General features: G+C 65.4%; 111 protein-coding genes and 4 pseudogenes (2 of these 115 cut by a window edge). 50 read left to right on the top strand and 65 right to left on the bottom strand.

All coding sequences use genetic code 11. The annotated features are described in order from the left end of the window. Positions 1–306: the start of a Z1 domain-containing protein gene (locus ACZ60G_RS27910; protein ID WP_465813641.1), read on the bottom strand. It extends 1,962 nt beyond the left edge of the window; the window shows 306 of its 2,268 coding nt (coding positions 1–306); the start codon lies at positions 304–306; its stop codon lies off the left edge, out of view. A 935-nt stretch (positions 307–1,241) separates the two neighbouring features. Between ACZ60G_RS27910 and ACZ60G_RS27905 the strand changes: the two genes are divergently transcribed. Then, entirely contained in the window at positions 1,242–1,592 is a 351-nt protein-coding gene (locus tag ACZ60G_RS27905) for a Panacea domain-containing protein (RefSeq protein ID WP_465813640.1), read from the top strand. A gap of 871 nt (positions 1,593–2,463) precedes the next feature. Continuing rightward, positions 2,464–3,378, top strand: a complete 915-nt coding sequence (locus tag ACZ60G_RS27900; RefSeq protein WP_465813639.1) for a hypothetical protein — start codon at positions 2,464–2,466, stop codon at positions 3,376–3,378. Between the two features lie 357 nt (positions 3,379–3,735). On the opposite strand, the gene ACZ60G_RS27895 is transcribed toward ACZ60G_RS27900, so the two are convergent. Then, on the bottom strand, positions 3,736–3,984 hold the full coding sequence (locus ACZ60G_RS27895) for a hypothetical protein (RefSeq protein ID WP_465813649.1): 249 nt from the start codon (positions 3,982–3,984) through the stop codon (positions 3,736–3,738). A 1,009-nt stretch (positions 3,985–4,993) separates the two neighbouring features. Here ACZ60G_RS27895 and ACZ60G_RS27890 point away from each other — a divergent pair. After that, on the top strand, positions 4,994–5,203 hold the full coding sequence (locus ACZ60G_RS27890) for a hypothetical protein (RefSeq protein WP_465813638.1): 210 nt from the start codon (positions 4,994–4,996) through the stop codon (positions 5,201–5,203). A gap of 339 nt (positions 5,204–5,542) precedes the next feature. Here ACZ60G_RS27890 and ACZ60G_RS27885 read toward each other — a convergent pair whose 3' ends face one another. Next, positions 5,543–5,701 carry a hypothetical protein gene (locus tag ACZ60G_RS27885; protein WP_465813637.1) on the bottom strand — a complete coding sequence of 53 codons (159 nt, stop codon included), beginning with the start codon at positions 5,699–5,701 and terminating at the stop codon, positions 5,543–5,545. 255 nt (positions 5,702–5,956) lie between these two features. Here ACZ60G_RS27885 and ACZ60G_RS27880 point away from each other — a divergent pair, with 255 nt between their 5' ends. The 3 genes from ACZ60G_RS27880 (at position 5,957) to ACZ60G_RS27870 (ending at position 9,354) form a co-directional block, all read left to right on the top strand. Further along, a complete protein-coding gene (locus ACZ60G_RS27880; RefSeq protein WP_465813636.1) occupies positions 5,957–6,376 on the top strand; it encodes a hypothetical protein in 420 nt (139 codons plus the stop codon). 394 nt (positions 6,377–6,770) lie between these two features. Continuing rightward, positions 6,771–7,169 (top strand): hypothetical protein, encoded by a 399-nt coding sequence (locus tag ACZ60G_RS27875; RefSeq protein ID WP_465813635.1) that lies wholly within the window; start codon positions 6,771–6,773, stop codon positions 7,167–7,169. Between the two features lie 1,129 nt (positions 7,170–8,298). Continuing rightward, positions 8,299–9,354 carry a tyrosine-type recombinase/integrase gene (locus ACZ60G_RS27870; protein WP_465813634.1) on the top strand — a complete coding sequence of 352 codons (1,056 nt, stop codon included), beginning with the start codon at positions 8,299–8,301 and terminating at the stop codon, positions 9,352–9,354. 617 nt (positions 9,355–9,971) lie between these two features. Here ACZ60G_RS27870 and ACZ60G_RS27865 read toward each other — a convergent pair. From ACZ60G_RS27865 to ACZ60G_RS27815, 11 genes and pseudogenes are all read right to left on the bottom strand, one after another. Further along, the gene (locus tag ACZ60G_RS27865) at positions 9,972–10,412 is read right to left on the bottom strand and encodes a DUF1931 family protein (protein WP_465813648.1); all 441 of its coding nucleotides are present in this window, start codon (positions 10,410–10,412) and stop codon (positions 9,972–9,974) included. Positions 10,413–10,425: 13 nt separating this feature from the next. After that, complete coding sequence (locus ACZ60G_RS27860; protein ID WP_465813633.1) at positions 10,426–12,150, bottom strand: FAD-dependent oxidoreductase; 1,725 nt, start codon at positions 12,148–12,150, stop codon at positions 10,426–10,428. Then, entirely contained in the window at positions 12,128–12,394 is a 267-nt protein-coding gene (locus tag ACZ60G_RS27855) for a UBP-type zinc finger domain-containing protein (RefSeq protein WP_465813632.1), read from the bottom strand. Before ACZ60G_RS27855 ends, ACZ60G_RS27860 begins: the two co-directional genes overlap by 23 nt. After that, the gene (trxA, locus tag ACZ60G_RS27850) at positions 12,391–12,843 is read right to left on the bottom strand and encodes a thioredoxin (RefSeq protein ID WP_195104799.1); all 453 of its coding nucleotides are present in this window, start codon (positions 12,841–12,843) and stop codon (positions 12,391–12,393) included. Before trxA ends, ACZ60G_RS27855 begins: the two co-directional genes overlap by 4 nt. 14 nt (positions 12,844–12,857) lie before the next feature. Then, complete coding sequence (gene clpB / locus ACZ60G_RS27845; RefSeq protein ID WP_465813631.1) at positions 12,858–15,491, bottom strand: ATP-dependent chaperone ClpB; 2,634 nt, start codon at positions 15,489–15,491, stop codon at positions 12,858–12,860. Continuing rightward, positions 15,473–15,801 (bottom strand): annotated as a pseudogene (locus ACZ60G_RS27840) (chaperone modulator CbpM). The gene clpB and the pseudogene ACZ60G_RS27840 overlap by 19 nt, the downstream one beginning before the upstream one ends. Next, positions 15,798–16,703 (bottom strand): DnaJ C-terminal domain-containing protein, encoded by a 906-nt coding sequence (locus ACZ60G_RS27835; RefSeq protein WP_465813630.1) that lies wholly within the window; start codon positions 16,701–16,703, stop codon positions 15,798–15,800. The pseudogene ACZ60G_RS27840 and the gene ACZ60G_RS27835 overlap by 4 nt, the downstream one beginning before the upstream one ends. Before the next feature lie 6 nt (positions 16,704–16,709). Next, positions 16,710–17,237, bottom strand: a complete 528-nt coding sequence (locus ACZ60G_RS27830; RefSeq protein ID WP_465813629.1) for a nucleotide exchange factor GrpE — start codon at positions 17,235–17,237, stop codon at positions 16,710–16,712. 8 nt (positions 17,238–17,245) lie between these two features. Then, on the bottom strand, positions 17,246–19,126 hold the full coding sequence (dnaK, locus tag ACZ60G_RS27825; RefSeq protein ID WP_465813628.1) for a molecular chaperone DnaK: 1,881 nt from the start codon (positions 19,124–19,126) through the stop codon (positions 17,246–17,248). A 3-nt stretch (positions 19,127–19,129) separates the two neighbouring features. Continuing rightward, positions 19,130–19,602 (bottom strand): annotated as a pseudogene (locus tag ACZ60G_RS27820) (YflT domain-containing protein). 352 nt (positions 19,603–19,954) lie between these two features. Next, complete coding sequence (locus tag ACZ60G_RS27815) at positions 19,955–20,146, bottom strand: hypothetical protein (RefSeq protein ID WP_465813627.1); 192 nt, start codon at positions 20,144–20,146, stop codon at positions 19,955–19,957. 728 nt (positions 20,147–20,874) lie between these two features. Between ACZ60G_RS27815 and ACZ60G_RS27810 the strand changes: the two genes are divergently transcribed. From ACZ60G_RS27810 to ACZ60G_RS27800, 3 genes are all read left to right on the top strand, one after another. Next, complete coding sequence (locus ACZ60G_RS27810) at positions 20,875–21,588, top strand: hypothetical protein (RefSeq protein ID WP_465813626.1); 714 nt, start codon at positions 20,875–20,877, stop codon at positions 21,586–21,588. Between the two features lie 197 nt (positions 21,589–21,785). Beyond that, positions 21,786–22,178, top strand: coding sequence for a VOC family protein (locus ACZ60G_RS27805; protein WP_465813625.1), 393 nt, complete (start codon positions 21,786–21,788; stop codon positions 22,176–22,178). Next, positions 22,175–23,050 carry a sigma-70 family RNA polymerase sigma factor gene (locus tag ACZ60G_RS27800; RefSeq protein WP_465813624.1) on the top strand — a complete coding sequence of 292 codons (876 nt, stop codon included), beginning with the start codon at positions 22,175–22,177 and terminating at the stop codon, positions 23,048–23,050. The genes ACZ60G_RS27805 and ACZ60G_RS27800 overlap by 4 nt, the downstream gene beginning before the upstream one ends. 103 nt (positions 23,051–23,153) lie before the next feature. Here the strand turns inward: ACZ60G_RS27800 and ACZ60G_RS27795 are convergent, their stop codons facing one another. Continuing rightward, positions 23,154–23,465: a hypothetical protein gene (locus ACZ60G_RS27795; protein WP_465813623.1), complete on the bottom strand. Its 312-nt coding sequence runs from the start codon at positions 23,463–23,465 to the stop codon at positions 23,154–23,156. An 88-nt stretch (positions 23,466–23,553) separates the two neighbouring features. On the opposite strand from ACZ60G_RS27795, the gene ACZ60G_RS27790 reads away from it, so the two are divergent. Beyond that, a complete protein-coding gene (locus ACZ60G_RS27790; RefSeq protein WP_465813622.1) occupies positions 23,554–23,820 on the top strand; it encodes a hypothetical protein in 267 nt (88 codons plus the stop codon). Here the strand turns inward: ACZ60G_RS27790 and ACZ60G_RS27785 are convergent. Beyond that, complete coding sequence (locus tag ACZ60G_RS27785) at positions 23,809–26,103, bottom strand: glycoside hydrolase family 65 protein (RefSeq protein WP_465813621.1); 2,295 nt, start codon at positions 26,101–26,103, stop codon at positions 23,809–23,811. The two genes, ACZ60G_RS27790 and ACZ60G_RS27785, sit on opposite strands and share 12 nt — an antisense overlap. Positions 26,104–26,579: 476 nt before the next feature. On the opposite strand from ACZ60G_RS27785, the gene ACZ60G_RS27780 reads away from it, so the two are divergent. After that, positions 26,580–27,092: a DUF8020 domain-containing protein gene (locus ACZ60G_RS27780; RefSeq protein ID WP_465813620.1), complete on the top strand. Its 513-nt coding sequence runs from the start codon at positions 26,580–26,582 to the stop codon at positions 27,090–27,092. A 599-nt stretch (positions 27,093–27,691) separates the two neighbouring features. On the opposite strand, the gene ACZ60G_RS27775 is transcribed toward ACZ60G_RS27780, so the two are convergent. Continuing rightward, a complete protein-coding gene (locus tag ACZ60G_RS27775; protein WP_465813619.1) occupies positions 27,692–30,964 on the bottom strand; it encodes a protein kinase domain-containing protein in 3,273 nt (1,090 codons plus the stop codon). 170 nt (positions 30,965–31,134) lie between these two features. After that, positions 31,135–31,839 (bottom strand): DUF5995 family protein, encoded by a 705-nt coding sequence (locus ACZ60G_RS27770; protein WP_465813618.1) that lies wholly within the window; start codon positions 31,837–31,839, stop codon positions 31,135–31,137. A gap of 545 nt (positions 31,840–32,384) precedes the next feature. Between ACZ60G_RS27770 and ACZ60G_RS27765 the strand changes: the two genes are divergently transcribed. Further along, complete coding sequence (locus tag ACZ60G_RS27765; RefSeq protein WP_465813617.1) at positions 32,385–32,681, top strand: hypothetical protein; 297 nt, start codon at positions 32,385–32,387, stop codon at positions 32,679–32,681. A gap of 25 nt (positions 32,682–32,706) precedes the next feature. Here the strand turns inward: ACZ60G_RS27765 and ACZ60G_RS27760 are convergent, their stop codons facing one another. From ACZ60G_RS27760 to ACZ60G_RS27745, 4 genes are all read right to left on the bottom strand, one after another. Beyond that, positions 32,707–32,949, bottom strand: a complete 243-nt coding sequence (locus tag ACZ60G_RS27760) for an FDXHR family putative zinc-binding protein (protein WP_465813647.1) — start codon at positions 32,947–32,949, stop codon at positions 32,707–32,709. Between the two features lie 154 nt (positions 32,950–33,103). Beyond that, positions 33,104–33,385, bottom strand: coding sequence for a lysozyme family protein (locus ACZ60G_RS27755; RefSeq protein WP_465813616.1), 282 nt, complete (start codon positions 33,383–33,385; stop codon positions 33,104–33,106). Positions 33,386–33,540: 155 nt separating this feature from the next. Further along, positions 33,541–34,443 (bottom strand): oxygenase MpaB family protein, encoded by a 903-nt coding sequence (locus ACZ60G_RS27750; protein ID WP_465813615.1) that lies wholly within the window; start codon positions 34,441–34,443, stop codon positions 33,541–33,543. A 458-nt stretch (positions 34,444–34,901) separates the two neighbouring features. Beyond that, a complete protein-coding gene (locus ACZ60G_RS27745) occupies positions 34,902–35,405 on the bottom strand; it encodes an NUDIX hydrolase (RefSeq protein ID WP_465813614.1) in 504 nt (167 codons plus the stop codon). A 412-nt stretch (positions 35,406–35,817) separates the two neighbouring features. Between ACZ60G_RS27745 and ACZ60G_RS27740 the strand changes: the two genes are divergently transcribed. Further along, positions 35,818–36,312 carry a hypothetical protein gene (locus tag ACZ60G_RS27740; RefSeq protein ID WP_465813613.1) on the top strand — a complete coding sequence of 165 codons (495 nt, stop codon included), beginning with the start codon at positions 35,818–35,820 and terminating at the stop codon, positions 36,310–36,312. Between the two features lie 52 nt (positions 36,313–36,364). On the opposite strand, the gene bfr is transcribed toward ACZ60G_RS27740, so the two are convergent. The 3 genes from bfr to ACZ60G_RS27725 all read right to left on the bottom strand — a co-directional run bounded on the left by bfr (position 36,365) and on the right by ACZ60G_RS27725 (position 37,728). Continuing rightward, positions 36,365–36,847: a bacterioferritin gene (gene bfr / locus ACZ60G_RS27735; RefSeq protein ID WP_063038646.1), complete on the bottom strand. Its 483-nt coding sequence runs from the start codon at positions 36,845–36,847 to the stop codon at positions 36,365–36,367. A 61-nt stretch (positions 36,848–36,908) separates the two neighbouring features. Beyond that, positions 36,909–37,133, bottom strand: coding sequence for a (2Fe-2S)-binding protein (locus ACZ60G_RS27730; protein ID WP_465813612.1), 225 nt, complete (start codon positions 37,131–37,133; stop codon positions 36,909–36,911). A gap of 208 nt (positions 37,134–37,341) precedes the next feature. Next, positions 37,342–37,728, bottom strand: coding sequence for a hypothetical protein (locus ACZ60G_RS27725; protein WP_465813611.1), 387 nt, complete (start codon positions 37,726–37,728; stop codon positions 37,342–37,344). A 404-nt stretch (positions 37,729–38,132) separates the two neighbouring features. Here ACZ60G_RS27725 and ACZ60G_RS27720 point away from each other — a divergent pair, with 404 nt between their 5' ends. Together ACZ60G_RS27720 and ACZ60G_RS27715 are read left to right on the top strand one after the other, a co-directional pair. Next, positions 38,133–38,339, top strand: coding sequence for a hypothetical protein (locus tag ACZ60G_RS27720; RefSeq protein ID WP_465813610.1), 207 nt, complete (start codon positions 38,133–38,135; stop codon positions 38,337–38,339). 261 nt (positions 38,340–38,600) lie between these two features. Next, positions 38,601–39,182: an IclR family transcriptional regulator gene (locus tag ACZ60G_RS27715; RefSeq protein ID WP_465813609.1), complete on the top strand. Its 582-nt coding sequence runs from the start codon at positions 38,601–38,603 to the stop codon at positions 39,180–39,182. Between the two features lie 252 nt (positions 39,183–39,434). On the opposite strand, the gene ACZ60G_RS27710 is transcribed toward ACZ60G_RS27715, so the two are convergent. The 3 genes from ACZ60G_RS27710 to ACZ60G_RS27700 form a co-directional block, all read right to left on the bottom strand. Beyond that, positions 39,435–40,412 (bottom strand): NAD(P)H-dependent flavin oxidoreductase, encoded by a 978-nt coding sequence (locus tag ACZ60G_RS27710; RefSeq protein ID WP_465813608.1) that lies wholly within the window; start codon positions 40,410–40,412, stop codon positions 39,435–39,437. A 62-nt stretch (positions 40,413–40,474) separates the two neighbouring features. Then, positions 40,475–41,386, bottom strand: a complete 912-nt coding sequence (locus ACZ60G_RS27705) for an adenylate/guanylate cyclase domain-containing protein (RefSeq protein WP_465813607.1) — start codon at positions 41,384–41,386, stop codon at positions 40,475–40,477. After that, entirely contained in the window at positions 41,383–42,135 is a 753-nt protein-coding gene (locus ACZ60G_RS27700; RefSeq protein ID WP_465813606.1) for an SDR family NAD(P)-dependent oxidoreductase, read from the bottom strand. The genes ACZ60G_RS27705 and ACZ60G_RS27700 overlap by 4 nt, the downstream gene beginning before the upstream one ends. Positions 42,136–42,223: 88 nt before the next feature. Between ACZ60G_RS27700 and ACZ60G_RS27695 the strand changes: the two genes are divergently transcribed. Both ACZ60G_RS27695 and ACZ60G_RS27690 read left to right on the top strand, forming a co-directional pair. Next, complete coding sequence (locus ACZ60G_RS27695) at positions 42,224–43,021, top strand: enoyl-CoA hydratase/isomerase family protein (RefSeq protein ID WP_465813605.1); 798 nt, start codon at positions 42,224–42,226, stop codon at positions 43,019–43,021. 84 nt (positions 43,022–43,105) lie between these two features. Beyond that, positions 43,106–44,044: an SDR family NAD(P)-dependent oxidoreductase gene (locus tag ACZ60G_RS27690; RefSeq protein ID WP_465813604.1), complete on the top strand. Its 939-nt coding sequence runs from the start codon at positions 43,106–43,108 to the stop codon at positions 44,042–44,044. 66 nt (positions 44,045–44,110) lie between these two features. Here ACZ60G_RS27690 and ACZ60G_RS27685 read toward each other — a convergent pair whose 3' ends face one another. Then, the gene (locus tag ACZ60G_RS27685; RefSeq protein ID WP_465813603.1) at positions 44,111–44,803 is read right to left on the bottom strand and encodes a TetR/AcrR family transcriptional regulator; all 693 of its coding nucleotides are present in this window, start codon (positions 44,801–44,803) and stop codon (positions 44,111–44,113) included. Positions 44,804–44,900: 97 nt separating this feature from the next. Next, positions 44,901–45,938: a cyclase family protein gene (locus ACZ60G_RS27680; protein ID WP_465813602.1), complete on the bottom strand. Its 1,038-nt coding sequence runs from the start codon at positions 45,936–45,938 to the stop codon at positions 44,901–44,903. Between the two features lie 199 nt (positions 45,939–46,137). On the opposite strand from ACZ60G_RS27680, the gene ACZ60G_RS27675 reads away from it, so the two are divergent. Then, positions 46,138–46,536: a nuclear transport factor 2 family protein gene (locus ACZ60G_RS27675; protein ID WP_465813601.1), complete on the top strand. Its 399-nt coding sequence runs from the start codon at positions 46,138–46,140 to the stop codon at positions 46,534–46,536. 26 nt (positions 46,537–46,562) lie between these two features. After that, complete coding sequence (locus ACZ60G_RS27670) at positions 46,563–46,961, top strand: nuclear transport factor 2 family protein (protein ID WP_465813600.1); 399 nt, start codon at positions 46,563–46,565, stop codon at positions 46,959–46,961. 246 nt (positions 46,962–47,207) lie between these two features. Here ACZ60G_RS27670 and ACZ60G_RS27665 read toward each other — a convergent pair whose 3' ends face one another. After that, on the bottom strand, positions 47,208–48,839 hold the full coding sequence (locus ACZ60G_RS27665; RefSeq protein WP_465813599.1) for a flavin-containing monooxygenase: 1,632 nt from the start codon (positions 48,837–48,839) through the stop codon (positions 47,208–47,210). Positions 48,840–49,067: 228 nt separating this feature from the next. Between ACZ60G_RS27665 and ACZ60G_RS27660 the strand changes: the two genes are divergently transcribed. Together ACZ60G_RS27660 and ACZ60G_RS27655 are read left to right on the top strand one after the other, a co-directional pair. Continuing rightward, a complete protein-coding gene (locus ACZ60G_RS27660) occupies positions 49,068–49,463 on the top strand; it encodes a carboxymuconolactone decarboxylase family protein (protein WP_465813598.1) in 396 nt (131 codons plus the stop codon). Positions 49,464–49,501: 38 nt separating this feature from the next. Next, on the top strand, positions 49,502–50,239 hold the full coding sequence (locus tag ACZ60G_RS27655; protein ID WP_465813597.1) for an SDR family NAD(P)-dependent oxidoreductase: 738 nt from the start codon (positions 49,502–49,504) through the stop codon (positions 50,237–50,239). 184 nt (positions 50,240–50,423) lie between these two features. Here the strand turns inward: ACZ60G_RS27655 and ACZ60G_RS27650 are convergent, their stop codons facing one another. The 10 genes from ACZ60G_RS27650 to ACZ60G_RS27605 form a co-directional block, all read right to left on the bottom strand. Next, a complete protein-coding gene (locus tag ACZ60G_RS27650; RefSeq protein WP_465813596.1) occupies positions 50,424–51,698 on the bottom strand; it encodes an amidohydrolase family protein in 1,275 nt (424 codons plus the stop codon). Between the two features lie 108 nt (positions 51,699–51,806). Then, on the bottom strand, positions 51,807–53,024 hold the full coding sequence (locus tag ACZ60G_RS27645) for a cytochrome P450 (protein WP_465813595.1): 1,218 nt from the start codon (positions 53,022–53,024) through the stop codon (positions 51,807–51,809). Between the two features lie 25 nt (positions 53,025–53,049). Next, positions 53,050–53,244: a ferredoxin gene (locus tag ACZ60G_RS27640; protein WP_433526213.1), complete on the bottom strand. Its 195-nt coding sequence runs from the start codon at positions 53,242–53,244 to the stop codon at positions 53,050–53,052. After that, positions 53,241–54,488 carry an NAD(P)/FAD-dependent oxidoreductase gene (locus ACZ60G_RS27635; protein ID WP_465813594.1) on the bottom strand — a complete coding sequence of 416 codons (1,248 nt, stop codon included), beginning with the start codon at positions 54,486–54,488 and terminating at the stop codon, positions 53,241–53,243. Before ACZ60G_RS27635 ends, ACZ60G_RS27640 begins: the two co-directional genes overlap by 4 nt. A gap of 130 nt (positions 54,489–54,618) precedes the next feature. Further along, entirely contained in the window at positions 54,619–54,786 is a 168-nt protein-coding gene (locus tag ACZ60G_RS27630; protein ID WP_465813593.1) for an SDR family oxidoreductase, read from the bottom strand. Then, positions 54,770–54,970, bottom strand: coding sequence for a hypothetical protein (locus tag ACZ60G_RS27625; protein ID WP_465813592.1), 201 nt, complete (start codon positions 54,968–54,970; stop codon positions 54,770–54,772). The genes ACZ60G_RS27630 and ACZ60G_RS27625 overlap by 17 nt, the downstream gene beginning before the upstream one ends. A gap of 125 nt (positions 54,971–55,095) precedes the next feature. Continuing rightward, positions 55,096–56,619, bottom strand: coding sequence for an acyl-CoA synthetase (locus ACZ60G_RS27620; protein WP_465813591.1), 1,524 nt, complete (start codon positions 56,617–56,619; stop codon positions 55,096–55,098). A 101-nt stretch (positions 56,620–56,720) separates the two neighbouring features. Next, complete coding sequence (locus ACZ60G_RS27615; RefSeq protein WP_465813590.1) at positions 56,721–57,473, bottom strand: SDR family NAD(P)-dependent oxidoreductase; 753 nt, start codon at positions 57,471–57,473, stop codon at positions 56,721–56,723. A gap of 159 nt (positions 57,474–57,632) precedes the next feature. After that, positions 57,633–58,292 (bottom strand): TetR family transcriptional regulator, encoded by a 660-nt coding sequence (locus tag ACZ60G_RS27610; protein ID WP_465813589.1) that lies wholly within the window; start codon positions 58,290–58,292, stop codon positions 57,633–57,635. Positions 58,293–58,370: 78 nt separating this feature from the next. Beyond that, positions 58,371–60,362 carry an alpha-ketoacid dehydrogenase subunit alpha/beta gene (locus ACZ60G_RS27605; protein ID WP_465813588.1) on the bottom strand — a complete coding sequence of 664 codons (1,992 nt, stop codon included), beginning with the start codon at positions 60,360–60,362 and terminating at the stop codon, positions 58,371–58,373. A 141-nt stretch (positions 60,363–60,503) separates the two neighbouring features. Between ACZ60G_RS27605 and ACZ60G_RS27600 the strand changes: the two genes are divergently transcribed. Beyond that, a complete protein-coding gene (locus tag ACZ60G_RS27600; protein ID WP_465813587.1) occupies positions 60,504–61,664 on the top strand; it encodes an acyl-CoA dehydrogenase family protein in 1,161 nt (386 codons plus the stop codon). Between the two features lie 40 nt (positions 61,665–61,704). Here the strand turns inward: ACZ60G_RS27600 and ACZ60G_RS27595 are convergent, their stop codons facing one another. Next, positions 61,705–62,568 (bottom strand): mycofactocin-coupled SDR family oxidoreductase, encoded by an 864-nt coding sequence (locus ACZ60G_RS27595; RefSeq protein ID WP_357465920.1) that lies wholly within the window; start codon positions 62,566–62,568, stop codon positions 61,705–61,707. A 355-nt stretch (positions 62,569–62,923) separates the two neighbouring features. Here ACZ60G_RS27595 and ACZ60G_RS27590 point away from each other — a divergent pair, with 355 nt between their 5' ends. From ACZ60G_RS27590 to ACZ60G_RS27570, 5 genes are read left to right on the top strand one after another with little or no spacing between them, the layout of a single operon-like run. Next, positions 62,924–64,072, top strand: coding sequence for an amidohydrolase family protein (locus ACZ60G_RS27590; RefSeq protein ID WP_465813586.1), 1,149 nt, complete (start codon positions 62,924–62,926; stop codon positions 64,070–64,072). Then, positions 64,069–64,278, top strand: coding sequence for a hypothetical protein (locus tag ACZ60G_RS27585; protein WP_327100470.1), 210 nt, complete (start codon positions 64,069–64,071; stop codon positions 64,276–64,278). The genes ACZ60G_RS27590 and ACZ60G_RS27585 overlap by 4 nt, the downstream gene beginning before the upstream one ends. Before the next feature lie 58 nt (positions 64,279–64,336). Further along, positions 64,337–65,149 carry a mycofactocin-coupled SDR family oxidoreductase gene (locus ACZ60G_RS27580; RefSeq protein WP_364479182.1) on the top strand — a complete coding sequence of 271 codons (813 nt, stop codon included), beginning with the start codon at positions 64,337–64,339 and terminating at the stop codon, positions 65,147–65,149. Beyond that, positions 65,146–65,985 (top strand): NAD(P)-dependent oxidoreductase, encoded by an 840-nt coding sequence (locus ACZ60G_RS27575; protein WP_465813585.1) that lies wholly within the window; start codon positions 65,146–65,148, stop codon positions 65,983–65,985. Before ACZ60G_RS27580 ends, ACZ60G_RS27575 begins: the two co-directional genes overlap by 4 nt. Continuing rightward, entirely contained in the window at positions 65,982–66,170 is a 189-nt protein-coding gene (locus ACZ60G_RS27570) for a ferredoxin (RefSeq protein ID WP_465813584.1), read from the top strand. The genes ACZ60G_RS27575 and ACZ60G_RS27570 overlap by 4 nt, the downstream gene beginning before the upstream one ends. Positions 66,171–66,235: 65 nt before the next feature. Here ACZ60G_RS27570 and ACZ60G_RS27565 read toward each other — a convergent pair whose 3' ends face one another. Together ACZ60G_RS27565 and ACZ60G_RS27560 are read right to left on the bottom strand one after the other, a co-directional pair. Next, on the bottom strand, positions 66,236–66,880 hold the full coding sequence (locus ACZ60G_RS27565; RefSeq protein ID WP_465813583.1) for a LuxR C-terminal-related transcriptional regulator: 645 nt from the start codon (positions 66,878–66,880) through the stop codon (positions 66,236–66,238). Further along, positions 66,868–68,043, bottom strand: coding sequence for a sensor histidine kinase (locus tag ACZ60G_RS27560; RefSeq protein WP_465813582.1), 1,176 nt, complete (start codon positions 68,041–68,043; stop codon positions 66,868–66,870). Before ACZ60G_RS27560 ends, ACZ60G_RS27565 begins: the two co-directional genes overlap by 13 nt. 168 nt (positions 68,044–68,211) lie before the next feature. Here ACZ60G_RS27560 and ACZ60G_RS27555 point away from each other — a divergent pair, with 168 nt between their 5' ends. The 5 genes and pseudogenes from ACZ60G_RS27555 to ACZ60G_RS27535 all read left to right on the top strand — a co-directional run bounded on the left by ACZ60G_RS27555 (position 68,212) and on the right by ACZ60G_RS27535 (position 70,956). Continuing rightward, positions 68,212–68,424: a hypothetical protein gene (locus ACZ60G_RS27555; RefSeq protein WP_433526196.1), complete on the top strand. Its 213-nt coding sequence runs from the start codon at positions 68,212–68,214 to the stop codon at positions 68,422–68,424. 34 nt (positions 68,425–68,458) lie between these two features. Then, the gene (locus ACZ60G_RS27550; protein ID WP_465813581.1) at positions 68,459–69,646 is read left to right on the top strand and encodes an NAD(P)/FAD-dependent oxidoreductase; all 1,188 of its coding nucleotides are present in this window, start codon (positions 68,459–68,461) and stop codon (positions 69,644–69,646) included. A 16-nt stretch (positions 69,647–69,662) separates the two neighbouring features. Beyond that, entirely contained in the window at positions 69,663–69,857 is a 195-nt protein-coding gene (locus ACZ60G_RS27545; RefSeq protein WP_465813580.1) for a ferredoxin, read from the top strand. Positions 69,858–69,968: 111 nt separating this feature from the next. After that, positions 69,969–70,100: pseudogene (locus ACZ60G_RS27540) on the top strand (cytochrome P450); the annotation flags it as partial. Positions 70,101–70,122: 22 nt separating this feature from the next. Next, positions 70,123–70,956, top strand: a complete 834-nt coding sequence (locus ACZ60G_RS27535) for an SDR family NAD(P)-dependent oxidoreductase (RefSeq protein ID WP_465813579.1) — start codon at positions 70,123–70,125, stop codon at positions 70,954–70,956. A 50-nt stretch (positions 70,957–71,006) separates the two neighbouring features. On the opposite strand, the gene ACZ60G_RS27530 is transcribed toward ACZ60G_RS27535, so the two are convergent. Genes ACZ60G_RS27530 through ACZ60G_RS27515 form a run of 4 tightly spaced genes read right to left on the bottom strand, consistent with a single transcriptional unit; the run spans position 71,007 to position 75,161 of the window. Then, positions 71,007–71,987, bottom strand: coding sequence for an NADPH:quinone oxidoreductase family protein (locus tag ACZ60G_RS27530; protein ID WP_465813578.1), 981 nt, complete (start codon positions 71,985–71,987; stop codon positions 71,007–71,009). After that, entirely contained in the window at positions 71,984–73,201 is a 1,218-nt protein-coding gene (locus ACZ60G_RS27525) for an acyl-CoA dehydrogenase family protein (protein ID WP_465813577.1), read from the bottom strand. Before ACZ60G_RS27525 ends, ACZ60G_RS27530 begins: the two co-directional genes overlap by 4 nt. A gap of 33 nt (positions 73,202–73,234) precedes the next feature. Continuing rightward, the gene (locus ACZ60G_RS27520; RefSeq protein WP_465813576.1) at positions 73,235–74,002 is read right to left on the bottom strand and encodes an SDR family NAD(P)-dependent oxidoreductase; all 768 of its coding nucleotides are present in this window, start codon (positions 74,000–74,002) and stop codon (positions 73,235–73,237) included. A 10-nt stretch (positions 74,003–74,012) separates the two neighbouring features. Next, complete coding sequence (locus ACZ60G_RS27515) at positions 74,013–75,161, bottom strand: acyl-CoA dehydrogenase family protein (protein WP_465813575.1); 1,149 nt, start codon at positions 75,159–75,161, stop codon at positions 74,013–74,015. Positions 75,162–75,325: 164 nt separating this feature from the next. Here ACZ60G_RS27515 and ACZ60G_RS27510 point away from each other — a divergent pair, with 164 nt between their 5' ends. Genes ACZ60G_RS27510 through ACZ60G_RS27495 form a run of 4 tightly spaced genes read left to right on the top strand, consistent with a single transcriptional unit; the run spans position 75,326 to position 80,112 of the window. Further along, positions 75,326–76,090: a crotonase/enoyl-CoA hydratase family protein gene (locus tag ACZ60G_RS27510; RefSeq protein ID WP_465813574.1), complete on the top strand. Its 765-nt coding sequence runs from the start codon at positions 75,326–75,328 to the stop codon at positions 76,088–76,090. Further along, the gene (locus tag ACZ60G_RS27505; protein ID WP_465813573.1) at positions 76,090–77,286 is read left to right on the top strand and encodes a CaiB/BaiF CoA transferase family protein; all 1,197 of its coding nucleotides are present in this window, start codon (positions 76,090–76,092) and stop codon (positions 77,284–77,286) included. Before ACZ60G_RS27510 ends, ACZ60G_RS27505 begins: the two co-directional genes overlap by 1 nt. 10 nt (positions 77,287–77,296) lie before the next feature. After that, the gene (locus ACZ60G_RS27500) at positions 77,297–78,442 is read left to right on the top strand and encodes a thiolase family protein (protein WP_465813572.1); all 1,146 of its coding nucleotides are present in this window, start codon (positions 77,297–77,299) and stop codon (positions 78,440–78,442) included. Between the two features lie 17 nt (positions 78,443–78,459). Then, entirely contained in the window at positions 78,460–80,112 is a 1,653-nt protein-coding gene (locus ACZ60G_RS27495) for a thiolase C-terminal domain-containing protein (protein ID WP_465813571.1), read from the top strand. Positions 80,113–80,172: 60 nt separating this feature from the next. Here ACZ60G_RS27495 and ACZ60G_RS27490 read toward each other — a convergent pair whose 3' ends face one another. Continuing rightward, positions 80,173–80,514, bottom strand: coding sequence for a recombinase family protein (locus ACZ60G_RS27490; RefSeq protein WP_465813570.1), 342 nt, complete (start codon positions 80,512–80,514; stop codon positions 80,173–80,175). Positions 80,515–81,303: 789 nt separating this feature from the next. On the opposite strand from ACZ60G_RS27490, the gene ACZ60G_RS27485 reads away from it, so the two are divergent. Together ACZ60G_RS27485 and ACZ60G_RS27480 are read left to right on the top strand one after the other, a co-directional pair. After that, positions 81,304–81,822 (top strand): DUF6879 family protein, encoded by a 519-nt coding sequence (locus ACZ60G_RS27485; RefSeq protein WP_465813569.1) that lies wholly within the window; start codon positions 81,304–81,306, stop codon positions 81,820–81,822. Beyond that, entirely contained in the window at positions 81,809–82,642 is an 834-nt protein-coding gene (locus ACZ60G_RS27480; protein ID WP_465813568.1) for a helix-turn-helix domain-containing protein, read from the top strand. The genes ACZ60G_RS27485 and ACZ60G_RS27480 overlap by 14 nt, the downstream gene beginning before the upstream one ends. Here ACZ60G_RS27480 and ACZ60G_RS27475 read toward each other — a convergent pair. Both ACZ60G_RS27475 and ACZ60G_RS27470 read right to left on the bottom strand, forming a co-directional pair. After that, complete coding sequence (locus ACZ60G_RS27475; RefSeq protein WP_465813567.1) at positions 82,639–84,156, bottom strand: acyl-CoA synthetase; 1,518 nt, start codon at positions 84,154–84,156, stop codon at positions 82,639–82,641. The genes ACZ60G_RS27480 and ACZ60G_RS27475 overlap by 4 nt on opposite strands. A gap of 114 nt (positions 84,157–84,270) precedes the next feature. Beyond that, positions 84,271–84,906 (bottom strand): TetR/AcrR family transcriptional regulator, encoded by a 636-nt coding sequence (locus tag ACZ60G_RS27470; protein WP_465813566.1) that lies wholly within the window; start codon positions 84,904–84,906, stop codon positions 84,271–84,273. A gap of 109 nt (positions 84,907–85,015) precedes the next feature. Here ACZ60G_RS27470 and ACZ60G_RS27465 point away from each other — a divergent pair, with 109 nt between their 5' ends. After that, a complete protein-coding gene (locus tag ACZ60G_RS27465; protein ID WP_465813565.1) occupies positions 85,016–85,387 on the top strand; it encodes a DoxX family protein in 372 nt (123 codons plus the stop codon). Positions 85,388–85,400: 13 nt separating this feature from the next. Here ACZ60G_RS27465 and ACZ60G_RS27460 read toward each other — a convergent pair whose 3' ends face one another. Beyond that, complete coding sequence (locus ACZ60G_RS27460; protein WP_465813564.1) at positions 85,401–85,619, bottom strand: hypothetical protein; 219 nt, start codon at positions 85,617–85,619, stop codon at positions 85,401–85,403. Continuing rightward, complete coding sequence (locus ACZ60G_RS27455; RefSeq protein WP_465813563.1) at positions 85,616–86,815, bottom strand: acyl-CoA dehydrogenase family protein; 1,200 nt, start codon at positions 86,813–86,815, stop codon at positions 85,616–85,618. The genes ACZ60G_RS27460 and ACZ60G_RS27455 overlap by 4 nt, the downstream gene beginning before the upstream one ends. 148 nt (positions 86,816–86,963) lie before the next feature. Here ACZ60G_RS27455 and ACZ60G_RS27450 point away from each other — a divergent pair, with 148 nt between their 5' ends. Together ACZ60G_RS27450 and ACZ60G_RS27445 are read left to right on the top strand one after the other, a co-directional pair. Beyond that, entirely contained in the window at positions 86,964–87,755 is a 792-nt protein-coding gene (locus ACZ60G_RS27450; RefSeq protein WP_465813562.1) for an SDR family NAD(P)-dependent oxidoreductase, read from the top strand. A gap of 231 nt (positions 87,756–87,986) precedes the next feature. After that, positions 87,987–89,387 carry a FadR/GntR family transcriptional regulator gene (locus tag ACZ60G_RS27445; RefSeq protein ID WP_465813646.1) on the top strand — a complete coding sequence of 467 codons (1,401 nt, stop codon included), beginning with the start codon at positions 87,987–87,989 and terminating at the stop codon, positions 89,385–89,387. Positions 89,388–89,483: 96 nt separating this feature from the next. Here the strand turns inward: ACZ60G_RS27445 and ACZ60G_RS27440 are convergent, their stop codons facing one another. From ACZ60G_RS27440 to ACZ60G_RS27410, 7 genes are all read right to left on the bottom strand, one after another. Continuing rightward, positions 89,484–90,737, bottom strand: a complete 1,254-nt coding sequence (locus ACZ60G_RS27440; RefSeq protein WP_465813561.1) for an FAS1-like dehydratase domain-containing protein — start codon at positions 90,735–90,737, stop codon at positions 89,484–89,486. A 22-nt stretch (positions 90,738–90,759) separates the two neighbouring features. Continuing rightward, positions 90,760–92,256 (bottom strand): class I adenylate-forming enzyme family protein, encoded by a 1,497-nt coding sequence (locus tag ACZ60G_RS27435; RefSeq protein WP_465813560.1) that lies wholly within the window; start codon positions 92,254–92,256, stop codon positions 90,760–90,762. 464 nt (positions 92,257–92,720) lie between these two features. Further along, positions 92,721–93,836 (bottom strand): acyl-CoA dehydrogenase family protein, encoded by a 1,116-nt coding sequence (locus ACZ60G_RS27430; RefSeq protein ID WP_465813559.1) that lies wholly within the window; start codon positions 93,834–93,836, stop codon positions 92,721–92,723. Then, on the bottom strand, positions 93,836–94,318 hold the full coding sequence (locus ACZ60G_RS27425; protein ID WP_465813558.1) for a VOC family protein: 483 nt from the start codon (positions 94,316–94,318) through the stop codon (positions 93,836–93,838). Before ACZ60G_RS27425 ends, ACZ60G_RS27430 begins: the two co-directional genes overlap by 1 nt. A gap of 5 nt (positions 94,319–94,323) precedes the next feature. Further along, complete coding sequence (locus tag ACZ60G_RS27420; protein ID WP_465813557.1) at positions 94,324–95,523, bottom strand: cytochrome P450; 1,200 nt, start codon at positions 95,521–95,523, stop codon at positions 94,324–94,326. Positions 95,524–95,874: 351 nt separating this feature from the next. Continuing rightward, a complete protein-coding gene (locus ACZ60G_RS27415; RefSeq protein ID WP_465813556.1) occupies positions 95,875–97,107 on the bottom strand; it encodes a CaiB/BaiF CoA transferase family protein in 1,233 nt (410 codons plus the stop codon). Positions 97,108–97,183: 76 nt separating this feature from the next. Then, positions 97,184–97,843: a TetR/AcrR family transcriptional regulator gene (locus ACZ60G_RS27410; protein ID WP_465813555.1), complete on the bottom strand. Its 660-nt coding sequence runs from the start codon at positions 97,841–97,843 to the stop codon at positions 97,184–97,186. An 84-nt stretch (positions 97,844–97,927) separates the two neighbouring features. Between ACZ60G_RS27410 and ACZ60G_RS27405 the strand changes: the two genes are divergently transcribed. From ACZ60G_RS27405 to pgi, 5 genes and pseudogenes are all read left to right on the top strand, one after another. Further along, positions 97,928–98,947 carry a phosphotransferase family protein gene (locus ACZ60G_RS27405; RefSeq protein WP_465813554.1) on the top strand — a complete coding sequence of 340 codons (1,020 nt, stop codon included), beginning with the start codon at positions 97,928–97,930 and terminating at the stop codon, positions 98,945–98,947. Positions 98,948–98,964: 17 nt separating this feature from the next. Beyond that, on the top strand, positions 98,965–100,284 hold the full coding sequence (locus tag ACZ60G_RS27400) for an acyl-CoA dehydrogenase family protein (RefSeq protein WP_433526171.1): 1,320 nt from the start codon (positions 98,965–98,967) through the stop codon (positions 100,282–100,284). Further along, positions 100,281–101,027, top strand: a complete 747-nt coding sequence (locus ACZ60G_RS27395; RefSeq protein ID WP_063039187.1) for an SDR family NAD(P)-dependent oxidoreductase — start codon at positions 100,281–100,283, stop codon at positions 101,025–101,027. Before ACZ60G_RS27400 ends, ACZ60G_RS27395 begins: the two co-directional genes overlap by 4 nt. Positions 101,028–101,107: 80 nt before the next feature. After that, positions 101,108–101,707 (top strand): cysteine hydrolase family protein, encoded by a 600-nt coding sequence (locus ACZ60G_RS27390; RefSeq protein WP_465813553.1) that lies wholly within the window; start codon positions 101,108–101,110, stop codon positions 101,705–101,707. Between the two features lie 14 nt (positions 101,708–101,721). Then, a pseudogene (gene pgi / locus ACZ60G_RS27385) lies at positions 101,722–102,263 on the top strand (glucose-6-phosphate isomerase); the annotation flags it as partial. Between the two features lie 159 nt (positions 102,264–102,422). On the opposite strand, the gene ACZ60G_RS27380 reads toward pgi, so the two are convergent. From ACZ60G_RS27380 to ACZ60G_RS27365, 4 genes are all read right to left on the bottom strand, one after another. Further along, positions 102,423–103,475, bottom strand: coding sequence for a phosphotransferase family protein (locus ACZ60G_RS27380; protein ID WP_465813552.1), 1,053 nt, complete (start codon positions 103,473–103,475; stop codon positions 102,423–102,425). 245 nt (positions 103,476–103,720) lie between these two features. After that, positions 103,721–104,485 carry an enoyl-CoA hydratase/isomerase family protein gene (locus tag ACZ60G_RS27375; RefSeq protein WP_465813551.1) on the bottom strand — a complete coding sequence of 255 codons (765 nt, stop codon included), beginning with the start codon at positions 104,483–104,485 and terminating at the stop codon, positions 103,721–103,723. Further along, positions 104,482–105,993 carry a class I adenylate-forming enzyme family protein gene (locus ACZ60G_RS27370; RefSeq protein ID WP_465813550.1) on the bottom strand — a complete coding sequence of 504 codons (1,512 nt, stop codon included), beginning with the start codon at positions 105,991–105,993 and terminating at the stop codon, positions 104,482–104,484. Before ACZ60G_RS27370 ends, ACZ60G_RS27375 begins: the two co-directional genes overlap by 4 nt. Before the next feature lie 10 nt (positions 105,994–106,003). Next, positions 106,004–106,315, bottom strand: coding sequence for a hypothetical protein (locus tag ACZ60G_RS27365; RefSeq protein ID WP_465813549.1), 312 nt, complete (start codon positions 106,313–106,315; stop codon positions 106,004–106,006). A 309-nt stretch (positions 106,316–106,624) separates the two neighbouring features. Here ACZ60G_RS27365 and ACZ60G_RS27360 point away from each other — a divergent pair, with 309 nt between their 5' ends. After that, positions 106,625–107,398, top strand: coding sequence for an enoyl-CoA hydratase/isomerase family protein (locus tag ACZ60G_RS27360; RefSeq protein WP_465813548.1), 774 nt, complete (start codon positions 106,625–106,627; stop codon positions 107,396–107,398). A 42-nt stretch (positions 107,399–107,440) separates the two neighbouring features. Continuing rightward, entirely contained in the window at positions 107,441–108,433 is a 993-nt protein-coding gene (locus ACZ60G_RS27355; protein WP_465813547.1) for an LLM class flavin-dependent oxidoreductase, read from the top strand. Between the two features lie 41 nt (positions 108,434–108,474). Here the strand turns inward: ACZ60G_RS27355 and ACZ60G_RS27350 are convergent, their stop codons facing one another. Then, positions 108,475–109,989, bottom strand: coding sequence for an MFS transporter (locus ACZ60G_RS27350; protein ID WP_465813546.1), 1,515 nt, complete (start codon positions 109,987–109,989; stop codon positions 108,475–108,477). A gap of 299 nt (positions 109,990–110,288) precedes the next feature. Here ACZ60G_RS27350 and ACZ60G_RS27345 point away from each other — a divergent pair, with 299 nt between their 5' ends. Both ACZ60G_RS27345 and hsaA read left to right on the top strand, forming a co-directional pair. Continuing rightward, complete coding sequence (locus ACZ60G_RS27345; RefSeq protein WP_465813545.1) at positions 110,289–111,767, top strand: aldehyde dehydrogenase family protein; 1,479 nt, start codon at positions 110,289–110,291, stop codon at positions 111,765–111,767. A gap of 85 nt (positions 111,768–111,852) precedes the next feature. Then, a protein-coding gene (gene hsaA / locus ACZ60G_RS27340; protein ID WP_465813544.1) for a 3-hydroxy-9,10-secoandrosta-1,3,5(10)-triene-9,17-dione monooxygenase oxygenase subunit crosses the window boundary here: on the top strand, positions 111,853–112,943 show its 5' portion. It continues 70 nt past the right edge of the window; 1,091 of the gene's 1,161 nt are visible here — the first part of the coding sequence; the start codon lies at positions 111,853–111,855; its stop codon lies off the right edge, out of view.

Here is a 112,943-nt window from a genome sequence, read left to right as displayed (position 1 = left end):
GCTGCCCGGCTGTGCTTCCAGAGCGGTCTGGTGCAGGGCAAGCAGCCGCTCGCTGTCGGCCCGGAATTGGTCGCCGTGGCGCTGCGCGACCGCGTGGATCAGGTCCTCCACGAAGTCTTGGGGCGGAAGGATTTTCGCGCTCAAGTACCGGCTGACCAAGCTGGCGTCCACCAACTGCTTCGCGGCGTAGCCGCGCAGGGTCACCTCCAGCAGCAGCCACTGTGATCGCATCGCCTCGGCGAGTTCTCGGCGCGCGAGTGGGGCGTCCGGATCCACCGGACGGAGAGAGCCGATTGCAGAGTGCACACCGATAGTAATAGCTGCCGGCGTATCCCAGCACAGCTGTTGCGCACCATTTTGCAACAACGTTGCACCCGATGCACCACCCCCGAGTCCTGCACGCTTGGCGGGTCAGGTTCTAACGGAAGGGAATTCGGTGACGCAACCCCAGGATCACGGTCCGCTCCACACTCCCCGGCCCCGAAGCGCACGCCGCCGTCGGATGCTGCGGTCAGCCGCGCGCGTCGTAGCGCACAATGCACTCAAGGGCATGGCCACCGCAGCGGGGAGCGCGTTCGTGAGCGCGACGATCTGGTGGTTTTCCTCGCGGGGGTAGCCCCATCGCAGGCCAGCTCCCGGCCGGGGTCGGCTTGCCTGCTCCCTCGAACGCGAGGCCCCGCGCCGCCGGTCTACCCCGAACGCACTGCGCCGGTATCGATTCGCTGTCGCCCGGGACAACGGCGCGGCGCCGAGCACCAGAAATGGGCAAGGTTCCCGGGCCCAGCGGCCACCGCGTCGACCGGGGAAGCGGCGGTGCACCATTCATGAGGGAATTCCACAGATCGGCGGCGTAGTCAGGTGCGCGGTTTCCGGAAGTTGGTTGGAATGTTCGGGCCAGTCGCGTGATCCGCTCGGTCAGCGAAGTTGGAGTCGTATGGATGGCGCCGGTGGTGGACTGCATAGCGGACACGGCGGGTCAATTACCTGACGCGACCCGGCGGCGGTAAGTGCATCCAGCCGGCCAGGATCTGCAGCACGTGCTGTCGGTAGCTCGGCGGTCAGTATTCACATTCTGCCGACATCGGCCGTTTGACGCCTGCCGAGTACGAGGCCATCCATGACCCACACCGGCCAGTCAGGCCGCGTGACCGTAACTGGCACCTGATCCTGCATCAGTCCCCCTGTCGGATCCTGTGCATAGACTCGCGGCCGAACAGTTCGATTCGGTCGGGAGAGGTCACATGGCTGCATCATTTACCGCGCACGACATCGCGCAGTGGTTCGTGTACTGGGCGGACACAGTCGATGCCGAAGTCACCAACCTCCAGGTCCAGAAGCTGCTCTACTACGCGCAAGGTCACAGTCTCGCCACCAGCGGCAGCCCGCTGTTCGACGAACCCATCGAGGCCTGGGCCGAGGGCCCGGTCGTCGTCGACGTCTATCACGATCTGCAACTGTTCGAACACGGCCCCATCGACATCTCTCTACGTCCCCGAGGAGCTCGAGTGGGACGTCTTCGAACCGTTCGAATCCATCCTGACCAGCACCTGGGATACCTACGGCAGTCTTGCCACCTCGGCTCCGCGGGATAGCATCCACCTCGAAAGCCCCTGGAAGGAAACGTTCGAGGCGACTGGGAACAATGTCATCCCACTCGATCGGCTCGGTTCCTTCTTCAGTCACGAACGCTGAGCAGCGCCGCGGAGGAAGCTTGCTGCACCGGCCGCCGCTCGCGTGACGACCGGTGCCGGCTTACAGCATGCGAGGCGTGATCCCGCAGGCCATTTGGGGAGCTGGCGGTGCCTCAGCGGACCGACCGCACCTCCACTACCACGCCTGGCCGGCCGATCATTTCCGCAGGTCGATCTCTGTGGTTAGCGCATGCGTCCCCCTCCGGACACAGACAGTGCGTCAACCCGTGGCCGTGGGTTCGTCTCGACCGTAACTGCATGGTCGTCGTGGTTGTAGATTAGTTTCAGTCCCAGTTCTCGGTATACCTCCAGCTTGTCGCCGGGCTCGGCAGCCCGCAGAACCACCAGGATTCCACCCAGTACATCCACCAGTTGACGGATTTCGTCTCGGCTCATTCGTTGAGCGGGGACGGCGCGACTCGTCGCGGCCGTGAGTTGAGCGGCCAGGACCGCTCGTTCGCGGTGGATGTCGCTGCTCCACGCGGCGACCATCGCTGGGTCTGCACCGGCCTCCAGAGCGGCGCGATGTCTGGAGAGTTTGCGGTCGCATTCAGAGGCCGCTCTGTACGAGAAGGCGTTCGCCAAGCTCACCGAGCAGGCTGTACGCGGCGACGCCATCGAGTGCTGCTTGCATCGGACTGGGATCGGTGTGTCGAGCCTGACCGATTAATCCGGAGGCGGAGCGCATAGTGGTGTCGGTGGCTGTCGGTAGCCAGTAGTCCGAATGGACGGTACGCGCAGAACTGCCGGTGCCGGTCGATACGGTGGTCGCATGACTAACGCAGATGCCCTGTACACACTTGGTGCATCGCTCGCGCCGGCCTTGAGGCGGGTAATAGAGCGAGGGCGAAGGGGGAAGACGCTGGAGGAATGGGGGCTGAAGCCACATCGAGCTGATCCGGGAACGTCGATGGCCAAAGATGACGAGGACGGCTACGAAACCAAGATTCCAGAGGGTGTGACGGGGACTGTCTTGTTTCCGATCATGAACGCGACCGACGCACTGGCAACAATCCATACGGCCCTCTCGGAAGCGGCAAAGGTTGTGCCTTTCAATCATCACACGCCATCGTTCCTATCTTCTTGCAGAACAGCTTTCGAATCTTCTGCTCAAGCAATATGGATCATGAGCCCGGCAGGGCGAGAGGATAGGCGAGCGCGGGCCGCAGGGCTTGCGCGGATCGGAATAGAGCATGCCCGCGAGTATCACAGTGAGGCAATTGCCGCCCATGACAATAAGCTCCTCGTGATCCCTGACGAGACGTACAAGCAGTCGAAGCATCGGCTCCGATTTCATGAGAAGGAACTGGAGGTGCTCGAAACTCTCCCTCAGCAAAGTGGGCGCAAATACACCGAACTAGTTCGCAAGGCAGCTAATTGGATCCAGGAAAATCCGCCGAAGCATACCACCGATATAGACAAGAAGCATTTTCCAACAATAATGAAGATGCAATACCGTGTGTGTTCGAGCTTCACGCACGGCCACTCTTGGCCGATTGATTTAGTTAATGGCCCGTCGGCAATGTTTTCAATGATGGCCGACGCGATCGCCACAGCGGTTGTCAGTGCGGAGTGTGCAATTGCCCTATTTGAGGCTCAATCAACCGACCCTGGGAGCGGGCGCAAGAATTATTATCCTGAACGCCTGAGTCCGACTATTGAAGAATGGCGTCGTCGTTACGTGTGATCAGGATGCAGATTGTCAGTGCTACCCCGCCGACCTCCGGCGGGGCGGCACTACGTTTGCCGGGAGGTCTGGCTCCTCCGTGGTGGCCGGAATCGCCTACGGCGGAGATGTAATCGCCTTGGACGGTTCGGGAAGATGTTGCCAGGCTGCCCTCCTCGTCGGGGAATGCCAGGGCATGCGAAACAGAGAAGACGGTACTTATCGCTCGCTCCGCACACCGGGAGGGAAGTTTGAGCGTCGTCTTCCCGCACTGCAGGATCTAATCCGAGGGCGGGTCGGGGCCGCACGGTTGCTGACAGGCCCCGCCATGCGTCGCTGACGGTCGGGTCAAACTCGCACCGTTGTGGTAGTCACCGGTCATCGACAGTGGTGAGCCAATTCGATCTGGAAGTCGTCCTCGGCGGCATCGCGATAGACCGGGTATCCGGTGGTGGGTCGAGTCTGGTTGGGGTAGAGGAGGGCCTGGATTTGAGGGTCGTCGTGGTCGAAGGCTGCCTCGTTGTAGGGCAGATCGGCGCTGGTGTGGCGGGCGATCGTGGGGCCTCGTTCGGGGAGAGCGCCAGCGGTAGTCGTTCGGCGGCTGCGTCGCCGCTGTCCGCTGTCCATAGTGCCCACACTGGCCCTGCCGGGCCGTCGGGGTGGGTCAGGTCGCGACTGGTGGTCGCGATCACCAGGTTGGGGCCGTAGCTGCCGAACGCGCGGCTCAGTGCGGTCCGCAATCCGATCTCGCGGCGGGCCGAATGCACCGAGAACAGCAGAATCCCGAAGTTGTCAGTCGGGAACCTCTGATAGTCGGCAAGTTTGGAGGTCACAGTCGTCAACGACTCTGTGCCGGTGTCGTATTCGAGGAAGAACCGCACCGCCCGGTCGTTGTGTTCCCAGCAGCCGTAGCCATCCGTAGTGCCACGGGAGGGCGGACACTGGCGCGCCGTCGCCAGTTCGTGGCCGCCGCCCAGTGGCTCGCCGCTGCTCGCCAAGAGCCGCGCACATATCGCCCGAATTCAACGCCGCCCTCGAACGCCGCCGAGTAGCCCAGCAGGTGCCCCAGCGGCAGCTGCGGCCCACCCCGCACATCCCCGGCCGAATGGACGCCGCCGCCACAGCGCCCGCTGCTCGCCGAGATTGCCACCGCCCTATGCGGATTCGTCGCGAGCCTACTCGACGTCCTCATTGGCGGCATGGGCCGCCGATGAGCGAAACCCCCTGTGTCGAATGTGATCGGCCGATAGCAGACGGTGCACACGCTGCCGCACCGGCGGCCACGAGATCGTGAGACACCTACTCGAAGTGCCCTCACTCCCGCGGCCGGAGCGGTCATTCGGGTGGCCTTCCGGATAGTGGACTCGTCCGCTGTCGATGAGCAGCGATCCAGCGGCGAACTGTCGATCGTCGCCCTGCAATAGCGGCAACACGTCGGCGGCGCGGAAGATCAGCGGCTTCAGATGCGGCCAGTTCCGCTGTAAGGCTGCCACTGCAGGCCGCAGGATCGGAACGAGCTGCGTCCGTTGACAACCCGCCACGGTATTCACCGCCAAGCACCCTCCACAACATCGTGTGCCGCATGGTGCTCGAGTAGAACCGCTGTCTTCCGGAGAAGATCGACAAGTACGGGAACGTGAACCCGACCGACATCATCAACCTGTTCAACCTCGGCGAGTTGATCCACTTCGGCAAGCGAAGCCAGGACTACGACGAGCTCGCTGACGACCCCGAACACGAAGGCGTGCAGCACCACAACTTCGTGGTTTCGATGCTCGGACTGGTGCACCTGTACTTCGGTTTCTCCCTGGTCATCCAAGCCGCGCTTGGGAAACAGACGCAGTAAAGACGACTCCAGCAGCCAGTGAGCGGCTGGGATTTGGGCGTTACCGGCGGTTCGAAATCACAGCGATAGCTTGGGCGTTACTTTGCGTACAATTCGTACGATAGAAGATGCCGCCGCGCAAAACATGCCCTGACCTGCTGCTCTACTCTGCTCTCAACCAAGGTTTCGGTGGCCGTGAGAGTCTGATAGCCTGTCTCCCGAACAGAAGAAGTGTATCCATCAACCTCAGTCCAAGCGACTGAGGTTTTTTGTTGCCTCACAACCGAATTCACCCGCTCAAGCCCTCGGCCCGCCGGGGGCTTTTCTCGTTTCCGGAGGTCCCTTGTACAGCAGCATCATTCACAGCGCGGGCTTGACCGCCGCAGCTAGCGTGTGGCCACCAATCGTCTTCCTCGGCACCATCACGGTGGTCACGATCATCGCCCTCTGCCGCGCACCACGAGACGACATATCGAAGATATTCGCGGCGTTCGCAGCTGCCTTCGGGTTCCAGAGCATCGGCCAATCCAGCACGAGAAACGACCACGAAGATGGGCATAATCTCCTGGACGCGAAGGACACGGAAGGACCGAGTGACCGAGGAGAGGCTGCATGACCAGGCGACGGATCGATCGCACACCTGTGGAACGATCAGTCACCTCATCGGAGGTTGTCCAACAGCTTTTGCGGCGCTTCATAACAGCCTTCGAAGCAGGCTTCGATCTGTCTCGACTCGAAGACGATGCCCAACGTCATCAATCTAGGCTCGCGCGTTTGGAGCTCCAGTGGGAGCCCTCCCGAGTCGAAGAGGTCATGCAGCGGCGCTTCCATCGTGCTGTGTGGGGAGTCATCGCTCAAGTGCTGCTGACGAACGAGGAGCTGAGTGTGGCTGTCGGTGATCTCGATGCAGACGATCGGGATCGACTACTCCAGCTGATCGGGGAGTTCGCGGCGGAGATCAAGCCGCTACCACGCACCTGGTGCGAGCACCACGGCTACACCCAACCCGTCGGACGACACCGCTGTAAGGCGTGCCCGTGCGAGCTACCCATCCGATACAGCACAATACGCATCGGCGAGAACGACCGCGGTCTGCCGGATCTCGTCGGTCGCAGCCCGGCGTTCTACTGCAGCAATGCATGCCGACAGCGGGCGTATCGCCGTCGGCAACGGGATGACACCGATTCGGCTTAACCGCAGTCGTCTACGTAGTGGCACGCCTTGGTGCGCTCGTCTGGGAGCGCACCACACCACTATGTGGTGGTCTCGCACTCGGTGGGGTGGGGATGTGCCTGAGCAGGCTGTGCAGCCGCTGGTTGCTGTACCAGTCGACCCATTCCATCGTTGCGTACTCGACGTCGTCGAGGGACCGCAACGGCCCGGTGAGAAACGGATAGGACAGGGCCAGCGCACTCCAGGCCCCCTGTGGCGCAACCTCCCCGGAAACGTTGAAACTAATCCGGGCGAATGAGACTCCGACACTGGGGCTTTCGCGCCTGCCGATGACTTGCCGGTACCTGTTGTTACACATGTGCACTGTCGGCCCGATCCACGGCGCGGTGTCGGTGGTGGGTTCTATTCTGCAGGCATGTCGAATGAGGGGGATGTAGGGCCGGTGGTGCGGCGGTTGCCGGTGGACCGGCAGAATACTGGTCCGCTGACCGAGTCCTGGATCAGGTACGAGAAGCAAGCCGTGGCATTGATGCTCATCCGGGAGCTGGCCACCGACAGCGACCTGGAAGCGATCGCACCGCAACACTCCTCGGATGTGGTCTTGCTACACCGCACCCGACGGCCGACGCTGGTCTCGGTGAAACACCGGGAACCGCATCAACGCAACGGCGACAGCGGTTGGGGCCCTTCAGAATTGAAGCCGGTGCTGGCCGTGCTGCACCGGCATGGTCGCAGACCGAGGGATCGGCGGTGCCCGCATTCTGGTCGAACGCTGGATTTGTCCGCAAGGCCCGGATACTGCACGCCAACGTGATCGACAAGACGCCGCCCTCGACACCGACGTTGAGCTGGTTGGCCGGCGCCATCGGCGGGTCCGCCGCCGACGCCGCCGCATTCGCCGGCGAACTTGAGTTTCTCGTTGACCCGCTGCCGGGCCGGCTCGAGATCAATGCCAGCGGTGCGGCGGCCGCCGCGGAGTTTCTTGAGCGCCGCGGCCGACATGCCGCACGCCGAGCGCTGCGCACCACAACCGACGCTGGCAGGGACCGCGCACCCCGTTGTGGCACAAACGGCCAGGATCGGGTTTCATGGATGTTGGGAGAATCAGTAGGCAGGGTGCGAAAGAGGATGCCCCATGTCTTCGATGTTGGACTTCTGGCTTTTCGCCGCCGTCCTCCCAGAGATTCAAACCAGGTGCGGATTGCGGGTGAGCCCTGTGGTCCATTACAGCAAAACCCCGCCGATTACGCGACGATGTGTTGCGGATTCGGTGAGAAACGCCAGACTGCGAGTGCCGAGTCCTCACAGTTTTCCGCGGGTGGGCTGGCCGCCTGGGCAAAGGTTGAATCTCTCGATCTTCATCGGTGTGATCATCGCGGTCATGGCTGGAGCCGACCAGTGACTGAGCGACCTAGTGCGAGCGGCGATGGCCTGCAAGACATTCCGAGTCCAAGCCGGTCCCCCAGCGGGCTGCACCGCGAGCCGATCACCGGGTTGTTCGAAGGGTTGTACCAAACCGCCGCTGCCAGTCCGGCATCATCGAAAGCGCTGGCGGACTTCGCGTTCCCGGCGGCGGTGGACGAGGCACCGATCCCAACCCTCGACTGTTCGGTCACGACCATCGACAACCGAGGCCGACTCGCTGCCAGATCTGCAGTAAGAGTACTGGGTTGGGATCCAGGGCAACCGCTTTCGATGGACGTAGAGCGCAGCGTGGTCAAGGTTCGGCGGTCGCGAGATGGCCAGCCGCTCCAACAACGCGGGTTTCTCATACTTCCATCCGATATCCGCAACAAGTGTCGGCTGTATACGGGTGATCGAGTGTTGATAGCGGTGTCTCTCGCGGATGAGGTACTCGTGGTGTACCCACCCCGGATATTGACGGCGGCACTGTGGGCATACTTCCCGGACCCGTGGCAGCAAGGGCGATGAAAGACGCCGAGGTGGCCGAACTGCTGCAGGCGATCTCGCGGCTGGGCTTGACGGTCGTCGGAAAGAATCACACAGCGGGGGGTGTCGAGGTGCCGACATTCGGTGAGTTCGTTCCTCGGGTGTCGTGCGCTATGTCGATGTTGCAGCGGGAGAGCTACACAACGTATTGGCGAATTCTCGTGATCGAGTGGGGTCACCGGCGTTTGAGCGAGCCGACGCCCACCGAGATCCTTCATCTGATGAATCGGCACAAGGCCAACGCCGTGGTCAGGTCGAACTGGCGTGGAGGTACGGGCGCTGCCAGGAACTTCCTGCACGCGGTGCGATGTTTGTACCGTTACGCCGAGATGGACAGCTTGATCACTCCGGCGGACAACCCCGCGGCCAAGGTCCCGATGCCACGGAAGCTGGAAAGCAGCCGTCACGCTTTGACTCCAGAGCAGGTTTCCGATCTGGGGCGCGTTGCGTCTGAAACCGGCAACGATGTCGAGCTGGACGCTCTGATCGTGCGCCTGCACATCGAGACGGCATGCCGGCGTGAAGCCGCGCTCAAACTGCGTCTGGACGAGTTGAGCGCAGGCGATTGCACCGTCCTGCTGCATCACAAAGGCGGCGTGGACGCGTGGCATCCTGTGACTCCCCTTCTCATGCGCAGACTCATCGAGCATGTCGAGAACCGGGGCGGAAGCTCCGCGAAAGCCGGGCACCGAGTGCTGCGAACCCGCAGCGGGAACCCGATCACCGGTCGACGCTACGACAACCTCCACGGCCGGTTCCGCCGGTATCTGCCCTGGGCTGACGCGAAAGGTGTGACCGTGCACTGGCTACGGCATACCACCTTGACTTTCATCGAGCGAGAGTTCGGGGAAGCGGTCGCACGCCGATATGCGGCCCACCGAGACCCGGGCACGACTGCGACACCGATCTACACGAAGGCCTCCCTAGTCGAATGCGCGCAGGCGTTGGTCGCAGTCACCGGGCAACCGCATCCACTTGCCCGCAGCGAGCGCACTTCGACGGGATTGCAGGCCCACGAAGAGAAGGGACACGAAAAGGGGGTATGGTGATGGCATGTACACGAAAAGTGTGCATAAATACCATATTTCGAGTGTCCTGGTCCCCCTCTGGACATTCAATGACACGGTTCTGTGGCAGATTTGCCACAGAACCGTGTACTTTTTTGGCCTTCAACCGGGGTCCGGACCTGTTTTCGGGGGCAAGATTGCCGCGCGGTGGTGTCATTGAGCGGCTCGGACACGTTTCCGATATCGCGCTGTGTAAACGCAACGGGCGGCCATCAGCTATAAGCGCTACGACGGGCTGTGGAATCGAGTCCGCGAGAACCCCCCTTGGGCACAGGAATTGGATGTCACCACCTACTCGATCACTGAGACCGTGCGTGCCCACCTCCGCCAGCTGTTCGGCGAGACGGTCGAACGGGTCTATGCCGGGCAGCACCACGAAGACACAGCTGTCCTGACCCACCTGCGTGGTGATGTCGTCGAAGCACACGATCACCGGCGAACCCCATCCACGGGTTGGCATACCCGGAACTCAATCTGCTCGAGTTTGTCTGCTCTACCAATGCACGCTCAAGGGATACATTGCCGCGCAGGCTATTTCGCAGCGGATGAGCCGTCGCGGCCAGCGGCGATCTACTGGTTCGCCGGGCCGCGGGCGGTGGTCAGAGCAGGAGATGGAAGATGTCGAAGGCGATGCTCCATTCGGCGGTCCCGGGGTTCTTACGGTCTGGTTCGATCGTGACGAATGTGTGCGCCAGCGCCACGCTCAAGCCCCCGGCAATCAGCGGCAGTCGCTGCTCGGTCGCCTCGGAGAGGGCTACTTCCAACGGCGGCCGGGCCGTCAGTTGATCGAGCACAGACTGTATTTCGATCTCCTGGTCAAGTTTCTCGAACCGGTGGATGCTCTCCTGCAGTCCCTTGGTGATCGGCAGGTCCCACGGTTCGATCACGTCCCTCAGGTTTGCCTTTGCCGAGGCCTTGCCGATGAGGATCAGATCGTAGATCTTGTCGTCGATGAAATCCGTATAGCGCTTGAGGTCGTTCCGGTCGACATGCAGACCGGCCGCTGACCGGAAGAATTGCTGGAATTTCACGGTACCCATCACTGGCATGTCGTCAGCTCCTGTCGAAGTATTCATGGATTTGGCGAACCGCCATCGCTCCCTCACCGACAGCAGATGCGACCCGTTTCACGGAGCCGTTGCGGACGTCGCCCGCAGCGAACAGGCCGGGCGAGGTTGTTTCGAGCGTCCTCGACGGCCGGTCGCCGATCCGTCGGTTGCCGTCCGCACGGGCGTGGACCGCGTCCACGCCCGTGAGGACGAAGCCGTGGTCGTCGAGTGCGATCGTGTCGGCCAGCCACCCGGTGTGCGGCACCGCCCCGATGAAGACGAACAGGGCGCGTACCCGGAGGGTGTCCTGTTCCCCCGTGTGATTGTTCTCGACCACAATCTCGTCGAGGTACTTCTCACCGTGGACCTCGCGAATCTCGGTATTCCGGTGGACGGTCACGCGCGGATGGCGCTCGATCTCGTCGACGAGGTATCGGGACATGCTCTTTCCGAGGTCACCACTGCGGATGAGCAGGTGAACGTGGGCGACACGGTCCGCGAGAAAAACGGTGGCCTGTCCGGCGGAGTTGCCGCCGCCGACGATGGCCACAGGGTCGATGCCGCACATCCGCGCTTCCTGATGGGTTGCGGCGTAGTACACGCTCGTCCCCTCCAGTACCTCGATCCCTGGAACCGCCAACTTGCGATAACGCGCCCCGGTGGCGAGCACGACGGCCCGGCCGCGAATCGTGCCGCCGTCCGCCAGCCGGAGCACGTGGTTGCCGTCCTCGAACCCCACACCGGTCACCTCCGCCGACACCAGGATGCGGGCGCCGAACTTCCCGGCCTGGATCACGGCCCGCTCCGCCAATTCGGCGCCGGAGATCCCTGCCGGGAAGCCGAGGTAGTTCTCGATCCGGGAGGAGGTACTGGCCTGGCCGCCTGCGGCGAACGACTCCAGTGTCACCGTGTTCAACCCGTCCGAGGCGCCGTACACGGACGCGGCCAGACCGGCCGGTCCCGCACCCACCACGACGAGGTCGCACACGTCCCGGGCTGCGTCCCGGACCGAGTCCGGGACCGGAAGCCCGACGATGCGGGCGAGTTCCGCATTCGTCGGATTCCGCAGCACCTTCTCGCCGTGCCAGATCACGACGGGAGTGTCCTCGGGGGCGACGTTCAGGCTGCGCAGCAGCTGCTCCGCCCGTTCGTCCTGCTCCACATCGATCCATCTGTGGGGCAATCGGTTTCGCATGGCGAACTGCCGAAGCCGCAACGTATCCGGTGAATAGCAGGAGCCGATGATCCGGAACCCCGAACCGAGCCCGATCAGCAGGTGCCGCCGCACCAGGTAGGCGCGCAGGATCAGATCGCTGAGCACGGGATCGTGGGAAACCAGCTCGCGCACCCGGTCGGCCGGGACGACGAGTATCTCGCCGTCCTCGATCGCCTCGGCCGTGAAGAACGCCACCTGGCCTTCCAGCAGTCCGAGCTCGCCCAGGAATCGGCCGGGACCGTGCACGCGCAGTATCCGGCGTTCGCCGTCTCCGTCGCCCTCGTCGATGATCGCGACCTTGCCCGAGACGATGACGAAGAAGTCGTTGCTGGGTTCACCCTCTCGGATCAGCACCTCACCGGCGCGAACCGATCGACGCGTGCCACCGACCTCGAGCGTCGCGACCTGGTCGTCCGTCAGCCGCGGGAATGCTCCGAGCTCATCCGGAGTCTCGCCGCGCGGCGGAATGTCGCGTACGGGAGCGGCGTCCTCAGACGAAGTTCTGGTCGACATAACACCAGCGCCAATCTTCACCTGGCTCCATGGACTGGACGATCGGATGGCCGATGGCGTGAGCATGCGCGCTCGCGTGCTTGCCCGGCGAGGAGTCGCAGCAACCGACGTGTCCGCACGTCAGGCAGAGCCTCAGATGTACCCACGGGGTGCCGAGGCGAAGACATTCCTCGCAGCCCTGCGGAGTCCGGGGTGCGACGGGCCGGATCGCGGTCACGTGTGGGTCCACATGGATAGAAGTCATGGCTTCGTCTCCTTGCCTGCATTTTCCGAGAGCGCCTGATCGAGCCATGTGCGCAGTTGTGGTACCGGAGCGGCGCCCGCCTGACGAGCCAGGACCTCGCCCCGGTCCATCACCAGCAGAGTCGGTACGGCGCGGACGGTGAACCGTTCGGCCGTCGTCGGCGCAGCATCCACGTCGATCTTCACCAGCTTGATCTGACCTGCGCGTTCCCTGGCGAGCTGCTCGAGCGCCGGACTGACCATGCGGCACGGGCCGCACCACGTCGCCCAGAGGTCGACGAGCACAGGCACCGAGGATTTCTCGGCGACCTCCGCGAAGTCGTCGTCCCCTGCCGAGGCGATCCAGGGCAGCGGTTCGTGGCAGTTCCCGCAGCGCGGTTTTCCTTCCCCGGCCGCCGCTACCTTGTTGACCTTGCCGCAGTTCGGGCACTTCACCTTTTCGGATCCCATGACGGCACCTCTTCTCAGGCCGCCGCGACGGCGGGTTCCGCATAGGCGACGGCGAGCTCGCCGCCGTCCACCGTGACACGGATGGTGCTACCCGGTTCGATCTCGCCACGCAACAGCGCACGACCTATCTTGGTTTCAACCTCGTGGGCGATGTACCGTCGCAGCGGCCGCGCACCGTAGACCGGGTCGAAACCGTGTTCGGCGATGAGCCGGCGCGCTTCCGGCGTGATATCCAGGTTTACCTGCCGCTCCGACAACCTGTTGCGAAGATCGGTGAGTTGTAGCTCGACGATGTGCTCGATCTGGGGCAGCGTGAGCGGGGTGAACATCACGATGTCGTCGACCCGGTTGAGGAACTCCGGGCGGAAGTGCGCGCGCAGTTCCGCCAGCACCCTCTCCCGCGCATCCGGTTTGATCTCGCCATCGGCTGTGACTCCCTCGAGGAGATACTGGGATCCGATGTTGGAGGTCATGATGATCACCGTGTTCCGGAAATCGACCTGCCTGCCTTGAGAATCGGTGATCCGGCCGTCATCGAGCACCTGCAGCAGGGTATTGAAGACGTCGGCGTGGGCCTTCTCGATCTCATCGAAGAGCACCACGGAGTACGGCTTGCGGCGCACCGCCTCGGTGAGCTGGCCGCCCTCGTCGTATCCGACGTACCCGGGGGGCGCACCGATGAGCCTGCTCACCGTGTGCCGCTCCTGGTACTCGCTCATGTCCAGGCGCACCATGTTGTCTTCGCTGTCGAAGAGGGCACTGGCCAGTGTCTTTGCGAGCTCGGTCTTTCCCACGCCCGTAGGGCCCAGGAAGATGAACGAACCGATCGGCCGGCGCGGATCACGGATACCCGACCTCGCCCGGATCACCGCGTCTGCGACCAGTTGCACCGCCTCGTCCTGGCCGACGACCCTCTCGTGCAGAATCTCGTCGAGCTTCAACAGCTTCTCCCGCTCGCCTTCTTGCAGCCGGGCGACCGGGATACCCGTCCATGCGGCCACGATCTCTGCGATCTCGTCTTCGGTGACCACTTCACGCAGCAACGGAGTCCGGCCCTGCCTGGTGGCCAGTTGCTCATCCGCCGCCCCGAGTCTGCGTTCCAGCTCGGTGATCTCGCCGTATCGCAACTCGGCGGCCCGGTTGAGGTCGTAGTTGCGCTCCGCCTCCTCGGCCTCGTGGCGCAACCGTTCCAGCTCTCCCCGCAGCTCCTGCACCCGCCGGATCGCCTGCCGCTCGGCCTCCCACTGAGCGTGCCTGGCGTCGGCCTCGGCCCGTAGGTCGGCCAGCTCCTTGCGCAGCTCTTCGAGGCGCGCCTTGCTGGCCGCGTCCGTTTCCTTGGACAGCGCGGCCTCTTCGATCTCCAGCCGGGTCACTTTCCGGGTGAGCTCGTCGAGTTCGGCGGGCATCGAATCGATTTCGGTGCGTTGCCGAGCGCATGCCTCATCGACCAGGTCGATCGCCTTGTCCGGAAGGAAGCGGTCGGTGATGTACCGGTGCGAGAGGGTCACGGCGGCAACCAGGGCGCCGTCCTTGATCTTCACGCCGTGAAACACCTCGAGGCGTTCCCGAAGTCCGCGCAGAATCGAGATCGCATCCTCGATGCTGGGCTCGTCGACGAGAACGGTCTGGAAGCGACGCTCCAGTGCCGCATCGGCTTCGATGTGCTTGCGATACTCGTCGAGAGTGGTGGCACCGATCATGTGTAGTTCGCCGCGGGCGAGCATCGGCTTGAGCATGTTGCCGGCGTCGAGAGACCCGTCGCCGCCGACTGATCCCGCGCCCACAACGGTATGTAACTCGTCGACGAACAACAGGATGCGCCCCTCGGCCGCCTTCACCTCGGACAGCACCGCCTGCAGTCGCTCCTCGAACTCGCCGCGGTACTTCGCGCCGGCCACCAGGGAACCCATGTCGAGCGAGAAGATCGTCTTGTCGCGCAGGCCCTCGGGCACGTCGCCGCGGACGATCCGCTGGGCGAGGCCCTCCACGATCGCGGTCTTACCGACGCCGGGGTCGCCGATCAGCACCGGATTGTTCTTCGTCTTCCGGCTCAGGATCTGCGTTACCCTGCGGATCTCGGCATCTCGACCGATGACCGGATCGAGGTCGCCTGACCGGGCCTCGGAGACGAGATCGCGTCCGTACTTCTCCAGCGCCTCGTACGCCCCCTCCGGGGTCGCCGATGTGACGCGCTGATGGCCGCGCACTGTGGTCAAGGCGGTGAGGAAGGACTCTCGCGTGACCCCATGACTGGCGAGGATCCGGCCTGCCGCAGTGGCCGACCCCTCCTCGGAGACGGCCATCACGAGATGCTCAACCGACACGTAGGAATCCTTGAGTCGCTTCGCCTCCCGCTCCGCCGCGTCGAGCAGCTTGGCCAGGCGCTGGGTGATCGTCACCTGACCGGGCGTCGCGCCGGGGCCGCTGACCTTCGGCCTACGCGACAGTTCACGTTCCAGATCGGATCGCAGGGCATCGACGTTGGCGCCGGCCTGCTCGAGCAGTCGGGGTACCAGCCCTTCCCGCTGATCGACCAACGCGAGCAGCAGGTGCTCTCCGTCGACCTCGGTGTGACTCATTCTGGTCGCTACATTCTGGGCTTCCTGCAAGGCTTCTCGTGATCTTTCAGTCAGGCTGCCGGTGTCCATGGGGTGTCCTCCTTCTGCGGGAAGCTGCTTCGAGTTTCTCGATTCGATCCAGCAGATCGAGCACGAGCCCGATTGCCGAGTAGTTCAGGCCCAGACCGGTCCGCAGCCGTTGGATGCGGGCGGCATGGGCCACTTCGGATGGTTCGAACCACATCTCGCCGCCGGCGTCTCGATGGGCGTCGAGCAGGCCGAGCGCCGCAATCTTTCGTGCCAAGTCCGGGTGCAGCCCGGTACGTTCGGCGAAGGCATCTAGCGACAATCCGGGACGGCGAACCAATATGTACTGGGTGACCGGGGTCGGGGTGCTCATGTCACTTTCCTCGGATCGAAGTTCGATTCGGTGGCCAACTGCTCGAACAGCTCACGTTCGCGTGCTGTCGGTTTCGACGGCACCATCACCTTGATCTCGGCGTAGAGGTTGCCGTTGGCGCCATGCGGATTGGGCATTCCTTCTCCGCGCAGCCGCAGCTTCCTTCCCGTCGACGAGCCCGGTACCACTTTGACTTTCGCCTCGCCACCCGGGGTGGGAACGACGACGGTCGACCCGAGCACCGCCTCCCATGGCGATACGGGCAGGTCCACATAGATGTCCCGGCCCTGTACCCGGAACCGGGAATGCGGCTTGATCCGCACCACGAGGTACAGATCCCCCGGCGGCGCGTCACCGTTGCTCCGCCCGCCTTGCCCGGCCAGCCGGATTCTCTGGCCGTCCAGGACACCGGCGGGAATGTCGACGTCGTACTGGCGTCCGTCCAGTCTGAGTGAGCGTTTGCCGCCCCGATACGCCTGTTCCAGAGTCAGTTCCAGTTCCGCTTCCTGATCGGCGCCGGGAATCGGCCCGTACCCGCCGGCGCCGCCGAACATCTGCCCGAAGAGGTCCTCGAAGTCGACCGCGCCCTCACCACCGAAACCTTGGCCGAAGTGCACCCTTCTGCCCCCGCCGCCGTACCCACCGGCGCCTGCCCGGACCCGTTCGTCGTAATCCTCGGGCACCCGCCGGAAGTCGTCACCGAATCGGTCGTAGCGCTTCCGGGTGTCCGGATCGGACAACACCTGGTAGGCCTCGTTGACCTCCTTGAACTTGTCCTCCGCAGTGGGGTCCTTGTTCACGTCGGGGTGATACTTGCGCGCCAGCTTGCGGTACGCCTGCTGGATTTCATCGGCGCCGGCGCCGCGTGGGACACCGAGCGCTTCGTAGTAGTCACGCGCCATCGGTGCTCACCCCTCGGGTCGGCTGACGACCACCGCGGCGGGACGCAACTGCCGACCGTCCTCTCCGTAGCCCGGGCGCAAGACCTCGATCACGGTCCCGGAGGGAAGCTCGGGTTGGGCCACCACGCTGACCACTTCGTGTAGCTCCGGGGAGAACGGCACACCGACCTCGTCGTGGCGCTCGAAGCCGAACTGCGCCAGCACCTGCACCGCCTGGTCCCGGATCGCCTTCACGCCCTCGACGACGGCATGGGGATCGCTGCCCGCATGGGCCAGCGCGAGCTCCAAATTGTCCAGCACCGGGAGCCACGCAGCGGAAACCTTCGCCACCTCCGCGGCGCGCGCACGGTCCAGATCCTTGGCAAACCGCTTGCGCAGGTTGTCAAGATCTGCAAGGGCCCTGCGCCAGCGGTCCTCGAGTTGAGCCAGCTCGGCCCCCGTGTCGGTGCGATCAGGCGCCGTCTCGGTCTGATCCTCGTCGGTAGCCGACTCGGTCGTCGACTCGGTCGTCGAATGATCTGCAGACCTTTCCATCGTGTGCCTCAGCTTCGATCGAATTCGGCGTCGATCACGTCGTCGTCATCCGACGACGCAACGTCTCCGCCTGCCCGGTGTCCGTCGCCGCCGCCTGTCTGGACCGGTGCGAGCCCGTAGAGCAGCTGCTGCAGCTCGGAGGTGAGTGGCTCTACCTCCGCGGGTGGAGCATTGTCTTTCACGGCTTTCCTGGCGTCGGCGATCAGCATCTCGGCGCGTGCTTTGTCGTGCGGTGGAGCACTGTCGCCGAGTTCGGTGAGTCGCCGTTCCACTTGATAGGCAACCGAATCGAGCGCGTTGCGCGCATCGACCGCCTTTCGCAGCGACTCATCCTCGGCCCGGTTCCGTTCGGCCTCCGCGAGCATGCGCTCGACCTCACTCTGGTCCAGGTTGCCCTGCTCACTGATCGTGATGCTCTGCTCCTTACCGGTGTCCTTGTCGCGGGCGGTGACGTTGAGGATGCCGTTGGCGTCGATGTCGAACGTGACTTCGACTTGGGCCTCGCCACGGGGTGCGGGGCGGATGTCTTCCAGCCGGAACCGACCGAGCACCCGGTTGTCGGCGGCCCGTTCGCGTTCGCCCTGCAGGACCACGACATCCACTGCGGGCTGATTGTCTTCCGCGGTGGCGAACACTTCACTGCGCCGGACCGGGATCGTCGTGTTGCGCTCGATGATCTTGGTCATCACCCCGCCCTGGGTCTCGACGCCGAGGGACAGCGGGGTGACATCGAGCAACAGCACATCGGAGACCTCGCCCTTGAGCACGCCCGCCTGGACTGCGGCACCGAGCGCCACGACCTCGTCCGGGTTGACGCTCATGTTGGGGTCCTTGCCGCCGGTGAGCCGGCGAACCAGCGCCTGCACCGCCGGAATACGTGTCGAACCACCGACCAGAATCACCTCGTCGATGTCGTTGGCGGTGACCTTGGCGTCACTCATCGCCTGCTTCACCGGGTCAAGGCAGCGTTCCACCAGATCCGCCGTCAGATCCTCGAACTTCGATCGCATGATCGTGGTGGTCAGGTGCTTGGGACCGTTCGCGTCAGCGGTGACGAAGGGCAAGTTGACCTGGGCCTGTGTCACCGAGGACAACTCGACCTTGGCTTTCTCTGCTGCCTCGAAGAGGCGCTGCAACGCCTGCGCGTCCTTGCGCAGATCGATGTTCTCCGCACGCTGGAATTCGTCGGCGAGGTAGTCCACCAGACGTCGGTCGAAGTCGTCGCCGCCGAGATGGGAGTCGCCGGCCGTGGAACGAACCTCGACCACTCCCTCGCCGACGTCGAGCAGGCTCACGTCGAAGGTGCCGCCGCCGAGGTCGAAGACCAGTACGGTCTCGTGGGTCTGCTTGTCCATGCCGTACGCCAGTGCCGCGGCGGTCGGCTCGTTGATGATCCGCAAAACCTCGAGCCCTGCGATCCGGCCGGCGTCCTTGGTGGCGTTGCGCTGCGCGTCGTTGAAGTACGCGGGAACGGTGATGACCGCTTCCTTGACCTTCTCACCAAGGAACTTGCTCGCGTCGTCGACGAGCTTGCGCAGCACGAGGGCACTGATCTCCTCCGGCGCGTACTTCTTGCCCCGCACGTCGAATCGAGCCTCACCGTTGTCACCCGGTACGACGTCGAAACTGACCGCTTTGGCCTCCTCGGAGACCTCGTCGTAATGACGTCCGATGAAGCGTTTCGCCGAGTATATTGTGCCCTTCGGATTCAAGATCGCCTGCCGTCGGGCGAGCTGACCCACCAGCCGCTCCCCACTCTCGGTGAACGCCACCACCGACGGCGTCGTCCGCGCTCCCTCGGCATTGGAGATCACCACCGGCTCGCCGCCTTGCCAGCTTGCGATGACCGAGTTCGTGGTGCCCAGGTCGATACCTACAGCGGTCGCCATGACTCATTCCTTTCGATTGGTCCGGCCGGTGAGCAGGCGAACGGCTTCGTCCGCGACCTCGACGTCGGCGAGGACTTCGTAGTGACGTGGTTGGATTGAGGTGAAGTCGCGCCGGCCGCCCTGCAGTGCGAACGAGCAGGCCGAGCAGGGCGCCGACAACAGCGCCGAACACCAGCTCGTAGCAGGCGAGCACGAGACCTGTGAGCAGCGGCTGGACCCAGTCGAGTAATCCGAAGATTCAGCCGAACAGTGCGCCCGTCAGCGCCGCCTGGCAAAGCGGCCCAGCCGTAGTTCAATCGGCCGACGACCTGCTCGATGTCGCGTCCGACGATGGCCAATTTGTCTACCGTGAAATGCTGGTCGGAGAGGTAGTCGACGGTGCTTTCAGCGTCGGCGTAATTGTCGAACGTTGCTATTGCCTGGCGGGCAGGTTGGTTCCGACGTATCGCGGAGGTTCCACGACTGAGCCCTGACATCACGCCCCCTGGGCGCCGATGATTCGGTGTTCGCCGAGCCGGCGCGTACCAGTTCGGCATCCTGCCGGTCGGTCAACCGCTTGAACTCACGGACGGCTCAGTCTTCATCCGCCTGTGGGCGTCGACAGTACGGGAGACGGTGACGTCCGCACCCTGGGGCGCAAATGCCCGCCGGAACCCGCTCGAGGCGGCCGGTGCGCACACTCCGGGCATCAGCCACTACTCCGGTGCTTCCACGAGTAGAACTCACGATTCGAAGGATCTTCACAGCTGAGCGGTGTGACAAGGTCCCAGCAAGTCGAAAGTAGGAAGCCAATTACGCCACACAGTATAGCCACGGGAGCACCGGGAGTCACAGCTCCATGCCCGCTCGCGCGAGGAACAGCGGCCACCTGCGCGAGGACTTCACCGACGAGGCATCGTCATCCTGCTCATCGGATTCCTCATCGCCCGCGATCGTGCGGGCACCGAAGGTGACTCCGAAGAACATCGCCAGCAGCAGCCCGAACACACTGGAGCCGAGATATCCTGCCGCGGAGGTCATATCCTGTGGGGTTGAATTCGGGTTCAGCTGAGAGAATCCTAAGAAACCGGCACATCGGCCCCCGCGAAGCAGAGACAGTCATATCACGGAAGTCTTTGCAGCTCTGCGGATATCGACCGAGGTCCGTCACCCAAGGCCCCGCTCGCCATGCCGATCAGAAGGGGGCCTTATGCGGAACGTTCGCCCGGTCGCCCCTCGGCCTAGACCGCCCGGTCGACGCTCACACGCCTATCGCATGACAGCGCGAGATCAACGGAACCCAGAGTCGTCGTCCCGAAGGATCCACCTGACCTCACGCTAGCCACTGCTCGCGCCCTGCTCCGCCTCATCCAAAACGTCGCGTCCGAGGCTGCGACAACCCGGACACCGACCGTTGAACGGCGACTAACACAGCCCGACAACGCATTCCGCGCGACCAGGTGGCTTCACGGCGCGCAAGGTTGCACGCTGCGTCCTCGGCTCCGCGCAGCCGCAGCGACAGTCGGTCGGTCTCGATCGAGAACGACATCGGCCGAAACGATTCCGGCATCTCGACCCCTTCAAATCGAACGGTGGAGCCGGGTCCCTGCTTCACAGCCCGTGCGCCAGCGTGTCCATGACGGTACACACGAGCACGCGAAGGCATCCGCTCATCGGCATGTGCGGATGCCATGAGCCGCAGTGGATCTCATCGGCTGACCGCGGCATGTGCGGATGTTCGGGGTGGAAGCTGACTACGATCCGGGGCAATGGGAAATGTGTTCACCGCTCGAGGTGTCGACGCAACGTTGCGTCTGAGCAACGGCAATACCTCCGTGTTCCTGGATGTCCTGACGTTGGCCGGCTCGGCGGTCGCGCATACGCCCTGGGAGCAGCATCTGGTACTGCTGTTCGCCGATTCAGAGCGTGTCGGTTACGGCATGAGCGGTTTCGATCTTGCCGACCTGCCGTGGACCGACACCGCGGCAAAACAACGCGGTTTCTTGGTGAAGCTACTCGATCTCGCTACGACCCGGCACGGGCGGAATCGGCTGCACTACGAACCGATGATCGTCGAGTCGCTACGGCACTACCGGTACATCACCACCGCATTCGAACCATCGCCCGGGCTGGGCGACTGGACACTCCCGCCGCCTGCGCACCAGACTCAAATCTGCTTACGGCACAACATCTTTCATGGCCAATGGATGTGCCGGCTGTGTGACCCGTGGCTGCAGCCCATCCACGCACCAACCGTGTTGGATCTGGTTTCCACCGCCGATCACGGGGAGAGCACCGACCGTCGGGTACGGCAGGTACCCGACGAGGCGCTACCGGCCCTCGACACGCTCATGGCGATGGCGGCGAAGACACCCAGCCGATCGGCGACCATCCCCAGGAACGTAATCGACCAACTTGCGACCTTCTACGGGGTCAAGCTTGACCCAGCCATGGACCACTACATCCGGCGCTCGATCGCGTAACCGGCCGCAACCGACACGCAGGCGGTATGCCAGCCGCGGCGTAACCGCTCCGAACCATGCGGCAAGCGAGTGCGTTCCGTGAGCGTTCGGTAGCCACTTTGGCGGACGGTCCTGTTACCTTCTCCCGTCGGCGCTCGTCATAGGTGCGACGACCGAATACGAACGGTCGTTGCATCGACGAGCGAATGGAGAACAGGATGTTGACCAACATCATGTACGTGACGATCTATGTCACCGATCAGGACCGTGCGCTGGAGTTCTACATCGAGGGGCTCGGCTTGGAAAAGCGGATCGACTTCTCGGGGCCCGACGGACGTTTCCTCACCGTCGGCGTCCCCGATAGCCCGGTGCAGGTCATACTGTGGTCGCATGCGGCGGCTGCGGGACAGCCGACCCACGTGGGCCAGCAGGCCGCGCCCGGTCCGATCATCCTCGAATCCGACGATCTGCGAAAGGATTTCGAGATCCTCCGCCAGCGCGGTGTCACTTTCGAACAGTCCGAACCCGAGGACTACCCGTTCGGGGTCCGCATCGAGGCGATGGATCCGGACGGCAACCGGATCTCGCTGCGTCAGCAGCGCAAGCCGTGACCGCATACCAATCCGGCCTCATCGCCGAGGCGTTCGAAGCCCAGCGCGATCGGCTGCGCGCCGTCGCGTACCGCGTGCTGGGCTCGCATGCCGACGCCGAGGACGTGGTCCAGGAAGCGTGGATGCGCCTCGTCCGCCAGGACGCGGCAACCATCGACAACCTGGTGGGCTGGCTCACCACCGTGGTCGGCCGAATCAGCCTGGACCTCCTGCGCTCCCGACAGGCCCAGCCCGAAACTTCCTATGGGCAGGAGTTTTCGGACTTCGTGGTGATGCCCGACGATGCCCCCACGCCGGAAGAGCAAGTGGCGCTGGCCGATTCGGTCGGCCTCGCCCTGCTCGTCGTGCTCGATTCGCTCACCCCGAGCGAGCGCTTGGCGTTCGTCCTGCACGACATGTTCGCGGTCCCTTTCCACGAAATCGGCCAGATCCTTGGTAAGACGACCGACGCCACCAAGATGATCGCCAGCCGCGCCCGCCGCAAGGTCCAAGCCACAGACCGGTCGGCGGGCCACGGTCGTGAACACCGACGGGTCGTCCAAGCTTTCCACGCCGCCGCCTTGAGCGGCGACTTCGAAGCGCTCCTGCGCGTCCTCGACCCGAACGTGAAACTGACCGTCGACACTCCCGACGGCGTGGTCATCACTCTCGGCGCCACCGAGGTCGCCGCTGGCGCCCGCATGTTCTCCGGCGAGGTCGCCCACCACCGGCCCGTGCTGGTCAACGGCATTCCCGGCCACATGTCCTGGCGCCCCGATGGAACCCCCCTGTCGGTCATCGGCTTCACCGTCGCCGAAGGCCGGATCACCACCATCCACATCGTCGTCGACCCGGCCAAACTTGCCTCGATCCACCTGCCGGACCCGGCCTGAGCTGGTGTCGTCAGGGTCAGCCCGTACATGGGGCAAGTCATCCCGGGCCGACCGACCGAGTTCTGCAGCGCTGTGGCCGGTTCGGACGGCGCTGTCTTCGGCGTTACCGGGCGCTTCGGCGTGTCCGAACCCGCAAGCCGGCCGATACGGGACACTCCCAGCATGCCACCCCGCCCTGCGGTGTTCCCGCCTCGGTCGGAGCGAGCAGTCCGTTCTCGACCACGCCCGCTCGCAGCCACCCGGCGAGGCGTTCCCTGGCGGGGAACTCACCGGCAGCGGCGAGTAGCCGGTCGTGGTCGATGCGGTCGAACGCTGCGGTCAGGTCGGCGTCGAGCACCCATTGACGGGCCGGATTGCCCTTGGCCACCTCGAAGATGGCCTCGATGGCGTCGTGCTTGCAGCACTCGGTCCACAATCACCGGAATTCCCAGCGGCCGCCGTTTCCCGCCTGCCTTGGGGATATACACCCGCTTGACCGGCCGGGCGGTCCACGGTTTCGCGTCGTGGTGGATCCACCGTGTCAGCTCCGCCTTCTCGGGGCCGGTCGTGATGACGAATATGCCTTCGAGGATTTCCTCGCCCGACTCGACGAGCTCGCCGAGGACCAGCGGGTACTCGACGCCGGTGAACACGTCAGCGGCCCGGCCGCTGACGGCCACCGGCTACGGGTCTCCGCCGCGAGCAAACAGTTCGCCGGGCAGCTGCTCCATCCGACACTGCCGCGAGCAACGCGAACTCGGCGGACTCGCGAACTGTGGTCAGCAGGCTGATCGGGTGGGTATTTGTAGCGGTCGTGTCGAGGTGATGGTTTTCGGGCCTGCCGGGGTGTCGAAGGTTATCGGGTCGCCGGAGGTGAGGGTGAGCGTCGTGGTGTCCGGGGTGATGCCGACGGTGACGGTGCCGGCGCCCACCGAGAGCCCGTGGATGGTTATGCCGTGTGGGAATCCGTTGGGCAGCATGGGGTTCAGTCGCGGATTCGTATCGGTCCAGCGCAGACCGGTCGGGGCGTAGAGCAGTCCCTGCAGGAATCCCGCCGCGCCGGTAACGAAGATCCAGGCGGCTTGGCCGAGTACGTTGGCGCCGGGACGGTCACCGCGGGCTTCGGACTGGAAGTTGTAGGGACCGCGTACGTATGGCTGCACCGATTGGTCCAGGTAGTACTGGGTACGGCAAGGGTCGTATTCGGCGCTGAGGATCGCGCCGACGGCATTACTCATGTTCGGGCCGTCGGGGTCGGTCCGGTCGAAGTAGTAGTGCAGGGTGTCAACCGGCGAGTACCCGGGTGTGGCGTAGGAGAACGGGTAGCTGAGCAGGACGGTATCCGCCTGCTTGATCGGTGCGCCCGCGTATCCGAGGTATTCGGCGGGTACGCCGGGGGCGATGTCGGGTGGCATGGCCATGTTGGCAGCGATGTCGGCCCAGCGTGGGTCGACCGGCAGCCCCGCCAACCCGGCGGCCTGGGCAGCGATGCGCATCGTGTTCATCACGCCGCCATTGGTGAGAGCATTGTCGATCGACAGGGCGACGTACTCGTCGGCGCCGGCCGCGGGCACGTAATGGTATTTGCCGTCGGGCATTTTCGGGCCTACCCGGGCGGCGAGATAGTCGGCGATCGCGGTGATCACCGGGGCACCGCTGCTGTGCAGCCATTGCCGATCGCCGGTAGCGGTGTAGTACTGCCACTGGGCCAGGGCGATTTCGTTGTGCAGGTGTTCCTCGGTTAGCCCGCACACCCACGGTGAGGCGCATCGTTGGGCAGGGCCGTCGTTCCACGGATACAACGCACCCGGGAGCCCGTAACCGCGAGCGTTGGCCCGCGCGGACGGCAGGGCCTGGCTACGGAAGTCGACTATCGTGCGCGCCAGGTCCGGGTACAGCGCCAGCAGGGTCGGGAAGATCCAGGTGTCGGCATCCCAGAACGTCAGGCCGCCGTAGTCGTCGGACGACAGTCCCGCGGGCTGCACGGCCCACCGGTCGCCTGCACGGACGCTGGCCAGCACCGAATACATGGCCGCGCGAATCCATCGGGTGTAGTCGTCGCGCCCGGCGATCTCGATCCCCTTCTGCCACAACTGGTCCCACGCGGCGGCATGCGCGCCGTGTGCGGTGTTGTAACCCTCCGCACGGCCGGACTCGGCCGCGGTGGTGGCAGCGGCCTGCGGATCGGGACCGTAGTCGGTCGACGAGATCCCCACGTACTTGGTGAAGGTGTAGCTGCCTCCCTCGGTCACCGGCGTGGTGTAGCGGATCCCGCAGGTGGCGGGCAGCGCTGCAGCCGCGGTGTGCTCTGGTGTATCGACGGCCGAAACCACGAACGCGGTTTCCGGCGAGCCGTCCGCGCGCACCCCTGCGACACTCTGGTTGCGGGCCGGATCGGCGAAGGCGGCCACCGCGGACGCCCGCCGCGTGGCAGCGGTGTCGATCAGATCGGTGACATCGAGATCTCCCGAGAAGTCCGGGGCGAGGGTCAACCGCTGCACCGCCAGATCTGGTCGCGAGCGGGACACGAACGTGTCGTAACGCAGCCGTACCCGATGCTCGGGATCCGGGGTCCAGGTGACTTGCGTTGTCGCCGTGGCGGTCCGGTAATCCAGCGTCTGCCTGTAGTCGTGTACGGCCGCCGGATCCACGTCGGCTCGATATTGCTGACCGGCAACCCCGACGGTGAGCCCTGACCAGGCCGGTAACGCCGCGATCACCTGCGTGTACTGCAGTGAGGGACCCCCTTGGGCATAGAAACCCGCTAGATACGTGCCGGTATACCGAGGCTGCTGCAACGGAAACGCGGTGCGTGCCGTGTCGCCGTAATCGTGATACCCACCGCCGCTGGGGGGCAGCATCGTGCCGATCCGCCCATTGCCCAGATATGGGGCGGCTCGAAAATCGTTCGGCGCGAACATATCCGAAGTGGCCGACCACTCCGCATCCGCGTCGTCGTTCGCACCTCCCGTACCGGGCACCAGTGTCACCGGGACTACCACACCGGCCAGTACGACCAACACCATCCACAGCCACCCACCCCGCGCCCGCTTGGCGCTCCCGATCCAGGTCACGCGGCCCATCCTCAGAACCGGGCACGCGTCGGTCAACACGACACGCACAAGTAGGTGTCTTGCGCTTTCGGGTGCCCCCGGATCACCACACCCACCGACCCATCCGAAGAATCCGATTCAAACCAGAATGCAAACCGGGATCCAGCTCGGGCACCTCGGCTGACGCCACAACCTCCACCTCGGAGCGGGAACCACCGTCATGTCGCTCACACCAAGCAAATTCGATGCCTAGAGCAGGTGCTGCGTGGAGGACATCACGCCCTCAGCCGTTCCTCATCTGTGCACGCACCGTCGGCAACCTCGACGCCCTCACCAGCAAAGATGTTCGATTGCGATGAAATAGCTGCTGAGCGGAATGTGAGCCAATGATCGGCTCTGAAATGCGATATTGTCCGATGACAAGAAGATAGCCGGGAGCGCTCCTATTCGGTGCCGTTCGTCTGGGAACGTCGAAAATCGGAACGATTGGAAGTGCGGTGAAAATCAAGAACTTCCTGGCGACTGCGATCTTGGCCATCGCGGCTACCGGCACAACCACCGTCATGGCCAACGGTCAGGCGGGGGTGGCCTCGGATGTCACCGTCGGCGCGAACGCCGGTCCCGTCGCCTACACCACCGCCCTCGCCGCCGATCACACCAGCGCGCTGGTGCGGCTGGCCTCCGGCAGATTCACGCTCGGCCCCGACGCGGTCACCGTGACCGCGGACGACGGCACCGTCGTCGGCACCATTCCGACGACGTTGCAGGCCCAGACCGGGCAGACATTCAACCTCATGCCGGCGGTGGACAACACCGGCACGGAATTGACGCTGACCCCGGCGTCGGCCCCCGTGCCCGGGCTGCACCAGGCACTGGGAAACTTCGCCGTCGTCGAGGTCGGCGAGATGATCGGTTGTGTCATCGGCATTCTCATCGGGATCTGGTTCTTCCTGGTGGGTGCGATCATCGGCTGTGCGGTCGGTGCGATCATCGGCCAGTTCATCGCCTAGTTCGATTTGCCGATGGCCAGCAGTTTTCGGTGTTGCAGGAGGTTGGCGTACTGGTCGATACCCCTCCGGACACCAGCTGCAGCACTCCGAGCAATGTCACACCCAACACCGGAGTTCTCAGATGCACCAGACAACACTGCCGAGGGGGAAACACCACGTAGCTGATCCGAATGATCCGTCGACCGGAGCGGTGGAGGACGCCGGAGGCGCGGCGGCAGTCGAATCGGCAGTGGCTGCGGGCGCCGCGAGGACGAGCAGGGGCGCGGCAATAACAGTCGCGGCTAGGGTTTTGACGATCTTGCTAGACATTTCGCTTCCTTACACGAGCTTTATTTCGTCCGCGTAGGAGGCCGCGCTGCCGAGCTACCGGACTGGGCTGCGAGTGCGTTACGTGCCGAATCGACTTTGCGACACGCGATTCGCTACTTGGTGAAGTACTTGATGCGTTCCGATAGAGAAACGCACATTCGAGCTGGCCGACAGCTGCAACATCGAGCGGCCGACAAGACGTCATCTGGATCGCGGAAGGCGTCAACAACAGTTTACCGCTGGCTACCGTAGTCGCGGACGCAGCCGCAGTGTTCGGTTACGTCACCTGATCAGTGTTCTTCGGTTTGGTCCGCTGTCCAAGCTGCGATCTGAGCGCGGGAGTTGAATCCGAGTTTGGTCAGGATATGTTCGACATGACCTTCGGCCGTGCGTTGCGCGATCACCAACTCGGCAGCGATTTGCTTGTTAGTGAGTCCTTGGGCGATGAGGGCGGCGACCTGCCGCTCGCGTTTGGTCAATTTCGTGGAGGTGCCGACCGCGGAGGCCGCATCGGCGGGTTGTACCCCGAGCGCATAAGCAATAGCGGCATCCATACTCATCTCCCGGCCTTGCCGAAAGGCACCATCGAATCTGCGAGTGCCGAGGGTTTGACGTGTCGCCCGCTCACATTCCTCGTGAAAGCGCGACATGTTTCGCAAGACGGCCCGCACACTGCTGCCCACCAGCCATTTTCCCTGGGCTGCACCCATCAGCACGGCCGCGCGCTCGGTATCGCCCTGGTCGGCGGTAGTCCAGGCCAGCGCCTCGAGGCTGAATGCGGTGAACACCGGACTATTCGGCCGTCGGTTGATTCGTAATGCCGCCTCGAGCAACTGTTGGGCACGGTCCCGTTCGCCTTGCAGCCATGCGGAAACGCCCAAGCCACGCAAGGCGGCAGAGCGATAGAGCAATTCGCCCTGCGCTTCGGTGATGGTGAGTACTCGGCGGTAATGCTCGGTCGCTGGGACCATGTGGCCGCGCAGTTCGTATGACCAGGCGAGGATGGTCAGAGCGCTGATGTAGAGCTCTCCGGTCTGGTTCGAGCCGAGCAGGTCGACAGCTCGTTCCAGGGCGGAGGATGCGTCGGCCGCTGCGCCGCTGGCGAGTGCGGTGATGCCGGTAGCGTAGGCGAGCTGTCCCAGGATGGCGGGGGTAGGCGCCTGTTCGGCGAGCAGTCGCCCCTCCTCCAGAAGGGCGGCGGTGGCTGGGAAATCCCCCTGTGGCGCGGCAACCTCGCAGGCGGCGCGTAGCGCACCGATGCGGTCGGGTATCGATTGCGCGCCGGGGTGGGCGAGTGCGCGGTCGAGCCAGGTTCGGCCTTCCCCGTACATTCCGCGAAGGATCCAGAATTCGTGCAGCGCGGCGGCGATTCGCAGCCCGGCCGCAGCCGCCTCGTCGGTGTCCTCGGAAAGGCAGCATTCGAGCGCGTCGCGCAGGTTGGGGAGTTCGCGCTCGAGGCGGGCGATCCAGTAGGGCTGCCGGTCACTGATCCACCCGGCCTGGGCGTCCAGCGCCAATTGCTGGTACCAGTCGCGGTGCCGTCGGCGCAGCTCCGTGTCTTCGCCGGACTCTCGCAGCTTTTGCCGACCGTAGTCACGCATTGTCTCGAGCATTCGGAATCGGACGGTGGTGTCCGATTCCTCCCGGATCAGAATCGACTTGTCCACCAGGGCGGACAGCACATCGAGCGAGCTGTGCGGCGCAAGGCCGACACCGCATACCTGTTCCACGGCGTCGAGTTCGCAACTCACGGCGAACACCGACAACCAGGCCCACAGCCGCTGTTCGTCCGGGGTGCACAACTCATAGCCCCAGTCGACACACCATCGCAGCGTCTGCTGCCGGGTCGGCGCGGTACGACTGCCACGGGTGAGCAGCGCGTACCGATCATCGAGGCGTTGCAGAATCTGCTGGGGTGACATCGCACGCATCCGAGCCGCCGCCAGTTCGATCGCCAGCGGCAACCCATCCAGCCGAGCGCAAATCCGGGTCACGGCAGCCTTGTTGTGCTCGTCGAGTTCGAAGCCCGGCACGGCTGCAGCGGCGCGATCGGCGAACAGCGTCACCGCATCGAAACGGGGCAGCCTCGTCAGCGTCGGGTCCCGATCCTGATCCGGAACCGTCAACGGCGCCACCCGCAGCACCGCCTCCCCCGCGATATTCAACGGTTCCCGGCTGGTGGCGAGAATTCGCAGCTCCGGGCAGGTCCGCAGCATCGCCTCGGTCAGCTTCGCCACGGCTTCCACCATGTGCTCGCAGTTGTCCAGGACGAGCAATATTTCCCGCGCGCCCAGAAATTTGACCAGAACATCGCGCAAAGGACCGGGCGCCGCGTCCCGCAAACCCAGGGTAGCCGCGACGACATCGACCAGCAGCGCGGCATCGGAGACCTCGGCCAATTCGACCAACCACACCCCGTCGGCGAAATCCCGCCGCGCTTGCGATGCGGCCCGCAGCGCGAGCCGCGTCTTGCCGACGCCGCCGACTCCGGTAAAGGTGATCAGCCGGGACGTGGACAGCAGATTCTTTACCGCCGACAACTCGGTGCGTCGGCCGACAAAACTAGTCAGCTCGAACGGCAGATTGCCACGACTGTCCTCGGCGCCCGCTGCCGGCGGGCGCCGTCCCTCCATCGATGGCTCCCGGTGCCGATGCTCGACAATCGAATCCGACTGCCGGCCTGCCTCACCAACCGAGAAACCGTGGCGCTGCTGCACCTGTCGAATGCTCTCGCCCAGACCCGCCGCAGAAGGGCGTTCGTCAGGGTCGCTGCTCATTGCGGTCTCCACCACCACCGACACATCGTCGGGGATACCACTGTCCCGGAGGTCCGGCATCGGCTGGGCGGTGATCCGCGGAAACTGTGTCCCTTTCTCACCCCTACGACGCTGGAACTCGGCATGGCCGGTCAGCGCGCAGAACAGGGTCGCGCCGAGCCCGTACACATCCGCGGCCGCCGTCGGTGTATCCCCGTCCAACACCTCGGGGGCAGTGAATGCCGGTGATTCGGTGACAATGCCGTCAGCCGTTTGGAATCCACCAGCGATGTGTGCCATCCCGAAATCGGTCAAGGCAGGCTCGTCGTAGTCGGTGAGCATGATGTTTCCCGGTTTCACGTCCCGATGCACGATGCCGAGGCCATGCGCGATCTCCAGTGCACCCGCGATCTTCACCCCGATCCACAACGCCTCCTTCAGCGGAAGCGGACCGTGTCGGCGGATCCGCGCATCCAGGGAATCCAGCGGGTGGTATGGCATCACGAGGTAGGAACTCCCGCTGCCGGTGGCACCGGCCTCCAGCACGGTGACGATGTTCGGATGCCCGGTCAAGCGGCCCATCGCCCGCTGCTCCCGCATGAACAATGCCCAATTGTCTTCGTCGATTTCCGCGGTCAGCACCTTCACCGCCACCGTTCGGTCCAGCGCGACCTGACAGCAGCGATACACCACCCCGAAACCGCCGCGGCCGATCTCGACCGCATCCTCGAAACCGGCCGCAGCCAACTCCGCCATGATGGTCGTCGCCGCCTCATGGTGTGTGCGAAGCGGATCGTCCTGGGTCATCGGCCGAGTGCGATCCCACCGACATGTCTTCGGTCACCGGGCAACATGCGCTTACCTTTCGCCAATGCTCAGCGTATCGCCGACAAAGGCGAGGCCCGGGTCGCGCACTCCACCATCGATTCAACCAAGCCAGCCGGTTTCGAACCGGCGGACAAGGAACTAGCTGAGGTCTACTTCGGCGGCGGGACTACGGGTGTGAGGAGCAGCCGTCCCGTGGCGCCGACGCCTTCTTCGAGTCCGCGCTCGGTCATACGGCGGAGCATGCTGTTGCTGCGTTGCATCCAGAGCGCTTGCGTCGTGGCCCAGGCGGCGTCCCTGGCGTGGGCGATGCTGAAGCTGCACAGGATGTGCTTCAGTGTCTCGGCATCCTTGGTGGTCAGCCGGAGCAGCTGTGGCTCGTATTCCGCGCGGACCTCGGCCTCGACCCGGGCCAGCAGGTCATTGACCTTCAGATAGTCGGCGTGCACCGGTTTGGTGTCGGGTGTGGTGGACCGCTCCTTGCAGGTCATCACCACCGCCATCGGCAAATCGTGGTTGATGTGGGCATTCATGCCCGCCAACGCGAACTGGAGTGGCCACACGGTGCGGTTGGACCGGGCATCGAAGACCGGCTGCCAGACCGGATTCGGCCACCTGCCGTCCTTGTCGGCGTCGATCGCGTCGAAATACAGCTGCGCGAACACCACATCGAGGCGTTCGACGAATTCGGGGTCGGCGAAGAATCCCGCGGTGATCTGTTGACCGACCAATTCGGTGACGCGCAAATACATGTTGTTGAAGCACGCGACGCCGTCGCGCGGATCGAGCTCGTCCCTGATGTCGTGCATTCGCCGGATGACCTCGGCGACGGGACCGGGAATTTGAACCGTTGTCACGATCTCCTCCTCTGCAGTCCTGGGCACGGCGGAGTTACTGCCGGCACGGTTGAATAGGTCCTGGAGGGTTGACCCGCCCGTCGGTTCAGTTTGCTGAGATTTGTTGGCGTCCAACGGTTTCTCGCTGGGCCTGACCGAACCCTTCCACCTACCACGGTATCGCTGGGCGAACGACCATGAGCAGCAACGGATTACTTCGGACAAACATCATGGAATCACTTCCCGACGGTCGGACGGGTGTCGGTACTCATTTCGTTGTGGCTTTCACCGGATCGTCGGTGCCGACGTCGGTGATCTTCCAGCCAGTAAGGTAACTCCAAAGTAAGTTGACTTGAGAGTAAGTTGAGATTTCGCTGTGTAGGTCATGAGATCGGTTGCGATGCCCGGAAAGGTAGTTTGCGCGAGCCAGTTCATGGTTACAGCTAGGAGGATGCCGGTGCCGAGGACGCCACCGGCTCATGATCGGGGCCGGAGACTAGCCCGCGGGAAATGCAGTCCGCCGCTTACCTCGGCCGACTGCCACGACAGCGGAAGGAACCAGACACATGCTGATGCTCACCCCCAATGCCATCGAGGCAGTTCGCACCATCACCTCCGCAGACGGCACGCCGACGGATGCCGGGCTGCGGATCTCCACGACGGATGGCGCCGAGACGATGTCGCTCGCGATCGCGGCGGGTCCGGCCGAGCAGGACCAGGTCCTGACCGCGGAAGGGTCACGGATCTTTCTGGACGAGCAAGCCGCCGCCTTCCTGGACGACAAGATCCTCGACACCGAACTGGACCCGAACGGCCAGGGCACCTTCGTCCTCGCCCAGCAGGAAGGCACGACCGGCCGGTAGTCCGGATCGGGAGAATCAGAACCGGCTAATTCTGCGGGAAGCCCCAACAGGGGTAGTCGCGGCCGGCATCAACGAGGCCGACGCTCTGCGGCGTGCGGCAGATGACGTGCGGCTTGTGGCGATAGTCCACAACCAAATGCAGAGTCGCCGCCTTTTCACCGGTGAACGTCTGATGGCATTGGGAACAATGGCACACATTGTGCGCGCTCAGAGGCCACCAGCTGCGACATCCCCGGCATTTCACCGTCTCCGGCGATCTCGTCTTCATCATCACTCACCCACTCGCACAACCTGGACGCGGTCCGCCATCTCCTCGGCCGCACCCGCAGGATAGACCGTCGCAGCGCTCAGGCATCAATACTTGTCGACGGCCGACCGGGATGTCGCTATGCGTACTCCACGCCCAGCCCGTGCCATGCCCGTCAGCTCTCGTAACCGATTGCGGCGCTGCGTACTTGGTTGACGTAGCCGGTGGAGTGGTTGTAAGCCAGGATGGCTTGCCGCCAGCCACGGGCGGTGACCAGGTCATCGCCGGCCGCGCACAGGTAGCGGCCCGCGGCCAGCGCCGCATCGTCGATGTTGGCGGGGCCGGGTCGAACTCGATCACCACACGCCCCGGCGTGTCGAGTAGCTCCGGCTGCTGACGCAAGGATTCCTCGTCGGACGCCATCCCGACCCGCGCCAAGAACAACGGGAGGAGCCACCGCACCAGATCGCGATCACCGTCTTATCCAGTCTCGTGTCCATACCGGCAACGCCACGGCGGATGCACGCAGCTCCGATCCCACGTTTCCGCTCGAGACGGCTTGGGGGGCAAAGAATTAAGGAGCGAGGGCTGCAGGTGAGCTGAGGAGAGCTCTCAGATAAGGCTCTTGTTTTTGCGGATGCGCCAACGCAGGTCTCGCATCAGCCCGTGGGTGGGGGCGAAGCGCAGGAAGCGTGGGATGAAACGGTTTACGAACCCGACGAACAGGAAAAGGTGCTCGAAGCGGCGTTGATCGGCATCGGTCCATTCGACCTGCAGTTGTTCCTTGAAATGCGGCGCCAGGAAACCGATCGTCAAGAACTTCAACAGGTTTCGGAACGGCAGCCGCAGATACCAGTGGATCATGCGAAGGTTGAGCAGATCATCGAGGTAGGCGCGGACCTTGTCGTCGAGGACGGCGTGGCTGCTCGCCTCGTTCCAGTAGCGATCGAAGTCCTTGCGCGTGGCGGGCCACATATCCTTGGTGACCTGCACACCGGTCGCCAAGGTGGAAGCGGTCTGATAGAACTGCTCGGCCTGCTCATCGTTCATCTTGCCGTGCAGCAACTGGTAGGTGTCTTCGAAGCCGATGAAAAGACAAGCGGCGACCCACTTTTGGAGATCACGGTGGAAAGCGTTGTACTTGACCGGACTATCGGGGCCCGACCGCACCTGACGGTGCGCGACGTTGATCGCCTCCCGATAGGCATCGATCTCATCTTGGGTGCCCAGGATCGCCACCGCCAGATACTGCGTGGTGGTCCTGGCCCGCTTCCACGGATGCACCATCAACGCACCCGACTCCACCCGGCTCTCCGAAACGCCATAGCCGACACCGGGTCGCGCCATCTGCATCACCACATTGGCCGCCGCACCCGCGAAATTCCAGAAATCCAGTGCGTCAGCGAGTTTCAGCGGCCGCTTGGTCTGCGAGCGATGGACGGCCGGAATATGGATCCGGGTTTCCCCGGTGGTCAGTGGCCCCAGGGTGGGTAGCGGTTCAGCGGTGGCGGGCATCGGATTCCTTCCGTTGTCGGGTTCTGCAGAGGTCGAGTGAGATGTGTGTGTACGTTCTGTCGTTCTTCTCCCCCGACCTGACACCGGACGACCATGCAGCTCCTCCCACAGCTACCGAGTGGTCTAGGCAGCATGAATACACAGTAACTTATTGGCCGTCAGCGCACTGGTAAACATCGAAAGAACTGGGCGCTGATCTGTATTGCCACTGGTCGACGCCAACTTTCCGCTGGCCGTGCTTACTCCCGAATATTAGATAACATCAGGAATCGGGAATCGACAAGTCTCGATTACGCGCCCGGGCAGCCGCGATCGAGTCCATGCGGGCGGCAGTCCAGCATCGCCGATCCCGCGAATCCCATTGACGCCGCGGAGGCGTTGGCTGTCGACGAGCTCGACAGGGCGCGCTCAGCGTGAGAAGCGCACGGGCACAACCGAATCGAGTACCGAAACGACCCTCAGTGGCTGAGAAGGTCCTTGTAGGCTTCGAGGATGCCGCGGATGGATGGCGTCACGAGCAGATCACCGTCCAGCGGTGCCCATACGTAATCGGCGTGGGCCGACAGGACGATCGGACTGGTGGCTGCCACCTCAACGGCGAAATGCAAGCGCCGCACCGGTTTTCCGGCCGGCGACAGGTAGTCGAAGTCGCCGATGTGGTGACCGATGCCGGTGACGGTCAGTCCGGTCTCTTCGCGGACCCCGCGAATCAGTGCGGCGGAGACCGATTCGCCCGGTTCCACGGTCGCACCCGGAAGCTTGCGGGTCAGCGGGAGCGGTCCGGTGCTGTGGGCCTCCAGCAGCAACACTTCCCCGCCCCGGTCGATGATCGCACCGACTCGCAGACCGACTCCATCACGTTCGCCGCGCGGAAGCGCCTCATCGAACATCGATACCGACATCGGCGGACTCACCAGCCTTCGGTCGGGCGGACGCGCCGCATGCGGAGGGAAAGCAATCATCCCAATATTAACGTGACGTGCCCACCGCAGGACAGCAGGCATCAGAGGTGTGTTCGCGCAATTGATTTCGCCCGGTTCCCCCGCCGAGCGGAGGCGCCTCCACGGCCTTCTGCTGAACCGCCCTGGGTTCAAGTATTGAACGCACAGGTTTCAATACCTGGTCCATACTGTTCATGGTGTCCGGAACCGACGCTCACTTCTAGTAAATACAGCGACTGTTGGCTGCCGCTTGTCGGTAGCTCGAGATTGTCTGCTTATGTATCGTCATGTCTGCACTCACCGTCGGGTGGCGGACGTTTCGACACGAACGGCCGTGCAGCGGAGGTGCCGGGAGGGTTCGAAGTAGTCGCTTGGGTCCACGAAGTGTTGTCGCGCAACGGTAGCTCGGAATGAACGACGGAGAGGGGCGTAGGTGGCGACAGCTGCGCAATTGCGAGCCGTGCTGGCGGTATTGCAGGCCGACATGGAAAGAACCGCTTCAAGCTGGTCGGCGGAACCGCCCGTCGAACGCGCCGAGCTAGCGGGTCGGCTACACGGTTTGATCAGTAGTGAGCTGCGGGACTTGGTAGTCCAGGACCCACTTGGGCAGTACATGGGCCACTGGTCGATGGCCGCGACCGCCGAGCAAGACGCCGTCGGTGATGTGTCGGCGCAGGCGCAGTTCGACGCACGGTGGCTGCGTCACCACATCGCTACACTGGCCTCCCGCAATGCCCCGACCCCCGTGCCCGCACTACTGGCTGCCGCGGTTCAGGCCGTCGACGCCGCCACAACATTGCTGGCGCTGGCCCGCGATCCCCGAGGCGAGGGCAGTCAGGCCGCGTGGCAGGCGGTAATCGATGATCTCGCGATCGCATTCCATCTGGTCAACGACGAACACGACGCCGTCACGCAGCCGATTCGCTGAGTGATCACCGGTTCCGGGCGCCGAGATCAACAAACCGGAACCGGTGACGAGGTCAGTCGCCTTCTGGGGTGTCGGTATAACGCTGCAGGTACAGTTGCTCGCCCAACTTCTCGATCAGATCGAGTTCGGTCTCCAGATAGTCGACGTGCGATTCCTCATCCTCGAGAATGGACTCGAAGATGCGCGCGGAGGTGACATCACCGCGCGAGCGCATCAGCTCGATACCGCCGCGCAGCCGGTCCACGGCCTCCATCTCGATCTTCAGATCGGCCCGCAACTGTTCGGGGACGGTCTGGCCGATGCGCAGCGGGTTGAGCTTCTGGTAGTTGGGCAGCCCCTCGAGGAAGAGGATGCGATCAGTGAGCACCTCCGCGTGCTTCATCTCATCGATGGACTCGTGGCGGGTGTGCTTGGCAAGTTTGGTGAAACCCCAGTTCTCCTGCATCTTTGCGTGCAGGAAGTACTGGTTGATGGCCGTGAGTTCGGCTGTCAGCTGCTCGTTGAGCAGCGTGATGATTTCCTTATCGCCTTCCATGGGTGCGATGGTGTCACAGCTCACAATCGGCGAACCGGTAAGGACGTCCTATCGTGTCGGACTACGCTGCGGGCGCTTCGACGTCCCGGGCAGGGGTCGCACAGGCTCGGCCGACGACCTCCGAAAGGCGCCGAGTGCAGCTCCCACAGCCGGGCTTCCAACCGCACGCCTTTTTGACCTGCGCGGCCGAACTGGCGCCTGCGGCGACACAGCTGTGCACGTCCGATTCGGAGACGGCGTTGCAGATACAGACGTACACGGATGCCTCATTGTGCGAGTGGGACATTTCACGAGGTTAGCCTCATCTAAAGAGGTAAGCCTCCCCTAATGTATAGCACCCTCATCCCGATTCCTGTCAATAGCCTCTCGGCACTATTCGAGATGGTGATCCCCCGCCTACCGGATCCGGCGGACGAGTCGGGCTCGCTCGAAGAAGTCGAGCAGTTGCTGCGCCTCCGCTTTGGACAGTTCAGGTGCCGCGCCGAGTACGTCGGCTACGTCCAGCGAGACTCCGGTCGGCAGCTAGGTTCACCCGCTGGCACGCGGGTAGGTAGCCCCGGTCGAGTTGCACGGTCGTGGTCGAGGTGTCGCGGAAGCCGTAGGCGGTTACGGAGATTCCGGCGGTTTCGGCGCGGGTGGTTTCGACGTGCAATGCGCATTGACCGGCTCGGACAAAGGTGGTTTCGGGGGTCACGGGCAAGTCGGGGAGCGGCGACCGGACCAGATCCTGGATGCTGATTCTGGATGCGCATCACCGCGGACACCGGATCATTCGACGCCCAGCCCTCGAGCGGCGCGGGCGCGAAGCGATTCGGCGCGACCCGCCAGGTCTTGCATCCGGTCAGCTGCGCCGTGATGACATCGACCGGATCGAAGTGCACGGAGGTGCCTGAACCGGGGCGATTGCAGAACAGCTGGCATTTCGCCGATTTCGCCGAGACTCCGAACGCGTCTGCGGCTTCTTGTGCGAACGGGGCGAATTCGGCGACGTCCAGATAGAACCGCGTGGTGCCAGCCGCGTAGAAGGTTCGCGCGCTACTCCGTGAGACGGCGTTGAAAGCGAGTTCACCAGCGATGCAACATCTTTCAGCGATCGCGGCGACTGCGTGATTGCTACCGCCAATGCTGCCCGGCAGGCGAGCGAGCGTCGAGGACCGGGTCCGCTGAACGAACCCGCAACGCCATCGCCGGAAAGCCCGGTTCGTCCAGCGGACTATGCCCTGGACGTGCACTTACCTGCAGAGACAGGGTGGACAGGCCGCCCGACACCCCGAGGAGTAAGTCGATGCCAATTTTGGACAATCCCGAAGTCCCTCCGGCCGTGCATGCTCAGGTCGATCACGACATCATGAGGGACTACGCGATCCGTCCGATCGGTGCGATCGAGTCGACCGTGACCGCCGGGCTGGTCGATGAGTTCTCCAGCCGCGCAAAGCGACAGATCGTGCAGGCGACGCCGGTTCGCGACGAGGGAGAACCGCCTGGCTCGTGACCACATCGGCCCCGCAGCACCGTGAGACGTCGCTGAAACGCGGATGAGAGCTGGAAGCCGGAGGCTGCTCACTATCTGAACGGGAGGACAGACAGTGAGCGAAGCAATCACGGAGAACACGGGGACCATTGGCGGCCGCAGCGTGCTCGAGGGGGCATTCGCCCTGCTCGAGGTGCTCGCACACGGCAATGAAATGGGTTTGACCCGGTTGACGGTGGCAGCGGGATACCGAAGGCAACGGCGTACCGGCTGCTCAACCAGTTGGTCGCCGAGGGCGCGGTGCAGCGGCGCGAGGGTCGCTATCAGATCGGCCCCCGGGTGTTCCGGCTCGGCCAGACCTGGCAACCGGCGCGGCTGCTCCGGGCAGCCTCGGCACAGCCGCTGCGGCAACTCACCGCGGCATCCGATCGCGGCGGCTTCAGCCTTGCGGTGACCGACCGGGGACACACCATGCTCATCGGCGGCATCGGACGCGAGATCGACGAGATCTTTCCGCTGCGTCCGGGAGTGCTGTTGCCGCCGGGCACGGCCGCCGAGCAGGTCTTGGCCTTCGGTCATCCGAATCCCGCACCACCGGAAGGTTTTTCGGCGCGCGAATGGAGTCGCCGAGTCACCATGAGCGGTGGGGACCTTGCCTACGACACCGATATGAGCCGATTCCGACTCGCCTGTGTGGCTGCGCCGGTGCATGGACCCGCGGGTGAGATCGTCGCGGCGCTGGCGGCGACGGTGGTCGAAGTCCAGCGAATCCCGGCCGTGTCCGAAGCGGTAAAGCGGGCGGCGGGCTTGGTCAGCACCAATCTCACCAAACTCCTCAGATCACACGGAGTGCTGACACTCTGACCGGATATGAGGCGGCCGGTCCTCGCCGCATGCGGCAGGAACCGGCCGTGGATGTGGTCGGTGATCACATTCCCAGCATGGAACGCAAGAAGTTCACGGTCATCCAGAACATATCCATCAACATCAGGGACTCACCTTCTTCGCAAGTAGCCGTCATAACCCGCCATACCCAGCGATATGACAGTTACGCAGCGACTCCCCAACCATCGGTCGACCGCCGCGGCACCGGCGCGGGGTCCCTGGGCACCACCGTCACGTATGGACGGGCACGGCCGACAGACGCGCCCGAGCCGTCTCGTATTCCTCGATGAGGCGGTCGATGACGGCGGCGGCCGGACGCACCGCGTCGACGTTGCCGATGCCATGACCGGCACCCCAAACATCGCGCCAGGCCTTCGCATCCTTGGCGCTGCCGCCGGCGAAATTCATTGCCGCGGAGTCGGATCCGGGTAGCGCATCGGGGTCGAGTCCGGCGGCGATAATGCTGCCGCGCAGGTAATTGCCGTGCACGCCGGTGAAGAGGTTGCTGTAGACGATGTCAGAGGCGGTCGAATCGACGATCATCTGCTTGTAGTCGGGTTCCGCGTTCGCCTCCTCGGTGGCGATGAACATCGACCCGATATAGGCATAGTCGGCACCCGCCGCCTGGGTGGCCAACACCGAGTTACCGTGCGCGATCGATCCGGACAGCACCAGCGGTCCGTCGAACCAGCTCCGGATCTCCTGGACCAAGGCGAACGGCGACTGGGTTCCCGCGTGACCGCCCGCGCCCGCCGCCACGGCGATGAGCCCGTCGGCGCCCTTGTCGACGGCCTTGCGGGCGAAGACATTGTTGATCACGTCGTGCAGCACAATGCCGCCGTAGGCATGGACGCGGTCGTTGACCTCCGGCCGCGCACCCAGTGAAGTGATCACGATGGGGACGCGGAATTCCTCGACCACCGCGAGATCGTGATCGAGCCGATCGTTCGTCTTGTGCACGATCAGGTTCACGGCGTACGGCGCGCTCGGCGACAGCGGATTTCGGGCATCGAATTCGGCCAGCGCCTCGGTGATCCGGGTGAGCCAGTGCCGCAGTTCGGATTCCGGGCGTGCATTGAGTGAGGGGAACGACCCGACGATGCCCGACGTCGACTGCGCGATGACCAACTCCGGATTCGACACGATGAACATCGGGGACGCGACAACGGGCAGGCGCAGTCGGTCGCGCAGGATGGGCGGCACGCTCATGGAATCTCCTCGAACACGGCCGGAGGTCGGGAATGCGCTGATAGTGACGGCCGCGACGGAAATCAGGATACTTTATTGCGCAATAGGACCGGCGATGTCGGGCCGAATCCTCGAATATCCGCAGGTTCCAGCGCTGTGAGGTCGAAGTCGGGGTGTCCGGCAAGCGCCTCGGCCACCGCGGGTGCGACCAGCGCGGTATTCGGTTCGGTGCGTACAGTGAGCCGACTCGCCAGATTCACCGTGGTGCCGAAGACATCACCCAGGTGGCGGGCCACCGGCCCCAGCGCCAAACCCACCCGCAGGCCGCGGATATCGGCATCGTCTCGGAAGGCCGCGATCAGCCCGGTGGCGATATGCGCGAGGGCCGCGGCGTTGTCGGCAGTGAACAGCACCTCGTCGCCGAGCATTTTGACGACGTCACCACCACAGTCGACGACGATCTCGGTGACGCGATATTCGAATCGCGCGATGAGGCGCGTCAGCTCGATATCGGAGCGATCCCGGCTCAGTTCCGTGAAGTCGACGATGTCGGCGAAGCCCACGCCCGACGCGGCGGACGTGGACTCGTCGGCCTCGGGCATGGCCACCGCGACGCTCAACTGGCGACGCCAGATCTGCCCGAGCAACCACTGCACCTCCGAGGTCCGGTCCGTCAGGACTCGGACCGCCTCGGCGCGCCCGATACCGTTCGCTCCCGACCGGCTGGTGACGATCTCCACCTGCAACTGCGCCAGATGCGCGATGGAGCGACTCAACACCCGGGCCAACCGCAGCGAATCCGGTTCGGCCACCGCACCTTCGGCGACGAACCCGGTCATCATGCGCAGCATCTCGATATCGGATTCGGTGAATTCGAGATCGGCCGCATCCGCGGCCGGATAACCGAGCGCGCACCAGTACCGGCGGGCCCGCGCGAGCGGTACCCCGGCAGCGGCCGCGGCCTGTGCGGCGGTGTAACGCGGGGCAGCGGTCACAGCAGTGAATATCCGCCGTCGACCGTGATCGTCGTGCCCGTGACATAGGCCGAGGATTCGGCGGCCAGGAACAGATAGATGCCGGGCAGATCGGCAGGAGTTCCCCAGCGCCCGAGGGCGGTATGGCCGACGATATCGTTCTCCCGCTCGGCATCTCGGTGCCAGTGCGCTCCCATCCCGGTGTCGAACCAGCCGAGCGCGACCGCGTTGACGGTGATCGCACGTGGTCCGAGTTCCTGCGCCAGGGCCTGAACCAGGGCGTGGGCACCGCTCTTGGAGGCCGCGTACGCGGAAAGTCCGGCACGCGGCCGCTGACCGATGACCGAACCCGTGACGATGATCCGACCGCCCTCCCCCATCACCGCCGCCGCAGCACGCGCACCCAGGAAAGTCCCGGTCAGATTGACGTCGATTATGTCGCGCCATACGGCGGGCTTGGTCTGCGTCACCGTCGAAACCTCCGGTGACACACCGGCATTGCAGATCCACACGTCCACGCCACCGAAGCGCTCGACCATGCGTTCGGCGACGGTTTCGTTGAACTCGTCGTCGCGCACATCACCCGCGCACACCAGCGGATCGCCGTGCAGGGAGTCGGCCACCTCGCGCAGCGCGCGCTCCGACCGCGCGACCAATCCCAGCTGCGCCCCCGCCGCGCCGAAGGCGGTCGCGAGCACCCGCCCCAAGCCGCGTCCGGCGCCGGTAATGACTACGCGTCGCCCCGATACGTCGGCATGCCCCGTACCCATTGCATCTCACCGTCCATCCACCGATAAATTCTTCGACCGGTCGGTACACTGTACCGCGAACGTAGCACATAGACGGAGGCATCGAATAGTGAGCAGCAATCCAGCGCCCGCCAAGGTCGGGCTCGAGCCACATCCTGCCGACGAGCGACTGGCCATCCTGCGCATCGAGCGCCATCCGATGAACGCGCTCGACCAGGAGATGTGGGATCTGCTCGAAACCGTTGCGGCGGAACTGCATAGCAGCAACACCTATCGGGCGGTCGTGATCACCGGCGGCGAACACTTCGCGGCCGGCGCCGACGTGAAGGAGATGCTCGGCCTGTCCCCCGAGGCGTTCGGACAGCGAAACAGAGTGCTGCAACAGGCATTTCACGCCCTGGCGACGGCTCCGCAGATCACGATCGCGGCGATCAACGGCTACGCACTGGGCGGTGGCTGCGAGCTGGCGCTGGCCGCCGACTTCCGCATCGGCGGTCGCGGCGCCGTCCTCGGCCTGCCCGAGATCACGCTCGGGATCATCCCCGGCTCCGGTGGGACGCAACGTCTTTCGCGGATCATCGGACTCGCCGCAGCGAAGGATCTGATCCTCACCGGACGCCCCGTGCGCGCGGAGGAAGCCTTGCGCATCGGCCTCATCGATCAACTGCTCGACGACGCCGACGTGTTCGATGCCGCCGTCGAGCGAGGCCTCTCCTATGCCCGCGGCCCGCTCGCGCTCAGATACGCGAAGCAGGCGATCGATGACGGGTTCGGCATGCCGATCGAGGACGGGCTGGCACTGGAAGCCGATCTGATTACCCGATGCTTCGCAAGCGAGGACGGACAGCACGGTCTGCGCAGCTTCGTCCAGGACGGCCCGCGAAAAGCAACCTTCCACGGCCGGTAACTTTTATTGTATGTACTGACCGATTGGTCTAAAATACGGTGACCGGGGCCACAGATCGACAATGAAGTACGACAGGAGTCGCGAATGAGTGAGTTGAGTTTCGAGGGCCGCGTCGCGGTGGTTACCGGCGCGGGTCGCGGCATCGGGCGGGCCCACGCCCGGCTCCTGGCCGAACGCGGGGCGAGCGTCGTCGTCAATGACCTCGGCGGATCGATCGAAGGCGACGGCGCCGACACAACGCCCGCCCAGGCGGTCGTCGACGGCATCACCGCGGCCGGTGGTTCGGCCATCGCCGACGGCAACGACGTCTCGACACCGGCCGGAGCCCAGGCGATCATCGACGCCGCGGTGAACCGGTTCGGCCGCATCGACATCCTGATCAACAACGCGGGCATCGTCAGGTATGCGGGCCTGCCCGATGTCGAACTGGACAATGTCGAGCGGCACCTCGCCGTACATCTGCTCGGCTCGTTCAACACCATGAAGGCCGCCTGGCCGCATTTCCTGAACCAGAGCTACGGCCGGGTCGTGCTGACCACCTCGAGCGGAGTCTTCGGCATGGACGTCAACCTGCCGTACGCGACGGCGAAGGCGGGTCTCATCGGCCTGGCGCGCAGCGCGAAGCTGGCCGGTGAACCGCACGGGATCAAGGTGAATCTGCTTGCGCCCGCGGCCTATACCCGCATGGCCGGTGGCGATCCCGACAGCGACGAGAATGCCGCGGCCGCTGCCGCGGCCATGCCATCGGAGTCGGTGGCGCCGATGGCCGCCTTCCTGGCCCACGAAAGCTGCCCGGTCAACGGCGAGATCTACACCGCGGGAGCGGGCCGCTTCGCGCGGCTGTTCCTGGCCTCGACGGAAGGCTATCTGGCACAGGGCCCGGCCACGATCGAAGATGTCGCCGCACACTGGGCGGCGATCAATGACGAGACCGGCTATTACGTGCCGACGGATCTGATGAATTGGTCCGCCACATTCCTGAAGCATCAGTTCGCTCAGATGAGCGCAGACGCAACGGCATAGCGGCGATAGGCAGCAGCCCGTCGCTTGCCGCACCCGGTTGGACAGGTGCGGCGAGCGACGGGCTTCCTAATGTTCGAGTCCCTTCGCGAGCAGCACACCGAGCACGGAACGGCCGTGGGCCAGTTCGGCTTCGGCCGCCGCCTCGTCGATCCGCTCGATCAGAATTCCGTTCAAGAAGATCTCGCAATAGAAGCGCGCGAGCTCGTCCACCTGCAGATCCGCGCACCGGCCCACCCACTGATATGTGTAGTTGTGCAGGTTCAGGTACGCGAGGGTGGTGAGCTCCAGATCCCGCACCCGCAGCTTGCCCTGCCGATGCCCGTCGGCGAGCACGTCGTGGATCTGCGACTCGAAACGCTGACGCTTGGCCCGGAATCGGATGCGGTATTCCCCCTGCAGTTGATGGTGCTCGTGCAGAAAGACCCACACATGATCTTGCCGGTGCACGATCTGGCGCAGTAGCGATTCCGAGAGCAATCGCAGCCGGGTCTGGAAGCCGATATCCAGCCGGACGATCGCCGAGGCCTCGGTGAGCAGTGGATCCATTACGCGGTCGTGGATCTCGGCCAGCAGCTCTTCTTTGGAGCCGATGTAGTAGTACAGCGCACCGCGGGCCAGTCCGGCGGCGGTGCCGATATCGGCGACCCCGGTGCTCGCATAGCCGTTCTTCGAGAAGAGCTCGACGGCGACATCCACCACTTGCTCCCGCTTGCGGTAGTAGCGGGCGGTTTTCGCGCGTTCCGTGCGCATTGCAGGCATCGCGACGCTCCCTTCCTTCGAGCGAAAACAGTTCGGTGCAGGTCAGGCATAGCGCCTCACCTGCACCGAACCGAATCTGGAATCCGGCCGACCCGCGTCAGACGGTCGCGACCGGGGTCAGCGGGCTGCCCATCGTCCCGGGCAGGCGCAGCGGCGGCGCCGTCAGCAGGAAGCGGCTGCGCTCGTGTGCGCGCAGCCAGGTCGCCAGTTCCTCGGTGTACCAGAGCTCACCCAGCGGGATGCCGAGCTTGAACAGGCACAGGTTGTGGATCGGCAGCAGCGTGTGCGGCGTCTCGCTGTCGGGCGCCCAGCCTTCGACCGCGTAATTGTCCGAGACGAGTGCCGAGATCTGCGATTCGGCGATCCACTCCAGCAGCGACTCATCCGTCGCGTCGAGGTAGGGGTACATGGCCTGGATCTCGGGTCCCGGGTTCTTCTCCCAGGCGAGAACCTGAGTGGCGAAGCCGGTGTGCAGCAGGAGCATGTCGCCCGGTTCCACGACGACATTGTCCTTGGCCATGATGTCTTTGAGCATCTTCAAATCGACCGGCTGCCAGTCGCTTCCGAGGTGCGATACGTCGATCAGAACGCCGCGGCCTTGCATACCGTGCGAGGCCATGTGCTCGCAACCGAGGTGCTTGGCGAAGGAGACGCTTCCGCTGCCGTCACCCTTGGCGTCCTCCTGGGGTCCGACGATATCGGTCCCGGGGCGAAATCCGTTGTAGTACACCGGTTCCGCGACACCGTCGCCGTCCGCGTCGAACAATGCGCCCTGATGCGCCAGCGAGTCCCACTGCGTCGAATATTGCAGCCAGAGCGTCACGACATCGTCGCTCCACAGATCGATGAAGCTGGGGGCGATCTTGTCGCGCGCGACGACGTTGTAGAAGGTGTCCTGGTTGTGCGCCAGGTCCTCGGTCGGCCGAAGGATCGGCGGGTACCGGCGCTGGTTCAGCGCGCTACCGCCCGGATAGTCCAGCGGCAGGCTCAGGCTGAAGGTGATGCCGTGTTCGACCTCGCGCACCCCCTGCAGAACCTTCTCCGGGGTGAGCAGGTTGACCCGCCCCAGTTCGTCGTCCTCGCCGAAATCGCCCCAGTTCGAGCCCGGCGGGCGCTGCTTCCACCGCTTGGTCACGGTTCCTCCTTGTGTCCGGTCGTCGATGACTGAAGTCACACTCTATGTATGTTGTACCGATCGGTCAACGAAAGATTGGTTTCGGTGGTCGATGCGGCGAAACCTCCACCTCAACCTTGACGAGTTTATTAGACTGACCGGTCGAGACATCATTGCCTTCGTGGATCCGCGCAGGCAGACCACCCTTTTGGAGAACACAATGAGCGATTCGACGGAAGCCGCGGTCGCGGCGGCAGTACGTAACCTGATCGGCAGGCACATCCAAGCCCAGGACGCCGGTGACAGCGAAGCCGTCGTAGCGCTGTACACCGCGGACGGCGTACTCGAGATTCCGGGCGCCGACCCCATCAGCGGCCAGGAGGCCCTGCGGGAGGCGTTCAAGGGCTGGGCCCCCACCCAGCCACAGCGGCACCTGGGCGGCAACACGGTCATCACCTCCTGGACCGAGGACTCCGCGACCGCCCTCAGCGACGTGGTCTTCTTCCAGCGCGGCGAGGCGGGCTGGGCGGTCGGGGTGGTCGGCCGCTACGAGGACACCTTCACCCGCCAGGACGGGACCTGGAAGCTGCAGCGCCGCAAGACCACCTACGAAGCCTGACTACCGAACCCCAATTGGAGAACCACGTGAGCACTTCCACCGAAGCCGCCGTCACACAGGGTGTGCTCGGCACCATCGCCGAGTATGCGCATGCCCTCGATTCGGGACGGACCGACGATATCGTCGCCCTGTTCCTGTCCGACGGCTCGGCCGAAATCCTCGGCATAGCCGCCGTCGAAGGCCATGAAGCCATCCGCCAGCTCTATGCCAACATGGCGCCGACTCAGCCGCAGCGGCACCTGGTGGCGAACACGGTCATCACCTCCGCGACCGCCGACGAGGCGAGCTCCGTCAGTGATTTCGTCCTCGTCCAGCGTGGCGAGTCGGGCTGGGCCGTCGGGGTCGTCGGGCAGTACGAGGACGTCCTGCACCGCACCGACGACGGCTGGCGGTTCAAGTCCCGCAAGACCAGCTTCGTCATGTGAGAAACGTTGCGGTTCTTCGTGTTCCGACGGCCTGGCTGCGTTCGGGCACGAAGAACCGCAGCTGACCTCACCCACCCGGAACTACCCGACCGACTCACTCGATGCTCGCCGCAGCCACCTCCTAACCTGGTGTGGCACAGCATCTTTGGCAATATCCTGCCATCTGGTTGACGCTGGCGAAGCAATGGATCGATCGTTGGATGCACGCCGGCGCGATCCTCCGATCGCACCGGCGCGGTCGATCGCTTATGCGGCGGCTTCTTCCGCTTGCGATCCGATGAAGGATGCGTAGTCACTGGCGGCGAGTTCGCCGATCAGGCGTTGCAGATTGGGCCGCCCGGTCGGATTCAGCAGCTGCTTGACCGCTTTTCCGGGGATATTGGATCCGAAGAAGTAGCTGCTCTCGAGGAACAGCGACCCACTGTCGTTGACCGTCTCGGTCCACTCGGCCTCGGCCGCGGGATCGACCTCGATGATGTCGAAGCCGCGCGCACGCGCGTGCCGCAACACTCCGATGACGCAGTCGACCTGGTCGCCCGCGTAGCGTGGGTTGTTCCCGAGCGCACCGTGCGGTCCGCCGGGGAAGAAGAAGTTCGGGAAACCGGCGGTAACGACGCCCAGGTAGGTATTGGGGCCCTCCGCCCAATACTCCTCGAGCGCCAGACCGTTGCGGCCGCGGACGCCGAGCCGATTGAGCGCACCGGTGCCGAAGTCGTAGCCGGTCGCCCAGATGATGATGTCGAACTCGCGCAGGCCTTCGGCCGTCTCGATGCCGGTCTCGGTGATACGAACGATCGGGGTCTCTTTGAGCGCGACAAGCGAAACGTTCGGCTTGTTGTAGGCCTCGAAGTAACCGGTCACGAAGGGTGGACGCCGACCGGCGTAGATGTGGTCCTTCGGGATGAGCTTTTCGGCCGTCCGAGGATCGGTGACGATGCCGCGGATCTTGTCCGCGATGAATTCGCAGAACTCCTTGTTCACTTCGGGATTGGTCGTGAAGTCGATGTAGTTTTCGGTCAACTTCGTGAAACCCGGGCTGTTCCACATCTTTTCGAAGAAAGCCTGCCGCTGTTCGGCCGTATCGTCGGTCGAAAAGCGGCTGGGCAGCGCATGCAGGAATCCGCTCGGCGAGGTGTTCAGGGTCTCGCGGATCCGTTCGAAGTCGGCCTTGATCTCGGCCCGCTCGTCCGCGGTGAGCGGCGCGTTGTTCAGCGGTGTACACCAGTCGGGAGTCCGCTGGTACACCGTCAACGAGGCGACCTGGTCGGCGATGGCCGGAACGATCTGCACACCACTGGATCCGGTGCCGATGATGGCGACGCGCTTACCGGTGAAGTCGACCGGCGTCTTCGGCCAGCGGCCGGTGTGGTGCTGTTCGCCACCGAACACCTCGCGCCCGGACACCTCCGGAATGAACGGCACCGAGAGCACGCCGGTGGCGGCGACGAGGAAGCGTGCGCGATGCTCGGCGCCGTCATCCGTGCGCACCGTCCAGATACCGGCCGACTCGTCGAATTCCGCGGCCGTCACCCGGACGCCGAATCGGATGTGGCGGCGCAGATCGAATCGGTCCACCACGAAGTTGAAGTAGCGTTCGTTCTCCGGCTGGCTGGTGAACCGCTCCGACCACTCCCACTCCTCCCACAGCTCCTTGGAGAACAGGTAGCCGTAGGTATAGCTCTCGGAGTCGAAACGCGCCTCGGGATAGCGGTTCCAGTACCACGTCCCGCCGACGCCGTCGCCGGCCTCGAGCAGCTGCACCGAGAAGCCCTCCTCGCGGGCCCGGTACAGCTGATAGATGCCCGTCACGCCCGCGCCGACCACCAGGACGTCGACCGCGTCAGCCGTTGTACCAGCGGCGTTCGCCGATCCACTCATACGTTCTCCAATCTCGAATGGGTCGCCTGCTGCACGACGCCAAAGATGTTTCGACCGGTCGGTCTATGACGTTGGTCACGAGACTAGAGCCGAATCCGATCGGAATCAACAGCGCCCCCGTCCGAACATTTCGCACGCGGAGACGCTGTGCACTCATTGATTGTACCGACCGATTGTTCTAACATTGCCGACAACAAGCAGCACAACGGAATGCGATGGGAGTCGCTGATGACAACCAAGGACACCGACTTGCGCACCGAGGGTCTCGCGGTGATGCGCGCGGCCCTGCCAGGCGTCTTTCCCGAGGGCGATATCGACCTGCGCGACGGTCAGCTCGGCGAGGACCTCGTCGAGATCGGCCTGGTCAGCGTGTGGGCCCAGCTGTGGGGCAGGGAGGGACTCACCCCACGCGATCGCAGCCTGGTCACGCTCGGCATCCTGATCGCGCTCGGGTCCGAGACCGAGTTCGGCCACCACGTCCGCATCGGCTTGACCAACGGACTGACCAAGGAAGAGATCGCCGAGGTCATCTACCACGCCAGCGGCTATGCCGGATTCCCGCGCGCGACCGCGGCACGCACCGCCGCCCGCGCCGCGCTGGGTGAATCGGCACCGGGCGAATAACCCGGCCCGGCAACCGATTTCGACGCAAAGGAACGAATATGTCACTCGCAGGCAAGATCGCCGTCGTCACCGGCGGCGGTAGCGGGATCGGCCAGTCCATCGCGACCGTACTCGCGGCCAAGGGCGCCGCGGTCGCGATCTGGGATCTCAACCCGGAGAACGCCGAGAAGACCGTCGCCTCGATCCGCGAAGCGGGCGGCACCGCCATCGCGGTCGTCGGCGATGCGGCCGATGCCGATGCCATCGCAACGTCGGCGGCCCGCACCCACGCCGAGCTCGGACCCGTCACCGTGCTGGTCAACAATGCCGGAATCACCACCTACGAGCCCTTCACGAGCCTGTCCGAGGATTCCTGGGATCGCATGATCGGGATCAATCTCAAGGGTCCCTTCCTGGTTACCAAGGCGCTGGTCCCCGATATGCTCGCGGCCGGTTGGGGCCGGATCATCAATATCTCCTCGTCCTCCGCGCAGACCGGAGCACCGGGCATGGCCCACTACGCGGCCTCCAAGGGCGGCGTGATCGGCCTGACGAAGGCGCTGGCGGTCGAGTTCATCGAACAGGGAATCACCGTCAACCATGTTCCGCCCGGATTCATCGACACCCCGTTGACCCGCCAGACCATCGACGTGGAAGCGGCGGCGGCACATATGCCGATGAAGCGGGCCGGGCAGCCGGAGGAGATCGGCCACGCGGTCGCCTATCTCGCCTCCGACGAAGCCGGTTACGTCACAGGTCAGACGCTCAGCGTGAACGGCGGACGCTACCTGTTCTGACAACTCGATCCGCCGAAGCCGAATTCGCGGCCGGATGGATTCGCCTCCAGGTGGGAGTGCTCGGCACTCCCGCTTCCCGGCAACGGCGCCGGTGATGGTCCCCGATGATGTGGATCTGGAGGCGAATCCGGCCGCCGGAACGTTTGTGCCCGGAGCGGCTCGGCTCCGGGCATGCGAGCGCGGGTCAGACGCCCTCGGGGATCTCGGCGAGCTTCTGGGACTTGTCGAAGCCGACGATGTCGGCGAGGGTGCCGCCCAGGATGGCCGCGCGGTCCTCGTCGGGAACCCCTTCGAAATTCTCGGCGATGCATTCGGCGCTGCCGCGGAAAGTTCCCTCCGCATGCGGGTAATCGTTGCCCCACATGATGGTCGTCAATCCGGTGATGTGCCGGGCCTTGACGGCGGTCGGGTCATCGGCGAACTGGACGTGGATCTGGCGCTGCACATACTCACTCGGCTTCAGCGGCCACGGCCACTTCGCATTGATGTTGAACAGCCGTCCCATGGTCGGCTGATCCTTCGGCGAGCGAGTGTCGTCCCAGAAGCCGAGCCACCAGTCCGGGTCCTGGCCGGTGCCGGTCCGCCACGACCGGTCCATCATGCCCAGGTAGGAAACCAGCCAGCCCGCGCTGTACTCGACCAGGTTGAAGTGCAGATTCGGGAAGCGTTCACAGACGCCGCCGCCGACCAGGTCGGCGATGATGCCCTGCGGGATCGCGGAGGCGGTGTTGCCGCCGCCCATGGTCCGGCCCGCCACCATATCGTCGGTGAGCTGGCCCTTGCCCATATTGACGGCCATCATCAGCCCCTTGACGGTGACCGCCGTCTCCGAGGTTTCTTCCCTGACCGAAACTCCGCCGGTGGCGACGTGGAAGAACACCGGCATTCCGTTGGCCTGCGCGGCCGCCCAGATCGGGTCGTAATGCCGTGACCAGTACGGCACCGGCGGCAACTCCGGGAGCAGGATGGCTCCGAGTCCGGCGCGGGCGCAGCGCTCGATCTCGGCGACCGCGTCCGGAACATCGGTGACGGGAATGGCGGCGGTCGGGCGCATCCGGTCCTTGTACCGGAGATAGCGCTCGACGATGTAATCGTTGTAGACGCGCGCGTGCGCCATCGATAACTCGTGGTCGTCGGTGAACAGCACGAACAGCGACAGATTCGGGAACATGACGGCGGCGTCGACGCCATCGATATTCATATCGCGCAGGATGTGCTCCGGCTCGCCGTCCGGAGTCGGTCCGGCGGTCTGCCGGTACTTCGAAATGGTCCAGCCGTCGAAGCCGATCGTGTGCAGTTTTTTGAACTCGGTGTGTCCACCCGGCACGATCGGCTCGTCGAGCGTGAATTCCTCTTCCCAGAGCGCCCGTTCCCGAAGATGTACGGGCAGCCGGGTTTTGAACAGGTCGACCGGTTCGATGATGTGCGAGTCACCGGAGGCGACGAACTCCTTGAACATGCGGTACCTCTCTCGTCCCTCGATGCGCTGGTGGCAATCGGTTCAGGGATCCGCACCCAAGGTTACTTGTACCGGTCGGTCTAGTCTTGGAAATGAGGATACTAATCGCTACCAGGCAACCGGCAGTTCGTAGATGCCGTAGGCGAGCGAATCACCCTTGAACCGCAAATGATCGAAGTCGACGCCCAGCCGCAGCGTCGGGATGCGACGGTAGAGGGTGCCGAATACGACCTCGAGTTCGATGCGCGCGAGCTGCTGGCCGATGCACTGGTGCGGGCCCCAGCCAAAGGCATGATGGTGGCGCGCCTCGCGCAGCAGATCCAGCTTCTCGGGCTCGGGGAAGGCCACCGGGTCGAAGTTGGCCGAGGGCAACGAACTGATGATGCCCTCCCCCGCACGGATCGTGTGTCCTTCGACCTCGATATCTTCGGTGGCGATGCGTCGCTGAAGCAGATGCGGGATGGTCAGATAGCGCAGCAGTTCCTCGACCGCGCCCGCGATGACCTTCTTGTCCTCGGTTTCGCGCAGCAGCGCCAGCTGGTCCGGATTCTGCAGCAGCAGCGCGGTCGCGAGCGTGATCATATTCGCGCTGGTCTCGTGACCGGCGATGAGCATGATCATGCTCATGATGGTGGCGCCGGGCATATCCAGCTCGCCCGCCTTGACCCGCGCCGCGAGGTCGGAGACCACGTCCTCTTCAGGCTTTTCCATCTTGGCCACGATCAGCTTGCCCAGGTAGGCGCCGAGCTCCGCATTCGAGGCGTTGCTCTCCTCCGGGGTCACCTCCCGACCATTGGTGATCTTGGCGTGCCCCTCGAAGAAGTCGTGATCTTCGTATGGCACGCCGAGGAGTTCGCAGATCATCAGCGACGGCAGTGGCAGTGAGAGCGCCTCCACCAGGTCGGCCGGGTTCGGGCCCGCCAGCATCTTATCGATGAGGTCATCGGTGACCCGCTGGATCGCCGGGCGAACCTTCTCCATCCGCCCGCGCGTGAACGAATTCGTCAGCATCCGGCGCAATCGCGCGTGCTCGGGGCCGTCGGTGTCGAAGAGGGTCTTCGGCCGTTCGTGGATCGTCTCGGCGATGGCCCGGGTCATATACGGAAACCCGGGCAGATGATCGTTTGCGCTGACCCGCGGATCGGCCATTACCTGTCGCTGGGCGGCGTGCGATGAGATGAGCCACGGGGTCAGACCATCCCAGGTGCGCACTCGCGACAGCGGGACACCGGCGGCGTGCAGCTCACGCAGTTCCGGTGCGGGCAGGAACGGGCACTTGGCATCTCGCGGTGTCGGGTATTCGGGGACATCCACGGTCTCGGTCATGATCGGCTCTCCTTGGGTCGACATTTCATTCCTCGATGGAGATCGCCATCGCGGGACAGACGGCCGCCGCCTGACGGACGTCCTCGGCCTGTTCGGCCGATGGGTGTTCGTTCAGCAGCACCGCGATGCCGTCCTCGTCACGCTGGTCGAACACCTCGACAGCGGCGGCGACGCAATTTCCGGCCGCGACGCACTTGTCTTCGTCGATGACAACCTTCATCGGGTCTCTCCTGGTCTATCGGTGAATTGGGCTGGGGCTGAAGGCGATGAGGGCCGAGGGCTGGTTGCCGCGAGACTCGGGAGCGCATCGACGATCTCCTGTCGGCGCAGGCGAGTCTGCTTGGGCATATTCCAGCCGAGGACTCCGGTGACGACACCCGCGTCGCGGTACCGCGCGACGAACCGTCCGGTCGCCGGGTCACCGTCGACGATGTCGACCTCGGCGCCGATGGGGAGCCTGCCGTGCACCTGGATCTTCACGTCGAATTGATCGGTCCAGAAGTAGGGCACCGGCACATAGGGGTGGTCCTCCCCCATGATCACACCGGCGACGGCCGCGGCCTGCTCGGTGGCATTGGTCCGGTTCTCCAGGCGGATCAGCCCGCCCAACTGCTCGTGATGCCACCGGGCCAGGTCGCCGACGGCGTAGATTCCCTCGGCGGCGCGGCAGCGGGAATCGCAGACCACACCGTTATCGAGCTGCAGTCCACTGTCTTTCAGCCAGTCGGTCGCCGGGGCCGCGCCGATCGCGACGACCACCACATCGGCGGGCAGTACCTCGCCGGTGCCGAGCCGCACGCCGGTAACCCGGCCGTCCACACCGTCCAAGCCGACGACACCGGTGCCGAGTCGCAGCCGCACACCGCGCTCGGTGTGCAAGTCCGCCAATAGTTTCGACACCATCGGGCCGACCTGCAGAGCCATGGGTGCCTGCTGCGGACCCGTCATCGTCACGTCCAGCCCGAGTGTGCGTGCGGTGGCGGCGATTTCGGCACCGAGGACGCCCTCGCCGACGACGACCAACCGCGAGCTGATCAGTAGGTCTGCCCGTAGCGCCAGCGCGTCGTCGAGGGTGCGCAATACGTGCACACCGATCAGGTCATCCTGTCCGGGCAATGTCCGCGCCCGCACCCCCGTGGCGAGTACGACCGCATCCGCCCGCAATTCGTGTCCGGCTGCAGTGCGCACGGTTCGGGTCGCCGGATCCAACCCTGTCGCGGCGGCCCCGAGTACGAATTCGGCATCCAATGCCGCCAGCATCTCCTGCTTGCGCAGCGCGGCCCGATCCGGTTCCCACGCGCCCGCCAGCACCTGCTTGGACAGCGGCGGCCGATCGTAAGGCGCATGCGGCTCATCGCCGAGCACCGTTATCGGGCCTTGAAAGCCCTTGCGCCGCAGCGATTCCACCGTCGACAGTCCGGCCGCCGACGCACCGACCACCAGCACCCGTTCCGGCGCGGTCATGCGATTGCCTCGCGAACAAACCTCATCTGCGACTCCCGTTCGACTGCCTGGTGCCCGGCGACAATCGAATGTTAGACCTATCGGTCGGTACAATCAAGATGGACCGCCGGACCCTGCACAAAGAGTGAACCTATTTCCCGGACGCGACCTGCACGGCGGCATACGCGCCGCCATCGACGAGCAGGTCGATGCCATTGAGGAAACTCGCCTGATCCGACAGCTCGAAGGCGACCACGGCGGCAACCTCACCCGATTTGCCCATCCGCCGCAACGGCGGGCCATCAACCAGCTTGCCCATGATCGGATGCGCTTCGGCTTGCTGTTTGCCCTGGGGCGTTGCGATGCCGCCGGGCGGCCGCCGCGGTCACCGTCGCCTCGTCCGGGTCGACGAGCATCAGCACGTCCACCGAATCGACCATGCGCTGCGCACACGAATTGCCCATGCCCCGGCCCGCGCCGGTCGCGATACCTACCGTCGTCACGCCATCCTCCTGTTGCCGGCCGCGGACCCGGCCGGCGGCCCTCGATTACCGAAGTTCGTCAACTCGACGATGCCGAGGACGACGCGCCGGGGCGAGGGAGAGTAGGTATCGGCCGTGTCAGCGAATCAGGCTGGACCGTCGCGCAATACGCGCTTGAGCACCTTGCCGGAAGGGGTTCTCGGCAAGGTGTCGATGCATTCGATCTCCGCGGGCACTTTGTATTTGGCCAAGCGGGTGCGACAGAAATCCTTCAGCGCCTCGGCGTCGAAGTGGCTGCCCGCGCGCAGCACGACGAATGCCTTCGGCACCTCGCCCCAGCGCGGATGGGGCATGCCGACGACCGCCGCCTCGACGACGTCCGGGTTCTCGTACAGCACCCGCTCGACCTCCGGGGTGGCGATATTCTCCCCGCCCGAGACGATCATGTCCTTCTTCCGGTCCTCGATGTAGAGGTAGCCGTCTTCGTCGAGACGGCCGATATCGCCGGTGTGGAACCATCCGTTGCGCAGGGCCGACCGGGTCGCCGCCTCGTCCCGCCAGTAGCCGGAGGTGACCTTGGGCCCGCGGATGACGATCTCACCGAGTTGTCCGGCCGGAACACGGGTATCGCGCTCGTCGACAACGGCGACCTCGACATCGGCCACCGGCCGCCCGACCGAGCCGACCTTCGTCCGCATGTGCTCGGCATCGTTGACGGTGTCGCCGGAAACGGTTTCGGTGAGGCCGTAGGCGTCGGCGAACCAGACACCCGGGAACGCATCGGCGATCCGGTCGAGCAGCGGAATGGGCATCTTCTCACCACCGCCGGTGATAAAGCGGATCGATGAGGTGTCGCGATCGGCGATATCGGGCAGTTGCAGCAGGCCGTTCATCATCGACGGCGCCAACCACACATTGGTCGGGCGCAGCTGTTCGATCGCGTCCATCACCGCGGCGGCGTCGAACCGGCGGATCAGGCTCAGCCGGCCACCGGCGTGGAAGGTGGCCAGACCCGGCAGATCCATACCGCCCACGTGGTAGAGGGGGCCGCACACCAGGGTGTTGTCCGCGGCGGTCAGCGAGAACTCGAGGATGTGCGCGAGGTTCTTCCAGGTCAGATTCTGATGCGAGATCATCACGCCCTTCGGGCGCGAGGTCGTGCCCGAGGTGTACATAAGTCGTTGCAGCGCATCTGGTTCCACATCGACGACTTCGGTCGTCCGGCCGATATTCGGTCCGACCAGCGCGTCGTATTCCAGCCACGACGGACCCGGTGCGGCATCCAGCGTCACGCGGTGTCGCAACAGCGGCAGCGATGGCGCCAATGTATCGATCCCCGCCGTGAACTCCGACTCCGTCACGATGGCCCCGGCGTTCGAATGCTCGAGAATGTACTGCCATTCCGCCGGAGACAACCGGTAGTTGAGCGGCATGATCGCGGCGCCGATGTGATTGGCCGCGAGCATGGTTTCCACGAATTCGACCCGGTTGTACAACAGCACGGCGACGATATCGCCCGCGTCGACGCCCAGTTCGCGCAGCGCGAGGGCCAGCGCATGCACGCGGGCGCGCAGCTCGGCGTAGGTCAGGGCCCGATCACCTTCGGACAATGCGATTTCGGCTGCGAATTGTTGCGCGTTCCGGTCGAACACGGCGGCGAAGTTGAACATTCACGGGCCTTCGCTGTGAAGAGGGAGCTGAAAGTTTTCTGTACCGGTCAGACTAATCAACCGTGGCGCGGCAGACAACCATCGACGACGGTTCCGCCGCATCACGGCAATGAGTAGCCGCCGTCGACGACCAGGGAATGCCCGGTGACCCAACGGGATTCATCGCTGGCGAGATAGACGACCGCGCCGGTGATGTCGGCAGGTGCGCCGAATCCAAGCGGATGCTTGGCCTCGATCGCATTCATCGCCTCGGCGGGCAGGCCGTCGTGCACGGCCGTCGGAAAGGTGCCGGGACATACGGCATTGACCCGAATCCCTTCCTTGGCGTATTCGAGTGCGGCGACCCGGGTCAGGTGGATCACTCCGGCCTTCGACGCGCAGTAGGGCGCGGCATAAGCCCAAGCGGTCAGCCCGCTGACGGAGGCGATATTGACGATGGAGACATTCGCCTTCTTGCGCAGTGCGCGGGCGACGGCGCGGATGCCGTGGAAGGTGCCGGTCAAGTTGACCGACATCGTGCGTTGCCAGTCCTCGGTGGACAGATGGTGGATTCGGGCGTTCGGCGACACGATGCCCGCGGTGTTCACCAGCACATCGACGGTGCCGCCGCGCTCGACGGCGGACCGGATGAGCGCGTCGAATTCGTCACCGTCGGCGACGTCCAGCCGTTCGGTGGTCACAGTAATCCCCTTGGCGCGCAACGTATCCGCCAGCGATGCCGTGGCATCGACATTGAGATCGGCGAGGACGAGATCGCGAACCCCCTCCTCGGCACAGCGCAGCGCGACCGCCGAGCCGAGCGCGCCGCCCGCGCCGGTCACCACCGCGGTCTTGCCTTCGAGCCTCGAACCCATGTCGGCCTCCCATGTTGGGACAGTGAATTAATTAGAACACTCGGTATACAAAACCAAAACCGCAAATCTGTCAAGGTCTCGCGTGCCGACCCCGGAAACGCCGAACGCCGCGTCGGACAACACGTGGTTGTCGAACGCGGCGTTCCGGTCGGTCAGGTACTAGGCGGTACTCGCCGCTGCCTGCGCCTCGACCTGCGCCTCCAGCGCCTCTAGATCGCATTTGCCGTCGGCGAAGCCATTGAAAAGCGTGTGGCAGTAGGACTTCGACAGGAATTTCGCATCCCATCGCTTATCCGGATCCAGCCACTGATAGGTGCGGTTGTGCATATTGAGAAATTGCAGCATGGCCAGGGTCGGATCGGCCTTGCGCAGCGATCCGTCGTCCATCGCATCGACCAGCAGCGACCGCACGACATGCTCGACTTCTTTGCGCTTCTCGAGCATGCGGGACAGATTCTCGCCGGTCAGTTGGCGATAGTCGTGTTCGTACACCCAGATGTGGTCCAGGCGCTCGAAGATGACATTCAGCAATTCCTCGGACAACAACCGAAGTTTGACCAGTGGCCGCGCATCCAACTCCTGGATACGGGCGGCGACGACCAGCAACGGGTCGAGAACCCGGCCCTGGATTTCGACGAGCAGATTTTCCTTGGAGCCGATGTAGTAGTACAGCGCGCCCTTGGCCAAGCCGACCGTGTCACCGATCTCGATGATCCCGGTCGCGGCATAGCCTTTTTTCGCGAACAGCGCCGCGGCCGTATCGATGATTTCCTGTCGCTTGACCTCGTATGCGGGTCCGTGTCCTGGTGGTCGAGCCATCTCATCCCTCCCGCGGTCGCGTGCGAACCGAGTATACGCAGAGTGAACGGTCGGTAGAAACTACCGTGTCGGTGTCTGTCACGGGTGGGCGTCCAGCGATTCGCGAATCGCGGCCTCGATGCGCGACTCGTCGGGCAGCCAGATCTGCTCCAGCGCCGGAGTGTACGGCGCGGGTGTCGCACCGGCGGTCACCCGGATCACCGGCGCGTCCAGGTACCAGAATCCCTCGCGGACCGCGCGGGCAGCCAGTTCGGCGCCGACACCGAATTCGCCGACGGCCTGATGGACGACCACCAGACGATTCGTCTTTTTCAGCGAAGTCAGGACGGTATCGAAGTCCAGTGGACTGATGGTCCGCAGGTCGATGACCTCGACCTCGATGCCCTCGGCGGACAGGCGATCGGCGACGGCGAGGCAGTCGTACATCATCTTCGAATACGACACCACGGTCGCATCCACGCCCGGCCGTCGCACGATCGCCTTGCCGAGTGGCACAAGATGATCCGCCGACGGCTCGGGCCCCTTCTTGCCGTACAGCAGGCGATTCTCGATGAAGATCACCGGATTGGGATCCTGGATCGCGGCCCGCAACAAGCCATAGGTGTCGGCCGGAGTCGACGGCATCACCACCGTCAACCCGGGGATATGCGCCAGCAGACCCTCCAGGCTCTGGGAATGCTGGCTGCCGGAGGATTTGCCCGCGCCGAACTGGGTGCGCACGACCAGGGGCATGGTCACCGCGCCGCCGGTCATGAAGCGCAATTTGGCCGCCTGGTTCATCAATTGATCCAGGCAGACGCCGATGAAGTCGAAGTACATCAGTTCGACGACCGGGCGGTAACCCGCCATCGCCGCACCCACTGCGGTCCCCATGATCGCGCTTTCGGAGATCGGGGTGTCGCGGACGCGGCCCGGGAATTTGTCGGCCAGACCGCGAGTCAAACCGTAGACATTGCCACCTTTTCCGACATCGATACCCGCCAGGAAGACGGTGGGATCGTCTTCGAGCTCGCGGGTCAGCGCATTGGTGATCGCGTGCATGATCTTCAGCGTTCCGCCGGTCGGGGTGGGCGGTTCCGGTATTTCGGCACGCGGCGTGGTGACGAAATCGCCGACCGTCTCGGCCGCGGGATAGGGTGCGGCGGTGGCCTGCTCGATCGCGTGCTCGATCACGGCAGCAACCTCGCGCTCGACGACAGCCAGTTGCTCGGCCAGCCCGCGCCCGCGCATGGTGTCGCCGAGCAGGACCAGCGGATCGCGCTTCTTCCATTCGGCGAGTTCTTCGGCATCCCGGTAGCTTTCGGGATCGCCCTCGTAGTGCCCGTGCCAGCGGTAGGTGGTGGCCTCGACGATCATCGGGCCCGCGCCTGCGCGCAGCCGCGCAACCAGCTCGCGCTGAAGCGCCGCGACCTGCACGACATCGTTGCCGTCCACCCCGTGGTATTCGACGCCGTAGCCCGCCGCGCGCTCGCGCAGGGTCGCCCGGTGCTGGTCGGCCGCCGCGGAGAATTCGGAGTAGCCGTTGTTCTCGCAGAAGAAGATGACGGGCAGGTCCCACACCGCGGCCAGGTTGACCGATTCATGGAACACGCCTTGCGCGATGGCGCCATCGCCGAAGAAGGCGACGACCACGCCGCCACCGCGGCGCAGCTGAGCGGCGGTACCGGCGCCGACCGCGATCGGGAGGCCCGCACCCACAATGCCGTTCGCTCCGAAGATCCCCTTGCGCGGGTCCGCGATGTGCATGGAGCCGCCGCGGCCCTTACAGGTTCCGGTCTCCTTGCCCATCAGCTCGGCGAACATGCCGTCGACATCGAGGCCCTTGGCGATGCAGTGGCCGTGGCCGCGATGGGTCGAGGTCACCACATCCCGGTCGTCCAATGGCCAGCAGGCGCCGACCGCGGATGCCTCCTGACCGATGGAAAGGTGCAGGAATCCGGGTATCCGGCTGTCGCGATATAGCCGGGCGGCGTGCTCTTCGAACCGCCGAATCGTCAGCATCCTCCGGTACATCTCGGTCAGCGTCACCGCATTCCCCAAGTCCGTTGTCCGCAAATTGGATTCAGTCATTGTCATGGATTTCTCACCGATCGCTCGACGGCCTCGCACTCGGTGCGACTGTTGACGTGCGGCACCGATAGTCAATATTATACCGAGTGTTCGAAAAAACAAGAGTCGCTGTTGGCGACCAGATGACAGGACGGACTCGCTATGGATCTAGACCTGCCCGCCGAGGCGATCGAGCTACAGAAGCTGTGCCGTGACTTCGCCGAACGGGAGATCGAGCCGCACGCCGAGTCCTGGTCGGAGCAGGAACGATTCCCGTCCGAGGTCTTCTTGAAAATGGGCGAGTTGGACCTGACCGGGCTGCTCGTCGCACCGGAGTACGGCGGCACCGATGCCGGGTTCGTCTCCTACGTGGCCGCCATGGAAATGATCGGCGCGGCGGATCAGTCTCTGGCAGCCTGCTGGAACGCCCACTCCACCATCGCCTCACTCCCCCTGGCCGCCTTCGGCACCGCGGAACAGAAGGCCAAATGGCTGACACCGCTCGCGAGGGGTACCCACATCGGCGCCTTCGGACTGACGGAACCGACCGCGGGCTCGGATGCGGCCGGTATCCGGACCACCGCAAAGCGTGACGGTGACGGATGGCTCATCAACGGCACCAAAATGTTCATCACCAATGCGGGCACCGAGATCAGCCTCGGTGTCGCGATTCTCGCGGTGACCGGTACCGACGACGACGGAACCAGAAGGTACGGAACGTTTTTCGTGCCGACCGGCATACCGGGTTACACCGTCGGCCATCCGATGAAGAAGCTCGGCTGGCATGCGATGGATTCGCGGGAGTTGATCTTCGACGATTGCTGGATTCCGAGCGAGAACCTGATCGGCGACGAGGGCAACGGGCTGCGACAGTTCCTCGATGTGCTCGACGGCGGCCGCATCAGCGTCGCCGCATTGGCACTGTCACTGGCCCAAGAGGCGCTCGATCTCGCGGCCACCCACGCCTCCCAGCGCGAGCAGTTCGGCAAGACGCTCTCGTCGTTCCAAGCGGTACAGCACAAGCTCGCCGATATGGCCACCGAGGTCGAAGCGGCCCGCGCCCTCGTCTATCGCGCCGCGTGGCTCGCCGACCAGGGCAGGCCGTTCGGCCAGGCGGCGGCCATGGCCAAGTTGTACGCCTCCGAGGTGGCCAATCGCGCGGCCAGCGCCAGCGTTCAGATCCACGGCGGGTACGGCTATATGCGCGAGTCGAAGATCTCGCGCTTCTATGCCGATGCCAAGATCCTCGAAATCGGCGAGGGCACCAACGAGATTCAGCGCAATGTGATCGCGCGGTATGTGGCGCGCTCGGCCCGAGCCTGAAAGCGGTGGGTGGGCAGCCGACCACTGCCCACCCACCCGGTCAGAAAGTCGGCAGCTGGGGACGCTTCTTGACGTAACCACCCGCGTCGACGCGCATCTGCATGCCGGTGACCCAGCGGGATTCCTCGGAAATCAGAAAGAGCACGGCGTCGGCGATGTCCTCCGGCTCGACGTAGGGGTTACCCATGCCGGTGGTCGCGGGGAAGGAAACCAGGGCGTCCTCGCGCGTCGGATTCTCCAGATCGGGCCGGAACGAGCGGTACATCAGCTCGTTGTTGAGCATGTCGGTATTGACGTTCGTCGGGTGCACCGCATTCGCCCTGATCTGCCGGGATGCCAGCACAGTCGCGAGATCGTGGATGAAGGCGGCGACGGTGCGCTTGGCGAAGGAGTAGCCGAGGCCGCCGGGACCGTTGGCCGGGTTGTCGACGCTCGCGGGAATCAGTGCCGCGATCGATCCGGTCGCGACGATCGAGGCGCCGGCCTTCAGATGCGGCAGGGCGGCCTCGACAGCGTGGACGACGCCGTTGAAATCGACGGTGATGGCATCGATGAAGGCCAGCGCACTGTCCTGCGGCCCCAGCGGAGCGATACCGGCTTGTGCGACCACGCCGTCGAGCCGACCGAACTCGGCCACCCCCTCGGCCACTGCCGCCTTCAGCGCGGCGGGATCGCGCACATCGGCCTTGCGGGCGACGATGCGCCGGCCGAGCTTGTCCACCAGGCGGGCGGTTTCGTCGAGATCATCCTGACTCGCCAATGCGTAGCCGTTGGTGGCGATGTTCTCGCACAGATCCACGGCGATGATGTCGGCGCCCTCCTCCGCCAGCCGCAGCGCGTGTGCGCGCCCCTGACCGCGGGCGGCTCCGGTAATGAAGACGACTTTGTCCTGTACTCGACCCATCGTGGGGTTTTCCTTCCATCGACTCTCGCGGCGCGGCGGGACTCTCGAATGCGGCGCGGATCCGCTCCGGCGCTGGGCGTGGACACGGCGCGGCCCGATCCCGACGAGCCGGTGCCATGAGCATAGTTAGTTCAGCGGTAAATGGGTAGACTGAATATTGCCTGACTAGTTGACAAAGGCACAGTTTCCGCTGAGTGAGATGTAATCAGGTGTACACAATAAACCGAGTGATATAGAGTTTGTGGGCCAGCACACAGCTGGCTTTCGGCTCTGCACTGCGTGTGTCGAGGGCGGAGCAACCCCCCGTTGCGGGGCATGCTCCGGCGCACCGCGATCTGGACGAGGGAGCACAACGATGCCATTGCAGCCATGGATGAAGCTGCTGTCGACCGATGACCACCTCATCGAGCCCCCGCGGCTGTGGGTGGACCGGTTGCCCGCGAAGTACCGGGAGGCCGGTCCTCGGATCGTGGAGCAGTCTCGGGAGGGCTACGCCACACCCGCGGAGGTATGGACCTATGAGGGGCGCGTCTACCCGTATATCGGCCTGAATGCCGTTGCGGGTAAGAATCCCGAAGAGTTCGGCACCGAGCCGACCCGCTACGACGAGATGATCCCTGGCTGCTACGACCCGAAGGCCCGGCTGCGCGATATGGACCTCGACGGCGTTTGGGGCGCGCTGTGCTTCCCGTCGTTCCCGCGCTTCGCGGGCACGGTATTCCTGGAGGGCCAGGACAAGGAACTCGCGCTGCTGTGTGTACAGGCGTGGAACGACTTCGTGCTCGACGAGTGGTGCACGGCCGGTCCAGCCGACCGCCTCATCCCGCTGAGCATTCTGCCGCTGTGGGATGTGCAGGCGTGCGTCGCGGAGATCCACCGGGTCGCGGCCAAGGGCTCGAAGGCGATCTCTTTCCCGGAGAATCCGGCGCCATTGGGATTGCCGTCGTTCTACAGCGATTACTGGGATCCGATGTTCTCCGCGCTCGAGGAGACCGATATGCCGCTGTGCCTGCACTTCGGTACTTCGGGCAAACCGCCGAAGACCTCCGAGGAGGCCCCGTTCGCGGTGACCATCTCGCTGTTCGGCTGCAACTCCATGTTCGCCACCGCGGACCTGTTGTTCTCGCCGGTGTTCCACCGGCACCCCAAGCTGAAGGTCGGTCTGTCCGAAGGCGGCATCGGCTGGATGCCGTACATGTTGGAGCGGATGGACGGAACGTGGGAGCGGCATCGCTTCTACCAGAACATCAATCAGGATGTGCGGCCGTCGGACCTGTTCAAGAAGCATTTCCACGGCTGCTTCATCGACGACCGGTTCGGCATCGAGGTGCGCCACCACATCGGCGTCGAGCGCATCACCTGGGAATGCGACTACCCGCACTCGGACTCGTACTGGCCCAAGAGCCGCGCCTACGCGGCCGAAGTGCTCGCCGATGTACCGGACGACGAAGTGCACGCGATGGTCGAGCTCAACACCCGTCGGCTCTATAACCTGCCCGCATGAGTCGCAAGCCTGAGTCGGAGCGCTCCGACTGGACGGAACTGGATCTGCTCACCCGTGAGGAGGCCTACGGCCGCCTGCAGGAGGAAATCGGCGAGGTGGAGGCGCGGCTGCCCGAACTCGGTGCGGCCGACGCCGCCGAGCGTGAGCTGCTCGAAACCCGGCTGCGCGCGCTGCGCGAGGCCGCCGCCGATCTGCTCGGCTCCTGACCGGCCACATCGGTCAGATACGCGGAAAGCATTGCACAACAAGGGAACTGAGGTTGGTATGGGGCGTGTAGAGGGCAAGGTCGCACTCATCACCGGAGCTGGGCGCGGCCAGGGCCGCTCGCATGCGGTGCGGCTGGCGGAAGAGGGGGCGGCCGTCGTGATCACCGATGTCTGCCAGGAGATCAGCCAGGCGCTGCCCTATCCGCTGGCGACGAAGGAACAGCTCGAGGAGACCGCGAAGCTGGTCGAGGCCGTCGGCGGCCGGTGTGTCACCCTCCAGGCCGATGTGCGCTCGCTCAGCGATATGCGGGCCGCGGTCGACGCGGCGACGGCCGAATTCGGCCACCTCGACACGATTGTCGCCAATGCCGGGGTGATGAGTGCCGGTCGCGCGTGGGAATTGTCCGAGGAGGAGTGGGACGTCACCATGGACGTCAACCTCAAGGGCGTCTGGAATACCGTGCGTGCCGCGGTGCCCGGCATGATCGCCGCCGATGCGGGCGGATCGATCATCATCACCAGCTCGGCCGCGGGTATCCGGGGCCATGTGCCCTACGCCCATTACGTGGCGAGCAAGCACGGTGTGGTCGGCCTGATGAAGGCGCTGTCCAATGAGCTTGCCAAGCACCGGATCCGGGTGAACACCGTGCATCCCACCGGCGTCAGTGACACCGGCATCACGGTGGGCGTGCCGATGGAGGAGCTGAAGGAACGCGAGCCGCTGTTCGCGCTGGCCGCGATGAATACCCTGCACACGCACGTCGAGCCGCGGGATATCTCGAATGCCGTGCTGTTCCTCGCTTCCGACGAGGCGCGGTACGTGACGGGACTGCAGTTCACCGTCGACGCTGGGTCGACCACCAAGCCATGAGCGTGCTCCCGACGATCGGATTTCTGGGGGCGGGCCGTATCGGTGAACCGATGGCGCAGCACTTGCTCGCGGCTGGTCACCGGGTCCGCCTGTATACCCGGCGCGCGGAGGTCGGCGACCGGCTCGCCGCTGCCGGAGCCGAACTCGTCGACCGGGTTCGCGATATCGCGGACGCCGACGTCGTCGTCAGCTGTCTGTTCAGTGATGCCCAGGTGCTCGAGGTGCTGCCCGAAATCGTGGGAGCCATGCGCGCGGACGCGATTCTCATATCGCACACCACCGGGACGCCGACGACGCTGAGTCGCCTCGACGAGTTCTCACCCACCGGCAAGGCCGCGATCGTGGACGGACCATTCAGTGGGACAGCGGATTCGGCGCGCGCCGGACAACTCGCGGTCTACCTCGCCGGCGAGCCCGAACATGTGACGACGGCACGTCAGGTGGTGCGCGCCTATGCCGATCCCGTCATCACGACGGGCGCGCGCGGTACGGCGTTGCTGGTGAAGCTGCTCAACAATCTGCTGTTCGCGACGATCTCGCAGGTGACATTGCGTGGTCTCGCGGCGGGTCGATCGGTGGGTATCGAGAACAGCGCCTTGCTCGAGGCCCTCGCGGTCAGCGCCGGTGGCAGCAATGCGGGGCGTCATATCGCGGCAGTCGGCAGTCCTGATCAGTACACCGAAACCGTCCGTCCTTTCCTGCGCAAGGATCTGGTGGCCTGCCGGGAGGTCGCGGCCGAAGTGGGCGTCGACCTCTCGGAACTGCTGGCCATCGCCTACGCCGGGCCGATGAATCTCGGCGAAATCTCTACTCTCGAGAACGGAGTTGTTCGATGAAGATCACGATCGACAGTTCGCTGTGTTCCGGACACGCCCGGTGCGCGGCCGCGGCACCGGAGTTGTTCGAACTCGATGACGACGGCTACGCCCTGCCTTTCGCGGGCGAGGTGCCCGCGGATCTCGAGGATGCGGCGCGCGAGGGCGAAATGGCCTGTCCGGAGCGCACCATCACCATCGAGTGACACCGTTCCCACACTCAGCGTCCCGTCGAGAACCTGCCGCAGGTCTCTGGACGGGGCGTTCGCCGCTAGGCGTTGTTGAGGTACGCGAGTACCGCCAGCACCCGGCGGTGTCCGCTATCGGTAGTCGGCAGGCCGAGCTTCTGGAAGACATTGCCGATGTGCTTGCTCACCGCACGTTCGGTGACGACGAGTGTCTCGGCGATGGTCGCGTTGTCGTGCCCGGACGCCATCAATTCGAGCACCTCGCGCTCCCGCGGAGTCAGCGAGTCCAGGGGTGAATTCCGGCGGCGGGTGAGCAGTTGGCTCACCACCTCCGGGTCGAGTGCGGTGCCGCCGGCCGCGACCCGGTCCAGTGCCTCCAGGAATTCGTCGACGCGCCCCACCCGATCCTTGAGCAGATAGCCGACCCCGCTGGCCCCGCCGCCGAGCAATTCGGCGGCATAGGACTCCTCGACGTACTGCGAGAGCACGAGCACCGGCAATCCGGGCAATTCCTTGCGCGCGGCCAGTGCGGCGCGCAGACCCTCGTCCCGGAAGGCCGGTGGCAGCCGGACATCGAGTACCGCGATATCCGGGCGGTGGGCGAGCAATGCGGGCAGAATCTCCGGTCCGCTGCCCGCCACGGCCACGACCTCGTGCCCGGCCGAGCTCAGCAACAGGACGAGTCCTTCCCGTAGCAGGGCATTGTCCTCGGCCATCACCACGCGCACGGCAATTCCACCTCGATTTCGGTCGGGCCCCCGACGGGGCTTGTCACAGTAAAGGTTCCGTCGAGCGCGGCGACCCGACGCTGCATGCCGAGCACACCGGACCCGGCCGCCTCGGAACCGTTGCCCCGCAACATATCCTCGACTCCGCCCCGGCCCTCGTCGCGCACCGACACGCGTAAACCGTTGTGTATCCGGATGATTCGGACCTCGGACCGATCGGACCCGCTGTGTTTGGCCACATTGGTCAATGCCTCGGCGACGACGAAATATGCCGCGGCCTCCACCGCCGCCGGGGCGCGCGGCCCCTGCGACACCTCGTCCACGTCCACGGTGACATCGAGACCGCTGTCGGTCGCGAGTGCCAGGATGGCTCCGGCGAGGCCGCGGTCGGTGAGGATCGGCGGGTGGATCACCCGCACGATGTGGCGCAGTTCGGTCAGCGCTTCCTCGGTCAGCTGCTGCGCCTCGTCGAGCAGCTTGCGCGCGTTCGCGGGATCGCGGTCCATCGCGCGTTTCGCCAGACCGATCCGCATGGACAGCGATACCAACCGCGCCTGCGTGCCGTCGTGCAGATCGCGTTCGATCCGGCGCAGTTCGGCGCCGTGTGCGGCGATCGCACTGGCCCGGGTCTGCGTCAGCTCGTCGACCCGTGCCGCGAGCCACGCCTTGGGCGGGGGTCGCAGCAGCGACCGCGACCAATCGGCGTCCAAATCGGCCAATCGACCGATCAGGGGAAGTACCAATGCTTTTCGGCCGAGCAGACCGCACCACACCCCGTCGACGGGCAAGCCGACCAGCCACAGCGGTATCGCCAGATAGGCCAGGGCGCCGTAGAAGTAGTAGGCCAGCATCCAGCGCAGGTCGGCGAGCGTCGTCGGATCGCGCACGACCGCGCGCAGGCTCTGCCGTAGCGGGCCGCTGATCGGCGAATACGCCTCCGGGACGGGGCGGCCGGTCCATGCCGCCACCTGGCGCCGCTTGCTGCCCGCGAACTGGCGCACCAGCTGGGCCGTCACCGGCACCATCCCGATACCGATCAGCGACAGCGCACCGGCCAGCGTCAGCAACAGCATCGAGATGAACAGGTACGAACCGAAGGCCAGCGCCGCGGCATTGGCCAGCTGCACGGTTGCCCGCGCCGCCTGTCGCACCGTTTTCCGCATGTGACCAGGCTATGCGACGCGGTGCCCGCTGACGGTGTAGCGCGGTACCGCCGAGGGGTGTAGCCAGGTACACCCCGACTTCGGGACCGCGCTCCCTCGTTGCGACGAGCCGGAAACGGAATCGTTTACGCCAGACGTTAACCGGCTCCGATCTCGAAGGGAATCGCCATGAAGTCCGTACAGACGCTGCTCTCCGCGAAGCCCACCCTCTGGTTCCTGTTTCTGTTCAACCTCGCCATCGCGCTGGCGGTCGGCTTCGAACCGGTGGCCGACAGCCTCGGCCTCGCGGGTGTCCAGCAGATAGTCACCTGCGTCGGCATGGGTCTGGTCTCGCTGGGTGCGGGCGCCGCCCTGCTGCGCAGGCGCCTGCAGCTCGTCTGACCCGAACCACGAGAACTACGAAAGAGAGTCAGCCATGTATGTACCCGAGAGCGTACTGGTAGTCGGCGCCTCGGCGGCCGGACTGTCCACGGCGGAAGCCTTGCTGCGCAACGGATATCAGGGCAGCATCACCATCCTCGGCGCCGAACCCGAACTCCCCTACGACCGGCCGCCGCTGTCCAAGCAGATCCTGGCCGGCGCCTGGGAAGCCGAGAAGGCGCAACTGCGCCCCACCACGCATCTGGCCGCGATGCCGATGGACCTGGTGCTCGGCGAGACCGCGGTCGCCCTCGACCCGGTGAACCACATCGTGCACGCCGAATCCGGACTGTCCGTGCAGGCCGACGCCGTCGTGATCGCCACCGGGGTGCGCGCCCGCACCCTGCCCGGCGCGGACGCCCTGGCCGGTGTACACGTACTGCGCACCCTCGAAGAGGCAATCGCCCTGCGTGCGGACCTGCTGCGCGCCACTCGGCTCGTGGTCGTCGGCGAAGGCGTGCTGGGCTCCGAAATCGCCGCCACCGCAAGGACTATGGGCCTGGACGTGACCATGGTCGGCCCACTGTCGGCCCCCATGGCCGGACAGCTCGGACCGGTGATCGCACCGCTGCTCGGCGATCTGCACACCGAACGCGGGGTGCGGTTGCGGCTCGGCACCGGAGTCAGTGAGTTCATCGACGACGGCGGCCGGGTCGGTGGTGTGCGACTGGACACCGGTGCGGTACTGCCCGCCGATGTCGTGGTGGTCGCGGTCGGCGCGGTTCCGGCGACCGATTGGCTGAACGACAGCGGACTGACGCTGGACAACGGCGTGGTGTGCGACTCCTATTGCCGTGCGGCCCAAGGTGTTTACGCCGCGGGTGACGTCGCCCGCTGGCACGACGACCACGTGGGCGGTCTGGTCCGGATGGAGAACCGCACCAACGCCACCGAACAGGCCGCCGCGGTCGCCGCCAATCTGCTCGGCGCCGAACAGCGCTACACCCCGGTTCCCTACTTCTGGACCGATCAGTTCGACACCAAGATCCAGGTCCACGGCACCCTGCCGACCGGAGCGGACGTGGAGATCGTGGACGGTTCCACCGACACGCGCAGATTCGTCGCCCGCTACACCCTCGACGGCCGGGTCACCGGCGTCGTCGGCTGGAACATGCCCAAACAGACCCGCCTGCGCAGGCAGGAAATCATCGACGCCCGGTCGGTCGCGACCAGCCGGCACTGACAGCGAGGAGCATCACATGAAAGTCACCATCGACGAAGACAAGTGCGTCGCCTGCGGGCAGTGCGTCGCCGTCGCCCCCGATGTCTTCGACCAGCGCGACGAGGACGGAATCGTCATCCTGCTCGACGCCGACCCGCACGAGGACCAGGCCGCCGACGTCCGGGAGGCCGCCGCGGTCTGCCCGGCACTGGTCATCACCATCCAGGAATAACCGTCCGCGAAAGGAAAACCCATGTCCGAGTCCATAATTGCCGCGGACCTGCCCGAATTCCCGATGGCGCGGACCGCGGGCTGCCCGTTCGGGCCGCCGCAGCGGCAGCGCGAACTGCAGGTCGTCTACGGCACGCTCTACCGCCGCATCCCCACCCTCCGCCTGGCCACCTCCTTCGACGACATCGAATTCAAAGAAGACCACTTCGCCCACGGCGTCCACGCACTACCGGTCACCTGGTAGCTCACGAAAGGGATTGATCACCATGACAAAGGAATTGACCGGCAAGGTTGCCATCGTCACCGGCGGCGCATCGGGAATCGGGCGCACCACCGTCGACAAATTCGTCGAAGAGGGCGCTCGCGTCGTCATCGCCGATATCAACGTCGAACAGGGTGCGGCCGTGGCCGCCGAGTACGGGCCCGAGGTGCTGTTCAAGCAGACCGACGTCGCGGATTCCGCGCAGATCGAAGAGCTGATCGCCTACACGGTGGCGCAATTCGGCGGACTGCACATCATGTTGAACAACGCGGGTATTCCGACCGTGATGTACCCCCACTTCCTCGACGATCCGCTCGACGACTTCCAGCGGGTGATGGCCGTCGATCTGCTCGGCGTCATGCTCGGCACCCAGCACGCGGCCCGGTATATGGCCGCCAACGGCGGCGGCTCGATCATCAACACGACTTCCATTGGCGGCATCCAGGCGGGCGTCGGCGAGGCGACCTATCGTGCGGCGAAGGCCGGTGTCGTCCACTTCACCAAATGCGCCGCCATCGACCTCGCTCGTTACGGCATTCGGGTCAATTGCATTGCACCTGGGGCGATTCCGACCCCGATCATGGGCAGTACACTCGCCCATCTGGCCGACGGCGAAGATATGACGCAGCAGCTGCGCGAGGTCATCAAGACCATCCGGCCGCTGCGACGCGAGGGCTCGGCCACCGATATCGCCGAGGCGACCGTGTTTTTGGCCGGTGACCGGTCCGGCTATATCACCGGCACGATATTGCCGGTCGACGGCGGCATCGTCGCGGGCCAGGCGATGAATGCCATCGCCGATATCGTGGAATCTCGCGCCAACGCCCTCACGGCGTGACCCGCTTCGACAGGGGCGGCACCAGTGGTGCCGCCCCTGCCCGATGCGGTTCAGCCCGCGGTCATTTCGAGCACGATCTTGCCGGTGGTGCGGCGTTCGGCCACATCGGTCAACGCGGTGGCGATATCGGCGAGCGAATGGATCTGGGATACGAGCGGGCGCATCCCGTCGCGAACCATCGCGGCGAGCGCGCGATCACCCTCTGCCACAGCATCTTTGGCGTACTGGCGCAACATCCGGATCTCGAAGCCCCGCACGGTCGCTTCCTTGAGCAGTACGAGATTCAGCGGAATGCTGGGAATCTTCCCGTCGGCGTAACCGACCGTGACGAACCGGCCACCGCGCCGCAGTCCGCGCAGGGCGGCCTCCGAGTAGTCGCCACCCACCGGATCGATCACCAGGTGGACTCCTTCGCCGCCGGTCAGCTCGCGCAACCGCTTCTTCAGATCCGCACGGACATAATCGATTCCGGCCTCGGCGCCGAGCTTGCGCGCGACCACGAGCCGATCTTCGCTCGACGCGGCCGCGATCATATGCAACCCCAGCCGGGTGCCGACATCGACCGTGGCCGAGCCGACCCCGCCCGCGGCGCCGAGCACCACCGCCCACTCCCCCGCTTTTCCCTCGCCGATGGTGACCAGCGAGTGGTAGGCGGTGGCGTAGGTGACGTGGAAAGCGGCGGCGTGGACCATGTCGAGACCGTCCGGAATCGGGCGCAAACCCGCGGCGGGGGCCACGACCTCTTCTGCGAACGCACCGCCCATCACCGCTCCAGCCACCGGCGAACCTACCGGCGGGCCGGACACCCCTGGACCCAAAGCTGTTACAACACCGGCGAATTCACTGCCGGGTGTGAAGGGCAGCGGCAGGGATACCTGATATTTGTTCGCGATGAGCAGTACATCCGGGTAGTTGACCGCAGCGGCATGCACGCGGATCAGCACTTCGCCGGGACCGGGCTGAGGATCGTCGAGCTCGACGACCGAGAGTCCGCCGGGCGCACCGTATTCGGTGCAGCGCGCCGCCCTCATCGGGTCCGCCCAACCGACGGCATCGCCGGATCGCGCGGCAGGCCGAGCACCTGTTCGGCGATGGTATTGCGTTGGATCTCCGCGGTTCCCGCGCCGATCGTCGAGGCCCGGGTGCGCAGAAAGCCCCACACCCAGCGCCCGCGCTGTACGGCGTGCGGATCGCGCCGACCGAGCACACCGTAGGCGCCGAGCATATCGACGGCGAATTCGTGCAGGTCCTGTTCGAAGGTCACGATGAACAACCGCGATGTCGACGATGCGGGCCCCGGCTCCCCCTTGGCCATGATGTCGGCGATCGTGCGCATCCCCGTCAGCCGCATGATCGACACCCGGATCTCGAAGTCCGCCAAGCGATCACGCACCAGCGGATCCGCGGTCGCCCCACGCTCGTGCGCCAGCTCGATCAGCTCGTCCAGTACCCGCCGATACATCGCGGCCTGGTTCATCGCCCCGGCCGCGCGCTCATGGCCCAGGCTGGTGCGCACCAGCGGCCACCCGCCGTTTTCCGTGCCGATCCGATTGGCGACCGGCACCCGCACATCGCTGAAGAAGATCTCGCAGAAGTGCGCGTCGCCGGTCAGGTCGCGCAGCGGCCGCACACTCACGCCGGGCGCGTGCGCATCGATCAGCAGATAGCTGATTCCCTCCTGCCGCGAGCCCGGCGGACCGGTGCGGACCAAGGTGAAGATGATGTCGGCGATATCGGCCGCGCTGTTCCACACCTTCTGCCCGTTGACCACATACTCCGCATCGGGATCATCGGGACCGCCACCCTCGAGCCGCGCCGAGGTGCGCAGCGCGGGCAGATCCGATCCGGCGCCCGGCTCGGAATAACCCTGCGCCCAAACCATATCGCCGCGCAACATCGGAGCCAGGAAGCGCTGCTTCTGCTCGGCCGTACCGTATTTGATGATCGTCGGCGCAGCGATGCCGAGCCCGGTCCCCAGCGGACCCGGGACCCGGGCCCGCGCGTACTCCTCCTGATAGACCACCTGACGGCCGAAGCTCAGGCCCATCCCACCGTATTCCCGCGGCCAGCTCGGACCGGCGTATCCGGCGTCGAAAAGCGTTGCCAGCCAGGCCTTCTGCCAGGCCAGCCGCTCGGCCGGATCCTTGGGCCGACGGCCGGGATGATGGTCGGTCAGGAACGCCCGCAGGCGCGCCCGGAACTCCTCATCGGTCTCGACCTGCTCCTCGGTGAACGTGAGAGTCACCTGGCTCCTCCATGGTTGCGATCGATGCGGCGGTCAGCGCGGGGCCATGCGGATGGCGCCGTCGAGCCGGATGGTCTGACCGTTGAGGTAGGGGTTCTCCAGCATCTCGACGGCGAGACGGGCGTAGTCGTCACCGTCACCGAGTCGCTTGGGATGCGGCACGGTGGCGGCCAGGCTTTCGCGGATGTCCTCGCGCAGCCGGGCGAGCATCGGGGTGTCCATGATGCCCGGCGCGATGGTGTTCACCCGAATCTGCCAGCTGGCCAGATCCCGGGCCCCGACCAAGGTGATACCGTGCACGCCCGCCTTGGAGGCGGTGTAGGAGGTCTGCCCGATCTGGCCGTCGAACGCTGCGACCGATGCGGTGAGGACGATGGCACCGCGGTCGCCGTCGACGATTTCGTTCGCCGCCATGCGGGCGGCGGCCAAGCGCAGCACGTTGTAGGTGCCGATCAGATTGATCCGCACGACCTCGGCGAAGGTCGCCAGGTCACCGGGGTTGCGATCGCGGTCGATGATCCGGACCCGATCGCCGCCGCGGCCCGCGCAGTGCACGACGAAACGCAGCGGACCGCTCTTTTCGGCGGCGTCGAGGGCGGCGGAGATCTCGGTCTCGTCGGTCACATCCGCGCGCACGAACTGTGCCGCGTCGCCGAGTTCGGCGACGGCCTTGGCGCCCTGCTCTTCGGAGATGTCGGCGAGGACGACGCGGCCGCCGCGGTCGATGATCCGACGCGCGGTGGCCAGGCCGAGCCCGGAGGCGCCGCCGGTGACCAGCGCCGAGGAACCGTCGATGTGCATACCAAACTCCTTATAAGCCAAGGGATTTACTGATGATGGTCTTCATGACCTCGCTGGTGCCGCCGTAGATGCGGCTCACCCGGGCGTCGGCGTAGAGCCGGGCGATCGGGGATTCGAGGATGTAGCCGTAGCCGCCGTGCAGTTGCAGGCAGCGGTCGACCACACGGCCCTGCATCTCGGTGCAGAACAGCTTGGTCTTGGCCGCATCGACAGGACTCAACTCGCCCGCGACCAATGCCGTGATGGCCGCGTCGAGCATGGTCTGGGCAGCCTCGACCTCGGCGGCGATGGCCGCGAGTTCGAATTTGGTGTTCTGGAAGTGCGCGACCGGTTTACCGAATACGGTCCGGTCCCGGACGTAGGTGATAGTCATTTCGAGCGCGGCCCTGGCCTGCGCGACCGCACCGACCGAGATGGCCAGCCGCTCCTGCGCCAGATTGCGGCCGAGGTAGGAGAATGCCTCGCCTTCCGCGCCGAGCAGATTGGCGACGGGGACCCGCACATCGGCGAAGGACAGTTCGACGGTGTCCTGCACGGTGAGACCGAGTTTGTCGAGTTTGCGCCCGACGGTGAAACCCGGCATCCCCTTCTCCACCACCAGCAGGGAAAGGCCCGCGCGGCGATTGTCCGGATCGGTGCTGGTCCGTGCGACGACGATGACCAGGTCGGCGTGATAGCCACCGGTGATGAAGGTCTTGGCTCCGTTGAGCACAAAGTGGTCGCCGTCGCGGACCGCCTTGGTCGCGACACCCGCCAGATCCGAACCGGTCCCCGGTTCGCTCATCGCGATCGCGGTGTAGAGCTCCCCGGAAGCCAGACCCGGGAACCAGCGGGACCGCTGGGCGTCGTCGGCCAGGCCGAGGAAGTACGGGACGACGATGTCGAGGTGGGTGCGCAGGCCGCCGAGCGTCACGCCCGCCCGCGCGCACTCCTCCTGGAGCACCACGTTGTAGCGGTAGTCGTCCTGACCCCCGCCGCCGTATTCCTCCGGGATCGCCGTGCCGATGATGCCGAGCTTGCCCAGCGAGGTGAACAGTTCACGGGGAACCAGGCCCGCCTCGCGCCACTGCTCGTACTCCGGGACCACCTCGCGGGCGAGGTAGTCGCGGACCAGGAGGCGGAAGTCCTCATGGTCCTGGGTGAACAGCGTCCGGCGCATCCGGTTACCTCCTCGTGGCGAGCGCGGCGCGGTGGACCGCCAAGGGCCGCCGAGCCGAATTCAGTATACGCATTCATTCGGAAAATTAGCCAAATTAAGTATACTGTTCTGAATCGAGCGACCTGAGAGCGGCGCCGATCGACGGCCAGTGCGAAGGAGAAGATGTGTCGGACGAAGTGCTTGTGGAGCGCCGTGGCGCGGTCCAGGTCATAACGATCAATCGCCCGACGGCGAAGAACGCGCTCAATGCCGGGGTCGCGGCCGGGGTGGCCGCCGCTATCGACGAGCTCGACCAGTCGGACGAGTTATGGGCGGGCGTGCTCACCGGCGCAGGCGGGACGTTCTCGTCCGGAATGGATTTGAAGGCGTGGCTGCGCGGTGAGAGTCCCGCGATCGAAGGCCGCGGCCTGTGCGGGATCACGATGACGCCGCCGCGCAAACCGCTGATCGCCGCGGTCGAGGGTTGGGCCGTCGCCGGTGGCTTCGAACTGCTGCTGGCCTGCGATCTCGTGGTCGCGGCCCGCACCGCGCGCGTCGGCGTGCCCGAGGTGAAGCGGTCGCTGGTCGCGCGTGGCGGCGCCGCGCTGCTGCTGCCGCGGCGGGTGCCGTACGCGATCGCATTGGAGTTGCTGCTGACCGGTGATCCGATCGGCGCCGAGCGGGCGGCCGAGATCGGCCTGGTCAATCGGCTCACAGAAGAGGGCGGCGCGCTCGAAGGCGCCTTGGCGCTCGCCGAAACGATTACGGCGAACGGACCTTTGGCCATCGCGGCGACCAAAGAGATCGCCCGTTCCAGCTCCGACTGGACCCTGGAGGAGGGCTGGGCCAAGCAGGTCGACATCGCACAGCCGGTGTTCTCCTCCGCCGACGCCGTCGAAGGTGCCACCGCCTTTGCGGAAAAGAGGGCACCGATCTGGAAAGGTCGCTGATGTCCGGCGGACCGCTGGCGGGCTGCCGGGTGGTCGAACTCGGCGGCATCGGCCCCGGTCCCTTCGCCGGGATGTTCCTCGCCGATCTCGGGGCCGAGGTCGTCCGGGTGGATCGGCCGGAACGCGCCGATGAGCCGGATGCGAGCGGCCCGGCCAATGTGACCGATCGCGGGAAGCGGTCGGTGGTGCTCGATCTCAAGCACCCGTCGGGTCCGGCCGCACTGCTCGACCTGATCGAACGCGCCGACGTATTGATCGAAGGATTTCGGCCCGGGGTCACCGAGCGTCTCGGTATCGGGCCACACGAATGCCTGGCTCGCAACCCCCGGCTGGTCTACGGCCGGATGACCGGTTGGGGTCAGGACGGCCCGCTGGCCGCCGCGGCCGGGCACGATATCGGTTATATCGCCCTCACGGGGGCGCTGGGCGCGATCGGGTCCGCGGGCGGACCACCGCAGATCCCACTCAATCTGGTCGGCGATTTCGGAGGCGGCGGTTGCTATCTGGTGATCGGAGTGCTTGCCGCGCTGTATGCCGTCGAGCGGACCGGCCGCGGCCAGGTCGTCGACGCGGCCATCGTGGACGGCACCGCGCATCTGCTCGCGAGCACCTTCGCCAAACTCGCGCGTGGCGCGTGGACCGACGAGCGCGGGGTCAATCAATTGGACGGCGGTTGGCCGTTCTATTCCGTCTACGAGACCAAAGACGGTCGGCACATGGCGGTCGGCGCACTGGAGGCGAAGTTCTACCGGCAGCTGATCGAACTGCTCGGCCTCGATATCGACCCGGAACAACAGCACGATCGGGCGACGTGGCCGAAGCTGCGAAATATGTTGGCCGAACGATTCACCGAGCGCACCCGCGACGAATGGGCTCAACTGTTCGAGGGGACCGACGCCTGCGTCGCCCCCGTCCTCGGCCTCACCGAGGCGGCGACCCATCCGCACCTGGCCGCGCGCGGCAGTGTGATCACCCGGGACGGTGTGGTCCAACCCGCTGCGGCACCGCGGTTTTCGGCCACCCCGGCGCAACCCGGCGCGACCGCACCGGTCATCGGTGCCGACACCCGCGCGGTATTCCAGGATTGGGGCATCGGCAGCGGCGACGAACTCGTCCACAGCGGTGCCGCCAGGCAGGCGAGCCGAGAGGCAACCAACACCAGACCGGGTCGCCACCGTGCCGACCCGCAGGACTGAGGAGGTCCATATGAGAGACGCCGTCATCGTCGATGCGGTCCGCACCCCGATCGGTAAGCGCAACGGCACGCTCGGGCCGGTACACGCGGCCGATCTGTCCGCGAAGGTGCTCAATGCGCTGGTGCAGCGCAACGGGATCGATCCCGCCACCGTGGACGACGTGATGTGGGGCTGTGTCACTCAGATCGGCGACCAGTCGAGCAATATCGGCCGGTTCGCCGTACTCGCGGCCGGATGGCCGGAACATGTGCCCGGCGTGACGATCAACCGGGCCTGCGGCTCCAGCCAGCAGGCCATCGACTCCGCGGCGCACGCGGTCATGGCCGGGCAATACGACCTCGTGGTCGCCGGCGGTGTGGAAACGATGACCCGCGTTCCGCTCGGATCGCACCGGACCACGGGGCAGCCGTACGGTCCCGCCGTGCTGGCCCGCTATGACAACTTCGACTTCAACCAGGGCATCGGCGCCGAGTTGATGGTCGAACGGTGGGGCTTCACCCGCACTCAGCTCGACGAGTTCGCGGCGAGCTCGCACGCCAAGGCGGCCGCGGCGATCGACGAAGGCGTCTTCGACGACCACATCGTGCCGATCGAGGTCGACGGGACCAAGTTCACCGTGGACGAAGGACTGCGCCGCGGCACCACGGCAGAAAAGCTGGCGGGGCTGAAGCCGTCGTTCAAGCCTGACGGCGCGATCCACGCGGGCAATTCGTCCCAGATCGCCGATGGTGCGGCCGCACTGCTCATCACGACCACCGAACGGGCACGCGAACTCGGTCTCACGCCGATCGCGCGCTATCACTCCGGCGCGGTGAGCGGCGCGGACCCGATCCTGATGCTGACCGGGCCGATCCCGGCGACGGAGAAGGTGCTGCGCAAGGCCGGACTGTCCATCGGCGATATCGGTGCGTTCGAGGTCAACGAGGCGTTCGCGCCGGTACCGCTGGCCTGGCTGACCGAAACCGGTGCCGATGCCGAAAAGCTCAATCCGCTCGGCGGTGCGATCGGTGTCGGCCACCCGCTCGGCGGTTCGGGTGCCATTCTGATGACGCGGCTGCTGGCACAGCTGCGGCGGGAGAATCTGCGGTACGGATTGCAGACCATGTGCGAGGGCGGCGGCACCGCCAACGCGACCATTATCGAACTGCTGCACTGAGATTCGAGGAATCCCACATGACGTCGTCCGCCCCGGATCGCCCGCTTCCGCAACCGACACTCGCGAGCGCCGAGTTCTGGCGATCCGGTGCCGACGGCATACTCAGGATTTCGCACTGCGGCGACTGCGGGCGGTTCTTCCATCCGCCGATGCCGGTGTGCCCGTCCTGCCGCGGGCGTGCGGTGTCGCTCGCGCCGACTTCCGGGAAAGCCGTGGTCGTCGGGTTCAGCGTGAACCATCAGGTGTGGTTGCCGAAGTTCCCGCCGCCGTACGTAGTGGCGGTGGTCGCGCTCGCCGAGGACGATAGGGCGCGGCTGACCACCAACATTGTCGGATGCGAGCCGGACGACGTGCACATCGGGATGCGGGTGCGGGTGCGTTTCGAACAGGTCGATGAGCTGTACCTTCCCCTGTTCGAGCCGGACCCGGAGACCGAGGGGCCCGGGCCGTTACCCGAGCCGCGCGAAGTCCGAAATGCGCTGCGGCCCATGGCTTCCCCACATAAGTACGAGGACAAAGTCGCACTCACCGGCGTCGGGCAGTCACAAGTGGGCCGACGGCTCATGGTCGACCCGATCTCGCTGACCGTCGACGCCTGCCTGGCCGCGGTGGCGGACGCCGGACTCGACCTGAGCGAGATCGACGGGCTGTCCACCTATCCGGGAGCAGTCCCTGGCGGTTTGAGCGAAGGCGGCATCACGGCGCTCACCGAGGCGCTGCAGTTGACTCCGACCTGGGTCAACGGTGCGCGTGAAGTGCCGGGGCAGATCGGCTCGATTACCGCCGCGATGCTCGCGGTCGCGGCCGGGCTGTGTCGGCATGTGCTGTGCTTCCGCACGGTCTGGGAGGCGTCGCACAGCGCGCTGCTGCGGTCGGGCCAATGGCATCCCGACGGTGGCCGCGCGAGCGGAATGATGGAGTTCCGGGCTCCTTTCGGTGCCATGTCGGCCGCGCAATGGATCGGCTGCAACGCCTCGCACTACATGCACCGCTACGGTGTCGGGCGCGAAGCGCTCGGTGCCATCGCGGTCACCGCACGCGCGGGGGCGGTCCGCAACCCGGAGGCCCTCTACCGCGACCCGCTCACCATCGACGACTACTTCAACGCCCGCATGGTGACCACCCCCTTCGGGCTCTACGACTGTGATGTGCCGTGCGACGGCGCAATTGCGGTTGTGGTCTCGGCGATCGAGACCGCCGATGACCGCCCGCACCCACCGGTGCTGGTCGAGGCCGTCGGCACCGCGATCCTGGAACGGCTCAGCTGGGACCAGGACACCCTGACCCACACCCCGCAATCCCGCGGCCCGTCGGCCCACCTATGGACCCGCACCGACCTCACCCCCGCCGACGTAGACGTCGCCCTCCTCTACGACGGCTTCACCTTCAACGCCCTGTCCTGGATCGAGGGTCTCGGCTTCTGCGGCCTCGGCGAGGCAACAGATTTCATCGCAGGCGGCAAAACCATCGCCCTCGACGGCCCCCTCCCCCTCAACCCCCACGGCGGACAACTCTCAGCCGGCCGTCTCCACGGCTACGGCTTCGTCCGCGAGGCAATGCTGCAATTGCGCGGGAATGCCCGCGGGCGTCAGGTCGATGACGCGCGAGTTGCGGTTGTGACCGCGGGCGGCGGTGTCCCTTCCGGGGCGATGCTGCTGAAACGGGCGTAGTCGACGAATTGGCGGCCGTCAGTAACGTCATTGGTCACGTCCGCGCGAGCCGTCAGTGGTTCACATGCCATCGACCGGCAAGGACGGTGCCGGGATCGCCCAACGCGCGTAAGTGTTTTCGGGCGACACGGTGATCACGTCGCACACATTCACCAGTTCCTCGGGCACGGTCCCGCCGAGATGGTCGGCGCTGGGCACAATCACCGCGTCGACATCCACCTGCCGAACCACGGTCAGCAGCCGACTCATCGGTTGGTCGGTCGCGTCGCTGAAGACCACTGTCTTCGCGAGGTCATACCCGAGTCGCTTTGCGCGACTGCGGATCTGGTTTTCGTCCCAGACCTGAGAGATGCCGGATACCTCGCGGCGCAGGTAGCCGACGGCGGTGGGCCGCGCCCTCATCGACCCGTACCGTTCGTCGACGCACTCAGCTGGCTCAGGTACTCGCGGTAAACCGGAGTCGAAAGCAGCGCAAGCCCCTGGGTCGTGATCCGCCAGACCGCTGGCGTTCGTCTCGAACCAACCACCCACCCGGCATACGAATGCACCTCGAGTGCGGCACGAACCGTCCTCGAAGACAGGCGGGTTTCGCCACACAGTCGCCGAACGGTAAGCGCCTCAGTAGGTTCCAGTCCAGCCAGCACCGCCAAGACTTTGGCCTGTGGTTCGGTCAGCGGCATCGAGCAGCCCTCCCTCGTCGATGGACAGGCAACCCGAGGCCAAGGCGAAACACCGACCCCGAGCACCTATTTCGGACATTAGGAAGATTTGACCTACCACCGATAGGAAATTACTTGAGATTGCTTGCAGTTGAGGCAATAAATGGGAGCTGAACATGGAAAATAACAGGGCCAGTAACCTGCGCCAAGCAAGGAGGGGACCCAGTGGAGATACGGCTACTCGGCGGACCGACCGGCGGCAACGGTTCGCCCCGACTCTGGGCAACCGACCGCGACAGCATCCTCGTTCAAGGCTGGAGAACCAGAGAGGACGACAGAATCGAGATACCGCACCAACTACTTGGATACCTCGATCTCGAAACCTGCCTCGGGGCCGATCTCCATAACACCGGGCACGGAACATTCACGGTCTCCGGCACTGTGGTGGATGACCCAGATGTACTGCGCACCATGCAGATTCCCGCCCACGAGACCGCAATCGAAGTTCCAGCCGTGACAGCGAGGTACTCTCATGCTCTTTCGCCCCAAGTTCGATGACCTATTCCGCACCTACAAGCGCGCAGTTCACCTCGAGGTGCAGGACACCTATGGCGTCGCGTCCGAGAACGAGCAACTCGTCAAATTCCTTGCAGGCGAACCAACGAGCTATCCGCCCGACTGGCAAGCCTGGGATTCGTTCGTCAAAGAGGTAACCGACGCGGGCACCGAGATACAGCGAATCCGTGTCGTCACCGAACCCCATACCGACTACACGCGATTCCTGCTGCATCACACCGACCGCAACGTCGAGGCGGGTGAGCAGGTCCGCTACCTGCCGCGCCATCGCATCGAGCCGTCGACATACACGGTCGACGACTGGTGGCTCTTCGATGACACCGTCCTCGCGTTCTCGGTATTCTCACCCGATGGCGAATGGGCGGGCGGCGCGATCACCGAGGATCCGGTGATAGTCGAGCGCTGCGTCGAAGTCCGGGACCGGCTGTGGCCGTTAGGGATTCCGTTCGAGGTATATCTGAGTGACCAGGGTTGACGAGGCAAGGGAGGCACTCGGGGTTCGACTTCGCGAACTCCGAGTCGCTTCCCGCAAGTCTGGCCGTGGACTGGCCGCCGAGGCGGGTTGGGATGCGTCGAAAGTCTCGAAGATCGAACACGGCAAGCAACTGCCGTCCGAGGAAGACCTCGCCGTCTGGTGCCAGCTCACCGACAACAACCTCGCGCTGCCCGACCTGATCGCCACGGTGCGGAACGTGAGCGCCGCGTACCTCGAATGGCGACGGATCGCGGCAACAGGCCATTCTCGGCGGCAACGTCAAAGCATCGAGACCGAAGCCGCCGCACAACTCATTCGCGGCTACGACTGCCTGCTGCCGCCAGGGCTGTTACAGACACGCGACTACGCCGAAGCGGTCCTGCGACGCTGCATCCGATTCCTCGGCGGACCCGACGACCTGGACGAAGCGCTGGCCGCCAGGATGAAACGCCAGCGTGTTCTCCGCGAAGGAGTCCACCGGTTCCACTTCTTGATCGGCGAATCCGCCCTCTACACCTCAGTTGGCGACGAGGACATTCGGCGCGGCCAACTCGACCACCTACTCGACATGATGAAGCTGAGTCGCCTGGTCATCGGCGTGGTGCCGAACACCGCCGAGTTCTTCTACGAGACAACGAACTTCCTGTTCTACGACGCCAAGCTGGTCCAAGTCGAGACCATCAGCGCCGAGTTGACCGTTCGCCAGCCACGCGAATTGATCCTGTACGAGCGCGCATTCAAGGCACTGTCCGACCAGGCCGCCTACGGCGACCAGGCTCGCACACTGATCACCGCCGCATCGAAGCAGCGTCGAGGCTAGGCACCCTCCTCGTAGGCCTTCATCAGTTCGCGCCGCAGGATCTTGCCGCTCGGCAGGCGGGGCACTGCCTCGAACGAAACCGATTTGGGGCATTTGTAGTGGCCGAGGTGTTCGCGGCAGTAGGCGATCAGGGCTGCGGCGAGATCTGGGCTCGGGGTGGCTGGGGCGGCGGGTTGGACGACGGCGTGTACGCGTTGGCCGAATTCTGGGTCGGGGATGCCGATTACGGCTACGTCGTCGACTGCGGGGTGCAGGGTCAGGACGTCCTCGATTTCTCGGGGGTAGATGTTGACTCCGCCAGAGAGGATCAGGTCGGTGCGGCGGCCGGATAGGTAGAGGTAGCCCTCCTCGTCTACGTAGCCGAGGTCGCCGAGGGTGTTCCAGCCTTTGGCGTTGTATGCGCTTGCCGTCTTGTCGGGGTCTCGGTGGTAGGAGAATTGGCCGGCGTCGCCGAACCAGATGGTTCCGATTTCGCCGGGCTTCAGTTCGTTGCCGTCGTCGTCGCAGATGTGTGGGATGCCGCGCAGTGGCTTGCCGACCGAGCCCTTGTGGGTCAGCCAGGTCGGGGTGTCGATCATGCAGAATCCGGTGCCCTCGGTGCCGCCGTAGAACTCCACCAGCTTCGGACCGAACCAGTCGATCATCTGCTCTTTCACCTCGACCGGGCACTGGGCGGCGGAGTGCACGACGGCACGCAGACCGGATACGTCGTAGCGCGCCCGCACCGTGTCGGGGAGTTTGAGCATGCGGACGAACATGGTCGGTACGAACTGGCCGTGTGTTACGCCATGTCGTTCGATCAACTGCAATGCTTGCTCGGCGTCGAATTTCTCCATCACCACGGATGTTCCGCCATTGCGAATGGTGCCGATGGTCCACGCCAGCGGCGCGGCGTGGTAGAGCGGGCCTGGACTGAGATAGACGGTGTCGCGGGCGAAGCCGAAGGCGGCGGCCATCCGGTGGTCGATCGGCAGTCCCGCGCCGAACGGCAGACCGGAGATCTCGGGCAGGATCCCCTTCGGTCGTCCGGTCGTACCGGACGAGTAGAACATGTAGTACCCCTCGGACTCGTCCTCGATCGGATCGGCCGAATAGCCCGCGATCGCGTCGTCGAGGCTTTCCATCCCAGAAACGTCGCCGGTGACGATCCGCTCGAGGCCGGGCAGGGCACGACCGATCGCCGCGGCCGAATCCTCCAGGGCAGGCACGGAAAACAGTATCCGGGCTTCGCAGTTCTCGACGATGTAGATCGCCTCGGACTCGGACAGATGCCAATTCACCGGCGTGTAGAACAGGCCCGACCGCTGGGCGGCGAACACGATCGGGAACAGGTCGATCGTGTTGTCGAACAACAACGCGATGTGGTCACCCGTGCGCAACCCCCGCGCCCGCAGCATCCGTGCGATCCGATTCGAACGCGCCTCGAGCTCGCGGAAGCTCAGCGTGTCACCCGAACCGCCCATTCTGATCGCGGGCTTATCCGCCAGCTCGGCCGCCAGTGTTGTGAGCCGCATCGCTCGCTCCTGATCGTTCGATTCCGTTGTCCCGGTTCAGCTTCAAGCCGACACTAAAGTGTCCTGAATTGTACTGAGGGCCGAGTTGAGGTCAACCCGACCGCGCCGGGTCGGCTATCGAATCACCTTGGCGTCCAACGGGTTCGGCGTGGCAATTCGTTCGACCATGCGCTGCCAACCATGAGCCAATTGCTGTCGCGCGTCAGCGGTATCCGCTGCGGTCGTGGTGTGCAGGTAGAGCAGGACGGGGGCTTCCAGGGCCGCGGTCAGCTGGACGGCGAGGGTGTCGGTGTCGGGGAAGTCGACGTGCGCCCGGTTCAGCAGCATGCGGATGTGAAATTGGGAGATGGTGGCCGCACCGACGGGGATCGGCTGGTTGGTGTCCAGGGCTGCGCGGGCGATCGCGATGTGGTCGAACAGGAAATCCAGGCGAGCTCGGCCGAAGGCGATCAAGCGCTGGATCGGGTCGGCGCCGGGGCCAAGTGGTGGTGGGCCCGACAGTACCGACTGCTGGAAGGCTTTTTCGTCCTCGTCCATCAGAGCGTGGAAGATGCCCGCCCTGGTCCGGAATCGGCGGAACACCGTGCCCTTGCCGAGTCCGGCACGTTCGGCCAGTCCATCCATGGTGACCTTTTCGACGCCGAGTTCGTCGACCAGCTGCCGCGCCACATCCAGCAGATGCCGTCGATTACGTGCGGCATCGCCGCGCTCGTTACGCGGCAGGCCAAGGTGTAGCGCGGTCGGTTCCACGAGTTCCAAGTTACCGCCGGGAATGAAAGCGGGGTAAAGTCCGCTTTCGATTCTGTTCGTGTTTGCCCGCTCACCGCCCTCCGGTCGAGCGATTGACTAGGAGTTCTCGATGAACGTCTTCCTCTGGATCCTCCAGGGCCTGTTGGCCGTGGTCTTGGTGGCGGCCGGTGCCACGAAAATCGCCCAGCCGCGCGAAAAACTCGCCGCCAAAATGTCCTGGGTCGAAAGCTTCACCGACCAGCAGGTGAAGGCGATAGGCGCGGTCGAGGTGGTGGGCGGACTCGGCCTCGTGCTGCCCGCGCTCACCGGAATCGTCCCGGCACTCACCCCGATCGCCGCGGTCGGCGTCGCGATCATCATGATCGGCGCCGCCCTGACGCACGCGCGCCGCAGCGAATGGGCCGAAATCGCGCCCAGCGTGGTGCTGTTCGTACTTGCCGCCGTGATCGCGTGGGGCCGGTTCGGCCCCTACTCGTTCTGACGCCATCAGCTGATCACGGGCGGAGCACGAACTTCTGCACCTTGCCCGCGGCCGTTCGAGGCAGTTCGTCGACGATGACGAGCCGCTCGGGCGCCTTCTGCCGTGCCAAACCGGCTCGGGCGAAGTGCTTTCCGATCTCGTCGAGATCCAGCGCGCAGTCCGCGCGCAGCACGACCACGGGACAGACGCGCTCGATCTCCGAAATCAGCGTCCGGATCTCGCTGGTTGTCACCGGGATTCCCGGGGTAGTCCCAGCCCCCGCTCCGCGACCTGTGTCCGCAGGATCTCGTTCGCACCACCGGCGATCGTGTAGGCACGCGAATACAGGTGCGCGTCCTGCCACCAGCCCGCCGCCACCGCATCCTGGTCGGCCTCGGTCAGCAGCCCGTCCGTGCCCTGCATTCGCATTCCGAATTCGACCAGGTCGTAGTTGAGTTCGCTGAAGAAGATCTTCCCGATCGGTGCATCGGCGGGCTGTTCGGTGTGGTGCAGCATCCGGGACTGGGCGAGGCCGACCATTGCCGCGTTGACATACACCCGCGTGGCGAGCTCACCGATTACTTGCCGCGTGGCGGAATCCTCGAGTGCGAGCCTGCCGCCGACCGATGTCGCACCGGCCAGCCGCAACAGATCGTCGAGCGCGGCGAACAACTCCACCCCGCGCGCGGCCACGCCGGAGCGCTCGTGTCCGAGGCTGCTCATCGCCACCCGCCAGCCGTCGTTCACACGACCGATCACATTCGCGACCGGAATCCGGACACCGTCGAGGAATACCTCGTTGAAGTCGGTGGTCCCGGTGATCTCACGCAGCGGCCTGATGTCGACGCCCGGACTGCGCATATCGAGCGCAAATGCCGTGATGCCCTTGTGTTTCGGCGCATCGCGGTCGGTGCGCGCGAGCAGATATCCCATATCGGCGTGCTGCCCGTTGGTGGTCCAGACCTTCTGGCCGTCGATTACGAATACCGCGTCATCGCCTTCGCCCTCGAGTCGTGCCCGTGTCTGCAGTGCCGCCAAGTCGCTGCCCGCACCCGGCTCGCTGAACAGCTGACACCACACGTCTTCGCAGGTGCGGATGCGGGGCAGGAAGCGCGCCCGCTGCTCGTCGGTGCCGAAGTCGATCACCGCGGCCGAGGCGAGCGCGGCCGCACCGATGGGCTGCCAGGTGCGGACGCGGGTGATCTCTTCGACGACGATGAACGGTTCGAGCGGATGCGCGTCGGGCCGACCACCGTATTCGGCGGGCCAGTTGATGCCGAGGAAGCCCGCGTCGAACAGCTTCGCGGTCCACTCGCGGATCGCGGGCATGAGTTCGGGCTCGGGCGCGCGCACACCGGTGTGGGTCTTGATTCCCGGCGCGTGCTCGGCGACGAATGCCCGCACCTTCTTCCGGAACGCTTCGAGTTCCGGCGTGGACTCCAGCTGCATCGCTATCTACTCCTCATCGTCGGGCACCACGACCTCGCGATGGGGCCACTCTAACCCACTGATCAACCAAGGATTCGCACAATTCTCCGGGATACATCTTGATCGAGCACCCAAAAGAGTATACTCCTTTTTAACGAAAGGATCCGCGATGAGTACGACCCTCAAGGCCGAGCAGGTATCGGCGGGACGCCCACTCACCGGCCGCCGCGCCGTGGTGACCGGTGCGGCCACCGGAGTCGGCGCCGCGGCCGTTGCCGCATTCCTGGACGCCGGCGCCAGCGTCGTCGGCCTCTTCCACCACATGCCGCCGCCGGACGAGCTGAAGGGGCGCTGCGACTGGTTGTCCTGCGATGCACGCGACCGCGCTTCCGTGGCCGCCACCTTCGAATCGGCAACCGCGATCCTCGGCGGACTCGACATCCTGCTGAACGCGGCGGGTGTCTGGCAGCCGAGCACCCCGGAGACGCTCACCGACGACGAGTTCGATTTCGTCCTCGATGCCAATCTCCGGACCACGATCGTCACCAACCAGGCGGCGTTCGAGCATATGCGCGACACCGGCGGACGAATCATCAATCTCGGTTCGGGCGAGGCGATTCGCGGAAATCCGCTCGCGCCGCACTACGCGGCCGCGAAGGCCGGTGTGCAGGCGTGGACCAGGTCCGCGGCGGCGGCGTGGGGAAGGTTCGACGTCACGGTGAACGCACTCGCACCAGCGGTCGAGACACCCGGCACCGAACGGTTTCGGGAGCATCTCGGCCCCGCGGGTTCGGCCGCGCTCGCCGAACGCCTACGGCAGACCATCCCGCTGCGTGGCGAACTCGGTGATCCGTACGCGGACCTCGGGCCCGTCATGGTATTTCTGGCCGGTCCGGGATCGCGCTATATGACCGGCCAGTTGATCGCGGTCAGCGGAGGATTGCAGATGCTGGGCGCTTGACGCCCGGTGAGTGAGTGACAAACAGTGGCCCTAATCCCGTCACTCACCACTTTCCCCAGCACGTCGCACACTCTTTTGGCCAACCGGCCAGTAGACTGAGGATCCGCAAAGTCCGCATTGAGGAGTTGGCCCATAGTGACTGCCGTCGACGTCGAGCCCGCCGACAGCGAGCAGGACTCCGATTTCACCACCGTCGAGACCGAGGCACCGGTCGGCAAGCTCGCGGCCCAGATCGCCCGTCGTATCGAGGCGGATGTGATGCGCCGCGGCTGGCCGGTCGGCGAGTCCCTGGGATCCGAGGTGGATCTGCGCGAGCGCTTCGGGGTCAGCCGCGCGGTGCTGCGCGAGGCGGTGCGGCTGGTCGAACATCACCAGGTCGCCAAGATGCGGCGCGGCCCCAATGGCGGTCTCTTCGTCTGCGCTCCTGATGCGGGCCCGGCGACGCGCGCCATGGTGATCTACCTCGAGTACGTCGGCACCAGCGTGTCGGACCTGCTGCAGGCCCGGTTATTGCTCGAGCCGATCGCGGCGGGGCTGGCCGCGGAGCGGATCACCGAAGAGGGTATCGATACCCTGCGCACGGCCCTCGAATACGAGGTCCGCCACGCGGACGAACCCGGGGTTCAGTCACAGGATCCGCTGCACCCGATGCTCGGCGAATTATCCGGGAATCCGGTGCTGCACTTGTTCATCGACGTGCTGACCCGACTCACCGCACGATATGCGAACACCTCGCGCCGACTCTCGAAGGCCGAGATTCTCAGCTCCAAGGAGACCTCGCGCATCGCGCATCGGGCCATCATCGATGCCGTCATCGATGGCGACGGCGCGCGGGCCCAGACGGATCTGACCGCACATCTGGAGTCAGTGGCGGCATGGATCGAAAAGCACCGGGTGCGTCGCGGGCCGCGGGTCGCGGGCAATGTGATCGAGCCCGAAATGGTCGAGGGGCCGCGGGCAAAGCTGGCCGAGGTGGTCGCCGCCAGGATCCACGACGATATCGCCGCGCGCGGCTGGCAGGTCGGCATGGTGCTCGGCTCGGAGACCGATATGCTCGCTCGCTACGGGATCAGCCGGGCGGTGCTGCGCGAGGCCGTCCGTCTGCTCGAATACCACGCGGTCGCCCAGATGCGCCGCGGACCGGGCGGTGGACTGGTCGTCACCGAACCCGAACCGCAGGCCAGTATCGACACGATGGCGCTGTTCCTCGAATACGAGGGCGTCACCGCCGACGATCTGCGAATCGTCCGCAATGCCATCGAACTCGGCATCGTCGCCCGGGTGACCGCTCGCTACGCCGACGGCGACAACGAAGTGGCGCAACGCCTCGCGGCGGCGGTCCGGTGGCCGACCGAGGGTCCGGCCGACGACCCACGTAAGGCCGACCTCTTCCACACCGAATTGGCCGATTTGGCCGGCAATCCGGTGCTTTCGCTGTTCCTGTCGATCATCACCGAACTGTTCCGTCGCCACGCGGCCGGACACGATCAGCCGCTGCCCGGTGACACCGCCGCCGAGGAGGTCGAGCACGTGCACCAGCTCATCCTCGACGCGATCGTCCAGGGCGATGCCGGAATCGCCAGGCACCGCATGCGCCGCCACCTCGACGCACTCGCCCCTTGGTGGCACTGAACCCGCCAGCCGGACCGAATTACGCAGCGCCACTGAAGTTCGACGACCGGGACGCCGACCGCTGGCGTTGTCCGCGTCCCGGCCGCCGGGTCCGGATCAACCGCTGACGCTGAACCGGGCCAGTTCGTGAGCCACCATGCCGTCCAGATCCGGGGCGGGTGGTGCGGGCAGTTCGACGGCGCGGTCCCGCGTCGGCAACAGCACGACGGCGGTGCCGGGTGTGGTGATCTCACCCCGCTGGTTCTCGCACCGCACCTCGAGGTGAATCTCGTTGCGTCCGTCCACCTGTCGCTTGTCGACGACCGTGCCGCGCACCCAAGTGGTGTCGCCGATGTAATTGAATTTGCGGTGCTCGCAGCGCAGCTTCCACAGCCAGCCGTCGTCGCCGACCCAGTCGGTGAGCAGATGGCACAGCCAGGTCTCGCGCATGCCGCCGTAGTCGTAGGAGTTGGGCAGCCCGAGTTCCTGTGCCCGCGCGGGTTCCCAGTGCAGGCGCTGCACGGTATCCGGAATGTTCAACCCGTTGGCCGGATACAGGCCCGGAGCCTTGCGCCGGATATTCGCGGCGATCTTGAATGCGCCCGGCGGGGTGAGCTGCATACCCCAGCCCAGATGCCAGACGACCACGTCGGTGGTGGTCAGCGGCCCCTTCACCTTGGGCTGCAGCACCTCGCCGACCACCACGTCCTCCCAGTAGCGCGGTTCGGCGCCGCGCCTGGTCTCGGCCGCGTACGCCGCGTCGATTTCGGCGAGTTGTGCTGGCGTATAAGGGGTTTGCTCCAGTTTCTCTTTGGCCCGCTTACTCGAGGTGTGCCGCTCGGCATTGATCCAGGTGCCGCGCCGCACGGCGTGCATCTCACCGGATCCGTTGGTGTACAGGTAATCCTGGGTGACGTGCGCTGTGCGGCCGCCGAAGCTGCTGCGCTTGGGCTGCACGCCGACCTGAGTCTGCAGCACCCGGCTGCGGTCACCCAGGCGCAGCGGCTGCCACCACTCGAATTCCATTACCGCCTGATAGGAGCCGAGCCCGGCGAAGGGGTCACCCTTCAGCAGTGCCTTGGTTTCGGCGTCGGGCTTCGGTGCGGCGTCCTCGCCCATCGTGTAGAGGAAGGTGGGCGGCGCGAGCAGGGCACCCCAGCGGGTCTGCGCCGCGTAGTCCGGATCGCAGTACAGCGGATTGTCGTCGCCGTAGCCGAATGCGAAGTGGCGCACGCCATCCCAGGTCACCTGGTAGTTGTGCGGCGGATTGCGCTGCGGATTCGGTATGCCGAGACGGCGGCGGGACCGCTCGATCGCCTGGTCGGTGAGCACGCCGAACTGTTCGGCGGGCTTGTCCTCGGTGCTCGTCACAGATCCTCCTCGATCTTCGCGGTCAGGCCGTCGTGCGTTCGGCGAGCCGGGCTCGCACGATATCCAGTAGCTCCACGCGGCTCACCTTGCTCGACGGTGTGCGCGGCAATTCGTCGAGCACGACGATGTGCGCGGGCACTTCGTAGGGCATCAGCTGAGTACGGCAGAGCGCGACCAGTTCGGCAACGGCGGGCGGCGTGCGTCCGGGTTCGACTTCGACCGCCGCCACCGGCACCGCGCCGAGTCGCGGATCGGGCAGACCGGCGACCGCCGCCTCCCGCACCGCGTCGTGCGCTTCGAGCACGCGCTGAACCGTCTCCGGCTGCACCTTGAAGCCGCCGCGAATGATGGCGTCATCGGCGCGACCCTCGATCCACAGGAAGCCGTCCGCATCGATCCGGGCCAGATCACTGGTGCGTACCCACACCGTGCCGCCCTGCGCGGTCTGCTCGGTGCGGACCTCGAGCCGTCCGGTTTTCCCAGTGGGCAGTTCGGCGCCGTTCTCGTCGGTCACCCGGAGCTCGACGCCGTCCAAGGCGCGCCCGGTACTGCCGATCTTGCGATCCCACCACTGCTCGTGCATCGGCAGCGTCCACCCGGCGACCGCACCGGCGAATTCCGTTGCGCCATAGGTCATCAGGACGCGCAGACCGTACTTCTGAAAGAACGCGTCGGCGAGTTCGGGCGGGCACGGCGCGGTACCGGAGGTGACCACCTGCAGGCTCGCCAACCGCTCCTTCGGCACATCCGCCTCCAGCACGGTGCGCAGGGCCGCGGGCACCAAGCTCACCGCTCGCAGTTCGTGGCGTTCCACCGCGCGCAGCCACGGCTCCAGGGCGAATTTGGACATCAGGATCATGCGACGCCCGGTGGCCAGACAGGCAAGTGCCCGCCACAGTCCGCCGATATGCACCAGCGGCGCGGAAACGAGTGCCGCCGACCGCGTCAGCAACCGTCCCGGCTTCGGCGTCTGCCCGCCCGAGACAAGGGCGTGGTCGAGCTGTCCGACCCGCAGGTTCACCCGCTTCGGCGGACCGGTCGTGCCGGAGGTGAGCATTTCGACGGCAACACCCGGATTGGCCGGGGCATCGGAGGCGGCGGTACCGCCCGCCGGACGCAGTGCACCGTCGGTACCGAGTTCGAGGGCGAGACCGTGCGCGGTCGCCGCGGCGAGGACGCCCGCACGGGCCAGCGCCTCCGCACCGGCGATTACGATCGGAAGCTCGCAGCGGGCGATATCGGCCGCGAGCCGGGCGGCGGGCTGTAGCGGGCTGAGCATCACCACACAGCGCCCGGAGGCGATCACGGCGGCGACCACCGCGACGTGTTCGGGCCGGTTCTCCAGCACCACGCCCACCCGCGCGTCGGCATGCAGACCCGCGGCATCGAGCGCACCGTTCACCGCCCGCGCCGTCTCCTGGACCATGCCCCAGGTCCACCAGCGCTCCTCGTGCTCGATGGCCTCGGCATCGGCGGGCGCCTCGGCGAGCAACAGGGACAGTCGGTCGCGAATTCCCATGTGATCAGCCTTTCGGAAGGCCGAGCACCTGCTCGGCGAGAACGTTGGTCATGGTGTTCGACTCCGTGCGATAACGCCGCACCGGGTGCGTTGCTCGGACCACTCCGGGTGCGCGGAGATCGAGTCCACGAGCTCACCGTCGAGATAAGAGTACACTGATTTATTGAATCGAACAGACAACTGAGGAGCCTGATAGATCACATCCGCGGCGTGAACGTGCAGATGTCTGCTACAGGATCCCCCCTCTGCCACACGATTCGAGCATCGTCCATTCAATAGTGACGCGAGTGGCGAACTGATGCGATGCGCCAAAGCACTATCGCTCAGCGAGCTATTTCAGGGTACCGATATGACAGGCTACCTATCGATGCGCCGATGTCTACCTGCGAGTCGCTACGAGAAGACCTGGCGCAGTGCGTATTCCGGGCCGGGCGAACGCCGTCGACGTCCCCGGCCCGGGCCGCTCAGATTCCGACGAGGTCGGCCAGCCGCGCGCGATGCGAAGCGGGGCCGCCGAACAGCTGCTCGGACGACTTCGCGCGCTTCAGATACAGGTGCGCGTCATGCTCCCAGGTGTATCCGATGCCGCCATGGATCTGGATGTTCTCCTTGGCCGCATGGGTGCCGACCTGCGAGCAGTACGCCGCCGCCAATGCCGCGGCCGTCGGCAGCTCGGTCGAACCGGCGGCCGCCACGGTCGCGGCATGATAGGCGGCCGAGCGTGCGGCCTCGACCTCGAGCAGCATGTCCGCGCACTTGTGTTTGACGGCCTGGAACGAGCCGATCGGCCGATCGAATTGAACCCGGATCTTGGCGTATTCGACCGCGGCGTCCAGACATGCCTGCGCCACACCGACCTGCTCGGCGGCCAGCGCGACGACCGCCAGATCGAGCACGCCCTGCAGGTACGCCGACGCATCAGTGGGCGGGCTGATCCGTTGCGCCACAACGTCGTTCAGTTCGATCCTGGCCAGCCGACGGGTCGGATCGAGCGTCTCCAACCGAATTCTGCTCACCCCGGCCGCAGTTCCGTCCACGGCGAACAGTCCGACTCCGGCCTCGCCGCCTGCCACGACGAGCAGCAGGTCGGCGGTGTCACCGTCGATGACGAACATTTTGGTGCCGGACAGGGTCCAGGTCTCGCCTACCCGCGTCGCTACGGTGGTGACGTCCGCGAGCCGCCACGAGCCGCTCTCCTCGGCCAGCGCCAGTGTCGCGGTGAGCGACCCGTCGGCGAGCGCGGGCAGCCAGCGCGCCTTGGCCGCCTCGTCACCGCAAGTGGCGAGCGCCTGACCGGCGAGTGCGACCGTCGCGAAATACGGCGACGGCAGCAGCGCTCGCCCCATCTCCTCGAGCACGATGCCCAGTTCGACCGGTCCGCCGCCAGAACCGCCGTACTCCTCCGGCAGTGCCAGGCCGTGCAGGCCGAGTTGCTCGGCCATCTGCTTCCATACCGCTGGATCGTGGCCCGGTTCGGTTTCCATCCAGTGCCGCACCGCCGCACTCGGCGATTTGTCCGACAGGAATCGGCGCACGGTAGCGCGGAGTTCTTCCTGCTCCGCCGTGAAAGAGAAAGCCATCACTGCAGCTTCGAGCGCAGGTAGACGTCGAAATCCGGCATCCGCGACCGGTCCACGATCTCGAGCCGGACACCCGAGGGCGACAGGTGGTAGGCGAAGATCGACGGCTCGCCGTCGACCACCGCGCAGGACTCCAGGGCGAAACCCGCCGCCGCCAACCGCTTCGAGGTGGTCACGACGTCATCGCAGAAGTAGCCGAGATGATGCGTCGCGACATGCGGCGGCGCCGCCGTCCACGGCGTCCCGGGGATCTCCTGCACCAGTTCGATGTGTGGGGCGTCGAGCGAATACGTGAAGGTCAGCTGCATTACCCGTTCGCCGTCAGCCAGCCGGACCGGCACTTCGGCGGTTTGCGTCGCGGTCCACCGGTAACCCGCGAGCTCGGTCATCCGCACTTTCCATTCCTCGATATCCGGCACCACGATCCCGGTGTGGTAGAGATCCTCAACCCGAAGTATTTGTGTCACAGGGGAATTCGTCATGGCGGTCACCATTCCAATCGCAGCGACTGGATGCCGTACATATTGCCGTGCTGCGACAGCTCCTGTCCGTCCACGATCCGATACTCCGGAATCCGCTTGTGCCACTCCTCGACCGCGACATTCAGCTCCAGGCGCGCCAAATGCGAGCCGAGGCAACGGTGTGGGCCGGAGCCGAAGGCTATGTGGTTGGTCGCGGTGCGGTGCAGGTCCACTTCCAGCGGATTCTCGAACCGTTCGGGATCGCGATTGGTGACCGCCAGCGGCAGCATCACCATCTCGCCCGCCTTGACCGGGCAGCCGCCGATCTCGGTGTCCTGCATCGCTTTCCGCGCGGGCACCACGAACGAGTAGACGCGCAGGATCTCCTCGACGCTCGTCGCGATCAGCGACGGGTCGGCGATGATCGCTTCGCGCTGCTCCGGATGGGTGGCGAAGTGATAGAGGGCCCAGCCGATGGAGATCGGGACCGTATCGAAGCCCGCCTGGAACAGCAGAATGCAGAATGCGTGCATATCCGCATCGCTGATCGGCTCACCATCGATCTCGTAATCCAGTGCACGCGAGAGCAGATCGTCGCGCGGGGCCTCGCGCCGCAGTGCGATCTGCTCGTCGAAGTAGTCCGATACGGCCCGCATCGCGGCGAGCTGTCGGGTTCCCTCCGGATCCTCGTCGTAGGGCAGGTGCAGCATGTCGTGCACCCAGTCCAGGAAGATGGGCAGATCCGCCTCGGGCAGGCCGACCAGCCGCATGAAGATGATGGTCGGGAACCGGCGGGCGAATTCGTCAAGGACATCGGCACTGCCGCTGTCCTTCAGCTGATCGATCAGCTCGATCGCGACCTGCCGGACCTCCTCCTCGCGAGCGGCGATGGTCTTCGGGGAGAAGTCGTTGCCGAGCAGTCGCCGCCATTTCGTGTGCACGGGCGGATCGAGCATCTCCGGAATCCACAGGAAACGGGGATTCGGCTCGAGCGCGGTCACCGAGGTGTTCGAGAAGGTTCGCCAGTCCTGCAGCGCCTCCTGCACCGCCCGGCCGTCCGTGACGACCCAGTACCCGCGCGCGATGGTGCTGCGGAATCCGGAATGGGTGCGCGCGATTTCATCCCATCGCAGCTGATGACTCAGGACCGGACCGCCGAGCCGGTTGTCGAAGTGATACGCGGGGACACCCTCGTAGGTCCCCTCGGGCTCGAGCGCAATGCTCATCGCTGATCCTCTCTGGAAGGCCGCCGCGCCGGGCGCTGTATTCGCGTCTCCGCGGGCCGGTGGGCGTTGCGGCCGCACCCGTGCCGCGTCGCAGCCTCGTAGTACGTCATGCGCATGCCATGACCTGGCATGCCTCGACTCGTCGTGCTGGTCCAATATACCGGCCAGCCCATATTTCGTAACCTCTTTTGCCCTCGCGTCGACGGTTCGTGCTCGTCGCCCTCTGGAACAACTTCCCAATTAGCAGCCTATTTGATGGCAGATGCCAGTTGCGGCGTTATCCCGTGGGATGGACGTTCAGCTTGCGAAGAGGACACTTTCCTTCCGCACTCCCGGCCGATGCGGAAGCGATCAGGTGGCCGCGCCGTCGATCTTGAGCGCGATCAACTCCTCCTCGGTGAGGCCGATCTCGAGCAGGACCTCGTCGGTGTGTTCGGCGAATTGCGGTGCCCGCGTGAGAGTTACCGGCGTCTCGTCGAACTGGACCGGATTGGCGACCAGTTCACGGTCGACGCCGTCGGCATCGACGACCGAGGCGATCAGATCGTTGGCCCGCAGCGACGGATCCTGACCGACCTCCCACGCGTTCTGCACCGCCGCCCACTGCCCCTCGCCGCCGCCGAGGATCTCGACCCACTCGGCGAACGGACGCGCCGCGATGATCTCGGCGACGAGCTCGGCGGCCTGCGCCGCATTGGCCATCAGCTTCTCGGTGTTGTCGAAGCGTTCGTCGTCGGCCAATTCCTCGCGACCGGCCAACCTGCAGAACTCGGGCCAGTAGCGGCCGGGCTGCAGCATCGACAATTCGAGCCACCGCTGGTCCGAGGTGCGGTACGCCCCGATGAGCGGATTCGTGGCCGAACCGTGCCGCGGCGGCGGATTCACCGGCAGCGGACCACCGTTCATCAATGCCAGATTGACCGTGAACTGCGTGGCCCAGGCGCCGACGCCGAGCAGCGAGACGTCCACCACCGACGGCTCCCCCGTCATCTTGCGCGAGTAGAGCGCAGCCGCGATACCACCGGCAATGGTCATGCCACCGATCGAATCGCCGTAGGCGCCCGCGGGCATCCGGGTCATCCGGTCGGCGCCGGGCGGGGTCACTCCGGCCGCGCTGCCGCCGCGCGCCCAGAATGCCGTGCTGTCGTAGCCGCCCTTGGTCGCCTCCGCGCCGCGCACGCCGAAGCCGCTGCCCCGCACGTAGATGATGTCCGGATTGATCGCGCGCACGTCCTCGAGGTCGATCCGCAGTTTCGCCCGCGCCTCCGGCAGGAAGTTCGTGAGGAATACGTCGCTGCTGCGGATCAACTCCTCCAACACCCGGCGCGCGGACGGCTTCTCCAGTGCGAGACCGACACTGCGTTTGCCTCGGTTCGGTCCCTCCATGATCGGGAAGAACGACGACCCGGCACTGTTCGCCTCATAACCGAGCACCCGGACCAGTCCGCGCTGGGCATCACCCCGTTCCGCGTGCTCGATCTTGATCACATCGGCGCCCCAGTCCGCGAGCACCGCACCCGCCGCCGGGACGAAGGTGAATTGCGCGACCTCGAGTATGCGCACGCCCTGCATCGGTTTGTGCATCGAACCAGCTCCTCTTAGCGTCGGTATTTGAAGAAGAGTATCCGCTATTCAACGGACACCACAAGGTTGTGCAGGGTCAGACCGCATCGGTCGTCCCTGGTTTCGGTGGCACGATCCAGGCCACGAGATGCTCGACATCCGCGGCCGTCGGCACCTGTTCGGCCCACAGGAACTGCTCCATCACGGCGAAGATCGCACAGGCGGCAACCAAGGCGTCACGGCCCGGATCCGGGCTGCCAGCCGCACCGAGCGGCACCGCGAGCAGCTCGGCGATCTGACGGCGCAGCTCGACACCGCCGAAGGCCGACCGGCCGTCGCGGGAGGTATTCCGCAGCACCGCGCGGGTCGTCGCGGCCACCTCGGGATCGGCCGCCTGCTTGAAAACCACCTGAACACAGGCCCTGACCTGGTCGATCGGGTCGGTGTGCCGGGCGCAGCGGCGACGGATATGACCGAGCAACCGCCTAGCCCCGTCGTCGGCGATCGCGGCCATGAGATCGTCCTTGCTCCGGAATGCCCGGTAGAAGGCGTCGTTGGAAACCCTTGCCCGGCGGACGATCTCGACGATTCTCGGATTCCCGTCCGGATCGGCCCGCATCAGCTCCATGCCCGCGTCGAGCAGGCGGCGTACTTCATCCCGCGCAATCGCGTACCGATCCCCCGTACGCCGCCGCACCGCGCGGGCCACCAGGGATTCGCCACCGACCGGGTCGTCCTCGACGTGTGGACTCGTCATGTAAAAGAGTGTACTGTTCGGATACCGATTCACCAGAATCAATTTCTTGCACGGTGGTATGGCGTTCTGTCGAACGGAGTGGGCATGGCCGAGGGGTCGCAGGCGGTAGGACCGAAGGTCGGAATTGCCGATCCCGCCGATATCACGCGTCGCGCGGCCGCGGCGATCGGCCGTCCACTGCACGACCTGACGCAGCTGACCGGCGGCACCTCGAGCCTCACCTATTCGGCCGTCACCGACGAACGAGTTCGCGTCGTGGTCAAGGTCGCTCCGCCGGGTCTCGAACCGGTCCGCAACCGGGATGTGCTGCGCCAAGCCCGCGCACTCACCACACTCACCGAGGTGCCCGATGTGGCCGTGCCCAAGGTGCTCGGTACCGACGTCGGCGCACCGCCGGAGATCCCGCCGCTGTTCGTCATGTCCTTCGCGGACGGCGAAGGTTACGAACCCCGCCATATCGCGCTCGAACGTCGTCCCGCTCCGAACGAGGTGCGCGCACGGTCCGCGGCGGCCGCCCGCATGCTGGCGGCCCTGCACACCGTCGGTCCCGCCGAATTGGGCATCGACGAACCCGCGGTCACCCTCGGCGCCGAGGTCGAGCGGTGGCAGCGGGCCTTCGCCACCTGTGCCCTCGAACCGGACGCCGAGCTCGACGAACTCGAGTGCCGGACGCTGCTCACCACGGCGATCCCGAAGCCGCTGCCGCCCGCGCTCCTGCACGGCGACTGGCGGCTGGGCAATATGCAGTGCGTCGGAACCGAGATCAGGGCGGTGATCGACTGGGAGATCTGGTCGGTCGGCGATCCGCGCCTGGACCTGGCGTGGTTGCGACTGATGTCCGATCCCGCCCATCCGACGGCCGCCGCGCCCGCCGCCCCGACGCTCGAACCCGACGAACTGCTCGCCGTGTACGAGACCGCGAGCGGCGCGCCGGTCGCGGATCTCGGATGGTTCGACGCCCTGGTCCGCTACAAGCAGGCCGCCGCATCCGCGCTGCTGGTCAAGAACGCCGAGCGCCGCGGCCAGGTCACCGAGCGGGTGGAACGGATGCGCCACGGCATCCCGTCTTTGCTCATGGCCGCCCGCACCTACGTCACCCACTGATCCCTTTCGGAGGACCGATGCTGGATTTCACGATCGAACCCGAGTTCCAGGCCAAGCTGGACTGGGCCGCGGAGTTCGTGCGCAAGGAGGTCGAGCCGCTCGACCTGCTGTTCCCGCACGGCGGCGACCCGTACGACACCGGTAACGAGAAGGCCCGCGCGATCCTGCGGCCGTTGCAGGAGCAGGTCCGGGCGCAGGGCCTGTGGGCCTGTCACCTCGGCCCCGAATTGGGCGGGCCGGGCTACGGCCAGGTCAAGCTCGCCTACCTCAACGAGATCCTCGGCCGGTCCTATTGGGCGCCAACGGTTTTCGGCACCGCCGCACCGGACACCGGTAATGCCGAGATCCTGGCCATGTTCGGCACCGAGGAGCAGAAGGCCCGATACCTGCAGCCGCTGCTCGACGGCGAGATCGTCTCCACCTTCTCGATGACCGAACCGCAGGCGGGCGCCGACCCGAAGGAGTTCGTCTGCCGCGCCTGGCGCGACGGGGACGAATGGGTGATCGACGGCGAGAAGTGGTTCTCCTCCAACGCCCGGTACGCGTCATTCCTCATCGTCATGGCCGTCACCGATCCGGACGCGCCCCCGCACGCCCGCATGTCGATGCTGATCGTGCCCGCCGAGACGCCGGGCATCGAGATCAAGCGCAATGTCGGCACCATGGACGAACGCGACTCCCTCGACGAGGGCATCCACGGCTACATCCGCTACCACCAGGTCCGGGTCCCGCTCGACGCCATGCTCGGCGCACCCGGTGAGGGTTTCAAGGTCGCCCAGGCCCGCCTCGGCGGCGGCCGCGTCCACCACGCCATGCGCACCGTGGGCAAATGCACCCGCGCCTTCGACATGATGTGCGAGCGCGCGATCTCCCGCCGCACCCAGGGCACCCTGCTCGCCGATAAGCAAGCCGTCCAGCAGTTCATCGCGGACTCCTGGATCGAATTGCAGCAGTACCGATTGCTGGTGCTGAACACCGCTTGGATCATCGACACCCAGCCGCACGGCGCCGCCCGCACGCAGATCGCGATGTGCAAGGTCGCCATGGCCAAGGTGCTGCACGACATCATCCAGCGCGCGCTGCACCTGCACGGCTCGCTCGGCACCACCAATGAACTGCCGCTGGCGAAGTGGTGGATGGCCGCCCCGAACCTCGCCCTGGCCGATGGTCCGACCGAGGTGCACCGCACCACGGTCGCGAAGCAGATGTTGAAGAAATACCGGCCCGCCGAGGGGCTGTTCCCCAGCGAGCACATTCCGCCGAAGCTGGAGGATGCGCGAAAGCGCTACGCGCACATCATCAATGACGACAGCCTCAGCGGCGGGGTGAACGCATGACGGCGCAGCTTTTCGATCTGACCGGCAAGGTCGCGCTGGTCACCGGTGGCAGCCGGGGCCTCGGCCTGGAAATGGTGCGCGCCTTCGCCGCCGCGGGCGCGGACGTGGTGATCACGAGCCGCAAACTCGACGCCTGCGAGGTGGCCGCCAAGGAGGTTCGCGAACTGGGCCGGCGTGCACTGCCGTTCGCCGCGCACGTCGGGCACTGGGACGACCTCGGCCGGCTCACCGACGCGGCCTACGAGGAGTTCGGCAAGGTCGACATCCTGGTCAACAATGCGGGTATGTCGCCGCTGGCGCCGTCTTCGGAGGAGACCAGCGAAGAGCTGTTCGACAAGGTGATCGGGGTCAATTTCAAGGGCCCGTTCCGGCTCGCGTCGCTGATCGGGCGGCGCATGGCCGATGGCGACGGCGGCTCCATCATCAATATCTCGTCCTCGGGGGCGCTGCTGCCGCAACCGCGATTCGGCCCTTACGCCGGAGCCAAGGCCGCCCTGAATGTGCTGACCACCGTCTTCGCTCAGGAGTACGGGCCGAAGGTGCGGGTCAACACCATCTCGGCGGGGCCGTTCCTCACCGATATCTCCAAGGCCTGGGCGGAGGAGAAGCGACACATCACCCGCAGTGCGCTCGGCAGGCCGGGTAAGCCGGAGGAGATCATCAGCACCGCGCTGTACCTCGCCAGCGACGCCTCCAGCTACACCACCGACGCACTGATCCGGGTGGACGGCGGGTTGTACTGAGGGCCCGGCCCGATTACCGGACAGCGCAATTGGCATTCTCAGTGGAGAATAATGTCGATCTTGGATCGAAAGGTGATCTCATGCCATTGACCGAAATAGATGCGCACACCGCGCTGGTCGCCGTCGACCTGCAGGATGCGGTGGTAGCGCTGCCGACCGTGCACTCCGCGAAGTCGATTGTCGAGCAGTCGATCCGGCTGGCCGACGCGTTCCGGAAACGCAATCTCCCGGTCGTGATCGTGACGGCGGCCGGTGTCGCGCCCGGCCGCACCGAGGCGAGCCGTGCTCGCGCGGCGGGCGGACAGTCCAGCTCGGCGGCCGCGAGTTCGGCGGCCGAGGCCGTCGCGCTGCTGTCCGAGTTGGGGCCGCGGCCAGGTGACCACACCGTGGTCAAACGAGTCTGGGGCGCGTTCCACGATCCCACGCTCGCGGGGTGGCTGCGCGAGCGCGAGGTCACTCAGGTCGTCGTGACCGGGATCGCCACCAGCATGGGCGTCGAATCGACCGCGCGCGGTGCGCACGAATACGGTTTCAACGTCACCATCGCCACCGATGCGGTGACCGATCTGGATCAGGAAGATCACGACTACGCGCTGCGCAAGGTGTTCCCCAAAATCGCGGAAACCGGTACCACCGACGAGATACTCGCCCTATTGGACAGATCGACGATCGACGCATGAACGTCGCCGAAAATATGGAGAGCAACGGCAAATCCGTCAACCGCCAAGGCCTTCCGCTCGGCTACGACACCGCGCCGATCGTATGGGGCGAACCGGGTACCAACGGCCAACACGCCTTTTATCAACTCCTGCACCAGGGCACGACGACCGTGCCCGCGGACTTCATCGGAGTACTGCGCCCGCGACACGATCTGACCGAGCACCACGACCTGCTCATGGCCAACCTGTTCGCACAGACCGAAGCACTGGCCTTCGGTAGCGTCGATGACGCCGGTCCACTGCGGGGCCATCGCGACCTCCCGGGAAACCGGCCGAGCAACACCCTCTGCTGCGCCACCTGACGCCGTACACGCTCGGCCAGCTCATCGCCGTCTACGAGCACAAGATCTTCACCCAGGGCTGGATCTGGGGCATCAATTCCTTCGACCAATGGGGCGTCGAACTCGGAAAGGTCCTCGCCACAAAGATTTACGCCGAGCTCACCACGGATCAGTCGAGTGCACACGACAGCTCGACAGCGGCGCTCGTCAATCGATACCGGCACGCCCGAAAGTAACCGACGGATCCGCCGCGATGCCGCTCGACATCGATGTGCCGATCGTAGATTGCCGCGCTATCAGGCGGCTCACTCGCCGAGCACAGTCGAAAGGCGGCACGACACGCCCCGCGGCACCGCCATATGACTGCGCTCGACGGATCTCGGTTACCTCGGAAGCTAGCTGGACGGGGCACTGGATCGGTATCGGCCCAGCAGTTCCATCGCCTCGTCGAGCAGCAGCGGTAGGGCGGGCAGCATGCGTTGATGCATGTCTTTCCACTGGCCGGACTTGCGGCCGCGTTTGATCAGCAAGGCGGTCGCGGCGGACTCTTTGTATTTGGTCAGCGCCTCGAACCAGGGCAGGTCGAGCAGTGCGGCGCCGCGCGCCTCCTGGTAAGCGTCGACCAGTTCCGCCTTGCCCGGCATGCCGGTCGGTTCATCGGATACCGATGCCGGATGCGCGGCGTCATCGGTGAAGAAGGTCAGCCAGCTGACATCGATCCGGGGGTCGCCGAGGGACCAGATTTCCCAGTCGATGATCGAGGTGATGTGGTCTGCTTCGCACAGTGTGTTGCCGAGCCGGTAGTCGCCGTGGGTGAAGACCGGTGTCATGGCGGCGGGCACGGTGGCGTGCAGGCGGTCCGCGACCGCCTCGTAGCCGGTGCGCAGATCGTCCGATACGGTGGTGAAAGCCCTTGTCCAGCGGTCGATCTCAGCGCCGAGGGAAACCACCGGCTCGGTCGCGAGCGCCGTGTGCTCGGGTTTCACTCGATGTAGATCGGCGAGCATCCTGGCCGCGTCGAAGGCTCGGGTCCGAACCTGGTCGGCGGGCACGGTGCCGCGCGGCACGAGCACCGGTTCGACGCAGGTGCCGGGCACCAGGTCCATGGCGACGAACGGCGGGACCGTCGGCGGTGCGCCCGCATCGTGGAACAGGACCTTCGGCACCCGCACCCCGGGGCGATCCGCCAGTGCTTCCATGATTCGAGCCTGGCGCAGGACATCCCGGTTGCGGACCGGCGCCAGACCGGGAGGCGCCACCTTCAGCACGACGCACTCGTATCCGGCTGGGGCATTCGACAATTCGGCCACGTAGGTCAGGCTCGACGTCCCGCCGGTGAGTGGCTCGACGCCCACAACCGTGGCGCCGGGCGTCCAGTCACGGACCGCGATCGCGGTGCGCGTGGTCAGGTCCCGCACCAACTCCGAACTATTCGCGATAGTGCTCATGCTCACTCACCCTTGTCATTTCGTCGGTCCGATCGGCGGACCGTCTGTGCCTGGCCGCGCTTCAGCACTACTGCTCACGACGACATTGATGCGCCATGCAATGCTCTGGGCGAGAAAGGGTTTCGCGCCCGCGGCCGGTGCGGAGGCGATCAGAGTGCAGGTGCCCTCGGAACGGATGCTCGCAGCGACACGATCGGCCGTTCGTTTCCGGAATGCTCACTCCGGAACCGCAGCAAACGACGTCCTCACGACTCATGCACCCGATCGCCCTGCACACGCAACGCCTGGGCGGTCTGCCCGCGCTGCTCTCCGGTGAAGAATCCGTGGTGCCGTTCGCTTTCCACCGCGATGTAGTCCGCCAGCTCGGTGCGTTCGGCCAGTAGGAAATTCGCCTTCAGGGTCCGCAGGGCGGCGGGCCTGCGTGCCGCGAGTTCGCGCACCAAATCGGCGACTTCGTGGTCGAATTCGTCATCGGGAAACACCCGGGAGACGAATCCGATGGCACGGACCTCGTCCGCGGTCAGCTTGCGCGGCAGGAAGCACAGGTCCCGCGCCGACGCCGCACCGAGTGTCCGCGACAATGTCCACGGCAGGCCGAGTTCACCGGACACACCGGCCTGCAGGAACGCCGTCGCGAATCGGGCACCGGCCGCGGCGACGCGCAGATCACACGCCGCGGCCCAGGCGAATCCCGGTCCCGCGCAGGCTCCGTTCACCGCGGCGAGGGTCAACTGCGGCATCTCGTGCAGCAGGGTCGCCGACTGATACACCTCGAGCGGCGGCAGCGCGGCGGACCCGCCGACCCCGGCGCGGTTCAGATCCGCACCGGGGCAGAACGTCGAGCCGTTTCCGGTCAGCACCACCACGGCGAGTGCATCGTCGCGGCTCAATTCGGTCAGCACGGAATGCATCTCGACGAGAAGCTCCGGGATCACCGTGTTGCGCGCGTCCGGCCGATCGAAGCGCACCCATGCGACGGGCCCCTCGATCGTGACGTCGAGGGTGCTCACCCCGCGGTCGGCTGACGATCGGCCGTCAGCGCCGCGACGATATCCCGGCGCACCAGCTTGCCGGTCGCGGTGCGCGGCAGTTCCGGCCAATATGTGATGCGATCGGGAGTCTTGGAGCCACGCAACGTCTTTCGCACCTCGGCGCGCAGTTGTTCGGCATCGACGTCCACCCCGCTGCGCGGGACGACAACGGCCTCGATCCGCTGACCCCACTCCTCGTCGACCACACCGACGACGACCGCGTCGAGCACATCCGGATGCCGCAGCAGGACGTCCTCGATCTCGGCGGGCGCGATATTCTCCGCGCCGCGGATGATGGTGTCGTCGACCCGGCCCTCGATGTAGAGATAGCCGTCGGCATCCACGCGGCCGTGGTCACGGGTGTTGAAGAAGCCCAGTTCGTCGACCGAGGCACCGTGCCCGGCGTATTCGCCCGAGACCTGCTCGCCACGCACCCAGATCTGGCCCGGCTCCCCCGCCGCGGCGAGACCACCGGATTCGGCGCGCACCTCGAGCTCGATACCGGGCACCGGCCGACCGGCCGAGCCGATGCGGGCACGCACCGCGGGATCATCGCTGGCGACGGCCGCGCGATGCTCCTCGGGCCCGAGCACCGAGATCGTGGACGAGGTCTCGGTCAACCCGTAGGCATTGACGAAATCGACATGCGGCCACTCCCGCAGCGCGGTCTCGATCACCCGCACCGGCATCTTGGCGCCGCCGTAGGCGAGCGAACGCAACGACGGGACCGAGCGGTCGAGCCCCTCGCCGTCCATGATCCGGGCGAGCATGGTCGGAACGACCATCGCATTCGAAATCCGCTGCTCGCGTACGAGTTCGAGCCACTGCTGCGGCGTGAACTGTTCGAGGGTGAGCACCCGGCGCCCGGCATACAGGTTCGTCAAAACGTTGGACACGGCCGCGATGTGGTACGGCGGCACGCTCATCAGCGCGGCCTCGTCGGCGTCCGCACCCGCGAATTCCACCGTGCCGAGCACATACGACACCAAGTTGTGGTGCCGCAGGACCACACCCTTCGGCGCGGATGTCGTGCCGCTGGTGTAGATCAATACCGCGGGTGTTTCGGGCGCGGCCGCAACCTCGTCACCGTCGTCGACACCGGCATCCGCCGCGGTAGCCAACCACTCTTGCGGGCTCCGCACCGACAGCCCCGCCCGGCGCAACGCCTCGGCCTGTTCGGGATCGGCGATACCGAGTGCGCGTGGATGATTCGCCAATAACGCGTCCAGTTGCTCCGCGCCGAGGCGGTAATTCACCGGCACCAGCGGCACACCCGCTTGGGCCGCCGCGAACAGCGCGACCGGGAAGGCCGGACCGTTGACGGCGAGGTACACGATCGCGTCGGCACCGGCCGCACGGACCACCCGCGCACCGCCAGCGGCCAACTCGCGCAGCCGCACCGGCGTCAGTCCATCGGCCGTCCGCCCGACCACGATTCGGTCGCCGAAACCGTCGGCGGCCATATCCAACAGCATCGCTACGTTCATCGATGCGCTCTCAGTCCGAGGCCGGCAGCGGCTTGGCGTTCTTGAGCGGCAACGCGATACCGTTCACCGCCAGCGTGCCCTGACCCGCCTTGGTGCAGAGCAGTTCCACACCGAGTTCCTCATCGGCGTAGCGCTTGCCGAGCTGCGAACCGCCGAGCTGTTCGGGATCGGCGATGCCGGCGGGGACGCCGCCGGGGCCCTTCGGATCGACCATCGCCGCCCCGCCACAGGTGATCTCCAGATCGGCCTGCGGAGCGCGCACGACGATGACCGTCGTCGTGTCGACCGTGCTGGCGAGCGTCTGCCCCACGCGTGGCTTCATCGCAACTTCCTCCGTGGATCTCGTCGTGCTCCGTGGATCTCGTCGTGCCATCTCGCCCCGACCGCCGTCGTCACGAACACATCCGGACGACCGAGACCAGAGAAGAGTATACGACTTAACTAGAATCTGCAGCAGCCCAAGGGTCGGGTCGCGCGGCACTATTTCTTGTCTACCACATATTAAGCGGTTCGAATCGGACCACGACCAGCGCGGAGTCGAACGTCGTCCGTAGAACAATTTGTTACACTCTAATCCGGCTACTCTCCGGAGGGCCGCATTCAGCCGACCCACGAACATCGGAGTTTCCGGATGGAGCTGAAAACCGTCCTGTTCGACGTGACCGACCACGTCGCGACGATCACCCTGAACCGACCGGAAGCCATGAACAGCTTCAACCAGGAGATGCTCGAGGACTTCGACCGCATCTGGCAGCGCGTGAAGTTCGATGACGATATCCGTGTCGTCGTGCTTCGCGGTGCGGGCGACCGGGCGTTCTGCACCGGCATGGATGTCAAACAGGGCATCGACCGCCATGCCAATGTCTGGTCGCAGACCGATCCCGGCGAGAAGTTGTCGCCGAAGCTCAACCAGGTGTGGAAACCACTGGTCTGCGCGGTGCACGGCATGGCGGCCGGAGGCGCGTTCTACTGGCTCAACGAGGCCGACATCATCATCTGCGCAGAGGACGCGAGCTTCTTCGACCCGCATGTCAGCTATGGGCTGACCGCGGCGCTGGAACCGATCGGGCTCGCGCGCCGCATTCCGCTGGGTGAGACATTGCGCATTGCGCTGCTCGGCCTGGACGAGCGCCTGTCCCCCGAGCGCGCCATGCAGATCGGCCTGGTCAGCGAGATACTGCCGCGCGATCAGCTCTGGGATCGCGCCGACGAGATCGCCCGCATCATCGCCGCCAAACCACCGGCCGCGATCCAGGGCACGGTCCGGGCGATCTGGGAGTCGCTGGATTCCACCCGCACACAGGCACTGCGCACCGGCCTGTCCTACACCCAGATCGGCAACCCCATCGGCAAAGCCGAAATCGACCGCGCCGCGGTGCCCCGCAGCAGATGGACGCTGCGCTGACGCGCATCCACCACCGATCAGACTGTCCAAGAGGAGAATTCGATGAAGTTCGGTATGCCGTGGCCCGGCCGCGACGTGGGGAGGGAGGCCGAGCAGGCCGGTGTGGAAGCCTTCTGCACCGGTGACTTCGTCGACCACGACGCTTATCTCACCGTGGCCGAGATCGTCGCCGATACCGAACGCGCACTGGTCGGTCCGGCCATCGCCTACGCCTTCGCCCGCACCCCGTACGCGCACGCCACCGCTATGCGGCAGCTGCACGCGCAGGCACCCGGCCGACTGTTCCTCGGCCTCGGCACCGCCGCCTTCCGGATCAACCGCGACTGGTTCGGCATACCCGCCGATCGCCCGGTCGACCGAATCGCCGAGACCATCGATGTGGTGCGCGCCTGGCTGCATGCGGAAAACGGCGAGAAGATCCAGTACACCGGTGAGTTCTATTCAATAGACGCCGATGTCCGAGCCCCGGTGCTCGGCCGCCTCGATATCCCGGTACTGCTCGCGGGATTCAACAGCCGGATGGCCGCCACCGCTGGCCGGGTCGGCGACGGTGTGATCGGCCACGGCCTGTTCACCCGCACCTGGTGGAACGACATCGTGCGCCCAGCGGTCGAGCGCGGGGCAGCCGGTAGCGGCCGGAGCCCACTCGAACACGGCTGGATCATCACCGCCATCGATGACAACGCACCGGAACGCGCCATCGCCGACGCCCGCCGCATGATCGCCTTCTATCTCACCGTCAAGACCTACGACCCCTACGTCGCCCATCACGGTTGGGAAAGCCCTGTCACACAACTGCGCTCGGCATTCCGCGCGGGCGATACCGACGGCATGGTCAAGGCGGTGACCGACGAAATGCTCACCGAGATCGCGCTCTGTGGGACCACCGCCGACGCCCGTGCGGCGCTCGCGCGCCGCGCCGACGCCCTGCCCCGTGATGTCGGCTATTTCGCCCCGCCCTCGTACCTGGTGAGTCCCAAACGTCGTGCGGCATATGCCCATTCCAGCCTCGCTCTGATCGGCACCACACCCTGAGCAAAGGCGGCCGCGTTTGCACGCGGCCGCCCTCGACTCGCTCAGTGCGTCAATACCGGGGCCTCGGCGTCCTGCGCGACAGGTGCAGGCAGTTGCTCGATCTTGCGTGGCAGCAGCACAGCGAGCAGCGCGCCGATGGCACAGGCCACCGCGCCGATCAGGAATGCGACCTGGAATCCCCTATCGGTGTAGAGCACCGCGCCATGGGTCATTTCGAGCGGGATCGGCGCGACATAGGAGTTGTTCAGCACGGTGAACGCGAGTACCGGCAAGATCGCCGCGACGACGCTCTGCGCGGCATTCGCGATACTCGCCGTGCTGGCTTGCAACTGCGGCGGAACCGCCTCGATCAACAGATTCGGAACCGATGCGTAGCCCAGCCCCATACCGGTGCCCGCAATACCCGCGAATACGAGCAGCAGCGCCTTGTCGTCGTGCTTTGCCGCGATGAGCACGAAAGCGAGCGCGAACAGCACCAGGCCGACGATCATCAGCAACCGCGGCCGAACCTTGCGGCTGACCAGAATGCCGACGACCACGCCGCCGACCACGACCATGCCGCCGATCGGCGCCTGGAAGATCGCGAATCCCTTTGCGCTGACACCGAATCCGTAACCCAGTCCGACGGCGGCGGGCGTCATCACCATCATCGGCAGCAGAATGGTGATGAGTGCACTGCAGCCGTAGCACATGGCGGAACCCATGGAGATCAGCAGAACCGGCCGCCTGCGCAGCACATCCAGATCGAGCAGCGGGTCACGCACGATCCCGGCCGATACCAACCAGCCCACCACCAGCACAACGCCGCCGACGAGGTAGGCGAGCGTCGAACCGGCCGTCCAGCCCCAGCTGGGACCGAAGCTGACCGCGACGAGTACGCCCGCGATGCCGAAACCGAGCAGCAGCGCTCCGGCGAAGTCGATCCGCGACCGCACCCGCACGGTGGATTCACCGGTGGTGAGCGCGACCAGGGTGCCGAACACCGCGAGCCCGATCACGAACAACCAGAAGATGCTGCGGAAACCGTAGTCGTCGAGCAGCCAGCCGGTGATGAACGGCGCCGGTATCGCGATGAGTCCCAAACCACTGGTGGTAACGCTGACCGCGAGCGCGACCGTCTTCTTCGGGAACACATCCCGGATCAGCGAGTAGGCGAGGAAGACACACGGCGCGAGCACGCCCATCAACGCCCGGCCTGCGATCATCGTCGCGTAGCTGGTCGCGACCGCGGAGACCAGCGAGCCGAGCACCGAGACGGCGACACAGGCCAGCAATATCTTCCGCTTGCCGTACATATCGGCCAGCTTGCCGAGCAGCGGACCCGTCACAGCCCCGACCAGCAGGAATGCCGTCAACATCCAGGCGCCCTGGGTCGTCTGGAAATGCACGGAGATTTCCGGCACCGCCATCGACACCATCATGTAGCTGAGGGTGAGTATCTCGAGCGTCAGCACGATCGACGCCAGGGAAAGCACCAGCCGCGGCGTCCATGTCTGTGCGGCATCCGGCGTCGGTGCGACATCGGGCGATTCGTCGAATTGCATTGCAGGGCTCATCGATCGAGTCCTTTCGGGGGCTGCCACGGAGCTCTCGTTTCCGACTCGCACCGAGCAATCGAGCCGTGGCTTTGGTTTGGTGATCGCATTCGCCCTGCTCGGAGTGGGGTGAAGACGTATGCGACAGCACACCCCCTGTGTGGCGGGTCACACAATCGACCTTTCCACTCAGCGGCAATTGGACAAACGACTCAGCCAGTTCGGCTATTCAGTACACTTTTAAGGCGTCGTGTGCGGGCAGCGCCGCAGGTGGGCCTACCCAGACGACCGACGCAGATCCGGCAATCAGGAGACCGAACATGACCACGGCGTACTCGTTCTCGACGCAGCTCTACATCGACGGGCACCGCACCGACGGCGAATCGGACGAGCTCATCAACGTGCGCAATCCCGCGACGGAGGAGACGATCGCCTACGTCCCGCAGGCCTCGATCCCGGACGTGCGTCGCGCTATCACGGCCGCGCGCAAGGCATTCGACGAAGGTCCCTGGCCGCGAATGAAGCCCGCCGAGCGGGCCGCGGTGCTGCTACGCATGGCCGAGGAGATGGAGCGCCGCCTGCCCGAGCTCGTCGCGGTCAATATGGCCGAGGCGGGTTCGGTCCGCTCGTTGGCCGAGACCCTGCAGACCCGGGTGCCGGTGGCCCATCTGCGCGATATGGCCGAGCGCGTCATGCCAGCCTTCGCGTGGGAACGCCCGATGGAACCCACGATCGCCGCGGGTATCGGCATCTCCCAGGGACAGATCCGGCGCGAGGGCTTCGGGGTCTGCGCGCTGATCGCGGCCTATAACTTCCCGTTCTTCCTCAGCATGATGAAGGTGATCCCCGCCTTGGCCGCGGGTTGCACCGCCGTGCTGAAGCCCGCGCCGACCACCCCGCTGGAATCCCTGTTGATCGGTGACTTCGCCGATGCCGCCGGTCTGCCGCCGGGCGTGCTGAACATCGTCACCGGCGATATCGACGCGGGTCAGGAGCTGACCACCAATCCCATGGTGGACCTGGTCAGCTTCACCGGATCGGACACCGTCGGACGAATGGTCTACGCGCAGGCCGCGAGCTCGATCAAGAAGGTCGTGCTCGAACTCGGCGGCAAGTCCGCGAATATCGTCCGCGCCGATGCCGACCTCGACGGAGCGGTTCGGTCCGCACTCATGGGCATCACGGCGCACGCCGGCCAGGGCTGCTCGATCCTGACCCGCACGATCGTGCACGAATCCGTCCACGACGAACTTGTCGCGCGGCTACGCGTTGCCCTCGCCGGTGTCCGGGTCGGCGATCCGGCACACGAATCCACCACGATGGGTCCGTTGATCACAGCGGCGCAGCGGGAGAAGGTCGAGAAGCTGATCCGCGTTGGCGAGGAGGAGGGCGCGCGGATCGTCGCCGGTGGCGGACGCCCGGCGGGGCTCGACAAGGGCTACTTCGTGGAGCCGACCCTGTTCGTCGATGTCGACAATTCGATGACGATCGCGCAGACGGAGTTCTTCGGCCCGGTCGGCGTCGTCATCCCGTTCCGCACCGACGACGAGGCGGTCCGCATCGCGAACGACAGCCCCTACGGTTTGGCCGGCGCCATCTGGAGCGCCGACACCAAGGCCGCCTACGAGATCGCAACCCGGGTACGCGCGGGCGGCATAGCCATCAACGGCGGCAGTGCGGGCGTCAACCCACGCACGCCGTTCGGCGGATACAAGCAGAGCGGAATCGGCCGGGAGTGGGGCGAATTCGGCCTCGACGAATTCCTCCAGACCAAGGCCATCAGCTGGGCCGCGCGCTGATCGACCGGGCTCGAATGTCCGCGTACCTGTTACGCTCCGCCGTGAAGTCACTGGTGTAGGGGGCAAGGACACGAAAGAACCCGGCATGAATGCAGACGTAGCCGCAGCGGTCCGCGAATTGTTGCCGATGCTGGCCGAACGGGCGGCGCTGGTCGACGAGACCGGTGAGATACCCGCGGAGACGATGACCGATTTGATCGGTACGGGCATCTTCCGGCTGCTGCGACCGAAATCGCAGGGCGGGCTGGAAGCCGATCCGCTGGACTTCTACGATGCGGTTCGCGCGGTCGCCACCGCGTGCGGCTCGACCGGATGGGTGACGTCGGTACTCGGCCTAGCCCCTTGGCATGTGGCACTTTTCGACGAGCGCGCGCAACGTGATGTTTGGTCGGAGGATCCCGACGCATTGATCTGTTCGTCCTACGCACCGGTCGGGAGATTCGTTCCGGTCGCCGGAGGTTACGAAGTCTCGGGCCATTGGCGATTCGCCAGCGGATGCGCGCACTCGTCGTGGGCGCTGCTGGGCGGCACCATCGTGGCCGAGAACGGCCAGCCGGTGGATATGGTCAGCGGGCTGGTGCCCTGCGCCGATTATCGGATGTCGAAGGTGTGGGATGCGGCTGGACTGCGCGGCGCAGGCAGCGATGATCTCTACGCCGAGCGGATTTTCGTCCCGGAGCACCGTGTTACGCGGTTCTACGACATCGCACTGCTACAGAGCCCGGGACACAAGGCGAATCCCGGCCCGCTCTACCGGATGCCGTACGGCACCATGTACACCTACGCGAACAGCTCACCGATGGTCGGCATGGCACAGGGCTGCCTCGACGTCTTTCTGTCGCGGATGCGAGACAGTAACCGGCTCAGTTTCGGTGGCGGCAGTATCACCGCGGACCAGCCGACCGCGGCGGCGCGCGCCAGCGCGGAGATCGACGCGGCCATCCTGCAGATGAGCCGGAGCCTTCGCGATTTGTACGAGTGCGTTTGTGCACGACAGGAGATTCCGCTCGAGCTACGGTTGCGAGCCCGTCGCGATCAAGCCTTGGGTGCCGAACGGGCATTGACGTCCATCGACATGGTGTTCGCGGCAACCGGTGGGATGCTGCTGCGGCGTCGCAACCCGATCGAGCGGGCCTGGCGCGACGCGCATATCGCGGGCATTCACGCCTCCAACGA

This window comes from Nocardia sp. NPDC102475 (genome assembly GCF_055584605.1).
The sequence above is the reverse complement of the archived record's forward strand: the minus strand, read 5'-3'. Positions and strand labels throughout refer to the sequence as shown.

Bases quoted from the DNA above. Each gene is read 5' to 3' on its own strand.
- ACZ60G_RS27410 (WP_465813555.1), bottom strand. From the start codon at position 97,843: ATGACGAGTCCACACGTCGAGGACGACCCGGTCGGTGGCGAATCCCTG.
- ACZ60G_RS27655 (WP_465813597.1), top strand. From the start codon at position 49,502: ATGTCACTCGCAGGCAAGATCGCCGTCGTCACCGGCGGCGGTAGCGGG.
- ACZ60G_RS27640 (WP_433526213.1), bottom strand. From the start codon at position 53,244: ATGAAGGTTGTCATCGACGAAGACAAGTGCGTCGCGGCCGGAAATTGC.
- ACZ60G_RS27830 (WP_465813629.1), bottom strand. From the start codon at position 17,237: ATGGAAAGGTCTGCAGATCATTCGACGACCGAGTCGACGACCGAGTCG.
- ACZ60G_RS27745 (WP_465813614.1), bottom strand. From the start codon at position 35,405: ATGATTGCTTTCCCTCCGCATGCGGCGCGTCCGCCCGACCGAAGGCTG.
- ACZ60G_RS27355 (WP_465813547.1), top strand. From the start codon at position 107,441: ATGAAGTTCGGTATGCCGTGGCCCGGCCGCGACGTGGGGAGGGAGGCC.
- ACZ60G_RS27490 (WP_465813570.1), bottom strand. From the start codon at position 80,514: ATGAGGGCGCGGCCCACCGCCGTCGGCTACCTGCGCCGCGAGGTATCC.
- trxA (WP_195104799.1), bottom strand. From the start codon at position 12,843: ATGGGATCCGAAAAGGTGAAGTGCCCGAACTGCGGCAAGGTCAACAAG.
- ACZ60G_RS27360 (WP_465813548.1), top strand. From the start codon at position 106,625: ATGGAGCTGAAAACCGTCCTGTTCGACGTGACCGACCACGTCGCGACG.
- ACZ60G_RS27815 (WP_465813627.1), bottom strand. From the start codon at position 20,146: ATGACCTCCGCGGCAGGATATCTCGGCTCCAGTGTGTTCGGGCTGCTG.
- ACZ60G_RS27650 (WP_465813596.1), bottom strand. From the start codon at position 51,698: ATGTTCAAGGAGTTCGTCGCCTCCGGTGACTCGCACATCATCGAACCG.
- ACZ60G_RS27585 (WP_327100470.1), top strand. From the start codon at position 64,069: ATGAGTCGCAAGCCTGAGTCGGAGCGCTCCGACTGGACGGAACTGGAT.
- ACZ60G_RS27905 (WP_465813640.1), top strand. From the start codon at position 1,242: ATGGCTGCATCATTTACCGCGCACGACATCGCGCAGTGGTTCGTGTAC.
- ACZ60G_RS27415 (WP_465813556.1), bottom strand. From the start codon at position 97,107: ATGCACAAACCGATGCAGGGCGTGCGCATACTCGAGGTCGCGCAATTC.
- ACZ60G_RS27380 (WP_465813552.1), bottom strand. From the start codon at position 103,475: ATGAGCACTATCGCGAATAGTTCGGAGTTGGTGCGGGACCTGACCACG.
- ACZ60G_RS27465 (WP_465813565.1), top strand. From the start codon at position 85,016: ATGAACGTCTTCCTCTGGATCCTCCAGGGCCTGTTGGCCGTGGTCTTG.
- ACZ60G_RS27420 (WP_465813557.1), bottom strand. From the start codon at position 95,523: ATGAGCATTGCGCTCGAGCCCGAGGGGACCTACGAGGGTGTCCCCGCG.
- ACZ60G_RS27720 (WP_465813610.1), top strand. From the start codon at position 38,133: ATGCCAATTTTGGACAATCCCGAAGTCCCTCCGGCCGTGCATGCTCAG.
- ACZ60G_RS27750 (WP_465813615.1), bottom strand. From the start codon at position 34,443: ATGCCCGCCACCGCTGAACCGCTACCCACCCTGGGGCCACTGACCACC.
- ACZ60G_RS27495 (WP_465813571.1), top strand. From the start codon at position 78,460: ATGACGTCGTCCGCCCCGGATCGCCCGCTTCCGCAACCGACACTCGCG.
- ACZ60G_RS27515 (WP_465813575.1), bottom strand. From the start codon at position 75,161: ATGCGCCGGACGCTGTTCACCCAGGACCATGAGGACTTCCGCCTCCTG.
- ACZ60G_RS27345 (WP_465813545.1), top strand. From the start codon at position 110,289: ATGACCACGGCGTACTCGTTCTCGACGCAGCTCTACATCGACGGGCAC.
- ACZ60G_RS27555 (WP_433526196.1), top strand. From the start codon at position 68,212: ATGAAGTCCGTACAGACGCTGCTCTCCGCGAAGCCCACCCTCTGGTTC.
- ACZ60G_RS27860 (WP_465813633.1), bottom strand. From the start codon at position 12,150: ATGTCGACCAGAACTTCGTCTGAGGACGCCGCTCCCGTACGCGACATT.
- ACZ60G_RS27885 (WP_465813637.1), bottom strand. From the start codon at position 5,701: ATGCTCTGGAACCCGAAGGCAGCTGCGAACGCCGCGAATATCTTCGAT.
- ACZ60G_RS27610 (WP_465813589.1), bottom strand. From the start codon at position 58,292: ATGGCTCGACCACCAGGACACGGACCCGCATACGAGGTCAAGCGACAG.
- ACZ60G_RS27365 (WP_465813549.1), bottom strand. From the start codon at position 106,315: ATGAAGCCACGCGTGGGGCAGACGCTCGCCAGCACGGTCGACACGACG.
- ACZ60G_RS27665 (WP_465813599.1), bottom strand. From the start codon at position 48,839: ATGAGTGGATCGGCGAACGCCGCTGGTACAACGGCTGACGCGGTCGAC.
- ACZ60G_RS27390 (WP_465813553.1), top strand. From the start codon at position 101,108: ATGCCATTGACCGAAATAGATGCGCACACCGCGCTGGTCGCCGTCGAC.
- ACZ60G_RS27475 (WP_465813567.1), bottom strand. From the start codon at position 84,156: ATGCGGCTCACAACACTGGCGGCCGAGCTGGCGGATAAGCCCGCGATC.
- ACZ60G_RS27520 (WP_465813576.1), bottom strand. From the start codon at position 74,002: ATGCACATCGACGGTTCCTCGGCGCTGGTCACCGGCGGCGCCTCCGGG.
- ACZ60G_RS27765 (WP_465813617.1), top strand. From the start codon at position 32,385: ATGCTGATGCTCACCCCCAATGCCATCGAGGCAGTTCGCACCATCACC.
- ACZ60G_RS27895 (WP_465813649.1), bottom strand. From the start codon at position 3,984: ATGGACAGCGGACAGCGGCGACGCAGCCGCCGAACGACTACCGCTGGC.
- ACZ60G_RS27575 (WP_465813585.1), top strand. From the start codon at position 65,146: ATGAGCGTGCTCCCGACGATCGGATTTCTGGGGGCGGGCCGTATCGGT.
- ACZ60G_RS27620 (WP_465813591.1), bottom strand. From the start codon at position 56,619: ATGTTCAACTTCGCCGCCGTGTTCGACCGGAACGCGCAACAATTCGCA.
- ACZ60G_RS27455 (WP_465813563.1), bottom strand. From the start codon at position 86,815: ATGCAGCTGGAGTCCACGCCGGAACTCGAAGCGTTCCGGAAGAAGGTG.
- ACZ60G_RS27560 (WP_465813582.1), bottom strand. From the start codon at position 68,043: ATGCGGAAAACGGTGCGACAGGCGGCGCGGGCAACCGTGCAGCTGGCC.
- ACZ60G_RS27810 (WP_465813626.1), top strand. From the start codon at position 20,875: ATGGGAAATGTGTTCACCGCTCGAGGTGTCGACGCAACGTTGCGTCTG.
- ACZ60G_RS27400 (WP_433526171.1), top strand. From the start codon at position 98,965: ATGCTGGATTTCACGATCGAACCCGAGTTCCAGGCCAAGCTGGACTGG.
- ACZ60G_RS27630 (WP_465813593.1), bottom strand. From the start codon at position 54,786: ATGGGCAAGCTGGTTGATGGCCCGCCGTTGCGGCGGATGGGCAAATCG.
- clpB (WP_465813631.1), bottom strand. From the start codon at position 15,491: ATGGACACCGGCAGCCTGACTGAAAGATCACGAGAAGCCTTGCAGGAA.
- ACZ60G_RS27875 (WP_465813635.1), top strand. From the start codon at position 6,771: ATGTCGAATGAGGGGGATGTAGGGCCGGTGGTGCGGCGGTTGCCGGTG.
- ACZ60G_RS27730 (WP_465813612.1), bottom strand. From the start codon at position 37,133: ATGTCCCACTCGCACAATGAGGCATCCGTGTACGTCTGTATCTGCAAC.
- ACZ60G_RS27660 (WP_465813598.1), top strand. From the start codon at position 49,068: ATGACAACCAAGGACACCGACTTGCGCACCGAGGGTCTCGCGGTGATG.
- ACZ60G_RS27485 (WP_465813569.1), top strand. From the start codon at position 81,304: ATGCTCTTTCGCCCCAAGTTCGATGACCTATTCCGCACCTACAAGCGC.
- ACZ60G_RS27600 (WP_465813587.1), top strand. From the start codon at position 60,504: ATGGATCTAGACCTGCCCGCCGAGGCGATCGAGCTACAGAAGCTGTGC.
- ACZ60G_RS27710 (WP_465813608.1), bottom strand. From the start codon at position 40,412: ATGAGCGTGCCGCCCATCCTGCGCGACCGACTGCGCCTGCCCGTTGTC.
- bfr (WP_063038646.1), bottom strand. From the start codon at position 36,847: ATGGAAGGCGATAAGGAAATCATCACGCTGCTCAACGAGCAGCTGACA.
- ACZ60G_RS27545 (WP_465813580.1), top strand. From the start codon at position 69,663: ATGAAAGTCACCATCGACGAAGACAAGTGCGTCGCCTGCGGGCAGTGC.
- ACZ60G_RS27635 (WP_465813594.1), bottom strand. From the start codon at position 54,488: ATGACCGCGCCGGAACGGGTGCTGGTGGTCGGTGCGTCGGCGGCCGGA.
- ACZ60G_RS27435 (WP_465813560.1), bottom strand. From the start codon at position 92,256: ATGGGAATTCGCGACCGACTGTCCCTGTTGCTCGCCGAGGCGCCCGCC.
- ACZ60G_RS27450 (WP_465813562.1), top strand. From the start codon at position 86,964: ATGAGTACGACCCTCAAGGCCGAGCAGGTATCGGCGGGACGCCCACTC.
- ACZ60G_RS27605 (WP_465813588.1), bottom strand. From the start codon at position 60,362: ATGACTGAATCCAATTTGCGGACAACGGACTTGGGGAATGCGGTGACG.
- ACZ60G_RS27500 (WP_465813572.1), top strand. From the start codon at position 77,297: ATGAGAGACGCCGTCATCGTCGATGCGGTCCGCACCCCGATCGGTAAG.
- ACZ60G_RS27700 (WP_465813606.1), bottom strand. From the start codon at position 42,135: ATGGGTACGGGGCATGCCGACGTATCGGGGCGACGCGTAGTCATTACC.
- ACZ60G_RS27865 (WP_465813648.1), bottom strand. From the start codon at position 10,412: ATGGGTACCGTGAAATTCCAGCAATTCTTCCGGTCAGCGGCCGGTCTG.
- ACZ60G_RS27675 (WP_465813601.1), top strand. From the start codon at position 46,138: ATGAGCGATTCGACGGAAGCCGCGGTCGCGGCGGCAGTACGTAACCTG.
- ACZ60G_RS27425 (WP_465813558.1), bottom strand. From the start codon at position 94,318: ATGACGAATTCCCCTGTGACACAAATACTTCGGGTTGAGGATCTCTAC.
- ACZ60G_RS27775 (WP_465813619.1), bottom strand. From the start codon at position 30,964: ATGACCCAGGACGATCCGCTTCGCACACACCATGAGGCGGCGACGACC.
- ACZ60G_RS27805 (WP_465813625.1), top strand. From the start codon at position 21,786: ATGTTGACCAACATCATGTACGTGACGATCTATGTCACCGATCAGGAC.
- ACZ60G_RS27855 (WP_465813632.1), bottom strand. From the start codon at position 12,394: ATGACTTCTATCCATGTGGACCCACACGTGACCGCGATCCGGCCCGTC.
- ACZ60G_RS27570 (WP_465813584.1), top strand. From the start codon at position 65,982: ATGAAGATCACGATCGACAGTTCGCTGTGTTCCGGACACGCCCGGTGC.
- ACZ60G_RS27685 (WP_465813603.1), bottom strand. From the start codon at position 44,803: ATGCCTGCAATGCGCACGGAACGCGCGAAAACCGCCCGCTACTACCGC.
- ACZ60G_RS27580 (WP_364479182.1), top strand. From the start codon at position 64,337: ATGGGGCGTGTAGAGGGCAAGGTCGCACTCATCACCGGAGCTGGGCGC.
- ACZ60G_RS27835 (WP_465813630.1), bottom strand. From the start codon at position 16,703: ATGGCGCGTGACTACTACGAAGCGCTCGGTGTCCCACGCGGCGCCGGC.
- ACZ60G_RS27370 (WP_465813550.1), bottom strand. From the start codon at position 105,993: ATGAACGTAGCGATGCTGTTGGATATGGCCGCCGACGGTTTCGGCGAC.
- ACZ60G_RS27760 (WP_465813647.1), bottom strand. From the start codon at position 32,949: ATGAAGACGAGATCGCCGGAGACGGTGAAATGCCGGGGATGTCGCAGC.
- ACZ60G_RS27430 (WP_465813559.1), bottom strand. From the start codon at position 93,836: ATGGCTTTCTCTTTCACGGCGGAGCAGGAAGAACTCCGCGCTACCGTG.
- ACZ60G_RS27535 (WP_465813579.1), top strand. From the start codon at position 70,123: ATGACAAAGGAATTGACCGGCAAGGTTGCCATCGTCACCGGCGGCGCA.
- ACZ60G_RS27395 (WP_063039187.1), top strand. From the start codon at position 100,281: ATGACGGCGCAGCTTTTCGATCTGACCGGCAAGGTCGCGCTGGTCACC.
- ACZ60G_RS27350 (WP_465813546.1), bottom strand. From the start codon at position 109,989: ATGAGCCCTGCAATGCAATTCGACGAATCGCCCGATGTCGCACCGACG.
- ACZ60G_RS27615 (WP_465813590.1), bottom strand. From the start codon at position 57,473: ATGGGTTCGAGGCTCGAAGGCAAGACCGCGGTGGTGACCGGCGCGGGC.
- ACZ60G_RS27530 (WP_465813578.1), bottom strand. From the start codon at position 71,987: ATGAGGGCGGCGCGCTGCACCGAATACGGTGCGCCCGGCGGACTCTCG.
- ACZ60G_RS27405 (WP_465813554.1), top strand. From the start codon at position 97,928: ATGGCCGAGGGGTCGCAGGCGGTAGGACCGAAGGTCGGAATTGCCGAT.
- ACZ60G_RS27505 (WP_465813573.1), top strand. From the start codon at position 76,090: ATGTCCGGCGGACCGCTGGCGGGCTGCCGGGTGGTCGAACTCGGCGGC.
- ACZ60G_RS27595 (WP_357465920.1), bottom strand. From the start codon at position 62,568: ATGGGTCGAGTACAGGACAAAGTCGTCTTCATTACCGGAGCCGCCCGC.
- ACZ60G_RS27690 (WP_465813604.1), top strand. From the start codon at position 43,106: ATGAGTGAGTTGAGTTTCGAGGGCCGCGTCGCGGTGGTTACCGGCGCG.
- ACZ60G_RS27590 (WP_465813586.1), top strand. From the start codon at position 62,924: ATGCCATTGCAGCCATGGATGAAGCTGCTGTCGACCGATGACCACCTC.
- ACZ60G_RS27550 (WP_465813581.1), top strand. From the start codon at position 68,459: ATGTATGTACCCGAGAGCGTACTGGTAGTCGGCGCCTCGGCGGCCGGA.
- ACZ60G_RS27645 (WP_465813595.1), bottom strand. From the start codon at position 53,024: ATGACCGAGACCGTGGATGTCCCCGAATACCCGACACCGCGAGATGCC.
- dnaK (WP_465813628.1), bottom strand. From the start codon at position 19,126: ATGGCGACCGCTGTAGGTATCGACCTGGGCACCACGAACTCGGTCATC.
- ACZ60G_RS27900 (WP_465813639.1), top strand. From the start codon at position 2,464: ATGACTAACGCAGATGCCCTGTACACACTTGGTGCATCGCTCGCGCCG.